Source organism: Micromonospora sp. NPDC053740 (genome assembly GCF_040677775.1).
GTDB classification, from domain to species: Bacteria; Actinomycetota; Actinomycetes; order Mycobacteriales; family Micromonosporaceae; genus Micromonospora; species Micromonospora alfalfae.
Genome location: NZ_JBFASO010000004.1, coordinates 113,909 through 228,640, shown reverse-complemented (window position 1 = coordinate 228,640; position 114,732 = coordinate 113,909). Strand labels below are relative to the sequence as shown.

Sequence of the window (114,732 nt, the reverse complement as noted above, 5' to 3'; positions counted from 1 at the left end):
TACCGGACCCGGGGGCTCACCAAGCGGGACATGGTCCGCAACGACCGGCTGCCCAAGCTCGAAGTCGATCCGGAGACCTTCGCCGTGAAGATGGACGGCGTGCACGCGACGGTGCCGCCGGCCCGGAACCTGCCCCTGAGCCAGCTCTACTTCTTCAGCTGACCCCCGCCGGACGCCGGCGCCGCAGTGTGCGGCGCGGGCGCACCATGGAAAGGAGACGCCCGTGCTCGTCGAATCGGTGCTGGGCAACATGAACGAGCCGGACTGGACGCTCCGGCTGAAGGAAGCGCGCATCGACGACCTGGTCCTGGACCAGTGGGACGCCCAGAAGAGCCGGATCCGCAAGATGACCAGTTCCGGGGCGGAGCTGTCCGTGGCGCTGGCGCGGGGGGTCCGGCTGCGCGACGGCGACATCCTGGCCTGGGACGACCTGACCGCCACGGCAGTGGTGGCCCGCGTCCAACTGGGCGAGGTGATGGTGGTCCACCTCGACCAGCTGCGCGGCGAGTCGGCCGAGCTGCTGATCCGCTCGGCCGTCGAACTCGGCCACGCGATCGGCAACCAGCACTGGCCGGCAGTGGTCAAGGGCACCCGGATGTACGTGCCGCTGACAGTGGACCGCAAGGTGATGGATTCGGTGATGCGAACCCACGCGTTCAGCGGGATCACGCACGAGTTCGTCCCCGGCACCGAGATCATCGCGTACCTCGCTCCGCACGAGTCGCGGCGGCTGTTCGGTGGCGCCGACTCGACACCGCACTCCCACCTTCCCGCCGACCTCAACTGAGCGGGGCCGGACGGTGCGCACGATGGCCGAAACCCTGAAGCTCCTGCAGTTCGGCGACTCGGTCTTCCCGGTCGGTGCCTTCTCGTTCTCCAACGGGCTGGAGATGGCCGTCGAGCATGGCGTCGTGCACGACCGGACCACCCTGCAGGACTACGTCCGGACTGTCACCCGGCTCGCCGCAACCGGGGACGGGGTGGCGGTGCTCGCCGGCCACCGGGCTGCCCGGGCCGGCGACCTCGAACGGATCCGCCAGGCCGACCAGGCCGTGCACCTGCGCAAGATCAACGAAGAGACGCGCACCATGTCGGTCCGGATGGGTCGCAAGCTGGCCGAGGCCGCGACCCGGATCGTCGGGGAGACGCTGCTCAAGAAGCGGATCGACGAGTCTGCCAACGGCGTGCCGGTCACCTATCCGGTCGCCCTCGGCGTGGTCTTCGCCGACCTCGGGGTCGACGAGCAGGACGCGTTCGCGGCCCACCAGTACGGCGCGGCCTCGACGGTGCTCAGCGCGGCGATCCGGCTGATGCCGGTGGACCACCTCGACGCGCAGTCGATCCTCTTCGCTGTCAACGAGCGGGTCGCCGACGACTACCACGAGGTGCGCACCGCGAGCCTCGACGACATGCAGACCTTCGGGCCGCACGCCGATGTGCTCGCCGCCGCGCACCAGCACGTGCACGTGCGGATGTTCATGAGCTGAATCCGCACCCCGCGGAAACGTACCCAGGAAGGACAGGTCACAGGATGAAGTCGGCAAGTCGTATCGGAGTGGGCGGCCCGGTGGGCAGTGGCAAGACCGCGATCATCGAGGCTGTCGTGCCACGGTTGGTGGAGAACGGGTTGCGGATACTGGTGATCACGAACGACGTGGTCACCACTGAGGACGCGAAGCACGTCCGGCGGGCGCTGACCGGGGTCCTGGTCGAGGAACGGATCATCGGCGTGGAGACCGGGGCATGCCCACACACGGCCGTGCGTGAGGACCCGAGCATGAACCTCGCCGCCGTGGAGGACATGGAGTCCAAGTTCCCGGACAGCGACGTGGTCCTGATCGAGAGCGGCGGCGACAACCTCACACTGACCTTCAGCCCCGCCCTGGTGGACTTCTTCATCTACGTCATCGACGTCGCCGCCGGTGACAAGATCCCGCGCAAGAACGGGCCGGGGATCTCCAAGTCCGACATCCTCGTGATCAACAAGACCGATCTGGCGCCCTACGTGGACGCCGACCTCGACGTCATGGCCCGTGACGCGGAACTGATGCGCAACGGCAAACCGGTCGTGTTCACCAACTGCAAGACGGGTGAGGGCATCGACGAGCTGGTCTCGCTGGTTCGCCGCAACGCGCTCTTCGACGCCGAAGTGGTCGCATGATCACACTGGACAGTGCCCGGGAGCTGGCGCCGTACCAGGACCAACCGGCGCAGCTGCCGGCCGCCGCCAACGGCAAGGTCGGCATCCTGCGCCTCGGGTTCGAGCGGCGCGGGGACCGCACGATCCTGCACGACCTCTACCGGCAGTCGCCGCTGCTGGTGCAGCGCGCGCTCTACTGGGACGAGGAGATGCCGCAGCTTCCCTGCGTCATGATCCTCACCACCTCCGGGGGCATCCTGCAGGGGGACCGCCTGCACCTGGACGTCACCCTGGCGGCTGGCAGCCAGGCGCACCTGACCACCCAGGCCGCGACCAAGATCCAGGAGATGGACGCGAACTACGGGACTCAGGTCCAGCGGTTCACCCTGGGCGAGGACGCCTACCTCGAGTTCCTCCCGGAACCGACGATCCCCTACCGGGCCAGCCGGTTCGTCACCGACAGCCGGGTGCGCCTGCCGGAGAGCGCCACGATGCTCTACGGCGAGGTCCTGCAACCCGGCCGCAAGTACTACCGCGACGGCGAGCTCTTCGCGTACGACCTCTTCTCCTGCTCCCTGCGGGCCGAACGCCCCGACGGCCGGCAGTTGTTCGTGGAGAAGTTCGTGGTGACCCCGAGGCAGTTCGGCGTGGCGAGAGTCGGGGTCATGGACCGCTTCCACATCTTCGGCAACGTCGTGCTGCTCACCAGCCCCGAACGGGCGGCCCGGGTCTTCGATCGGACCTCGACGCCGGTCTGGGACGAGCAGACCCCTCTGGCCAGCGCCGTCAGCCGGCTGCCGAACGACGCCGGGCTCATCTTCAAGGTCCTGGGTCAGGAGACCGAGCCGGTCCGCGCCGCGGTACGCGCCTTCTGCGTGGCCGCCCGGGAAGAGGTGACCGGCCGGACCTTCCCGCCGGCGTTCAGCTGGCGTTGATCTGGCGAGGAGACGTTTCGTGACAGCAGTGGCACACGGTTGGGACCGGCTCAGTGACGGCAACCCGTTGCTCGGGTTCGTCGACGCCTGCCTGCGCGGGCCGGCGCAGGTCCTCCTGCAGAACAACCCCCTCACCGGCCTGCTGGTCCTGGTCGCGGTCGCCTGGGGGGCGTTCGAGAACGGGCAGCCACGGATCTTCGGGGGAGGGGTCGTCGGGCTGCTCGTCGGCACCGCCACGGCGCTCGCCCTGCGGGTGGACGAGCCCTCCCTGCGCAAGGGACTGTTCGGCTTCAGCCCGTTCCTGACCGGCATCGCCGTGCCGACGTTCCTCGACGACCGGCCGTTGATGTGGCTCTACCTGGTGCTCGGCGCGATCGGCACGACAGTGGTCACCCTCGCCCTGAACGCGATCTTCAAGACCTGGGGTCTGACCGCGTTCACCATGCCGTTCGTGTTGACCACCTGGGTGCTGCTGCTGGCCGCGTACCAGTTCGACCGGTTCACGGTGCAGACCAACCTCAAGCCGACGTTTCCCGGCGAGGGACAGTTGACCACCGGCCGCTTCGACTGGGACCTGATCCCCACCTTCCTGCGCGGGGTGTCCCAGGTCTTCCTGATCGACAGCTGGGTCACCGGGGTGATCCTCCTGGTCGCGCTACTGGTCAACTCCCGCTGGTCGGCGCTCTTCGCGGTGATCGGCACCGTCGGGGCCACCCTGCTGGCGCTCTGGTTCGGCGCCGACGCGGCCTCGCTGGACAAGGGCCTCTTCGGCTTCAACGCGGTGCTGACGGCGATCGCTGTGGGCGCTGTGCTGCACCGCCCCGGCGCGCTGGTGACCCTCTACACCCTCTTCGGCATCGCCCTGACGCTGTTCGTGCAGCTGGCCCTGGCGAGCGTGCTCGCCCCACTCGCCATCCCGGTGCTGACCGGACCGTTCAACATCGCCACCTGGCTGTTGCTGCTGCCCAAACGGCACTTCGCGCCGGTGCCCAACCACGAACGCGTCAAGGAGTCCGTCGTCACCACGGTGCGACACACCGTCTGACGTACCGAGAGGAGAGGTGAGCTCCCATGCTCGCTCAGGAAGCGGTGAACTCGGGCGACACGGCCTGGGTGCTCGTCTGCACCGGCCTGGTGTTGTTCATGACCCCCGGCCTGGCCGCCTTCTACGGCGGCATGGTCCGGACCCGCAACGTACTCGCGATGTTGCAGCAGAACATGGTCGCGCTGGGCGTCGTCAGTCTGACCTGGGTCCTGGTGGGGTACACCATTGCCTTCGGCGACGACGCCGGCACCGGCCTCTTCGGCAACCTCGAACTCTTCGGACTGACCGACCTCAAGGTCCCACCCGCCCCCCATCTGCACGTGGTCGCCGGCCAGGTGACGATTCCGACCCTGGCCTTCGTCGCGTACCAGATGATGTTCGCGGTGATCACCCCCGCGCTCGTCACCGGCGCCACGGCCGGTCGACTGAGGTTCGCCGGCTGGGTCGCGTTCCTGGCGATCTGGTCGGTCGTGGTCTACGCGCCGGTCGCGCACTGGCTATGGCACCCCGACGGCTGGCTGGCCAAGTTCGGCACCCAGGACTGGGCCGGCGGGATGGTGGTGCACGCCTCGGCGGGCGCCGCCGTGCTCGGCACGTTGCTCGTCGTCGGACGTCGCCGTGGCTGGCCACGCACCGCCTCCCCGCCCAACTCGATCCCGCTGACCATTCTCGGGGCGGGCATCCTCTGGTTCGGGTGGTTCGGTTTCAACGGCGGCGACGGACTCCAGGCCAACGGCCTCGCCGCCCAGGCCCTGATCAACACCCACCTGGCGGCAGCCGCCGGCATGATCGTCTGGCTGGTGGCGGAGCGGCTGAAGGACGGCCACAGCACCGTCGTGGGCGGCGTCTCCGGGGCGGTCGCGGGGCTCGCGACGGTCACCCCCGCCGCCGGGTACGTCAACACGCTCTCCGCCATCGCCATCGGCGCGATCGCCGGCTTCGTCTGCCACTTCGCGCTGCGGTTGAAGTACCTGCTCCGGCTCGACGACGCGCTGGACGTCCTCGCGGTCCACTTCGTCGGAGGCATGCTCGGCTCGCTGCTGGTCGGCTTCTTCGGCGACAGCGGCGTCAACCCGCTGGGCAAGGACGGTCTCTTCTTCGGCGGCGGCGGATCCCTGCTCTGGCACCAGGTCGTCGGCGTGGTCGCCGTGGTGGCCTTCTCCTTCGTGCTCAGTTGGGCGATCGCCGCCGCCGTGCAGGCCGTTCTCGGGCTTCGTGCCCCCGCCGAGGCGCAGGACAATCTCGACCACGCCCAGCAGGACGCCGACGCGTACCACCTGGGCGGCGTGGCGGGTCTCAACGGCAGCGGCGCGCCCCAGCGTCGGCGTGGGCCCGACCGCGAACGCGGCCCGGAGCGGTCCTCCCGGCCGCCGCAGAACGCCCGACTGGTCACCGCGACGGTCAACCCGACACTGCTGCCCACCACCCGGGAGCTACGCGATGCGCTGGTCGGCGCGGGTGGCACCGCCATCGTGCTCTTCGACGCCACGGTATCCACCGCCGAACCGGCCGCCCGTTCGCTGCCCCGAGGGTTCTGGCAGGACCAGGATCTCGTGGGCCGGGCCCGGGTCGAGGTGGTGGTGGACCGCGAGGCGGTGTCCGCGGTGCTGGACGTGCTGAGCCGTTACGGCGCGGACCGCTCAGAGTGCTTCGTGCAGGACGTTCAGCTCGCGACGGACGTGCGCTGAGCGCTGGCACACCGGCGCGCCGCCGACCACCGTCACCGGCGGACGCGGACCAGCAGCGACAGGGTGGACAGGACCAGCGTTCCCCAGGCCGGCACCCAGAGCGGGTCTTCCTGCGCCACCGCGCCGAGGCCACCCCCGGTGGCGTAGCAGGTCAACGCCAGGAGCCCCAGGAAGATGCCCTGCCGGGCCCGCGATCGGCCGGCGTCCGGCCCGGCCATCAACCGTCCGACGCGTTCACCGAGCTTCGCCACGGTGCCCGACTGGTAGGTGACGGCCGTGGCGATCCCGGCGGTGCGGGCGAACAGGGTCGCCAGCGCGCCCATGGCGAAGCCGCCGGCGGCGGCCAGCCCGATCCGTGCCGACCCGCCCTGCCGGCCGTGGTGAAGCAGCAGGTTGAGCGCCGCCCAGAGGGCCATGGCCGCCACGGCGCAGGCGAGGCCCCGCGAGGAGGGTGCCCACCGGCTCGGTGCCGCTCGGATCTGCGAGACCACGCCCGTCCCGGCGGCGAACGCGACCAGCGAGCCCGCGGATTCGGGCCAGGCGGCGTGCCTTCCGGCCAGGCCGATGCCCAGGAGGACGGCGTTGCCCGACTGGTTGGCGACGAAGGCCCCGTAGCGCAGGAAGGCGAAGGCGTCGACGAAGCCGGCGGTCGCGGTGGTGACGGCGAGAACCAGCAACGGGTGCCGGAACTCCCGGTACACGTCCTGTGGGTCCGCGGTGAACGACGGCCGCGCGGATGCCGAGTCGCCCATCGCGTTCCACATCCTCCGACAGCGGCCCCCGGGCACGCCAGGCAAATGGCACTGTATCGAACGGCGGCGCGACACCGTGCGTTTCCCGCCAAATCGGGTGATCGCGCTGATCAGTGGAGCCGACGCGGACCCCGGCAGGCCGACGGGCGACGAACCCGCTCGGAGGCAGGTCATAGGGTGGTCACCGTGGCGACCCTCCTGCTTCTGCGACACGGCCGGACGACAGCGAACGCGGACGGCGGTCTGGCCGGCCGCCAGCCTGTCGAGTTGGACGACACCGGACGCGCCCAGGCCACAGCGGTCGGCGAGCGGCTGCGGGCGGTGCCGCTGGCCGCCGTGGTGACCAGCCCACTGATCCGCTGCCGGCAGACCCTGGAACTGGCGCTCCCGCAGGCCACCCCGGTGGTCGAGGACGGCCTGATCGAGTGCGACTACGGCAGTTGGGAGGGGCAGCCGCTGAAGAAGCTGGCCAAGGAGCCGCTCTGGCCGGTGGTCCAACAGCACCCCAGCGCGGCGGTCTTCCCGGGTGGGGAGGCGATGGCGGCGATGGCGGCACGTGCAGTGGCGGCGGTTCGAGCCTGGGACGCCCGGGTGAACGCCGATCACGGGCCCGAGGCGGTCTGGTTGGCGTGCAGCCACGGCGATGTGATCAAGGCCATCGTGGCGGACGCGCTCGGCGTACACCTTGATGCCTTTCAGCGGATCGTGGCCGACCCGGCGTCGGTGACGGCGATCCGGTTCACGCCGCTGCGTCCGTTCCTGGTGCGGCTCAATGACACCGGTGGCGACCTGGCGGCGCTGGTGCCGCCGCCGGCCAAGCGGCGTCGGCGCGCGAACCGCGCGGCCGACTCGGACGCGGCCGTCGGCGGTGGAGCGGGTGCGTCGCGGTGAGGCGCGTCACGGCACCACCGTCGGTCGGGGCGTCGGCGTCCGCCACGCCCGGGTGTAACCCCTGGTACGCCGGGCGCGCCGACGCTGTGGCGATTCGCGTCGGTGGGGTGCGCGATGCCAGGGCGGGCCGGATAGGGTCGTGGGTATGACCCACCAGGTGCACGCCTTCGAACCGCCGGAGCGGTTCGTCGCCGGGACTGTCGGGGCGCCAGGGGAGCGCACGTTCTTCCTGCAGGCCCGCGGCGGCGGCAGGCTGGTCAGCGTCGCGCTGGAGAAGGTCCAGGTGTCCCTGCTCGCCGAGAAGCTGGAGGAGCTGCTCACCGAGGCGCAGCGTCGCTTCGGGGTGGACCTGCCCGAGCTGGCGCCGGTGATCGGCGACAACGAGCCGCTGGACACTCCGGTCGACGAGGAGTTCCGGGTCGGGACGCTCGGGCTGGCCTTCGACGTCGACACCGCGACAGTGGTGATCGAGGCCATCGCGGCGGGCGAGGTGGAGCCCGAGGTCGAGCTGGGCGACGAGGACGACGACGAGGACGACGACGAGGACGAAGAGCCGGACGAGGACCTGGATAGGCTCCGGGTCCGGCTCACCCCGCAGGCGACCCGCCAGTTCATCGAGCGGGCCCGGCGAGTGGTCAACGCGGGCCGGCCACCGTGCCCGCTCTGCGGCCAACCGTTGGACCCCGCCGGGCACCTCTGCCCGCGGCACAACGGTTATCACCGGTGACCTCGTCCGGCCTCCAGCCTCGCCAGGACGGCGACGCCGCGCTGCGGCTGCTGCGTGATGGCGTCCTCGACCTGGAGGGTCGGCTGGTCGACGCGTCGAACACGACGCTGCGCGGCATCCTGACCCTGGACGGGTTGACCGCCCGCTGCGTCTACAAGCCCGTCCGGGGTGAGCGCCCACTCTGGGACTTCCCCGACGGCACCCTGGCCGGTCGGGAGGTCTCGGCGTACCTGGTCTCCAGGGCCACCGGATGGGACCTGGTGCCGCCCACGGTGCTGCGGGACGGCCCGTTCGGCCCCGGCTCCTGCCAGCTGTGGATCGACGAGCCGGAGGACGCCGAACCGCTCGTCGGTTTCCTGCCCGCCGGGGAGTTGCCGCCACGCTGGATCCCGATCGCCGCGGCCCAGGACGACGACGGCGCCGCGTACGCCCTCGCCCACGCCGACGACCCACGGCTGGCCCGGCTCGCGGTGCTCGACGCGGTGCTCAACAACGCCGACCGCAAGGGTGGTCACGTGCTCGTCGGCGCCGACGACCGGATCTACGGCGTGGACCACGGGGTGAGCTTCCACGTGGAGGACAAGCTGCGCACGGTGCTCTGGGGTTGGGCCGGTAAGCGGCTGCCAGCGGACGCCGTGGAGATGCTCGACGCGCTGGCCGGGCAGGTCGCCGGTGCGCTCGGCGCGGAGTTGGCCGACCATCTGACGATCAGCGAGGTGGCCGAGGTGGCCGCCCGGGTCGACAGGCTGCGCGAGACCGGCTGCTTCCCCCAGCCTCCGGAGGACTGGCCGGCGATGCCCTGGCCGCCCATGTGACAGGCTGTCATCTTGATCACCCGTGGGGCGCTCCGGCGTTGTCGCCGGGCTGGCTAGGCTGATCCCATGGAGTCTTGGGCGGGACACGAGGTGCCACGGCTGCCGGGCAGGGGCGAGCCACTGGCGTTGTACGACTCGGCGCGGCAGGGTGTCCACCCGAGCGAGCCGGCCGACGCGGGAAGCATGTACGTCTGCGGCATCACCCCGTACGACGCCACGCACCTCGGCCACGCCGCCACCATGATCACGTTCGACCTGGTGCAGCGGATGTGGCGCGACGCCGGCCGCCCGGTGCGCTACGTGCAGAACGTCACCGACATCGACGATCCACTGCTGGAGCGGGCCGCCCGCGACGGCGAGGACTGGGTGGTCCTGGCGATGCGTGAGACGGCGCTGTTCCGGGAGGACATGGAGGCGCTGCGGATCATCCCGCCGGAGCACTACGTGGGCGCTGTCGAGTCGATCCCGGACATCGCCGACAAGGTCGAGGTGCTGCTCAAGGACGGTGCCGCGTACCGGCTCGACGACGGCACCGGCGACGTCTACTTCGACATCTCCGCCACGCCCCGCTTCGGCTACGAGTCGAACCTGACCCGCGAGCAGATGCTGGAGATCTTCCCCGAGCGCGGCGGCGACCCCGATCGGGCCGGGAAACGGGACCCGCTCGACCCGCTGCTGTGGCGCGGCGCCCGCGATGGCGAGCCGTCCTGGCCGGGTGGCGAGCTGGGCCCGGGCCGCCCCGGCTGGCACATCGAGTGCGCGGTGATCGCGCTCAACCTGCTCGGCGACCGGATCGACGTGCAGGGCGGCGGCAACGACCTGCTGTTCCCGCACCACGAGGCCTCCGCCGCGCACGCCGAGCGGCTCACCGGCCAGGCGCCGTTCGCCGAGCACTACGTGCACGCCGGCATGATCGGTCTGGACGGCGAGAAGATGTCCAAGTCCCGCGGCAACCTGGTCTTCGTGTCCCGGCTGCGCGCCGACAAGGTCGACCCGATGGCGATCCGGCTGGCGCTGATCTCCGGTCACTACCGCAGCGACCGCACCTGGACCGACGACCTGCTCACCGCCGCGTACGAGCGCCTGGACCGTTGGCGGCGGGCCGCCGCCGCGCCCGCCGGGCCGTCCGGGGCTGAGTTGCTGGCCGAGGTACGCGCACGCCTGGCCGACGACCTGGACACCCCCGGAGCCCTGGCCGCAGCCGACCGTTGGGCCGAGGCCACCCTCGCCGGCGCCACCGACGACCCCGACGCGCCGGCCCTCTTCGCGAACACTGTCGACGCCCTCCTGGGCATCCGCCTCTGACCGTGCGTTTCGCGTTTGCCGTGATCGACTCGGGTTCCTGGATGTCGGGGTGTCCCGGCCGGTGCGATGCCCCGGTTTCCAGGAAGCCGAGTCGATCAGCGCATCACGGAATGAACGCCACCTCGGGGAAGGCCCGGCTCGGGCCGCTCAGGAGGTGACCGCCCCGGTGCCGCAGGTGCAGGTCGAAGAACGCCAGCGGGTACGCCTGCCCGATGCGGACCGCGCGGGCGGGGTCGAGAGTGCCGACCCAGCCGACGAGTTCCTCATCGCTCATCCCGATGATCCGTGCCAGCTGCGGCACGAGCCACTGATTGTCGCCGTACGACGAGTGGACCACCCCCGCAGCCTGCACGTTCAGCCGCCATCCATGAAGGTGCGTGAAGAACTCGGCGACGGCGGGCTCCGCGGCCCGGGTGAACTGCGCCGTCATCAACATGAACGGTCGGTGCAGGTCGGTGGGCAACGGCTGCGACTGCATCGGGCCGTCGAGGCTCAGCCCTGCCCGGACCCGCCGGTCGGTGCCCATGGTCAGGGCCGTCGCCGTACCGCCCTTCGACCAGCCGAACATGCCGACCCGGCTCAGATCGAGGGCGGCGCCCAGCCCAGGTGGCAGCGGCGCGTGCGCGACGTCGGGGTTGCCCCCGGCCGCGAGAACGGCGATCTGGTCGAGAACGAACCGGACGTCGCGCGCGTACGTCCACGGGGTGGCGTCGAAGTCGTCCTCCCGGACGGTGACCCGGCCGTCGGGGAACTCGCTGAACCCGTCGTACGTGTGGTCCACAGTGACGACCACGTACCCGTGGCTGGCGAGTTCCTGCACCACGATCGTGGTGTCCGAACGGTGGCTGCCGGCGCCGTGCGAGTAGAGAACCACCGGTAACCGCCGACCCGGATGCCGCACCGGCGCGCCCTCGTGCCCGGCCGTCAGTGGCGCCAGCGCGGCGTCGGGGGAAAAGCCGGCGGAGCCCAGCAGCATGCGCATCGACGCGGCGGTCATCCAGGGGGCGAGCGGATGATCCCGGACGTCCCGGGCGGGATACCAGACGCTGACCATCAGCTCCCGGTGCCGCCCCGGCCCCGCCAGCGGCTCCGGTCGGGAACGGTCGACCAGATGCAGCGCCACCGTACCCACCCGGTGGGGCCCGGTCGGCCGGGGCAGGGTGAGCCGGACCGGGCCCCGACCGGCCGTGGCGGCCATGGCGCGGCCGTCGACACCGGCAATGCCCATCGGTACGCCGACCCCGGCCACCAGTGCGGCTCCGACAACTCGACGGCGTGTCAGTCCCCGTCCACCGACGGGCTTCACGGTTCGCATCGATCTACCTCCTGAGGGTCGCTCGACGCCGGGACCGAGCCGCCCGACCATCGAGCAATACACACGCAGTATATATACTGAGTGTATAGATGCAACGGCTCCGCCCGCGCTCAGCCCGTTCCACCAACCCCACCAACCCCGCCCTGGCCCCACCAACCCCGCCCTGGCCCCGCCCCGCCCCGCCCGCCCCGCCCGGCCTGGCCCCTCCCGGTCTCACCCGGCTCACCCCGCCCCAGCCCTTGCCCTGCCCTCTCCACGTCGATCATGGAGTCGTGGTGCCTGGTTCCTAGCGCTATGCGCCTTTCGTGAGGCACCACAACTCCATTTTCGACCGGCGCTTGGTGTGTCGAGCCTCAGTGCCCCGCAACCCGCCACCCTGGCGCGGATCTTGCGGTTCCTGTCCCGTCAAAGGGGGTGGAACGGGGCATAGAGGCGACAGTATCTGCAAGATCGGCGAGGCAGGGCGAGGCAGGGCGAGGCAGGGCGAGGCAGGGCGAGGCACGGCGAGGCACGGCGAGGCACGGCGAGGAACGGCGGGGCGAGGCCGGGCGGGGCGGCTTCGAGGGTGGGGTGGGGTGGCGGCTAGCCCAGGACCAGGCCGGGGTCGGGTTCCGGGTCGGGGGTCGGGCCGGGGATCTTGTACTCCTCGGTGAGGGTGGTCATGGGGCCGGGCCAGGTCGCCTGGGACACCTCGATCGGCTTGCGGTGCGCGTCGTACGCGATGTGCAGCAGGTGCAGCACCGGGGTGTCCGGCCGGATCTGGAGGGTCTCGGCCTCCTCCCGGCTCGGCTGGCGGGCGCTGATCGTGTCGGTGGCTGAGGCGTACCGCCGTCCGGTCGCTTCCTCGGCCTCCTGGTAGAGCGGCCGGCCGAACGCCTCGGTGCGCTCCAGCGACGTGCCGGCGGTGTCGCGGGGCAGGAACCAGGAGGCGCCGACTTCGACGGGGGAGTCGTCGGTGCGGACGAGGTGCCGCCGGCAGAGCAGGTTGGTGCCGTCGGACACACCGAAGGCGTCGGCCACCTCGGCGGGGGCGGGGGCGTGCCCCACGGAGACGAGCTGTTGACGGTATCGGGCGGCCAGGTCGGCGTGGTAGCCGCGGAAGCCGCCGTACCGGCCCCGGGAGAGGCGGTTGAGGCGGCGGCGGGTGCCTCGGACGTACGTACCGGAGCCGGGTTTGGTGATCAGGATGCCCTCGACCCGCAGCTGGTCGACGGCGCGTTGCACTGTCTGCTTGGCTACGCCGAACATTTCGGCGATGGCCGGGATGGATGGCAGCCGCTCGCCCGGCCCCCAGTCGCCCCGGCGGACCTGGGCCTTGAGCTGCGCGGCGATCTGTCGGTGCGGGAACTCGGCGGCCCCGGGATTGATCTGCACACTCGCCTCCTTGATCACATCTAGGTTCCTAGGATGCCCTAGCGGGTGTGACGGTGCCACCCCGGACACGCGAAAACGGGCCCCCGGACCACAAAAGGTCCGAAGGCCCGCAGCTGAACAGTGCTACCAGGAACCGGCGGTGGGGCCGGCCGAACCGCCCCGGCGGCGCAGGTACTTCTCGAACTCCTGGGCGATCTCGTCACCGGTCAACGGGGTGATCCCCTCGTCGCCGACCCGTTCTTCGAGCTCGCGGACGTACTCGCCCAGCTCGGCGTCCTGCTCCGCGGCACTGCGCACCCGCTGCTCCCACTCGGCGGACTCCTCGGCCAGGTCGGCCATCGGCACCGGCAGGTCGACGACCTCCTCGACCCGGTGCAGCAGGGCGAGGGTGGCCTTCGGGCAGGGCGGGTTGTTGGCGTAGTGCGGCACGTGCACCCAGAACGAGACGGCGTCCACCTCGGCGCGGGTGCACGCGTCGTGCAGCACGCCGACGATGCCGGTCGGCCCGTCGTAACGGGTGGGGGTGAGCTGGTAGCGCTCGGCGGCCTGCGCGTCGGAGGCGCTGCCGCTGATCGGCAGCGGCCGGGTGTACGGCACGTCGGCCAGCAACGCGCCGAGCAGCACCACCCGTTCCACCTCCAGGCTGTGGCAGATCTCCAGCACCTGCTCGCAGAACGTCCGCCAACGCATGCTCGGCTCGATGCCGCGGATCAGCACCACGTCGCGGTCGGTGCCCTCCGGGCTGGCGACCATGAACCGGGTCGTCGGCCACTCCACCCGTCGGGTCTCCCCGTCCGCCATGGTGATGGTGGGCCGGCTGACCTGGAAGTCGTAGAAGTCCTCCGGATCCAGCTCGGCGATCTGCCGGGCGTTCCAGACCTGCTCCAGGTGCTCGACCGCGGCGGTGGACGCGTCGGCGGCGTCATTCCAGCCCTCGAACGCGGCGATCGCCACCGGGGACCGCAGCACCGGCAGTCCGTCGAACTCGGTCACGCCGTCACCTCACCCTGCTCGTCGCGGCTGGCGCCGGGACCGCGCCCGGTCGTCATACCGTGTGGCACGGCGGCGTCCCTGTTGTCCTTCACGTCCGCCAGCCTACGTGCAGGGCGAGGGTGCGGCCCGTCGGCCGCGCCGGTCGGCCGCTCCGGCAGCACGTCATACCCGAACGAACCGGACATGGTGATCCCCGTGACACAATATGGGATCGCTCGAGGACGGTCGTGGAGTCCGACCGAATCGCACTAACCTGAATGAGTGCGGACTTCATTGATGGATGTGCTGGCTGATCGCATTCTCATCGCCGACGGCGCGATGGGCACGATGCTCCAGGCCGCGGACCTCACGCTCGACGACTTCGACGGGCTGGAGGGGTGCAACGAGATCCTCAACGTCACCCGCCCGGACGTGGTGCGTGGGGTGCACGACGCCTACCTGGCAGTCGGTGCCGACTGCGTGGAGACCAACACCTTCGGGGCCAACCTCGCCAACCTCGCCGAGTACGACATCCCGCACCGGATCCGTGAGTTGTCCGAGGCGGGTGCCAGGATCGCGCGGGAGGCCGCCGACGCGGCCAGCACCCCGCAGCGGCCCCGGTTCGTGCTCGGCTCGATCGGGCCGGGCACCAAGCTCCCCACCCTCGGGCACGCCCCCTACTCGACGCTGCGCGACGCCTATCAGGAGAACGCCGCGGGTCTGATCGTCGGCGGCGCGGACGCGCTGATCATCGAGACCTGCCAGGACCTGCTCCAGGTCAAGGCTGCGGTGGTCGGGTCGAAGCGGGCGATGGCCGAGCTGGGCCAGTCGGTGCCGATCATCTGTCACGTGGCGGTGGAGACCACCGGCACGATGCTGGTCGGCAGCGAGATCGGTGCGGCCCTCGCCGCTATCGAGCCGCTCGGCGTGGACCTGATCGGGCTCAACTGCTCGACCGGCCCGGCCGAGATGAGCGAGCACCTGCGCTACCTGTCGCAGCACTCCCGCATCCCGCTGTCGGTGATGCCGAACGCCGGCCTGCCGGTCCTGACCGCCGACGGCGCGTACTTCCCGCTGACTCCCGTGGAACTGGCCGAGGCCCTGGAGCGGTTCATCACCGAGTACGGAGTGGGGCTGGTCGGTGGCTGCTGCGGCACCACCCCGGAGCACATCCGGGTGCTGGCCGAGCGGCTGCACGGCGTCACCGCCCCGGCCCGCGAGCCCCGGCACGAGGCGGGCGTCTCCTCGGTGTACCACCCGGTGCCGTTCGCCCAGGACGCGTCGGTGCTGATGGTGGGGGAGCGGACCAACGCCAACGGTTCGAAGGCGTTCCGGGAGGCGATGCTCGCCGGTGACTGGCGGGCCTGTGTGGAGATTGCCCGCAGCCAGGCGCGCGACGGCTCGCACCTGCTCGACCTGTGCGTCGACTACGTCGGCCGCGACGGCACCCAGGACATGCGGGAGCTGGCCGGTCGGTTCGCCACCGCGTCGACGCTGCCGATCATGCTGGACTCCACCGAACCGAACGTGGTGGAGGCCGGCTTGGAGATGCTCGGTGGCCGCTGTGTGGTCAACTCGGTGAACTTCGAGGACGGCGACGGCCCCGAGTCGCGGTACGCGCGGGTGATGCCGATCGTCCGTGAGCATGGCGCGGCGGTGGTGGCGCTGCTCATCGACGAGGAGGGCCAGGCCCGTACCCAGGAGTGGAAGGTTCGGGTCGCGGCGCGGTTGATCGACGACCTGACCGGTCGGTGGGGTGTGGACCGCTCCGACATCCTGATCGACGCGCTGACCTTCCCGATCGCCACCGGCCAGGAGGAGACCCGCCGCGACGGCATCGAGACGATCGAGGCGATCCGGGAGATCTCCCGCCGCTACCCCGGTGTCAACTTCACACTGGGCATCTCGAACATCTCGTTCGGGCTCAACCCGGCGGCCCGGCAGGTGCTCAACTCGGTGTTCCTGCACGAGTGCGTGCAGGCCGGCCTGACGTCGGCGATCGTGCACGCCAGCAAGATCCTGCCGATGTCGAAGATCCCCGACGAGCAGCGGAAGGTCGCCCTGGACCTGGTCTACGACAGGCGTCGCGAGGGGTACGACCCGGTGCAGCGGTTCCTGGAGCTCTTCGAGGGCGTCGACGTGACCAGCGCCCGGGCCAGCCGCGCCCAGGAGTTGGCGGCGCTGCCGCTGGACGAGCGGCTCAAGCGGCGGATCATCGACGGTGAGCGCAACGGCCTGGAGGCCGACCTGGACGAGGCGATGGCCGGCGGTCGCTCCCCGTTGTCGATCATCAACGACATCCTGCTGGACGGCATGAAGGTGGTCGGTGAGCTGTTCGGCTCCGGCCAGATGCAGTTGCCGTTCGTGCTCCAGTCCGCCGAGGTGATGAAGACCGCTGTGGCCTACCTGGAGCCGCACATGGAGACCGCTGAGGACGGCGGCAAGGGCCGCATCGTGCTCGCCACCGTCCGCGGCGACGTGCACGACATCGGCAAGAACCTGGTCGACATCATCCTGTCCAACAACGGCTACGAGGTGGTGAACATCGGCATCAAGCAGCCGATCAGCGCCATCCTGGACGCCGCCGAACAGCACCGCGCCGACGCGATCGGCATGTCCGGGCTGCTGGTGAAGAGCACCGTAATCATGAAGGAGAACCTGGCCGAGATGGCCACCCGCGGGGTAGCGGAGCGTTGGCCCGTCCTGCTGGGTGGGGCGGCACTGACCCGCGCGTACGTCGAGGACGACCTGCGGTCGATGTTCCCCGGGCAGGTGCACTACGCGCGGGACGCGTTCGAGGGTCTGTCCCTGATGGACCGGGTGATGACCGCCAAGCGTGGCGGCGCCCCGGTGATCGACCCCGAGCGGGAGGCGGCTCTCGCAGCCCGGCGGGCCCGCCGGGAACGGCAGCGCTCAATGGTCACCACGTCGTTGCCGGAGCTGCACGACTCCTCGGTCCGCTCCGACGTGGCCGCCGACGTGGCGGTGCCCACCCCGCCGTTCTTCGGCACCCGGGTTGTCAAGGGCGTGCCGATGGCCGACTACGCGGCGCTGCTCGACGAGCGGGCCACCTTCTCCGGGCAGTGGGGGCTGCGCGGCGTCCGGGGCGGCAGCGGACCCTCCTACGAGGAACTGGTCGAGACCGAGGGCCGGCCGCGGCTGCGGTACTGGCTGGACCGGCTGATCGCCGACCAGGTCCTTGAGGCAGCAGTGGTGTACGGCTACTTCCCCGCGTACTCCGAAGGCAATGACCTGGTGGTGCTCGACGAGAACGGGCACGCGGAGCGCGCCCGGTTCTCGTTCCCCCGGCAGCGGCAGGAGCGGCGGCTCTGCCTGGCGGACTTCTTCAGGCCCCAGGGCGACCAGCTCGATGTGGTGGCGTTGCAACTGGTCACCGTAGGCCAGCCGGTCAGCGAGTACGCGGCGAAGCTGTTCGCCCGCAACGAATACCGCGACTACCTGGAGGTGCACGGGCTCTCCGTGCAGCTCACCGAGGCTCTCGCCGAATACTGGCACCAGCGCATCCGCGTGGAGATGACACTGCCCGACGGTCGTCCGCTGGGGCACGACGACCCGGCGGACCTGGCCGGCATCCTGCACAACGACTACCGGGGCTGCCGGTACGCGTTCGGCTACCCGGCCTGTCCCGACCTGGAAGACCGGGCGAAGATCATGGATCTGCTCGGCGCGGACCGGATCGGGGTCGAGCTGTCCGAGGAGTTCCAGCTCATGCCGGAGCAGGCCACCGACGCGATAGTGGTCCACCACCCGGAGGCCAACTACTTCAACGCCAAGTAGCTGGCGCAGATGGCCTGACCTGCACCTGAGGTCGTCCGGAAGGCCGCTGCCGGGCCGCGCGGCCACGAGCCCGCGCGGCGTAGGGGAGCGCATGCCGGCCGCGTCGGCGAACTGGCGGCCGCCGGTGGCGGGGTTGCGGTTACTCGCCTCCGGCGGGGGTGCTCGGCCTCCGAGAGGGTTACAACCCCGTCGGCGTGTTGCGGTCCGTGGGTGGTTGCGCGAGCCATCCCGCCTGCCACCAAACCGGGGCAGGCCGAGCACACCCTTGCGCGCTTCTGCGATCGTTGGCGGCAGACGTCATGTGCCGTTTGTGTCGGCCCTTGCGGGTTCGAGGCAGGTTTGGATGGTCAATGATTGTTCTTGTCCAGCAGCTTCCAGCGTTAGTCGGCGTGATTGTGGGAGCCCTCGCGTCTTACCTCGTTAGCAGCGCAGGAGAGCGAGCACGATGGCGACGCAGCCAGCGGGTCCGCTGGGACGAGAGCCGCATGCGGGTGTATGCCGAGTATGGCGGCGCGGTCAAGCGGTGGGCCTACCTGTCATGTCGCATCGCGGCAGCGCGAGGATTCGACCACTCCGCGGCCCACCTGGCCCCGGAAGAAGGGCTCCCGCTCTTGGCCGCTGCGGAGGATGATCGTGGAGCGCGGTGGGAATCGATGCTGCTATTGGGCAGCCCGGAGACTGTTACTGCCGCACGTGATTGGCATCAAGCTGTCCACCGTCTCGATTGGTACGCGCGAGGGCGGTTGACGGATGCCGAGCAGTGGCGGCCGGCAATTCAGGAGATGGAGAAGTGCCGCGACAAGTACTACGAATGTGCACGAAACGACCTTGGTGTAGGTGGTGGAATGTTGCCGCCGCCGGCATGGCCTCCTCGTTGGGTTCCCAAGATCGGGGCTGATGCAGCAACCCGAGGTTGAAGCCCGCAGTGCAGGCGGTCGACGGGGCCTTGATGCTCTCCCCGCAGCAGTGACGGCCGGCGGCGAACAGGCCGAGCGCACGAGCGGCGGCGCGAGTGTGCGTCAGGCCGGGATGGTGGGGTCGGCTCGATAACCAGTTGCGTCTCCGGGCACCGCTGATGCAGCGTACGGGCATGATCAATTCTGCTCGACTGCTTGCGGCCTACGACGAACAGCTTCGGACTGACGCCGAGACGCCGAGCGCGGTTTCAGTCACCCGACACGGGCCACTGCGTCTCGTGACCTTCGCGGGTGGTCGTGGGTTTGTCACCTACCGCGATCTCGGTGGGGCGGACGCCGATACGATTCGTCGGCTCGTCCCCGAGGCGCTCGCTCACTACCGGGCAGATCCTGAGATCGGGCGGGTCAAGTGGAAGGCGCGTGGGCACGATCATGCGCCGGGGTTGCACGAGGCGTTGCTGGAGAATGGGTTCACTGCGGATGAGCCTGAGTCGATCATGATTGGCGAGGCGCGGCTGCTGGCCGTTGACGTCTCGCTGCCCGAAGGCGTGACACTGCGTCGGGTCAGCGAGGAGGCGGACGTCCGCGCCATGAGTGCGATGCAGGACGAGGTCTTTGGGGACCCGGTCAGCGATGACATGGCGAACGCCCTCCTGCGCCGCCTGGCCCGCGATGACGGGATGGAGTTGTGGGTTGCGGAGGCGGAGGGACGGATCGTCAGCGCCGGCCGGCTGGAGCCGCTGCGGGGGACCGACTTCGCCGGGATCTGGGGCGGCGCGACGCGAGCGGAGTGGCGCGGCCGTGGGATCTACCGCGCGTTGACGGCGGCGCGGGCCCGCTCGGCACTCCGTATGGGCAAGACACTCATCAACAGCGACTCGACCGAGTACTCGCGCCCGATCCTTGAACGCTACGGTCTGATCAAGGTGTCGACGACGACGCCCTACAACTGGCAGCGGTGATCGCCCTTCTCACGGCCCCACGTGGTCCCATCCCATCGCAGCGGGTGTCCATCCCACCTGCGCAGATGACACGCTGTGCGGATGCGACAGGTAACCGTGCTCGGCAGTTCCGGTGCCTTCCCCGAACCAGGCCGTGCCTGTAGCGGCTTCGCTGTGGACTGGGACGGCTACCGCTTGGTGCTTGACCTGGGCTACGCCACGCTGCCGCGGTTGCTCAGGCACTGGCCCGATGGTGCGGTGGACGCCGTCGTCATCACCCACGAGCACCCGGATCACTGCGTCGACCTGCACGGTCTGTTCAGGATGCGGTTCTACGGTCAGCCGGGCGGGCCACGGCTGCCGTTGTACTGCCCGCCCGGCGTGCTCGACCGGCTCGGCGGCCTGGAGCCCGATGTCGACCTGCACGCGGTCTTCGACCTGCACCCACTACCCGGCAGCTACCGGGTCGGGCCGTTCGACCTCACCGGGCTGTCTCTGCCGCACTTCGTGCCCAACGCCGGCATCCGGCTTCAGGCCGACGGAATTGCCGTGGCCTACTCGGGGGACACGGGGCCGACTCCCGCGTTGGCCGAACTGGGCCGTGGCGCCGACCTGTTCATCGTCGAAGCGACGGACTACGAGGGCGAGGCCAGCCGTCCCACCCGAAACCTCATGACCTCCACCGAGGCCGGTGTGTGGGCTCGCCGCGCGGGTGCCCGCCGCCTGATGCTCACCCATTTCTGGCCCGGCAACGACCGGGCAGCCGCGGTGGCCGCCGCGCAGGTGGAGTTCGACGGTGCGGTGCTGGCGGCCGAGGAAGGGCTCACCCTGATGCTTGGAACACCAGACAGCTGACCTTCCTCTGTCGCACCGTGCGCGACTGCCCGTCGAGCGGCAGGCTCAATGACGTCGGAGCGCAGTCACTCGACGAATGTGCCATCCGCATTCATGATCTCGTCTCGCACCAGCGGTACGAAGGCCGACCGGGTCCCGTCATCCACGGCGACCGACATGCGGATGCGCCCATCGCCGTCATCAAGGGCGTGGCTGACCACGTGGTACCGCTTGCCGTCATCGCCGATGGCGTGGCGTACGTCCTTGTCATCGAGCATCGCGCACCAGTCGCGGTAGTTGACGCGTCGCCATTCAGCCAGGCGCACCTCGGCGAGCCCTGCCGCCGACTCGTTCTTCAGCTCCATCTGCTCAGCCTCTCAGCCGCGTTGTGGCCGTTAGCTTGTAGTAGTAGCAAGACAGCGGCACGAGCTGGAATGCCGAGTCCCCAGGTTGATCGGCACGAGTACGCCGACCAGGACGTGCTGGAGGAAGGCATCGTCTTTGGGCAGCGAGCCCTCCGTTCAGATGTCGAGAACGGCCGGGCGGGTCCGTCCTCGGGGAGGATGCGGTCACCGTGACCGCACCAGAGCAGGGAGATCCAGCATGGCGATCCAGCGGATGGACAACGTCCTCATCGTTGTCGAGGACCTCGACGTGGTCATCGCGTTCTTCGTCGAACTCGGCATGGAACTGGAGGGGCAGGGGCCGGTCGAGGGGCGGTGGGTGGAACGTGTCATCGGGATCGATGACGTCCGGCAGGAGGTCGCGATGCTGCGGACCCCGGACGGCCACGGCAAGGTCGAGTTGGCGATGTTCCACCGACCGACGGCAATCGGCGCGGAACCGAAGAACGCGCCGGCGAACACGCTGGGCATTCGACGGATCATGTTCGCCGTCGACGACATCGAGGACGTGATCACTCGGCTGCGCGGCCACGGCGCCGAACTCGTGGGGGAGTTGGAGCGGTACGAGGACGCCTACCGGCTCTGCTACGTCCGCGGCCCCGAGGGCATCCTCGTCGGACTGGCCGAACAGCTCACCTGAGACTCTACGCAGCTAACTACGGATCCGGCTCGCGGCCCTTCACCGCGGCGTCTCCGGCATAGCCACGTGCATTCCGAAAATACGGGCTTAATCAGCCGATCCGTCAGGTCGACCGGATGCTTGCCCTGCTGGCCGGTCCATCCGTCGCATTCGAATTCGTCCAGTTCGGCAGTTCGTACCGCCCGCACACGTTTGAGCCTGTCGCACAAGTCGATGAGATGACGTGTGATCACCGGGGCCATCGGCGTGATCCCACCTTGTGGTCGCATTTCGAAACGGACTTGGCCTGTCCAGCATTCGAGATCGACCCCTCGTAAGTCCTGGATGGACCGTGTCTGGACGAGCCACCGGAGCGATCTTCGGAGCGTTCGGATCTGGTCCACACGACCCTGCCCGTCACCTAGCGGACGCCCCTTGAACAAACTTTGTGGGAAGCTTGAATCTGCTGGTGGGAGCAGGTGCGAACAGCGGGGGCTCATGGTCGCGCAATTCAGGCTGCTGGGCGATGTCGAGGCCTTCATCGACGGCAATGCGATTGACCTGGGGCATGTCCGTCAGCGATGCGTGCTGGCAGTTCTACTGGTCGAGGCGAACAAGGTCGTTCACGTCGACCAGTTGCTCGACAGGGTGTGGGTGGACCGGCCGCCGCAACGTGCACACGGTGCGCTCTACAGTTACCTCTCCCGGTTACGGCGCTGTCTGCGGAGCGCCGACGACGTCGCCATCGTCCGGCAACAGGGCGGTTACCTGCTCAAGGTCGATCCCATGATGGTGGATCTGCACCGTTTTCAGGAGTTGGTCTCCCGCGTCCGGCTCGCGGTGGACGACGACGACGCGCTGCGGCAGTTCGACGAGGCGATCGGGCTATGGCGCGGTGACCCGTTCGCGCGCCTGGACACCCCCTGGTTCAACACCCTGCGTACCGCTCTGCGTCAGGCGCGGCTGGCCGCCGAGCGCGACCGTACCGACATCGCCCTGCGTCGCGGTCGGCATTCGGCGTTGTTGTCCGAGCTGTCGCGTGAACTGGCCGAACAGCCATTGGACGAGCGTCTCGCCGGCCAGCTCATGCTGGCGCTGTCCCGCTCCGGTCGACAGGCGGAAGCCCTCGAGCAGTACCAGCAGATCCGGCAACGCCTGGCCGACGTGTTGGGCATCGACCCGGGGCGTGACCTGCAGGAGCTGTTTCTCCGGATCCTCCACGGCGATCGTGAGTTCGCCGCCTCGGCCGTGGTGCGGGCATCTACGGAGCCGGCCACGGCTCATCCGCCCCGGCAACTGCCACCGCCGCCGGCGCACTTCGCTGGACGGGCTCGTGAGCTGGCGGCGCTGACCCAAGCCGTGGACCGCCAGCCCGAGAGCGGGCCCGTCATCATGACTGTCGCGGGGATGGGTGGGATCGGTAAGACCTGGCTCACGTTGCGGTGGGCCCACGACAACCTGGACCGGTTTCCCGACGGACAGTTGGCTGTCAACCTGCGCGGCTTCGAGCCCACCGCGGAGGCGCTGCCATCGGCGGTAGCGCTACGCGGCTTCCTCGACACCCTCGGTGTACCGCCCGATTCGGTGCCGCTGGATCTGGACGCGCAGGTCGGGTTGTACCGCAGCCTTGTCGCCGGTCGGCGAATGCTGATCGTGCTCGACAACGCCCGCGACGCCGAGCAGGTCCGTCCGTTGCTGCCCGGTGTCGCGGGCTGCGTGGTGGTGGTGACCAGCCGACAGCAGTTGTCCGGCTTGGTGGCGGTCGAGGGCGCCCACCCGGTCACGCTCGACCTCCTCAGTACCGCTGACGCCCGGGAGCTGCTGGCACGTCGACTCAGCGGCGACCGGGTGGAGTCCGAACCGCAGCCGGTGGACGACATCGTCGAGCGGTGTTCCGGGTTGCCGCTGGCGCTGGCGATCGTGGCGGCCCGCGCGGCGACCCAGCCCGAGTTTCCGCTCGCCGCGCTCGGCCGGGAATTGGCCGAACTGCAGGGCGGCCTTGACGGCTTCTCAGGCAGTGGGGACCCGGCCACCGACCTACGGTCGGTGTTCTCCTGGTCGTACCGCGCGCTCGGCGAGCCGGCGGCGCGGCTGTTCCGCCTGCTTGGGCTGCACCCCGGGCCGGACACCTCGGTACGGGCTGCCGCCAGCCTCGCCGCCGTGCCGGAACGGCAGGTACGTGGCATCCTCGCTGAGCTGAACCGGGCGCAGCTTCTGGTGGAGTGGGCGCCGGGTAGGTACACCTGCCACGACCTGCTGCGGGCTTACGCGGCGGAACTGGTCGAGTCGGAGCCTGCGGAGGTACACCGCGACGCCCTGCACCGGATCGTGGAGCACTACCTCCACAGCGCTCAGTACGCCGACCGGCGGCTGTCCCCGCTGCGGAATCCGAGCGAGCCGCCGCCGGTCCAGGTGGGCGTTCAGCCGGAGGAGCCAGCGGACAACGCCCAGGCGTTGTCCTGGTTCGCCGAGGAGTACGCCGTGCTCAGGCAGGTGGTCGAGCTGGCCGCCAGGCACGGGCTCGACCGGTACGTCTGGCAGCTCGCCGGGGCACTGACCACCTTCCTGAGCCGCCGGGGCCACTGGGAGGACCTCATCGCCGTGCAGAACCGCGCGTTGGCTGTCGCCGAGCGCAATGGTGACCGGGCGGCGCAGGCCCAGGCGCACCAGGACATCGTTCCCGCCTACTCGGAGACGGGCCGGCTCGAGTTGGCCCGGGCTCACCTGGAACGCGCACTGATGTTGTTGGACGAACTTGCCGACCGGGTCGGCCAGGCGCACGCGCTGTTGACATTGAGCTGGGTCAGCGACAAGGAAGGCGATCAGGCGGCAGCGTTGCGCCATGACCGGCACGCGCTGAGACTGTTCCGCGACAACGGGCATCAGGCAGGCGCGGCCCGCGCTCTCAACGCGCTCGGTTGGGATCACGCAATGCTCGGGGAATACCAGGAGACGATCCGCTACTGCCAGCAAGCTGTCGTCCTGCAACGTCAGCTCGGGGACCGGACCGGCGAGGCGAACAGTTGGGACACGCTCGGCTATGCCCATCACCATCTCGGTCACTACCAGCGGGCGGCCCGCTGTTACCGCCGGGCGCTGAAACTCAACCGGGAACTGGGACACCGCTACAACGAGGCGGAGGCCCTACGGCACCTGGGTGACACCCAGCAGGCCCTCGGCCACCCGGAGGCGGCCAACCTCTGCTGGCTGCGCGCCCTGGAAATCCTCACAGCGATCGGGCATCCGGAGGTCGAACAGGTCCGCGACAAGCTCGCCGCGAGTCAGGGCGTGCCTGCCGATGCTCGCCCGCGGTCGGCTGGCTTCGCGAGGCTGCCAGCCGACCCGACTGCGTTGACCAAACCTCGCTGAGCAGACAGCCAGGTCAATCCACGGGAACGGCTTCTCTTCGTTGTTCGGGCAACAGTTCGGTCGGTATGCCGGGCCCGGCTGGCAGCCGGTCGGAGGTACCGGTCGCGGTCACCTTTCCGTCGGCGAGCACCACGACCCGGTCGGCGGCCCGAATCGTCGAACTCCGGTGCGCGATCATCAGCACGCTGCATGAACGCGAGATGTTCCGCACCAACTCCGCCAACCCTGCCTCGTTGGCCGCGTCCAGATGCGCGGTCGGCTCATCGAGCAGCAGCAACCGAGGTCGGGGCAGCAACGCGCGAGCGATCGACACCCGCTGGCGTTCCCCACCGGAGAGCATGCTGCCGTGCTCGCCCACCTGGGTGTCGAGCCCGTCAGGCAGTCGGTCCACCACTTCGTCGAGGTTGGTCACCCGGAGCACTTCGGCGAGCTCATCCTCGTCGGCATCGGGGTGGGCGTACGTGAGATTGTCACGGAGGGTGCCGGCGAGCAGCGGGCACTCCTGCTGGACATACCCGACCGTCGACCGCAGTTCGTCGACCGGCATCGACGCGATGTCCCGGCCGTCAAGCAGGATCGTTCCCCGGGACGCCTCGTAGAAGCGCTCGACCAGGGCGAAGATGGTGGTCTTGCCCGCACCGGACGTACCAACGAGAGCCACACTGGTATGCCGCGCGACGTCGAACGACACCCCCCGCAGCACCTCCCGGCCCGGACCGTAGGAGAAGTGGACATCGCGCAGTTCCAGGGCCGGCGTCTCTGGTCCGGCAATCGAAGCGGGCGGCCCGTTCCCGTCGTCGGCACCGTCCCGCTCGACGTCGGCGGTCTGCTCAAGGTCGAGCCCCATGGTCTCGTGGATGCGTTGCAGAGCAGCCATCCCCTTCTGCACGGCGCTTCCCCCGGCGAAGACGGCGACCAACGGGACGAGCAGGAACGACACGTACAGGAGGAAGGCGACGAACTGGCCGATGTCCAGGTGGCCGGAGGCGACGCGAGCACCACCGAGACCGAGTACGAGAAGGAATGAGCCGTTGGCGCTCAGGGACACGGCCGGAACGATCATCGCGTCCAGCCGAGCCACCCGGATGCCCGCGTCATACGCCTCCCGGGCTCGTCCACCGATCCGTTCGGCCTCGCGATCCTCGGCCCTGGCGGCGCGAACCGTCCGCATCGCCGCCAGGGCACGCTCGAGATCGGCGAGAAGCAGACCGATTCGCCCCTGCGCGTGTTCCGACCAGCGCCTGATCCCGATCATCACGAACGCGAGAATCGACCCGCCCAGGGCCACCGACGCGACCGCGAAGACGAACAGGAACCAGTCGAGCCAGAGCATCAGCGCTACCGCACCTGCCAGTGACGCCACGCCGATGACCGCGTTGACGATCCCGTTGGCCACCACTGCCCGTAGCAGGGTGGTGTCGGTGCCGACCCGGGACAGGAGGTCACCGGTGCGGAGTTGGTCGTACTCCCGCATCGGCAGCCGCAGCAGCCGGTCGGTCAGACCGAGTCGCAGCCGTAGCACCAGCGCCTCGCCGCCGCGTTGCAACAGGAAACTCTGCACACCCGAGATCGCCGCGGCGGCGAGGAAGAGGAGGACCAACCAGATCGCGAGTGACGTGACCGGTTGGCCGAGCAGCATCGCGTTGATCGTGCGCATGGCCAGCAGCGGCTGGACCAGGGCGAGACCGGCCGACACGATGCCGAGGACGGCCGCCACCAGCAGTACCGGCCGTTGTGGGCGGAGCAGGCCGAGCAGCTCACGCAACGGCACCGCGACGGGATCTGTCGGAGGCACCGGGCCGGCCTCCAGAGGGTTACGGCGGATATCGGTACGCACTGTGGGACTCCCTGGGTTTGACGAATGGACAGGGCGGGCGCGGGCGGCGCGTCCGGAACCTCAGGCGGCGGATGTCGCCGATACTCGCCGAGCCTCGGCCGGCGCCTCCTCGCTGACCCGCCGCCGGCCGGAGTCGACGCCGAGCAGCGGCGCGCTGAGCACGACGAGGTTGTAGAGTGCGTGCGCGACCAGGGCGGCAACGATCCCGATCTCGATGGCCACGAGCCCCAATGACACGCCGATGAGGGTCAGTTCGGCGAATCGGATCCACCGCGGACGGACCATGCTGCCGCTGTGCGTACCGGCCCACAGCAGCGCGGCGACCAGGGCGGCGAGCAACGGCTGACCGGTCAGCCAGAGGACGACCGGCACCGCGAGAAGCCGGAAGACCGCCTCCTCGCCGATCGAACTCTGCGCGGTCAGCGAGAGCACGTGGGGCAGGTCCATTCCGACCGTACGCAACGAGCGCCGGTCCGGGTTCGGAGACACCCGGGCGAGTCCCGTCCGACGCAGGAGCGCGTACCCGGCCGCGGCGAGTCCCAGCCAGATCGCTGCCAGGCAGGCGCCCCAGATCAGTTGCCGACCGAGATTCGAGGTTGTGGGAATCCCGACCCGCTGGGCGACCAGCGATCCGGCCAGGGCGGCGACCACCACCACGGCACTCATGGTCACCGCCGTCACCGCCGACGTGAGCGCGTTGATCGCCCTGAAGGCGGCCCAGGACTGCGTCCCCTCGTAACCGTGCACCGCTGTGTACCGGAACCGGTCGCCTTCACCGAAGAGGACCGCCAGCAGGACCGGCACCGCCAACAGTGCGGCCAACGACGCCTGCGCGGTACCACCGGCGAACGCGAGGAGGGCCACCCCGCCGACCAGTGCCAGCACCGAGCCGAGCAGCGCCCCCGCGCCGGCGAGGACTTCCCGCTGCTCGGCCCGCTCGAGTGCCGGTACCTGCTCGTTGGTCAACTCCACCAGGGAGTCGACGCGCAGCACTGTCGCGCCGAGTGACTCCACCTCGAACTCGATCCGGACGTCCGGACTGGTCGCCCGGAACCGGCGGGTACGCTCGGTCGACTCATCCTCACGGGTCCAGTACCCGGCGCCCACCGGCTCCGCCCCGGCCCAGACCCCGTCGCGGACCCCCAGCCGCTGTCGCAGCCCCGTGTCGTCGCCAGTGTCCGACGCCGGCCCGACGTCGGCGGCCCGATCCGCGCCGTCGTCGGTCGCGGCGTCACGGGCGCGAACAGGTACGACACGGTCGACCACTCGACCGCGCAGATCACCGGCGAGTTCGAAGAGCACCACCTCGCCCCGGGGTGAGAGTCCGACCAGGACGCTGCCGTCGGCGCCAATGAAGCGGACCCGCCAGGAGCCCTGTAGACCCCACCCGTTGAGGAACTCCCGTTGCCGGCCGACGAGCCCGAGGTGGTGCAGCCGGTCGACGATGCCATCGAAGTGCAGGACGGCGAAGGAGCGCCAGCCCGTGGTGTCGAGACCGCAGAGGCGCCGTACCGTCGCCGCGGCCTGAACCGTTGCGGCAGCGGCGTCCATCACCGGGGGCATCGGCTCGGTGGGGTACGCCCGGGTCCGTAGGACGATGAAGAGCGCACCGAACAGCAGTCCGATAACGGCCAGAACGACACTCTCAGTCATGACCGCACCCCGAGCCGCAGCGCGCCGTACCGCAGCAGCCGCTGGTCGCCGCGTCCCCACGGATCGACGGCCCCGGCGTCAGACCGAACGGCAGGTCGACGTCTTCGGTGGGATTCAGCCGCTGGATACAGCGGCAACCGCGGGCAGTGGACCGGACGGCGGCCAGCCGACCAGGTTCCCCGATCAGCTCGAGTGGCTCGGTGAGGATCCGACCGAGGGACTCCGCCTCGATCTGGCACGGGGTCACCTGGCCGTCGGCGCGGACGTGCCAACTCAGGTAGCCGGGGGTGAGGAACTCGACGGGCAGCCCGATCGGCGCCAACTGCTCACCGAGATCCACGCACTGGTCCCAGCCCAGCGCCTCGAGGTTGAGGTGGCGTGTCTCCTGGAACTGCCGGATCACATCCGCGACCTGATCCGGTGTCAGTCCGAACCCGTCCTGGTCGCCCCTGCCCACCGGTACCACCCGACCTGCCCGGAACAGTCGGGCGCCGGCGCTGTCCACGTCGGAGACGACGGCGGCGACGTCCCGGTAGTTCGCGGGGGTCACCGTCATCGCGACGATCACGGGTATCCCTGCTGCGGTTAGGCGTCGCATCGTGTGCAGTGACTCGTTGTAGGCCCCGGCCCGGCCCCGGATGAGATCGTGCCGTTCGGCGCGTCCGTCGATGCTGATCTGGGCCCGGATGTTGCCGCAGGCGGCCGCCATCGCGACCAGTTCGTCGGACCAGTGCAGGCCGTTGGTGAAGATGTCGACGTGGTCGACCAGCGCGCTGGCGGTCGCCAGGGTGCGGCGAAAGTCCCGGGCGATGGTCGGCTCACCACCAGTGAGGGTCACGGCCGCGATGCCGGACTGGGCCAGCCGCTCCAGCACCTTGACCCAGTCGTCGGCGGTCAACTCGCCGGGCAGGGCGGCTCCGGAGCTCGCGTAACAGAACGAACAGCTGAGGTTGCACCGGTTGGTGAGTTGGAGCGACGCCAGCAGCGGCAGGTACGCGTCGGTCGAGCCAGACACCCGCAGGGGCTGGTCGAGCGCCCCGTTGAGCCAGGAGGAGGTCAACCACGACCCGCTCAGTGCCTCGACCATCTCCGCCTGAACCTCGTCCGGGTCACGGCGGGAGGTGCCGGCCCGGATCCGGGCGGTGCGGGACACACTGCGCGTCCGTGCCAGTTGAAGGGCGATCTCCAGCGCCTCGCTGGACAGTCGTACGTAGTTCAGGCTGTTGCGGTCCACCAACAGTCCACCGACGGGTTGCAGGTGGATGCCCCAGTCAGGCGATGGTGGGTCAGCGGTGCCGGCGACCGAGTCACCGGAGGCGTGGGAAAGCGCGGTTGTCATAAGGGGTTCCCTCGGGATTGGCCGGCCGTCGGCTTGGCGGCTGCGTCGGCACCGTGTTGGTCTGGACCGGCGGGATTTCGTCGTCTGGAGAGGTGCGGCCCCGGCCGTCCGGAGCGGGCGTCACGCCCGCTCCGGACGGTCGGTCGGAATCGGTCACATGGCCTGCGAGTACGGCGGCGGCCCCAAGCACGCCGCGACGAACGGCGCCCAGCCGCTGGCCCAGCAAATGCCGCAACCCACGGACTTGATCATCGGTTCGGCCCGCTTCTCCGAGCCGAGTCGGTTGAGCGTGCTGCTCGACTTCTGCATGTCAATCACCCCCTCCCCGGATCACTCGGTCGACATCCCCGGAACAGTGCGACCCGTGACGAACCGCTCCGCAGCGGGCCATCCAGCGCCCGACTCCTCGCGAGCGAGACGAACCTCTGATCCGGGCCGCGCGTCGCCCGGATCCCCCCGTGTCGGTACTGTTCATCGGGGCCGTGACCGCAAATGTGCCGGGCGGCCATGCAGCAGATCTGCAACTAACCTTGAATCGACTGACCAGCAGGGTGTCTACGGCTAGCGCCGCACATGGGGTCATGCGCCGAGTGCGAGGCCCCGATTTCGGCCACTGTTGGTTAGGCTTCCGCCATGTTCCGTGCGGCCCGGTCGGACGACTTCGAGCAGATCATCGGCCTCTACCGGCAACTGAACCCCGACGATCCGGTGCTGCACGACGGATCTGACGTCGCGGCCTTCCAGCAGATCCTGGGCTCGCCGGCGCTGCATCTCTTCGTCCTCGACGTGGATGGAGTCGTCGTCGCCACGACGTACCTCAACGTGATCCCGAACCTCACCCGGTCGGCGTCGCCGTACGCGGTCATCGAGAACGTCGTCGTCGAGGAGTCGCGGCGCGGCACCGGCCTGGGCCGGCTGATCATGGCCGGCACACTCCAGGCCGCCTGGGATGCGGGCTGCTACAAGGCGATGCTGATGACGGGTTCGCGCACGCCTGCGACGCACGCCTTCTACCGGGCCTGCGGGTTTTCACCCGACGTCAAGAGCGCATATCTGGCCCGACCGTCGCAGCGAAGGCCAGGCTGCTAGGCAGCGGGGAAGGTTTCGCGCAGCGCCGGGTCCAGCGGCCGGCCGCTCGTCGGTTCGATGAACAGGTCGGCGAGCAGCAGGTCGGCGAGGTAGGTGGGGTTGATGCCCGACTCCTTGCGGCCGAGGGACTGTAGCGCGCCGCCCAGTCGCAGGGCGGCCTTCGCGGCGCCGGACGGCAGGCGACGGACCCGGCGGGGTCGGCCCACCGCGTCAGCGATGCGGGCGATCATGTCGTGCCAGCTGAGGTTCTCGTCGGCGACCGGGAGGTCCGCGCCGCTGGCCTGCTCCAGGGCGTCGACAGCGACCTCGGCCACGCTGTGGGCGGAGGCGGCGGCGCTGCCGCCGGTCGGGGCGAGCAGCGGGGTACGCGAGCGGGCCCACCGGTCCAGCGGACCGGCCCAGTTGGGCAGTCGGTCGCCGGCCCGACCGAAGACGAAGGGCAGTTCGAGTACGGCAACCGGCAGGCCGTCGCCGGCTGCTGCCCGCCCCTCGCGGGCCTGCTCCAGGCGGCACCTGATGTACGTGTGCCGTTCGGCGAGGCGCCACTGCGGGTGGAGCCGGTCGAAGTAGGTGTAGTAGGAGCCCATCACGACGCCCCGGGTGAGACCTTCGAGACGGGCGGCGGTGAACAGGCGTACCACCGGGTCGACGTTGTCACTGCGGAACTCGGCATAGATCGGCTTGGGCAGCGGCCGCTGCTCGTCGGTGCGGGTGGCGTAGACGACGCCGTCGTGGCCGGCGAGCAACGGCCGCAGTTGCTCGATCGAGGCCGACCCGACATCGAGCAGATGGTCGACGCCGGGCTGGGCGGTACGCGCCACGGTGGTCGCGACGTGGCCACGCCCCCGGAGAACGTCCACGACGTGAGCGCCGATCAGGCCGCTGCCACCCACCACAAGAATGCGCACGGTGCATCGTCCACTCTGGAGGCAGGCCTTTGTCAAGCGGCTGCGCCGCGATTCGACCAGAATGGCACCCGGAGGTGATCGAGCGTGGTCGACCAGGAGAGCGTGCCCAAGCTGTGTTCGGTGGTGCTCGACTGCACCGATGCGAGGGCGTTGGCGGAGTTCTATCGACAACTACTGGGCTTCGTCTACCGGCCCGGTGACGAACCGCCAGCGGCCGGCCAGGCCGACGAACGCGGCAGTGACTGGCTGGTGCTGCGGTCACCCGGTGGTGGACCCCAGATGGCGTTTCAGCAGGTGGAGCATTTGCCGGAGGCTACCTGGCCGACGAACACAGTGCCCCAGCAGCTGCACCTGGACCTGACCGTGGAGTCCGTCGAGGAGTTGCTGGTCCAGCATGAGCGCGTGCTGCGCCTCGGCGGCCGGCTGTTGTACGACCGGATCGACGACCCGGACGAGCCGCTGCGCGTGTACGCCGACCTGGCCGGGCATCCCTTCTGCGTCCTCGTCGGCTGAGTGGGTTGCCGTCACCTCGCCGGAGCGCAGGTTGACAACGGGCGAGGATGACGTCCGCAACCCCGACGTTCGCATAGGTTCGAGGTACGCAACACCATCGCTGTGAAACGGGGTTGAGGATGCCGGAACCGCGCGCCTTCTGGCTGGACGAGCAGTTCGACCGTGAGCACGGCACCGACGGGCGCGGCCGGTACGAGGCCGAGGTGTTTCGTCGGATCGACGAGTTCGGCGACACCTGGGGTGACTTCGCGCCCGTCGCGTTCGCGGTGACCGCCTGGCGGCTGGCCGCCGAGCTGTCGCCGGGCTTCGTCCGCTGGCACCGACGGATCATCTCGGCGACCTGCGCGCGCAGCCCGTGGGACGGCAGCCTGGTCTGCGCGGTGACGGTGGCCTCGCGCTGGCCGGCCGAGCTGACCTGGACCAAGCAGTGGCAGCGCGACCGTGGTTGGCAGGACTGGCCCCGGTTGTTCGGCCAGTTCACCACGCCCACCGAGGAGGACCGGACGCGCCGCCCGCACCTGCGCGCGCTGCTGCAGGTGGAGGCGCCGGTCCCGCTCGACGACCTGCCGCCGACGCCCGACGGTCCGGACGACGAGGTCGCCGCAGCGGCGCGCCGGGCAGTGGCGGTGGTGGCCCGCGAGCTCAACGACCTCCTCGCGCCGATGATCGGGCAGCTCGACGCCGGAGTGCCGGCGGACTCCTGAGTTGCGCGCTCGCCGGTAGGGTCGTCGGCGTGGATCTGGACGATATCGCCGCCCGGCTCGCAGTGCCCGTCGAGGAGGTCGACCGCGTGCACCGGCTCGCCGGTGACCGGCCGTCAGCTCCGTTGCCAGCCGCTGCCGACGCGCCCGCCATCCTCGACCGGCTCGCCGTGCGGCCGGACGACGCCGCCGAAATCATGGCGGGCTGGCCCGACCCCGACTCTCCGCACTGGACTCCGGAGCTGCGCTGGCTGCTCGACCGTTCGATCGCCCTGGTCCGCGCCGACCTCGCCGGCTACGACTGGCTGTCGCCCGGCCCGGAGCTGCCGCGAGAGCGAGGGCCCGCCTGGCGGCACCTCTACGTGTACGCGTACCTGGCCCTGGTCGACGTGGTGCGCGGTTACCACAGCGACCACGGCGTCCCCGATGCCGTGACCTGGGTGACCCTTGCTGACCTGGGCCGCAACCTCGCTGTCGACCGACGGATGCGCGGCGAGGGTTGGCCGATCATGCAGAGCTGGCTGACGCTGCACTCGCGCGGCAGCGTCTACGAGCTGGGTCGGCTGCAACACCAGCGCGGTGACGGCGCCATCGGCCTGCACGTCCCCGAGTCGGGGCCGTTGACCCCGGAGGCGATCGAGGCGTCCCTCGACGAGGCCCGCGCGTTCTTTCCCCGGCACTTCCCCGACGAGCGCTACACAGCGTTCTCCTGTGCCTCGTGGCTGCTCGACCCGCAGCTGCGCGACTACCTTCCCGAGGACTCCAACATCGTGCGGTTCCAGCGCCGGTTCGAGCTGGAGCCCTACGACGAGTCCGCGGGGCCGGACGCCGACATCGAGGTGCTGCGGTTCGGGTTCCGGACCCTGACCACGCCGCTCGACGAACTGCCACGCCGCACTGCGCTCCAGCGCGCGATCATCGACCACCTGCGGGCCGGTGGCCACTGGCACTGGCGCCACGGTCGCTTCCCGATCTAGACACCCGCGTTCCACCACGCGCCGTTGGCGGCCGCCTGGCCTGCCGGTTCGATGACTTCCCACACCTGCGCTATGAGTCCGTCGGCGATCCGCAGCACGTCGACCACCACGATCTCCGGCCCTCCGTCGGGGAGTCGGCGTCGTGAGTGCACCACGACGTGGTCACCGTCGGCCAGCAGGTGCAGGATGTCGACCCGCATGCCGGCGGTCGGGCCCAGTGCGGCGCGAACCGCGGCGAGCCACTGCGCCCTGGTCGAGGTCGTCGAATCCGACCGGTGATGGGTGAAGTCCTCGCTCAGGTACGAGGCGAGCGTGTCGACGTCGCCGGTGTCGACAAGCCCCGCCAACGCACGTCCGACGATGCTCTTGTTCTCGGTGGTCATGGCCGCAAGTGTTTCCCCGGCCTCGTGCGCTTGTCGATGACATCGCACTTCATGGCGCCCGGAGCGACGATGAGTAGGCTCATGATCATGTATGCGGTCGGGGAACTCCTGCGGCAGTGGCGCAAGCGCCGAGGGCTCAGCCAACTTGACCTGGCGATCGCCGCGGATGTCTCGGCTCGGCACGTCAGCCTGGTCGAGACCGGCAGGTCCACGCCGAGCGCCGACATGATCATCCGGCTCGCCGACCAGCTCCACGTGCCGCTGCGTGACCGCAACCAGCTGTTGCTCGCCGCCGGCTTCGCACCCCGGTACGCGCAGCGCCCGCTCGACGACACCGCCCTGTCGGGCGCCCTCGACGCGGTCCGCAGGGTGCTCCAGGCGCACGAGCCGTATCCGGCGCTGGTCTTCGACCGCCGGTGGAACATCGTGCTCACCAACAGCGCCGTCGACCCGTTCTTCGCGTACGCGGCGCCCGACCTGTTGCGCCCACCGGTGAACCTGGTTCGGCTGGGTCTGCACCCGCGCGGGCTCGCACCCCTGGTCGTCAACCTGGCGGACGTGCGGGCGGTGTTCCGCAGCCGGATCTCGCGTCAGCTCGCCGCCGCTCCCGACGCGGAACTCGCGGCGCTCTACGACGAACTGCTGAACCCGCTGCCCGAGGAGCCGCCGGACCAACGGGTCGACGCCGACGTGGTGATCCCGATGATCCTGCGGATCGGTGGGCGCGAGCTGCGGCTGTTCTCGACCATCACCACGTTCGGCACCCCGATGGACATCACCATCGAGGAGATCGCTGTGGAGTCCTACTACCCGGCGGACCAGCAGAGCGCCGCCTTCTTCACACGGTAGGGCCCGGCCTGGTCACCGACCAGACCGGGCCCCACCACTCGTTCGTCAGCCCGTGGTCAGGATGAACCTCTCCCAGGAGCCAACCGAGGCGCGGTTGGCGATGAGCGATCCCGCCCCGGCGTTCTCGGCGGCCACGATCTGGTTGTTGATCGTGGCGCGCAGACTGACCGTTCCGTCGGAGTTGTTGATGAGCTGGAAGGTCTCCCACGCACCCACGGACGTGCGGTTGGCGATCAACGGCTCCGCGCCCGCGTTCTCCGCGGAGACGTAGAGCCCGTTGGAGCGCGACCGCAGGGCGATGTTGCCGTTGCCGGCGTCCACCCGGTCGAACTGCTCGGTCGTGCCGACGCTGGCCTTGTTGGCGATCAGTGCCGTGGTGCCGACCGCCGACACGTACTGGCTGTTGACCTGCGCCCGCAGGGTGCTCGCCGGTGCGCTGCTACCGGTGCCGGTCGCGAAGGTGAACGCGTCGACGTCGAACAGGTAGCCCGACCCACCCTTGAAGACCAGGTACAACGTCGTCGACGCGGTGGGTGGGTTGCTGATCGTGCCGGACGCCTCGACGAAGGTCTCCCAGTTGCCCGTCACCGGCACCGTGACGGTGCCCAGCAGGCTTCCGGTGGCCGACCCGGCCCGGACCTCGATGGTGCCACCGGCGCCGGCCGACGACGCCCGTACCGTGATGCGGTTGGCGTTGGACAGGTTGTACGGCTGGTAGGAGATCCAGTCGTTGTTCTCGATGAACCCGGCCGTGCGGCCACCCTCGGCGCTGGTGTGGTCGGTGGCCTGGACGCCGGACTGGGCGCCGAAGTGCTCACCCTGGCGGTGCTTCGGTTGCAGGGTCTTGATGCTGTGCGTGGTCAGCCCGCCGTTGTCGGTGTACGCGGCGTCGAACACCCCGTAGATGTTGGCGGCCGAGTCATGCTCACCGTCGGTCGGCAAGGTGATCGAGCCACTGCACCCGGTCTTCGAGGTGATCTGGTGGGCGTGGCTGTCGTGGCCCAGCGCGTACGTCAGGCTCACCTTGGAGCAGTCGATGGTGCCGTCCTGCGGGTCGCTCACCGAGATCTGGTAGGGCACCGTGTCACCGAAGGTGAACAGTTGCCCGTCGCTGGGCGCGGTGAGGGACACCGTCGGTGCGGTGTTGCCCACGGTGACGATCAGGCTCGCCGTGCCGGACAGGCCGGTCGGGTCGGTGACCTTCAGGGTGGGGCTGTACGAGCCGTTCGTGGTGTACGTCTTGGTGGGGTTCGCCGCCGTCGACGTGGTGCCGTCGCCGAAGGTCCACAGGTAGCTGAGCGCGCCGCCCTCGGGGTCGGAACTGCCGGCCGAGGAGAAGTTGACGGTCAGCGGGTTGGCCCCCGACGTGGGGTTGGCCGAGGCGACAGCGATCGGGTTGCGGTTGCCACCACCGATGTACTCGATCCGGAACAGCGCCTGGTTGTTCGAGCCGGTGCCGTAGTCCAGCACGTAGAGCGCGCCGTCCGGGCCGAAGGCCATGTCCATGACCTGCGTGCCGCTCCACGGGAAGTTGGAGATCTCCCCGCGCGAGCCGTCGGAGTTGACCTTGATGGCCTTGATCCAACGGCGGCCGTACTCGCCGGCGAAGAACTGGCCGTCCAGCGACTGCGGGAACTTGATGCTGGAGTTGAGCGAGGCGTTGTACCGGTAGACCGGCCCGCCCATCGGCGACTCCGAGCCGCTGCCGAACTCCGACGGCGAACCGGAGTCACCCGCGTACTTGATCCAGGCCGGCTTCGCCGCGGGCAACGTGCCGAGCCCGGTGTTGCGGAACGAGTTGTTCGTCGGCCCGCCCGTGCAGTTGTACTTGGACTGCGACGGCCCGGACGGGAAGGTGTATTCATTGTATGTTTCGGTGCTCGTGTTGCTGCCGGTGCAGTACGGCCAGCCGAAGTTGCCGGGCGCCGCGATGCGGTTGAACTCGACCTGACCCTGGGGGCCCCGGCTGGAGTTCGTGCTTCCCGCGTCCGGGCCGTAGTCGCCGAGGTAGACGACGCCGGTCCCCTTGTCGACGCTCATCCGGAACGGGTTGCGCAGACCCATCGCGTAGATCTCGGGACGGGTGTTGGCCGTGCCGGGCGCGAACAGGTTGCCTGACGGGATCGTGTACGTCCCGTCGGCCTGCGGCTTGATCCGCAGCAGCTTGCCCCGCAGGTCGTTGGTGTTGCCCGCCGAGCGCTGGGCGTCGAACTGCGGGTTGCGGTTGGTCCGCTCGTCGAGCGGCGCGTAGCCGGACGACTCGAACGGGTTGGTGTCGTCGCCGGTGGTCAGGTACAGGTTGCCGGCGGCGTCGAAGTCCAGGTCACCGCCGACGTGGCAGCACTGCCCACGGTCATTGGCGACCTGGAGCACGATCTTCTCGCTGCCCAGGTTGAGCGTGTCGTCGCTGTTGAGGGTGAACCGCGACAGCCGCAGGTGCCCCTTCCACCGGTCCCAGTCAGACTGCGAACCGGTGGTCGGGGCGTCCCCGGACGGGGTGCTCAACGTGGGCGAGTAGTACAGGTAGATCCACCGGTTGGTGGCGAAGCTGGGGTCGACGGCGACGCCCTGCAACCCCTCCTCGTCGTGGGTGTAGACCGACAGGGTGCCGGAGACCTTGGTGTTGCCGGCCACGTCGGTAACCCGTAGGACACCGTTGCGGGCGGTGTGCAGCACCGAGCGGTTGGGCAGAACGGCCAGGGACATGGCCTCACCCAGCTCGCCCGAACCGGTGGCGAGCTTGACCTGCTGATAGTCGGAGGCGGGAATCACCGCAGCCTGCGCGGTGGACGGTGCAGCCACAGCGAGGGCCGCGCTTGCGACGGTGAGAACCGCCGCGAAGAGCGCCCGGGGCCAGCGCCGGGGATACGAGAGCATGATCGTCCTTTCTCGACGACCGGGGGACGGGCGCGCGGGGGCGCGCCACGACCAGGTGGTGGTGGAGAGCGAGCGGGGGGATCAGGTCAGTTGGTGGTGACCAGGTCGAACTTCTCCCACTGACCGATGGAGGTGCGGTTGGCGATCAGCGGTGACGCGCCCGCGTTGTCGGCGGCGACGTAGCGGTTGTTCACGGTGGCCCGCAGGCTCACCGTGCCGTCGGAGTTGCGAACCAGTTGGAACGTCTCCCAGGCGCCGGCGGTGGCACGGTTGGCGATCAGCGCGGCGGCCCCGGCGTTCTCGGCCGCGACGTACTGCGAGTTGCTCTTGGCCCGCAGCGCCACGTTGCCGTTGGCCAGGTTGACCAGGTCGAACCGCTCGCTGGTGTTCACCGAGGTCTTGTTGGCGATCAGCGCGGTGGTCGAGTTGGGCGCGCTGACGTACTGGTTGTTGGCGCGGGCCCGCAGGGTGGAGCCGCTGACGGTGGGCGGCGGGGTCGTGGTGCGCGGCGAGCAGTCGGCCGTCACGGAACCCGCGGCGACCTGGAGGCCGCCGAGCAGCATCCGGGTGAAGTTCGGGTCGGTGTACGACGCCTCGGTGTGCCCGAGGCCCGTGTACCAGGCACGCCCGCCACCGTAGGCCTTGCACCAGGTGATCGGGTGGTCGCCGTTCATGTTGCCGCCGCTGTAGGACGACTCGTCGAGGCTGGCCAGCACCCGTGCGCTGGACCGGGGGTTGGTGCGGTAGTTGTACCACTCGTCGGAGCGGACCCAGGTGGTGCCGAGGTGGGCGGTCGAGGGGTTGGTCTGGTCCTCGATCCGCACCGTGGCGTTCTGGATCGCCGGGTGCGAGTCGAACCACGCGCCGACCAGCGAGCCGTACCACGGCCAGCTGTACTCGGTGTCGGCAGCGGCGTGCACGCCGACGTAGCCACCACCGGCGGCGATGTACGACTCGAACGCGCTCTGCTGGCTGGCGTTGAGGACGTCGCCGGTGGTCGACATGAAGACCACCGCCTGGTACTGGGCCAGGTTGGAGGTGGTGAACTGGGCGGCGTCCTCGGTCGAGGTGACGGTGAAGCCGTTTGCCGAGCCGAGCTGCTGGATCGCGGCGATGCCGTTGGGGATGGACGAGTGCCGGAAGCCGGCGGTCTTGCTGAACACCAGGACCTTGGTCAGTGGTGCCGCCGAGGCGGGGGTCGGCAGTGCGACCAGGCTGGCCAGCATGACGGCCAGGCCGGTGACGAGTGCCAACAGGCGGGGACGGGAACGCATGGTCTTGCTCCTCTGCTGAGCGTCTACCTCAGGCTGTGCGCACGGGCAGGCCGGAGGCCGCGATGGCGGTGGTGCGGAAGCCGGGCCGCCGATGCTCGGCTGAGGTGGTGGTGGGGGTGCAGGGGTTGGGCGGTGACACCGGCCGAAGATGCAGACGTCCCACAATGGACGATCTAAATTCATCGACTGGCATCGTTGACGCAGTAAACCTCCGATGTCTAGGCCCCGTCAAGCCCACGTGTTCCGGTCCGACTACGCCCGTGCACGGCCGACGGCGGGGTGGAGGTAAGACGTATCGTCGGTGCGATGAGCACCGACGAAGATCGAGAACGGCTCGCCGAACAACTCGTGGCGCTGCCGGTCCGCGAGCTGGTCGACGTCCTGCGCCGGGCCCTGCCGCACTACACAGCCGAGGCGTACGGCATGCGAACTGCGCTGACTCTGGCGAGCGTCACCTACTACGCGGACGAGGTCGAACCGGGCCTCAACGTCGAACTGGTCGCCTGGCCGGACCGCGACTACTACGACGGGGGCCTCGGGATCGACCAGGGCCTGTGGGAGAACGGCCACTGCGCACTGTGCGACATCGAGGTCACCTCGAATGCCAAGCGCGCGTTCTGCCCGTACTGCGGATCCGCGTGTTCCCTGACCTGACCACCACGTCGGCAGGCCGTCCCGCGGCCAGCCGCTGCCGCCCTACCGGGTGCCCCGGGTCGCCATCAGAATGAGGTCGGCGATCGTCTCCGGGTGGGTGACCATGGCGAGATGCGACGATTCGACCTCGATGGTCGTCGCGTTCATCCGATCGGCCAGGAAACGCTCCAGTTCCGGCGCGGTGGTGCGGTCCTGTGTGGAGATCGAGTAATAGCAGGGCCGGTCCCGCCAGGCGGCCGTCGTCGTGCGGCCCTCGAAGAGGTTCTTGGTGATCGGGCCCTGCACCGCGTACAGAGCGCGGGCCCGGGTCTGCTCGATTCCCCCGGCGAAGTCGGCCAGGAAAGCGCTCTCGCTGAGCTGCGCGTACCCGTCGTGGTGCACGAGGCCGGCGTTCGCGGGCGGCGTGGGGTACCTGGCGGCGAGCGCGGCGTAGTCCTCGCCGGCGTCCGGTGCGCGGGCGGCGACGTACACCAGGGCGGTGACCCTCGGGTGGTTGCCGGCCTCGCTGATGACCGTGCCGGCCCACGAGTGGCCCACCAGCACCGTCGGCCCGTCCTGCCGGTCGAGGGCGCGGTTGGTGGCCGCGACGTCGTCGGCCAGGGAGGTCAGCGGGTTCTGGACCGCGGTGACCGTCAGCCCGGCCCGCTGTAGCAGCGGGATGACGTCGGACCAGGAGGACCCGTCGGCGTACGCGCCATGGACCAGGACGACGTTGCGGGCGGGCCTGGCCGAAGACGTGTCGCTCATCCGAAAACCTCCGCATGACGCCGTGCCGCCGCCCGTTGCTCGACGACAGCTCTCGCCCACCACTCTTCCCCACGCCGGTCGGGGCGGTGGGTCAAACGTCCAGGCTTCAGCCGCTAGAGGGCGCCGGGTCCGCAACCGCGGACGGTCAGCGGCCGAGGACGAGGTAGCCGAGGCCGAGGACACCCCGGTAACCGTCGACGTACTGGCGCAACCTGTCGTCGAGTTCCGCGCGGACCTCGGCCGCGCGGGGATCCTCCGGGTACGCCAACAGCCACTCCTGCCGGCCGGCGAGCCAGGTCGACTCGAAGTCGTCCCACTCCCGCTGGTCGGCGGTGCTCAGGTGCAGCAAGCGCCAGCCCCGCTGTCGGGCGGTCTCGACCAGCCCGGAGAGGGTCGGGACCTCCGGACCGAAGATTTCGGCGATCTCCGCCGTGGGGGACCGTTCCCAGTACGCGTCGCCGAACAGCAGCCGCCCGCCGGGCCGGACCACTGCGGCGAGGGCGTCGAGGGCGGCCTCGGTGCCGCCGAAGGCATGTGCCGAGCCGATGCAGAGGACCCGGTCGGCCGGCTCCTGCCAGGCCGCCGCTTCCCCCATCACGAAGGCGACGTGCCGGTTCAGCGACCGCCCCGCGGCCAGCCGCCGCCCTCGGGCGAGCGCGGCCTCGTCGGTGTCGACGCCGACGCCGCGCGTCGCGACCGGGCCGGAGACACCGCCGGCGGCGACCGCCCGCAGCAGCAGCTCACCCCAACCACAGCCGAGGTCGAGCACCCGTGCGCCGGGGCGAACGTCGAGCCGTTGCAGCAGCAACGCGGCGTGCTCCGGCGAGAGCGGAGTGTTCCAGCGCATCCGCGCGTGACGGCTGGCGGCGAGGTGGTCGGTTGACTGCATCCGTTGAGAGTGTCAAGCCGTGTGCCGGGTCCGGCACCGGGGCGTACGGCAGGATCGCTGAGATGGACGCGGAGCGTGTGGGGCCAGCGCGGCGGCCGACCCCGCAGGAGGTGGCGGCGGCGGCCGGTCGGGGTCTGCCGGACATCATCGGTCCCGGGCTGCGCGTGCTGTTCTGCGGCTACAACCCGGGCCTGTACTCGGCAGCGGTGGGGGAGCCGTTCGCCCGCCGGGGCAGCCGATTCTGGCCGGCCCTGCACGGGGCCGGCTTCACCGACCGCCAACTGCACTCGTGGGAACGCGACGAGCTGTTGCGGCAGGGCCTGGGTATCACCAGCCTGAGCAACAGGGCCACCGCCCGCGCCGCCGAGCTGACCCCGGAGGAGCTGGTCGCCGGGGTGACCGGGTTGGCGGTGAAGGCCGAGCGCTACCGGCCGAGCTGGGTGGCGATCCTCGGGGTGACCGCGTACCGGATCGCCTTCGCCCGACCGAAGGCCGGGCTGGGCCCGCGACCGGACCGGCTGGGCCCGGCCCAGGTCTGGGTGCTGCCGAACCCCAGCGGCCTGAACGCGCACTTCCCGCTGCCGGCGTTGACCGCCGAGTTCGCCAAGCTGCGGCAGGCCCTCGACCCCTAGCCGGCCGTAGCGACCAGCCCCTGGTAGTAGGGCTGCATCGCCGGGTGGTAGTCGTCGAACTCCGGGCGGGGCGAGCCGTCCCGGGAGGCGACCAGCAGGTCCAGGTAGTACTCCCAACCGGCACCCACCTCGGCGATGCCCTCCACGCTGCTCAGGTGCTGCACGAACCGCAGCTCGGTGGTGCCGTCGGTCTCGGTCAGCGACAGCTCCAACAGCCAGCTGCCGTAGTCGTCGACCATCGACACGGCGAGGTGCTGCTGCGGTTCGCACGCGTCGATGCGCACCTCGCACCAGGGTTGCTGCTCCTCGTACGCCATCTGGACCCGGATGGTCCGTCCGGGCCCGGCGTCGCCCTCCCACGGGCCGAACCAGCGGGCCGTACGCTCCGGCTCGGTCAGGCTGGCCCAGACGTCGGCCGCCGGGGCGCGAAAGGTTCGGGTGAGGACGAGATCGTGGCCGGTGTCGGTCTGGAACAGGCGTCCGGCGGGCGTGCGGGTCATGCCGTTTGCTCCCTTCGGTGCTCCGCCGGGCCGCGGCTGCGGCGCTCTCGGCGGGTGCGATAGACCTCGGTCTCCAACGCGTCGAGGTGCCGGCCCCACCGGTCGCTGGCCGCGAGCGCGGCGAGCCAGTCGACCAGCGGGGCGAGCGGGCGCGGATCGAGTCGGTAGATCCGCTGTCGGCCGACCATCTCGTCGTGCACCAGACCGCTCTCGCGTAGTAGCCGCAGGTGGCGGCTGATCGCGGGTCGGCTGATCACGAATCGCTGGGCGATGTCACCAGCGGACAGCGACTCGTCGCGCAGCAGGGTCAGGATGTGCCGTCGTACCGGGTCCGCGATCGCGGTGGCCACCTCGTTCACCTGGAAAGCGTAACCTGTGGGTTACGGGTTGGCGTGGTGAAGGCCACGGACGGCCGCATGTCGCCGCGTCGATGGTGGGCACATGATCACTTGACCTGGCACTCTTTACGCCATGGCCGCCCTCCTTCGCTCCCGCCTGACCGACTGGACGTTCGTCGTACCTGTGCTCGCCGTCCTGATATTGATGGTCACCTGGGGGCGGAGCCTGCCTGGGCCCGTCATCGTGGTTGTCGCGGTGCTGCTGGGCGGCGCGGTGCTCGCGGCGGTGCACCACGCTGAGGTGGTCGCCCACCGGGTGGGGGAGCCGTACGGGTCCCTAGTACTCGCCGTCGCGGTCACAGTGATCGAGGTAGCCCTGATCGTCACGCTCATGATCAGCGGGCCGGAGAAGACCCAGTCGCTCGCCCGCGACACCGTCTTCGCCGCCGTCATGATCACCTGCAACGGAATACTGGGCCTGTCCCTGCTGCTCGGGGCGCTGCGCCGCCGCGTGGCGGTGTTCAACCCGGAGGGCACCGGCGGAGCCCTGGCCACCGTGATCACCCTGGCCACCCTGAGTCTGGTCATCCCGACCTTCACCACGGCCCGGCCCGGCCCGGAGTTCAGCCCGGCCCAACTCGCCTTCGCCGCCGTCGCCTCGCTGGCGCTCTACGGGCTGTTCGTGCTCGTGCAGACCGGCCGGCACCGCGACTACTTCCTGCCGGTCGACAGCCGGGGCCAGGTCATCGAGACGGAGGAGCACGCCAAGCCGCCCACGACCCGTGCGGCGATGGTCAGCCTGGGGCTGCTGCTGGTGGCGCTGGTCGCGGTGGTCGGCGACGCCAAGACCGTCTCGCCGACCATCGAGGCCGGCGTTGCGGCGGCGAACCTGCCGCACGCCTTCGTCGGCGTGATCATCGCCCTGCTCGTGCTGCTGCCGGAGACCCTGGCCGCCGCCCGCGCCGCCCGCCGCGACCGCGTGCAGACCAGCCTGAACCTCGCGCTCGGCTCGGCGATGGCCAGCATCGGCCTGACCATCCCGGCCATCGCGATCGCCTCGATCTGGCTGGACGGCCCGCTGCTGCTCGGCCTGGGCGGCACCCAGCTCGCCCTGCTCGCGCTCACCGCCGTCACCGCCGTCCTCACAGTGGTGCCCGGCCGGGCCAACGTGTTGCAGGGCGGCGTACACCTGGTGCTGATGGCCGCCTTCGTCTTCCTGGCCGCCAGCCCGTGACCCGCACGGTCCGCCGGCTCGTCGCGTGACCCGCACGGCCCGTCGGCTCGTCGCGCGGCCCGTCGGCCCGTCGCGTGGCCCGCGCGGCCCGTCGGCTCAGCCGGTGGGCGGCGGGTCGCCCGCGAGGCGCTCCGCGCGGGCGTTCAGGTAGCGCTGCTGCGCCAGGTTCGTCGAGCGCGCCGACGCCATCCGGTACGCCTCCCGCGCCGCGACCCGCTCGCCCTCCAGCTCCCACAGGTGGGCGCGGGCGGCCGGCAGTCGAGGGTCGTCGGCGAGACGGGGGTCGTCGGCCAGGTCGGCGAGCAACGCCAACCCGGCCGGCGCGCCCCGGCTCATGGCCACCGCCACCGCGTGGTTGAGCGCCACCACCGGGTTGTCGGACATCCCGAGGAGCACCTCGTACAGCGCGGTGATCTGCGCCCAGTCGGTGGCCGCCGCGCTGGGCGCCTCGTCGTGCACGGCCGCGATGGCCGCCTGGAGCTGGTACGCCCCGACCACCCCGCGCGGTAGCGCCCGGTGATCAGCTCGACTCCCTCGGCGACCTGGTCGGCCCGCCACCGGGCGCGGTCCTGCTCGGCCATCGGCACCAGCTCACCGTGCGGGCCGATCCGGGCCGGCGCGCGGGCGTCGGTGAGCAGCATCAACGCGAGCAACCCGGTGACCTCGGGGTCCTCGGGCGCCAGCCGGCGCACCAGCCGGGTCAGCCGGATCGCCTCGGCCGTCAGGTCGGCGCGCAGCAACCCGGGCCCGGCGGTGCGGGCGTACCCCTCCGTGAAGATCAGGTAGAGCACGTGCAGCACGGCGGCGAGCCGGTCGGCGCGCTCCGTGCCGGTGGGCGGCGCGAACCGCAACCCACTGTCACGGATCCGCTGCTTGCCCCGACTGATCCGCCGGGTCATCGTCGCCTCCGGCACCAGGAACGCGCGCGCCACCTCGGCGGTGCTCAGCCCGCCCACCGCCCGCAGGGTGAGCGCGATCTGCGACGCCGCCGACAGCGCCGGGTGACAGCACAGGAACAACAGGATGAGCGTGTCGTCGGCGTCCGCCGGCGGACGGTCCGCGGCGGGGGCGCGCCACTGCTCCGGGAGCACCCACCGGGCCACCGTGTCCTCCCGCCGCATCCGGGCCTGCTCGCGACGCAGCAGGTCGGTCAGCCGACGGGACGCCACGGTGATCAGCCAGCCGCGTGGATTCTCCGGTACGCCGTCGCGCGGCCACCCGTCCGCGGCGGCGATCAGCGCCTCCTGTACCGCGTCCTCGGCCGTGTCGAAATGCCCGTAGCGGCGGACCAGCGCGCCGAGGACCTGCGGCGCCAGCTCGCGCAGCAGGTCCTCGGCGGGAGTCTCCGGCACCGGGTCAGCCGGCCAGGTCCTCGACACCGTCGAGCACCGGTCGCACGTCCACGTACCCACCGGGGGCGTCCGGGTCGACCAGGCCGGCGGCGATCTCGGTGGCCCGGTCGAAGCTGGCGCACTCCACGATGGTGTAACCGGCGAGGACCTCCTGCGTCTCCGGGTACGGGCCGTCGGTGACCACTGGTGCCCCCTCGCGCACCTGCACCCGGCGGGCGTGCACCGGCTCGCTCAGGCCCCGGGCGTCAACCAACTCCCCGGACTCGGCCAGCGCCTGGTGGAAGGTCTCCATGTGCTTGTGCATCGCCGCGATCTGCTCGGCCGACATCGCCGGCCGGTCGGAAGCCCGCCCGGACAGCACGTCGTAGTCCTGCTGCGACCCGTAGAGCAAAATCATGTACTTCACGGTTCTTCTCTCCTCCTCCGGTGAGGACACCACCCCGGCGCCCTCACCGGAAACGTCGAACCTCAACCCACCACCCGGACATCCCACCCACCTCGGATCTGCCTCCCACCCGAACCGGTGATCGTGAAGTCGGCGTCGCGACACGCCGAGCGGGGTGACGCCAAGTCCATGATCACCGAGGGGCGCTGTGGTGGGTGGGGCCTAGGTTGGCGGGATGACTGTGGTGTGGGTGGTGGTGGGGGTCTTCGTCGTCGTGGCGGGGGTGGCGTTTGGCGTCGTGGTACGGCGGGGGCGGGTCGGTGAGGTGGGGGGCGACGACTCTCGGGCTGGGCGGGACGCTCGTGCTCGCCAGCACAGGTACGAGGCAGAGCGGCACGGTAACCAGGGTGACACGTGGCAGCGCGGCCGCGAGTCGGGCGGTTGACGTCGGCTGCGACTGCCCGCCCGGGCCCAGGGCACGTGAACCGTCCGGCCGTGCCGTGCGTGAAACCGGTGACGGGCGTTGCGGTCCTATCGTCGGGGTACTACCAGCCTGAGTACCGATGTCTGGGGAGGCACAGTGGGGGCACGGTTCGGACGTGACGCGCGGGGCCCGTTGGCGGGGCTGCTGATCGCCGCACTGGTCTCCCTCGCCTGCGCCGGCGGTGGGCTGGCCGAGCCGGAGGCCGAGCGCCCCGGGGCGAACCCGTCGGCAGCCTCACCGGGGCCGAGCACCACCAGGGCCGACAGCACCACGAGCGTCGCCGAGTTCGAGCAGGACGTCGCCGACGCGCAGGCGGTCGCCGAGCGGTACTGGGCGGCCCAGTTCAAGGAGTCCGGGCAGCGATTCCAGCCGATCCGGCGGATCATCCCTTACCAGCGCGACGGCGAGGTGTCCTGTGGCGGTCAGGCGTTGCCCCGCAACAACGCCGTCTACTGCTCGCGGGGCGACTTCATCGCGTACGACGTCGCCTGGTCGGTGGCGGCGTTCCGCCAGGTCGGCGACGCGTTCGTGTTCTACCTGCTCGGGCACGAGTACGCGCACGCCATCCAGGTGCGGCTCGGCATCAACTACAGCTTCACCATCCAGCAGGAGTTGCAGGCCGACTGCATGGCCGGGGCGTACCTCGGCGACTCGGTGCGCTCGGAGGCCCTGACCCTCGCCGAGGGCGACCTGGACGAGTTCCGGGAGGGGGTGGCGGCGGTCGGTGACGACCCGGACCAGCCGTGGTTCGCGGAAGGGGCGCACGGCACCGCCGAGCAGCGCACCGACATGTTCTTCCGGGGTTACGAGGGTTCCCTGAAGGAGTGCGACCTGGGCTGAACGGGTTGCCCGGATCACCCTGGCGCCCGTTGCCGCCACCAGCCCCGGCGGCTGCTGGCAGGATCGCCGGTGTCGGTCACGACCCTGGAGGTTCCGCTGAGCAGCCATCACCCCGCCGCTGTGCTCTTCGACATGGACGGCACGTTGGTCGACAGCGAGAAGCTGTGGGACGTCGCGTTGCAGGAACTCGCGAAGGAGTACGGCGGGGAACTCTCCGTCGACGCCCGCCAGTCGATCATCGGCACCGCCATGGCCGAGTCGATGCGCATCCTGCACGACGACCTGGGGCAGCCCGAACGGGATCCGGAGATCAGCGCGGCGTGGATCAACGCCCGGATCCTGGAGTTGTTCCGCACCGGCCTGCCCTGGCAGCCGGGGGCGTTCGAGCTGTTGCGCGCGGTCCGCGCGGCGGGAATCCCCACCGCGCTGGTCACCTCCAGCCCCCGGGCGCTGGTCGAGATCGCCCTGGACACCCTCGGTCGGGACAACTTCGACACTGTGGTCGCCGGTGACGAGGTGGTGGCGGCCAAGCCGCACCCCGAGCCGTACCTGACCGCGGCCCGGCTGCTGGGTGTGCCGATCGAGCGTTGTGTGGCGATCGAGGACTCACCGACCGGGGTGGCCAGCGCGCTCGCCTCGGGCGCGGCGGTCCTGGCCGTACCGGCGGAGGTGGCGTTGCCGAGCACTGTCGGCGTACACCAGGTGCAGAGCCTGACCGGTGTCGACCTGGCGCTGCTCGCGGAGCTGCTGACCGATCGGGCCGCGGCGACCGGCTGACCGGCCCACCGCGGGCCCGCCGCGCACGGCGAAGTCCGGACGGCCGAGGCCCCCGGTCGCGGATGGCGACCGGGGGCCTCGGCAGTGCCGATCAGTCGTGGGCGATGGCGCCCAGGACGTTGATCCGGGCCGCCCGCACGGCCGGGAGCACCGCGGCCACCACGCCGATGATGGCGGCGAGGCCGAGGAAGACACCCATCTGCCCCCAGGGCAGGATCAGGTCGGTGATGCCCTCGTCCTTGAGGGCCTCCACCACAGCGGCGCCGAGGCCGGTACCCACCACCACGCCGAGCAGCGCGCCGAACACCGAGATCACCACCGCCTCCACGGTGATCATGCCCATGGTCTGGGACCGGCGCAGGCCGATCGCCCGCAGCAGGCCCAACTCGCGGGTCCGCTCCAGCACCGACAGGGCCAGGGTGTTGATGATGCCCAGCACGGCGATCACGATGGCCAGCGCGAGCAGGATCTGGATCATCGTGAGCAGCCCGTCGAGCGAGCTGGTCTGCTGCTTGATGAACGCGTCCCGGTCGGCCACCGACACCTCGGGGCTGTCCGCGAGCAACGCCTCCACCTGCGGCTGGACGTCGGACACCCGGGTGCCCGGGTCCAGCTGGATGAAGCCCTGGATGGGCTGCGGGATGGCGAAGTCCTTCGCCGCGGTCACCGGCAGCGTCACCGGGTTGGTCAGCTGCGACGACTCGTAGATGCCGCTGATCGTGTAGGTGCGTGCCTCGCCCCGGGTCAGTTGCACGTTGACGGTGGAACCCACCGACCAGCCACGGGACGTGGCAGTGTCCGAGCTGGCGAGCATCTGGGTCGGCCCGAGCCGGTCGATGTCACCGGCGGTCGGCTTCGCGCCGAAGATCTGCCGCAGCGACGCGATGTCGCTGCTCGCCGCGACCCAGGTGCCCTCGCCGTCGATCCGCCCCATGTCGCCGTACTCGCCGTCGACCAACCGCACACCGGGCAGGGCCTTGGCCTGGTCCAGTACGCCCGGGTCGAACGTCGGCGGACGCGGGCCGCCCTGCTGGCCGGCGATCACCAGCTCGGCCTTGATGGTGTCCTGGGCGAGCGCGCTGATGCTGCCCTTGGCCGAGTCGAGGATGACCGTGACGCCGGTGACCAGCGCGATGCCGACCATCAGCGCGGCGGCCGTGATGGCCGTCCGGCGCGGGTTGCGCCCCGAGTTGAGCCGGCCCAGCTGGCCCGGCACCGACCAGGAGAAGATCGCGCCGAGCAGGCTCACCACCGGCCGGCTGATCAGCGGAGTCAGCAACGCCACCCCGATGAAGGCGAACAGCACCCCACCGAGGATGGTCGACAGGGTCTGACCGCCGGCGTTGCCACTGAGCCCGAGGAACAGCAGCACCGCGCCGACACCGGTGACCAACGAGCCGGCCACGGTGATCTTGGTCAGCGGTCGGTCCGGGGTGGCCACGTCCTGCATGGCAGCGATCGGCGGGATGCGGGACGCCCGCAGCGCCGGCAGCAGCGCCGCCACCACGGTGATCACCAGACCGACGGCGAACGAACCGATCACCGCCGCCGCCGGCACGCCGATCCCGGCCAGGGTGAGCCCACCGGCGAGCTTGCCGAACAGGAACGCCAGCAGCGCGCCCACCCCGATGCCGGCGGCGAGGCCGAGCACCGACGCGATCAACCCCACCGCGATGGCCTCCAGCACCACCGAACCGATGATCTGCCGGCCGCTGGCCCCGATGGCGCGCATCAGCGCCAACTCCCGGGTCCGCTGCGCCACGATGATCGAGAAGGTGTTGAGGATCAGGAAGGTGCCCACCAGCAGCGCCACAGCGGCGAAGCCGAGCAGGATCTTGTTGAAGAAGGACAGGCCCTCCTTCAGGCTGGCCGAGGCGTCCGCGGCCACCTGCTCGCCGGTCTTCACCTCGAAGTCCGCGCCCAGGGTGCGGGCCACGTCGTCGCGCAGCTTCTCGTCGGAGACCCCGCCGGCGGCCTGCACGGTGATGCTGCTGAACACGTCCGGCTCGCCCAGCATCAGCCGCTGCGCCACCGGCGTGGTGAAGAAGACCTCGTTGACTCCGCCGATCGAGTCCCGATCACCGCTGTAACCGAAGACGCCGACCAGTGTGAAATCCCGCTTCTTCGACTCGAACGCGGTCAGCACGCCGACCTTCTGGCCGACCTGCACCTTCGCGGCAGTGGCCAACGCCTTGTTGATGACGATCTCGTCCTCGGCCTGCGGCGCGCGCCCCTCACGCAGCTTCAGCAGCTCGCTCTCGCCGGTCCAGTTCTCGCCCAACTGCGGCGGACCGAACGAGGTGACGACCTTGCCGTTACTGCCGATCACCCGGGCGCCGTCGGCGTTGACCACACCGGTCGCCGAGGCCGCCCCCGGCACCTGCTTCACCCGGTCCACCAGGGCGGCCGGCAGCGGGGCGACGGTCTGCTCGCCCTCCATCTCGTTGACCTGCACCTTCGGCTTCGCCGCGACGTTCACGTCGATCTCGGAGAAACCGTCGGCGAAGACCGAGTCGAAGGATCGACCCAGCGTGTCGGTGAGCACGAACGCGCCGGAGACGAACATCACCCCGAGCACCACCGCCAGGCCGGACAGGATCAGCCGGACCTTACGGGCCAGCAGACTCTTCAGCGTCGCGCGGAACATCAGTTGCCCACCTCGGCCGGAGTGTCCAGCTTCTTCATGGTGTCCAGCACCGTCTCGGCGGTCGGCTCGATCAGCTCCGAGACGATCTCGCCGTCGGCGAGGAAGACCACCCGGTCGGCGTACGCCGCGGCCGTCGGGTCGTGGGTGACCATCACGATGGTCTGGCCGTGCTCCCGAACCGAGTTACGCAGGAAGTTGAGCACCTCCGCGCCGGAGCGCGAGTCCAGGTTGCCGGTCGGCTCGTCCGCGAAGATCACCTCAGGGCGGGAGACCAGCGCCCGGGCGCACGCCACCCGCTGCTGCTGCCCACCGGAGAGCTGCGCCGGCCGGTGGTCCAGCCGGTCCTTCAGACCCACCGTCTCGATCACCGTGTCGTACCAGGCCGGGTCCGGCTTGCGCCCGGCGATCGACAGCGGCAGCAGGATGTTCTCCTTGGCGGTCAGCGTCGGCAGCAGGTTGAACTGCTGGAAGATGAAGCCCACCTTGTCGCGGCGCAGCTTCGTCAGCCCCGCGTCGCCCAGCCCAGTGACCGTCGTCTCACCGATCGACACCGTCCCCCGGGTCACCGAGTCCAGGCCGGCCAGGCAGTGCATCAGCGTCGACTTACCGGAACCCGACGGGCCCATGATCGCGGTGAAGCGGCCACGTTCGAACTCCGCGCTGACCCCCCGCAGCGCGATGACCTGAGCCTCGCCGCTGCCGTACACCTTCCACACGTCGTTCGCCCGGGCCGCGGCCTGCGCCTGCTGGCCTACCGTCGCGGTCACGTCATCTACCTCTTCCGTCTGTCCGAAAATGCACGCCGCCCCCCGATGGTCCGGCGCGACTGTTCAATCATCGGTGCTGCATACGCCCGCCCCGTCCGACCCTGGGGGGACCTGGCGCGGATTTCCCGCTGCGGGTGCACCCCCATGTCGGATCAGGGTTGCCCCTGAGTCGACGGCCGGTCGACCGTTTTTCACCTCGGCGGCGGGCGGCAGCACCGACACTTGCACCTGACGCCACAGGAGGGTCAACCGAACTACGCCATCTCCGGTCACGGTAGGTGACGACGGCAACGGCAGCCGTCCCCCCAAGGAGGGATCTTCGAGTACGCCGGGTGAGGTACCCGGGCCGGCGGAACTACGCCCGGGGGCGGACCAGGCCCGACTCGTACGCCAGCACCACCGCCTGCACCCGGTCGCGTAGCCGCAGCTTGGTCAGCACATGCCCGACGTGCGTCTTGATGGTGGTTTCGCTCACTGACAGGACCGTCGCGATCTCGGCGTTGGACAGCCCTCGGGCGACCTGCACGAGCACCTCGCGCTCTCGGTCGGTGAGCGCGTTGAGCGTCGCCGACGGCGTCGCCGCCGGGTCGGGCAGCAGTTCGGCGAAGCGGTCCAGCAGTCGCCGCAGGATCCGAGGTGTCACCACCGCGTCCCCGCCGGCGACAGTGCGGATGGCCGCGATCAGATCCTCGGCCGGCACGTCCTTGGCCAGAAATCCGCTGGCGCCGGCCCGCAACGCGCCCACCACGTACTCGTCCAGGTCGAAGGTGGTGAGCACCAGCACCCGTACCGGCAGTCGGGCGTCGACGATGGCCCGGGTCGCCGCCACCCCGTCCATCCGGGGCATCCGGATGTCCATCAGTACGACGTCGGGCAGCAGCCGGCGGGACAACTCCACCGCCTCCACGCCGTCACCGGCCTCCGCCACCACGTCCAGGTCGCTCTCGGCGCCCAGCACCATCCGGAACCCGGTCCGCAGCAGCGGCTGGTCGTCGGCGAGCAGGATCCGCACCGGCCGCGCCGAGGGCGCCTGATCGGTCATCTCGTCTCCCGTCCCGCCGACGTCGTGGCGCGCACCGGTCATCCTCGCGTACCGGAGCCGGTACGTCGCGGATCACCGTAGAGGCCGGCCGGTCGACCTGTCCCGACTGCGGCGGCACCGTTGCGGTCGGGTCGGCGGCGGCGGAGTGCGGCAGGCGGTCCGAACAGCCGCGCCGTACGCGTCGCTCAGGAGGCCGTCACTCGTCAGCGCCCGGCGCCACCGGAGTGGACCGGGAGTCACGCAGCGGGTCGGCGCTCGCCGCGGCGACCGGGAACGGCGGCGGGGTGCCGCCGAAGCTGGGACAGAGCGCCTGGTGGCTGCACCAGTCGCAGAGCCGGCTCGGCCGGGGCCGGAAATCCTGCCGGGCGGTGGCCTGCTCGATGGCCCGCCACAGCGCCACCACTGTGCGCTCGAAGCGGACCAGCTCGTCGGCGTCCGGGGTGTAATCCAACACCTCGGCGTCGCGCAGGTAGAGCAGCCGCAGCACCCGGGGCACCACCCCTCGGGTGCGCCACAGCACCAGGGCGTAGAACTTCAGCTGGAACAGCGCCCGCGCCTCGAACGCCTCCCGCGGGGCGCCCCCGGTCTTGTAGTCGACCACGCGCAGCGCGCCGTCGGGCGCGACGTCGAGCCGGTCGAGGTAGCCGCGAATCAGCAACTCCTCGTCGACGACCGCGGAGATCAGGCTCTCGCGTTCGGCCGGCTCCAGCCGGGTCGGATCCTCCACCGCGAAGTAACCCTGCAACAACCCGGCGGCGGAGCGGAGGAACTCCACCGGGCCGGCCGGCTCCGCGCCGTCGAAGATCCCGGCCAGCTCCGGCTGCTCGGTGACCAGCCGGTCCCACTGGGGGGCCACCAGGTCACCGGCCGCCTCCGGCGTGCGGCCGGTGGCCGGCAGGTCGAACAGGCGCTCCAGCACCGCGTGCACCAACGTGCCCCGGGCCTGCTCGATGGTGGTGCGCTCGGGCAGCCGGTCGATGCTGCGGAACCGGTAGAGCAGCGGGCAGGTCTTGAAATCCGCCGCCCGCGACGGGGACAGCGAGGCCCGCACCGTCGGCGGCGCCTGCGCCGCGGGGGAGGGCTGGGAGGTGGTGACCGATTCCGCCGTCATGTCGGCAAAGGTTAGGGCACCGGTGTGACACCGACCGCCGCCCGCCCCACCCAGCGACGGTCCGTAGCATCGTGGCGATGGAGCAGACAACCAGGCCGCCACGCCGACCGGACCGACGCCTCGGCCTGAACGTCGGCAAGGTGTTCGGGGTGCCGCTGCACCTCAACGGCTCCATGGTCCTGCTCGCGGTGCTCATCGCGGTGCTCTACGGCGAGTTCGCCCGTCGACAACTGGACCTGCCGCAGCTCAGCGGCTACCTGATCGGCTTCGGGTTCGTCGTGTCGCTGCTCGGCTCGGTGCTGCTGCACGAGCTGGGCCACGCCCTCACCGCCCGGCGGTACGGCATCGGTGTGCGCGGGATCACCCTTGAGCTGCTCGGCGGTTACACCGAGATGGACCGGGACGCCCCGTCGCCCCGCGTCGACCTGCTGGTCTCGCTGGCCGGCCCTGCGGTCTCCGCGGTGCTCGGCGTCCTGGCGGTCGCCGCCACGCTCGCCCTGCCCGAGGGGACCGTGGCGCACCAGCTCGCCTTCCAGCTCGCGGTCAGCAACGTCATCGTGGCGGTGTTCAACAGCCTGCCCGGGCTGCCACTCGACGGCGGCCGGGCGCTGCGCGCCGCCGTGTGGGGTCTCACCCGCGACCGGCACCTCGGCACCGAGGTCGCCGGGTGGGCCGGCCGGGTCGTCGCCGTCGGCACCGCGGCCCTGGTCCTGTTGCTCACCGTCGAGCGGCGGCTGGCGCCGCTGGCGCTGCCGCTGATGCTGCTGGTCGCCGTCACCCTCTGGCGTGGCGCCGGGCAGTCGATCCGGGCCGCCCGGGTCAGCCGCCGGTTCCCGCTGATCGACCTCGCCCGGCTGGCCCGTCCGGTCTGGCCGGCGGCCACCGGTACGCCACTGGCCGAGGCCCAGCGCCGACGCGACGAGAGCGGGCAGCCCGCCGCCGCGCTGCTGGTCACCGACTCCACCGGCCGACCGGTGGCGCTGGTCGACCCGGCCGCCGCCGAAGCCGTGCCGGTCGAGCGCCGACCGTGGCTGGCGGTGGACGCCGTCGCCCGGTCGCTGGGCACCCTTCCCACGTTGTCGGTCGGGTGGGACGGCGAGCGGGTGATGGAGGCCGTACAGACCCACCCGGGCGCACAGTACGTGGTGACGTCAGGCGAAGATGTCGTCGGCATTCTGCACATCGCGGACCTGGCACAGCTCCTCGAACCCAACCGGAAGATGACACCGTGACCGCAACTCCCTCCACCGTCGCCGCCGACCCCGCCAACCCGGCGCTGACACCCGTGCACCGCGGGCCGTTCCGGCCCGGCGACCGGGTCCAGCTGACCGACCCCAAGGGGCGGATGCACACAGTGACGCTGGAGCCCGGCAAGGAGTTCCACACCCACCGCGGCATCCTGGCGCACGACGCGCTGATCGGGCTCCCCGACGGCAGCGTGGTGACCACCTCCGGCGGCGGCACCGCGTTCCTGGCCCTGCGGCCGCTCCTGTCGGACTACGTGCTGTCCATGCCGCGCGGCGCCCAGGTGATCTACCCCAAGGACTCGGCGCAGATCGTGGCGATGGGCGACATCTTCCCCGGCGCGAAGGTCCTCGAGGCCGGCGCGGGCTCCGGCGCGCTGAGCTGCTCCCTGCTGCGCGCCGTCGGCACCGAGGGTGAGCTGCACTCGTTCGAGCTGCGTGACGACTTCGCCCAGATCGCCAAGCGCAATGTCGAGGCGTTCTTCAACGGGCCGCACCCCTCGTGGAACCTGCACGTCGGCGACGTCGCGCAGTGCCGCGAGACGGGCTTCGACCGGATCATCCTGGACATGTTGACCCCCTGGGAGACCCTCGACATGGTCGAGCGGGCACTCGTGCCCGGCGGGGTGTTCATCGGCTACGTCGCCACCACACCGCAGCTCTCCGAACTGGTGGAGGCACTGCGCGAGCGCGGCGGCTGGACCGAGCCGCGGGCCTGGGAGTCCCTGGTGCGCGACTGGCACGCCGAGGGCCTCGCCGTCCGTCCGGACCACCGGATGATCGCGCACACCGCCTTCCTGGTGTCCGCGCGCAAGCTGGCCCCGGGGGTCACCGCGCCGCCGCGCCGACGCAAACCCAGCAAGGGCACCGAGGCGTACGCGCAGCGCCGCCAGGACCTGCGCGCGGCGGAGGCGGCCCGACAGGCCGCCGCCGCGCAGGCCGCGGACGCGCAACCCAACGGTGCGGGGGAGATGGACAGGCCGTGACCATCGAGCTGGGTGTCGGCAGCGCCGAGCACTGGGAGACGCTGGCATGAGCCGACCGGGCTACGGCGGTGGAGACCTCCCCGCGGTCTTTCCCGACTGGTCGCCCTACCAGGATCTGGAGTCGGCGGCGCGGGCCTACCTGCGCGACCCGGACGTCGCCCTGGAGGCGCTCGGCGGCGTGCTGCGCGGCGCGTCGGTGCTCGGCTTCACCCTGGAGCGGTTCGTCAACGAGGTCAACGGGGTGTGGCAGGAGGTCGTGGTCTGCGACGGCAGCCGGCTGATCCTCTGGCACGGCGAGGACGTACCGCCGGAGGAGGGCCCGCCGGGCTCGATGACTTCGTCGCTGCGGGTGGTGCCGGTCTCCACAGTCACCGAGGTGGGCTGCCGGCGGCGGCTCAACCGTGCCGAGAGCGGCGAGATCCGGGTCGACAGCATCGACGTCTACCTGCTGCTCACCTCGTTGGACGAGGCGCCGCCGACCGAGGAGATGGCCGGCACGCCCCGGCACGACGCGTTGCGCTTCGGCAAGACCCTCGACGACGGCGGGGCCGGGCAGATCGCCCGGTTGGAGGAGTTCGCGCGGTTGGTCGCCTCGGTGGTCGGCCGTCCGATGCTCTGAGGCGTACCCCGAACTGGGCCCGGCCGGGCCGTCGCGGCCCGGCCGGTGGGTCAGTCTTCCTCGGCGTCCGGGCCGGCGACCTCGACGCCGTCGCCGCGCACCACGTGGATGCAGTCGCCCGGGCACTCCTTCGCGGAGTCGATCACCTCGAGTCGCAGGTGCGCGGGGACGTCGACCCGGCTGCCCGGTGCCATCCGCAGCTCACCGTCGACGCCCTTGACGTAGGCCAGGCCGTCGATGTCGAACTCGAAAACCTCCGGCGCGTACTGCACGCACAGCCCGTCGCCCGTGCAGAGGTCCTGGTCGACCCAGACCTGCAATTCGTCGGTCGCGACCTCGGCCACCTGTGCACCCCCCATGTTCTCCCGTGCCACGCTCCGACGGTACCCGAACGCCGGTAACGGCCCGTCAGGCCACCCTTGGCGATCAAGGTTCGGTGACGAGGGTGTTGCGTGGGACCGAATCGGCCTCATAGCGGCTAGTGTTAGGGCAGAACGTTCAAGCCCCCCGGGGAGGTGGGACGTGGCAGCACGTAGCGACGACGCGGACTCGCGCGCCGCACGGTGGGAGAAGGAAGCCCACGATCTCTCCACGCAGGTCGCGTTCCTGCAAGAGGAACTCGCCCTGGTGCGGCGCAAGTTGACCGAAAGCCCCCGACACGTCCGGCAGCTCGAAGAGCGGCTGGCGGCCACCCAGGCACAGTTGGCGCGGCTGACCGAGAACAACGACCGGCTGGTGAGCACCCTCAAGGAAGCTCGCACGCAGATCGTGACGCTCAAGGAGGAGATCGACCGGCTCGCGCAACCGCCGAGCGGTTACGGAGTCTTCCTGGCGAAGCACGAGGACGGCACGGTGGACGTCTTCACCGGTGGCCGCAAACTGCGGGTCGCGGTCTCGCCCTCGCTCGACGTGGGTGACCTGCGGCGCGGCCAGGAGGTCCTGCTCAACGACGCGCTCAACATCGTCGACGCGTTCGGTTACGAGCGGGTTGGCGAAGTGGTGATGCTCAAGGAGATCCTGGAGGGGCCGAACGGCGGGCCGGGCGACCGGGCGCTGGTGGTCTCCCACTCCGACGAGGAGCGCATCGTGCACCTCGCCGAGACGCTCATCGGCTCGGCGATCCGGGCCGGCGACTCGCTCATGATCGAGCCCCGCTCGGCGTACGCGTACGAGCGGATCCCGAAGAGCGAGGTCGAGGAGCTGGTCCTGGAGGAGGTGCCCGACGTCGACTACGGCGACATCGGTGGCCTCCAGTCGCAGATCGAGCAGATCCGCGACGCGGTGGAGTTGCCCTTCCTGCACGCGGACCTGTTCCGCGAGCACCAGCTCCGCCCACCGAAGGGCATCCTGCTCTACGGCCCACCCGGCTGTGGCAAGACGCTCATCGCCAAGGCGGTGGCCAACTCGCTGGCCAAGAAGATCGCCGAGCGGCAGGGCAAGGAGAAGCACACCAGCTTCTTCCTCAACATCAAGGGCCCGGAGCTGCTCAACAAGTACGTCGGTGAGACCGAGCGGCACATCCGGCTGATCTTCCAGCGTGCCCGGGAGAAGGCCGGCGAGGGCACGCCGGTGATCGTGTTCTTCGACGAGATGGACTCGATCTTCCGGACCCGCGGCTCCGGTGTCTCCTCCGACGTGGAGAACACCATCGTCCCGCAGTTGCTCAGCGAGATCGACGGCGTGGAGGGGCTGGAGAACGTCATCGTCATCGGCGCCTCCAACCGGGAAGACATGATCGACCCGGCGATCCTGCGCCCCGGTCGCCTCGACGTGAAGATCAAGATCGAGCGACCGGACGCCGAGGCGGCCAAGGACATCTTCTCCAAGTACATCCTCTCCGGGCTGCCCCTGCACCCGGACGACCTGGCCGAACACGGCACCGACCCCCAGGCGACAGTCGCGGCGATGATCGACGCCGTGGTGCTGCGGATGTACTCGGAAACCGAGGAGAACCGATTCCTCGAGGTCACCTACGCCAACGGTGACAAGGAAGTCCTCTACTTCAAGGACTTCAACTCCGGCGCGATGATCCAGAACATCGTCGACCGGAGCAAGAAGATGGCCATCAAGGAGTTCCTCACCTCGGGTCGCAAGGGGCTGCGCCTTCAGCACCTGCTCGACGCCTGCGTCGACGAGTTCCGCGAGAACGAAGATCTCCCCAACACCACCAACCCCGACGACTGGGCGCGCATCTCCGGCAAGAAGGGCGAGCGGATCGTCTACATCCGCACGCTCGTCTCCGGCGGCAAGGGCGCCGAGGCCGGCCGGTCCATCGAGACCGCCAGCAACACCGGCCAGTACCTCTGACCCCAACAGCGAGGGTGCCCACCATCCGGTGGGCACCCTCGCTGCGGGTATGTCAGAGCGTCGGTCAGGCAGCGAAGATCCACCGCTTCGACACCACGTAGTTCGCCGCCGACAGCGACGCCGTCACCAGCAGCTTCGCCAGCAGGTACGGCGTGCCCGCCCAGGTCAACGCGGACACCAGGACCACGTTGGCGGTCAGGTTGGCGAGGACCAGCGCGAAGTAGCGCCCCACCTGCGGCACCATCTGGGCGGACGAGCCGAACGACCACGCCCGGTTCAGCCCGAAGTTGACCCAGAACGAGGTCAGGAACGACATGCCGGCCGCAACCGGCAGCACAATCCGGAGAACTCCGTGGTACACGAAGAGTGATCCCGTGTCCACGGCAACGCTCAGACCTCCGACGACCAGAAACCGCACAGCACTGTGTCGGGACAGGTGGCGGACGGAATCGGCAACAGGTGACAGCAAAGAGTTCTCCAAGGGGGGACCCGGAGCGGTGAGGACGACGAGGGAGTCTATCGTCTGTCCATCCACCCAGCGGGGCCTGCCCGCGCGAGCCGCGAGGTTGACGTGCCTGATCCCGGAAGAGTGACGCCGCCGGCCACCGACGGAAGCCCGGCAGCCACCGTGAGTACAAGCCGACGGCACTGGGCCCTCGCCTTCGCCGCGTTCTTCCTGATCATCTTCGCCTGGTCGATGGCCGCCCCCTACGACGGCACCCCGGACGAGCGCGAGCACATCGTCCGAGCGGCCGGCGTCGCCGCCGGGCAGATCGCGCCCCCTCCCGCCGATGCGAAGAAGGGCACCGGCGCCTTCCAGACGGTCCCCGGCGGTCTCGTCCGCGAGCAGTGCTGGCAGTTCAAGAAGGAAGTCTCGGCGGCCTGCGCCCAGCCCCCCGGCAGCGACGACACACCGACCCGTGCTGGCACCGGGGCCGGTCGTTACTTCCCCGCCTACTACGCCCTCGTCGGCGCACCCACAGTGCTCTGGCCCGGCTGGTCCGGCGTCCTGCTCGCCCGCATGATCAGCGCCCTGTGCTGCGCCGCGCTGCTCGCCTGCGCGTACGTCGTGATCCGCAACCGCTCCCGCCGCGGCCTCATGATGGGCGCCCTGCTCGTCGTCACCACCCCGATGGCCGTGCACATGGCCAGCGCAGTCAACCCGAACGGCCTGGAGATCGCCGCCGGCATCGCCTTCTTCAGCGCTGTCATCCCCCTGTTGCTCGGCCCACCCGGCCCACGGCGCGGCCTCATCGTCCTCGTCGGAATCAGCGCGCTGCTCCTCGCGGTGCTGCGCCAGACCGGCCCGCTCTGGCTGGCGACCGCCTTCATCGCGTTCGCCTTCCCGTTGCGCCGCAGCAACCTCCTCGGCCTGCTGCGGGACCGGGCCGCGCAGCTCTGGGCAGGTGGCATCGTCCTGTCGACCCTCGCCGTGCTCGCCTGGTCCGTCCGCCAACAGACCTCCGACCTCGGCAACTACTCCGCCGACCGGCTCACCTACGGGCAGGCGGCCCTGCGCGAGGCCGACCGGTGGCGGGGATACCTCGACCAGATCGTCGGGGTCACCTCCTGGCTGGACACCCGGATGCCCGCCCCGCCGTACCTGATCTGGCAGCTCGTCGCCGGAGCGCTGCTGCTCATCGGGGTCGTCTGGGGCAGCACGCTCGACCGGTGGCGACTGCTCGTGCTGCTCGGCGGCGGCGTGGCCGTCCCCTCCCTGATGCAGATCGCCCTGGTCAACGAGAGCGGCTTCGTCACCCAGGGCCGCTACATGCTGCCCATGCTGGTCGGTGTCCTGCTCTACGCCGCGTGGATCGCCGAACAACGCGGCTTCGAGGTCGCCCGGGCCCGCTCGTTCACCCGACTCGCCGTGCTGCTCCTGCTGCCGATCCAGCTCTTCTGCCTGGCGTACACGATGGTCCGCTGGCAGAACGGCCTGCCCGCCAACATCGGGCTGAGCAGCCTCAACCCACTCGCCGGCGACTGGCATCCGGTGGTCGGCTCGGTGATTCCGCTGCTGAGCGCCAGCCTCGGCCTGGTGCTGTTCGGGTGGCTCGTCTGGACCACCCGCCCCGCCGTCACCGACGAGCCGTCGCCGCCCGCTGAGCATTCCGACACCGAATCCAGCGAACTGTTCCGGCCCGCCGGCACTCACCTGCAGAGTGCAGGTGCTCAGGGCGGACTACGCTCGACCTGACGGGGGACCGGGTCGGGCGAGCGAAGCGGGTAGGTCGATGAGCGTAAGACGGATCATGGGCACCGAGGTCGAATACGGCATCTCCGTGCCCGGGCAGGCCGGAGCCAACCCGATGGTCACCTCATCGCAGGTGGTCAACGCCTACGGGGCACGCCCGGAACTCAACCGGGGCGGCCGGGCCCGGTGGGACTACGAGGAGGAGTCGCCGCTGCGCGATGCTCGCGGCTTCACCTACTCCGGCGCCGCGTACGACCCCGCCGAGGCTCTCGCGGACGAAGACCTCGGCCTGGCCAACGTGATACTCACCAACGGTGCACGGCTCTACGTGGACCACGCTCACCCCGAATACTCCACCCCGGAGGTCACCACCCCCAGGGACATCGTGCGCTGGGACAAGGCCGGCGAGCGGGTGATGGCCGAGGCGTCCCGCCGGGCCGCCACCATCCCGGGCACCCAGCCGATCCACCTCTACAAGAACAACACCGACAACAAGGGCGCCAGCTACGGCGCCCACGAGAACTACCTGATGCGCCGGCAGACGCCGTTCGCCGACATCGTGGCGTACCTGACTCCGTTCTTCGTCACCCGGCAGATCGTCTGCGGCGCCGGCCGGGTCGGCATCGGCCAGGACGGCGGCCAGAGCGGCTTCCAGATCTCCCAGCGCGCCGACTTCTTCGAGGTCGAGGTGGGGCTGGAGACCACCCTCAAGCGGCCGATCATCAACACCCGGGACGAGCCGCACGCCGACGCCGACAAGTACCGCCGGCTGCACGTCATCATCGGCGACGCCAACCTCTCCGAGATCTCCACCTACCTCAAGGTCGGCACCACCGCGCTGATCCTCACCATGATCGAGGAGAAGGCCCTCGGCGCCGACCTCGGCATCGCCGACCCGGTCAGCGAGCTGCGCGCCGTCAGCCACGACCCCTCTCTGACGCACCGGATGCGACTGCGTGACGGTCGTCGGCTCACTGCTCTCGACCTGCAATGGGCGTACCTGGAGCGGGTCCGGTCCTTTGTCGACGACCGGTACGGCACCGACGCCGACGAGCAGACCATCGACGTGCTCGACCGCTGGGAGAGCGTCCTGGACCGGCTCGGCCGGGATCCGATGCTCTGCGCCGACGAGCTGGACTGGGTGGCCAAGCTGCGGCTGCTGGAGGGCTACCGGGAGCGGGAGAAGCTCGGCTGGGGCTCGCACAAGCTCCAGCTCGTCGACCTGCAATATTCCGACGTCCGGCCGGAGAAGGGCCTCTACCACCGCCTGGTCAGCCGGGGGGCGATGAAGACGCTGCTCACCGACGACGAGACGCGCAGCGCGATGACCGAGCCGCCGGAGGACACCCGGGCCTACTTCCGCGGCCGCTGTCTCGCCCAGTACGCCTCCGAAGTGGTCGCCGCGAGCTGGGACTCGGTGATCTTCGACGTGGGTCGGGAGTCGTTGGTCCGGGTCCCGATGATGGAGCCGGAGCGGGGCACCCGCGCGCACGTCGGGGCACTGTTCGACCGCTGCGCCAGCGCCAAGGACCTGCTGGAGACACTGACCGGGGGCTGAGATCCGGTGCCTCCACCGGCAATCACCGTGTGGCATGCTAGGCCGTCCCCCGATCCGTCGACCCACACGGTGATGCGATGCTCCCCTCAGCCCGGCAGGTTGGCCTGCGTGCGATGACCGCTGTACCGCTGTCGAACGCGTACGCCGGGCGTGCCAACAGTTTCGGCTTTCTGCGGCTCTGCTTCGCCGTAGCGGTGGTCCTCGCGCACACCGCGGTGATCGGGTACGCCCGACCGTTGACCGAGGTCGTCGACGTGGCCGGCCTGGGAGTGGCCGGCTTCTTCGGCATCTCCGGCTTCCTCATCACCCGCAGCGCCCGGCGGGCCAGTCTGCCCCGCTACCTGTGGCACCGTGCCCTGCGGATCTGGCCGGGCCTCTGGGTGTGTCTGCTGTTCATCGGCCTGGTGGTGGCCCCGATCGTCTGGTACGCCGATCGCGGCAATCTGGACGGCCTGTGGCGGCACCCGGCCGGCGTGGTCAACTTCCTGCAGGCGAACTGGTGGGGCGGCTACCGCCAGCAGGGCATCATGGATGTCTTCCGGGACACGCCGTACGGCGGCCTGGTGCGTAAGAGCGTCCTCGACGGCTCACTCTGGACGCTCAGTTACGAGATCTTCTGCTACCTGATCGTGGCTTCGCTGGCCGTGGTGGCGGTGCTGCGCCGTGCCCGCTGGCTGGTGCTCGCGGCCGCCGTTCTCGTCTTCGGTCTGCTGCTCTGGAACCAGTACGAGGCGCTGCGCTTCGGCGGATCGACGTACTTCACCAGCGGCTCCGTCGGTACGCTGCCGCTGCTCGGCGCGCTCAGCAAGATCTGGTTCCTGCGGTTCGGCTTCATGTTCCTGGTGGGGGCCGTTGCGGACCTGTACAGCGACAAGCTGCCCATCAGCGACGTCCTCGGCGTGCTCGCCATCGTCGTGGCCGGCTGGCAGACCCTGGAGGGCCACCTGTTCGGCCCGGCGTTGCTCGCCTACGAATACGCCATCCTCTACCTCGCGGTCCGGTTGCCGCGGCTGCTGCACCGCGTGGGCCAGAAGAACGACTACTCGTACGGCATCTACATCTACTCCTTCGTCGTGCAGCAGATGCTGGCCTGGCTGGGGGCGGCTGCCTGGGGCTTCGTCGGCTACTTCGCTGTGGTCATGGTCTGCACCGTCTTCCTGGCGTTCCTGTCCTGGCATCTGGTGGAGAAGCAGGCGCTGCGGTTCAAGGACTGGACGCCCCGCCTGCGGCGTGGGGCACCACCGGCGGAGGCGTCGGGGGAGGGGCAGCGTGAGCCGGAGCGGGTCCCGGTGCCGGTCCCGGCCTCGGCCCCGGCCGACGCGTCGGCTCCTCGGAGCTGACCGCTTCGCCGCAATCGAACGCCCGGACCCGAACACGGCGGACGTGAGGGCTTTCTGTCGCCTGCGCGGGGTAGATTTCATCCCAGACGATCGTGGAGGAGACAGCCATGGCCACTCATGACAGCGGCGGTCAGTCGCAGTCCGGCAAGTCCCGTCAGGGCGAGGAGATCGAGGACGTCACCACGGAGGCCAACCCCGAGGTGGCCGAGCGGCACGCCGAGATCACCGAGGACGTCGACGACCTCCTCGACGAGATCGACTCCGTCCTCGAAGAGAACGCAGAGGAATTCGTGAGGGGCTACGTGCAGAAAGGAGGTCAGTAGACAAAGAGGGCAATTCAGACATGGCTCTCGTCGGAGAAGTGAAGGAGAAGCACGGCCGCGAGGTGCGGGAAGCGCGGAAGGTTCCGGAAGGACAGCGGTACTGCGTGGACTGCGGGACGGCCAAGCCATTGGCCGAGTTCCCCCGTAACCGGTCGGACAGCGCTGGCTACGGAACATACTGCAAGCCGTGCCACAACGGCCGTACACGCGAGACCAAACAACGACTCTACGGTGGCAACCGCGAGTACCACCTGCGGCGGCGGTACGGCGTGGGCGAGAAGGAGTTTCAGGAGCTCCTGGCCGCGCAGGGCGGGGTCTGCGCGATCTGTGGCGGCGCCCACCCGCAACATCTGGACCACGATCATCGCACCGGATGGGTGCGCGGGATACTCTGCTTCAACTGCAACGGTGGTCTTGGCCAGTTCCGTGACAGTCCGATGAGGCTGGCCAGGGCGATCACGTACCTGAGAGGAACCACGTGGCAGCGGGCTTTGATCCATCCGGGCGTCTTCCAGATGTGTTCACCAACGCGGGGACGTCCTCCTTCACGACGTTTCTGAGTCGGGTGGCCCCCGAGATGTTGCCCGGTCGGCGACCGCTGCCGCCGGGCATGGCCGCCGACCTGGCGCCGCACGCGACCACCATCGTGGCCATCGCGGCCGCCGAGGGTGTGGTGATGGCGGGCGACCGGCGGGCCACCATGGGCAACCTGATCGCTCAGCGCGACATCGAGAAGGTGCACCCCGCCGACGCCTACTCGCTGGTCGGCATCGCGGGCACCGCCGGTATCGGCATCGAGCTGATGCGACTGTTCCAGGTGGAGCTGGAGCACTACGAAAAGATCGAGGGCGCGATGCTCTCGTTGGACGGTAAGGCCAACCGGTTGGCCTCGATGATCCGGGGCAACCTGGGGGCGGCCATGCAGGGGTTGGCAGTGGTGCCGCTCTTCGCCGGGTTCGACCTGGCCGCCGCCGACCCGGCGCGCGCCGGTCGGATCTTCAGCTTCGACGTGACCGGTGGCCCGTACGAGGAGACCGGCTACGACGCGATCGGGTCCGGGTCGCTGTTCGCGAAGTCAGCGTTGAAGAAGCGGTTCCGGGCCGGGTTGTCCGTCGACGACGCGACGCGGCTGGCGGTCGAGGCGCTGTACGACGCCGCCGACGACGACACCGCGACCGGTGGGCCGGATCTGACCCGCCGGATCTATCCCGTGGTGATGACCGCGACCGCCGAGGGCACCCGCCGGCTGACCGACACCGAGACGGCGGCTATCGCCGAGGGTGTGGTTGCCGGCCGGATGGAGAACCCGGGCGGTTGAGACCCGCACCTCACCAGTCAGCAGTCGTCAGCACAGCGCCGTAAGGAGAACCGCCGACGTGGCCATGCAGTTCTACGCCTCTCCCGAACAGATCATGCGCGACCGCTCCGAGTTGGCCCGCAAGGGCATCGCTCGGGGTCGCAGCGCGGTGGTCCTCAGCTACTCCGGCGGGGTCCTCTTCGTCGCGGAGAACCTTTCCAGCGCCCTGCACAAGGTCAGCGAGATCTACGACCGGATCGGGTTCGCCGCCGTCGGCCGGTACAACGAGTTCGAGAACCTGCGCCGTGCCGGAGTCCGGATGGCCGACCTGAACGGGCTCAGCTACGACCGGCGTGACGTCACTGGCCGGGCCCTGGCCAACGCGTTCGCGCAGACCCTGGGTGCCATCTTCACCGAGCAGTCGAAGCCGTTCGAGGTGGAGATCTGCGTGGCGGAGGTCGGTGCCACCCCCGAGGCGGACGAGCTGTACCGGCTGACCTATGACGGTTCGGTGAACGACGAGCCGGGGCGGATGGCCATGGGTGGTCAGGCCGAGGCGATCACCGGTGTGTTGAAGTCGCAGCATCGGGCGGACATGTCCCTGGCCGAGGCGGTCAGGGTGGCGGTGCAGGCGTTGAGCACCGTCGGTGGTGAGGGCGGTGCCGCCCGGACGATCGCCGCGAACCAGCTCGAGGTGGCGGTCCTGGACCGTCAGCGGATCGGACGGACGTTCCGGCGGATCACCGGTGCCGCGCTGACTGCTCTGCTGGACGGGGATGCGCCGGCCGAGGGGCAGGCGGCGGATGCGGCGGGCGGTCCCGCCGAGCCGGTCGTGCCGACCACTGAGGGGCACAAGCCGACGTCCTCGGCTGGTTCCGCGGACCTGGAGGACCGGCCCGCAGAGGGCGGCGAGCGCTAAGGTTTCGCCCGCTGGTGCCGGCCCCGAGCAGGGGCCGGCACCAGCGGTCATCCTCGGCGCAGCAGGGGCCGGGCCAGGGCCCAGTAACCGCCGGCGACGGCGTTGAACGCGCCCAGGCCGGGTGTGGTCGGCACACCGGAGGGCGTGACCCGACCGGTCATCAGCTTCGCGATGACCCCGTCTGGCACCCGGCGTTCAGCCTGTAGCTGGCGTCGACGGCCGCGAACCCAGTCGCGGTTGCGCCACAACCAGCCCCAGCCCTGCAGCTTCTGCCGGGACCAGCCGCCGACGACCGCGGCGGTGAGCATTGCGGCCTCGGTGAGCAGCAGCGCCGGGGCGAGCACCACGAGTGTCCGCGCCTCGTAGGCGGTGAGCAGGGTGACCAGTCGGTTCCGCTCGACCAGGTAGAGCTTCAGGGCGTTGCGGGAGAACTCGTAGTGGTGACGCACGACGGCGTCCGGCACGTACTCCAGTCGCAGTCCGCGCTGCCACAGTCGCAGGCTGAGTTCGGTGTCCTCGTGGTACGCGAAGTACTCGGCGGCGAAGCCGTCGAGTTCGCGCCAGAGCTTCCGGCTGATAACGAAGCAGCAGCCGCTGAGGGAGGGTACGGCCCGCCGCTCGGCGTGGTTGCTGGCCGGTTCGCCGTTGCCGCCGGCCCAGGAGAGGCCGGTGAAGTGCAGCGGGTTACCGCTGGTGTTGATCAGCTCGGGGGTGTCGGCCAACCGGATGGACGCCATGGCCGCGCCGATGCCCGCTTCGGCGGCTACGGCGGTGGTCTTGGCCAGGGCATCGGGTGCGACGACGGCATCGGAGTTGACGAACGCGAGCCATTCGCCGGTGGCTTCGGCCGCGCCCACCCGGCAGCCACCGGAGTAACCGGTGTTCTCCTCCGGTCGGATCACCCGTACCCCGGGGAGGCCCTTGACGATGTCGATGCCGTCCCCGGTGCAGCCGTTGTCGACGACGATGAGGTCGATCTCGACGTCGGTGCTGGCCAGCACCGCCTGGGCGGCGTCGACGAGATAGGGCTCCGGGCCGTAGGCGAGCATGACGGCGCTCACCCGGGGTCGGGTCATCGGATGCCTCCGGATGCGGCAGGGGCGACGGCCTCGGCGAGCGGCCGGGTGGGGGTGGTGGGTCGGCGGACGCCGCCGCGCAGCAGCATCGCCATGGTGGCGGCCACTATGACGGAGCCGATGGTGTACGCCAGTTCGACGCGCAGGGTGACCGGAGCCGGGATCAGCGTCACGGCGATCAGGGCGGCGACGCCGGCGGTCCAGGCGAGGGCCTGGGCGCGGTGCCGGTCGAGGGCGAGCAGTGCCTGGCCGAGCACCATCGCCCACAGGTAGGCGAGCGTGGCGGCAGCCAACCAGGCAAAGTCGCCGTGGCCGAGAACGCCTGGTGCGTCGAAGAGGGTGCCGACCAGCCATGGGCCGAGCAGCACGGCGCCGAGGGCGCCGGTGAGGCCGAGCGCGGTGACGATGCCGAGCGCCCGGCGCAGCAGGCTGTGGAAGCCGGCCTGGTCGCCGGTGGTGGCGGTGGTGGCCAGGCCGGGCAGCAGTGACGCCTGTAGGGAGCCGAAGACGAACAGGGGGATGCGGACCAGCACGAGGGCGGAGAGTAGTGCGCCGGCGGCTGCCGCGTCGGAGGGCGCGAGCAGCTGCACGTTGATCACGCCGATGTTCACCACCACCTGCGAGAGCAGGCTGGAGGCGGTGAGCAGGCCGAGGCCACGCAGCAGGGTCGCCCAGGCCACCGGGGGGCCTCCGCCGATGGCGCGCAGCACCGGTGGCACTGTGAGTAGGACGCTGACCAGCGGGGCGGCGACGAGCACGAGCCCGTACCAGACGGGCGACGTCACTCCGGCCAGCCCGAGCAGGGCGACCATGATGATCCGCAGGCCGCCGTCGATCCCCAGTTGGGCGCCGTACCAGGGGAACAGTTGCAGGCCGGAGAGGACACCGCGGGTGGCGTAGGCGACGGCCATCGCGGCGAGTGCGCCGATCAGCACTGTGACCAGGTTGCCGTCACCGGCGAAGAGCTTGTCGGCGAGCGGCTGACGACCGATGGTGACGGCCAACACCAGCACCGCGAGCATCACGGCGGCGACGGTGACGCCGCGGGCCAGTACCGGCCCGGGGGGCAGCCCCTGGCTGTGTCGGGCGGCGACGACCCGGGCGACCTCCTGCTCGATCGGCATGAACACGCCGATGCCGAGGGTGAACACGATCGACCAGAGCACCGACAGGGACGAGTAGTCGGCCTGGCTGAGGCTGTGGCCGGCGACGGCGAGGTGAACGTAGGAGGCGAGCCCGAGAAGGGCCAGCCCGGCACCGACAGCGACGGTGCCGGGCGGGACCAGGCTCAGTAGCCGTCGGATCACCGGCGGATGAGCGCCAGCGTGAGAACGGCGAACGCGCGGCCGAGGTAGACCATCGCCTTGGCGGGGGAGTGGCTGGGTGTGCCCGCCATCCGCTTGCGCATGGCGACCGGCACCTGGCGGATGCGGTAGCCGCGGCGGGCGGTGTGCACGAGGGTCTCCACAGTGTCGCCGAGGTACTCGGCCGGGTACCAGGCGGCGAACATCTCGATGACCCGCCGGTTGGCGGCCCGGAAGCCGGAGGTGGTGTCGGTGAGCTTGGTGCGGGCGACCCGGGACAGCACGGCGGAGAGCATCACCATCGCCCAGCGGCGGGGGCCGCGGACGTTGTAGTCGCCCTCACCGGCGAAGCGCGCGCCGATGACGAGGTCGTTGTCATCGAGCAGGTCGACGAGCTTCGGCACATACCGGGGGTCGTGCTGGCCGTCGGCGTCGATCTGGATGGCGACCTCGTAGCCGTTGTCACGGGCGTAGCGGTAGCCGAGGCGCATGGCCCCACCGACGCCGAGGTTGTACGGCAGTTTGGCGACCAGGGCGCCAGCGGCGGCGGCGACGGCAGCGGTGCGATCGGTGGAGCCGTCGTCGACGACGAGCACGTCGACGCCGGGCAGTTCGCCACGGACCTCGCCGACGACGTCGGCGATCGAGCCCGACTCGTTGAGAGCCGGGATGATGATCAGTGTGCGCTTGCCGTTAACCATCGGTCGACACCAGTTCGTCTCGGGCTGCCCGGTCCGCGTCGATCTGAGCGCGGAGCAGGGCGAAATCTTCGGCCAGGGTGCGGGTCTCTTCTTCCAGGGCGCTGACCTCCCAGCTGAGGTGTACGCACACCAGCAGCAGGAAGACGATGCCAAGGAAGAGCACCAGGCTGACACCGGAGGCGACGCCGAGGAGTTCGGCGACGTTGTCGAGCAGCCGGGGGAAAAGGGACAGCGGAATCACGATGATCAGTACGGCGAGCCAGAGCATGCCGTACTTCTCGCGCAGCTGACGGCGGCGCAACAGCTCGACGATGGTGCCGAGGAGCAGCAGGCCGGTCAGACCGGTGACGAGGGTGAGCTTCATGCGACCTTCCACGGGGCGGGTGGAGCGGGGGAGTGGAACGCGTCAACCAGGGCGCTGTGCCAGTCTGGAAGCGGAGGCAGACCCACGGCTGCCCAGCGGCTGTGCCCTAGCACACTGTACGCAGGCCGTGGGGCGGGACGCGGATACCGGTCGCTGGTGGTGGGTCGGATCCGATCCGGATCCAGTCCGGCCAGCGAAAACGCGGCGCGGGCCAACCCGTACCAGGTGGTCTGCCCGGCGCAGGTGCCGTGGTAGACGCCGGGCGTGGCGTGACCGGCCAGCGCCGCGTCGGCGAGCGCGACGAGCCGCTCGGCGAGCGCGTACGACCAGGTGGGTTGGCCGTGTTGGTCGTCGACCACGTCGAGGTGTTCGCGCTGGGTGGCGAGTCGGAGCATGGTGGCCACGAAGTTCGGGCCGTGCGCGCCGTAGAGCCAGGCGGTGCGCACGACGTACCCGGTGTCAGGTAGCAGCCGCGCGACGGCCTCTTCGCCGACCAGCTTGCCGCGGCCGTAGGCGTTGACCGGCGCGGTGGGCGCGTCCTCCGGATACGGGGTGTCCGCGTTGCCGGCCAGGACGTAGTCGGTGGAGACCTGGATGAGCCGGGTTCCGTCGGTGGCGCACGCCGCGGCCAGGTTGGCCACGCCGTGGCCGTTGACGGCGGTCGCCGCCGCCTCGTCGGCCTCGGCGGCGTCGACGTTTGTCCACGCGGCCGCGTTGATCACGAGGTCGTGCCCGGCGACGGCGGCGTGGACCGCCGCGCTGTCGGTGACGTCCAGGTCGGCGCGGGTGGCGGCGGTCACCTTGAGGTCGGGCCGTGCACCCAGCACGGTGACCAGGTCCCGGCCGAGCATCCCGCCCGCGCCGGTGACGAGGAGTCGGGTCATGCGGTCGGCGCGGACTTGAGGGGTTCCCACCAGTTGCGGTTGTCCCGGTACCAGCGGACGGTGTCAGCGAGGCCCTGGTCGAGGGTGATGCTGGGGTGGTAGCCGAGCTCTTCGCTGATCTTGGTGATGTCGAGGGAGTACCGGCGGTCGTGGCCCTTGCGGTCGGTGACCGGGACGACCCGGTCCCACCCGGCGCCGCAGGCGTCCAGGAGCAGACCGGTGAGTTCCTTGTTGGTCAACTCGGTGCCGCCGCCGATGTTGTAGACCTCACCGGCGCGGCCCTTCTGCTGGACGAGGGCGATGCCCCGGCAGTGGTCGTGCACGTGCAGCCAGTCCCGGATGTTGCCGCCGTCGCCGTAGAGGGGGACGGTGCCACCGTCGAGCAGGTTGCTGACGAACAGCGGGATGACCTTCTCGGGGAACTGGTACGGGCCGTAGTTGTTGGAGCAGCGGGTGACGACCACGTCCATGCCGTGGGTGCGGTGGTACGACAGCGCGAGCAGGTCGGAGCCGGCCTTGGAAGCCGAGTACGGCGAGTTGGGCGCGAGTGGCCAGGTCTCGGTCCAGGAGCCCTCGTCGATCGAGCCGTAGACCTCGTCGGTGGAGACGTGCACGAACCGGCTGGTGCCGTGGCGCAGCGCCGCGTCGAGCAGCGTCTGGGTGCCCAGCACGTTCGTGGTGACGAACGGCGCGGCGCCGGCGATCGAACGGTCGACGTGTGACTCGGCGGCGAAGTGCACGATCACGTCGTGCTCGGCCACCACGGTGTCGACCACCACCGGGTCGCAGATGTCGCCCTGCACGAACCGCAGCCGCGGGTCGTTGCGGACCGGCTCAAGGTTGGCCAGGTTGCCCGAGTAGGTCAGCTTGTCCAGCACGGTCACGACGGCCGGCTCGAGCGGCGGCACACTGTCCGCACTGCCGAGGGGCTTGCCCAGCAGCAGGCGAACGTACTCCGACCCGATGAATCCGGCTCCGCCGGTGACGAGGATCCTCACGGGTCCGGAAGTATACGCGACGGGTGGCGCGGCCCCTGGTATCCGACCCCCGCGCAACGGGTCCGGGTGCGGCTAGGCTTCCCCGATGCGCGGAATCCTACTTGCCGGTGGCACCGGGTCCCGGCTCTGGCCGATCACCCGGGCGGTCTCGAAGCAGCTGATGCCGGTCTTCGACAAGCCGATGATCTATTACCCGCTCTCCACCCTGGTGATGTCCGGGGTCCGGGAGATCCTGGTGATCACGACTCCGGAGGACCAGGACCAGTTCCGTCGGCTGCTGGGCGACGGCAGCCAGTTCGGGCTGCGGCTTGAGTACGTCAGCCAGGAGCGCCCGGAGGGCATCGCGCAGGCGTTCATCCTCGGCGCGGACTTCATCGGCACCGAGTCGGTGGCGTTGGTCCTCGGCGACAACATCTTCCACGGAGTGGGTCTGGGTCGGCAGCTCGCCGACCACCGTGACCCGGTCGGTGGGCGGGTCTTCGCCTATCAGGTGGCCAACCCGCAGGAGTACGGCGTGGTCGACTTCGACGCCGATGGTCGGGTGCTCTCGATCGAGGAGAAGCCGGCCCGCCCGAAGTCCCGCTACGCGGTGCCCGGCCTCTACTTCTATGACAACCGGGTGGTGGACATCGCCCGCAAGCTCACCCCGAGCGCCCGCGGCGAGCTGGAGATCACGGCGGTCAACGAGGTGTACCGGGAGACCGGCGAGCTGGCGGTGACGGTGCTGGATCGGGGCACCGCCTGGCTGGACACCGGCACGTTCACCTCGATGATGCAGGCCGCCGAGTTCGTCCGGGTGGTCGAGGAGCGGCAGGGTCTCAAGATCGGTTGCGTCGAGGAGGTCGCCTGGAGGGCTGGCCTGATCGACGACGCGCAGCTGCGCGCGCTCGCCGAGCCGCTGACCAAGAGCGGTTACGGCGACTACCTGCTCGGTCTGCTCGACGACCAGGCCGGCGACGAGGGGGGTTCCTGGTGAAGATCCGGGAGCTGAGCATCGAGGGTGCCTGGGAGATCACCCCCCAGCAGCACGGCGACCCGCGCGGCATGTTCATGGAGTGGTACCGCTTCGACAAGCTCGCCGAGGTGGTGGGACATCCGCTGCGACTGGCCCAGGCCAACCTGTCGGTCTCCGCGCGTGGCGTGGTGCGCGGCGTTCACTTCGCCGACGTGCCGCCCGGGCAGGCCAAGTACGTCACCTGTGTGCGGGGCGCGGTCCTCGACGTGATCGTGGACCTGCGGGTGGGCTCGCCGACCTTCGGTCGTTGGGAGGGCGTCCGACTGGACGACACCGACCGTCGGGCGGTCTACCTCAGCGAGGGGCTGGGGCACGGGTTCTGCGCGTTGACCGACGACGCGACGTTGAGCTATCTCTGCTCGGCCACCTACAACCCGACCGGCGAGCACGCGGTGCACCCGCTGGACGAGGAGTTGGGCATCGAGTGGCCCGCCGACGTTCCACTGCTGTCCGCCCGCGACGACGCGGCGCCGACTCTGGCGCAGGCCCGCGAGCGGGGCCTGCTTCCGGAGTACGACAACTGCCGGCGGTTCGTGGCGAGCCTCGGTCCGGACGGAATGTCGCACTCAACCGGTATGTGACAGCGCTCGGGGCACGACCTGTGGTCTGACAGTGACGAACCGGGCCTCCGGGCGGCTAATGTCACACCATGGAGCGGCGAATCTTCGGCCTCGAGACCGAGTACGGCGTCACCTGCACCTATCGCGGGCAGCGGCGGCTGTCCCCGGACGAGGTCGCGCGGTATCTGTTCCGTCGCGTGGTGTCCTGGGGCCGGTCGAGCAATGTCTTCCTGCGCAATGGGGCCCGGCTCTACCTGGACGTCGGGTCGCATCCGGAGTACGCGACACCGGAGTGCGACTCGGTGACCGATCTCGTCGCCCACGACCGGGCCGGCGAGCGGATCCTGGAAGGGCTGCTCGTCGACGCGGAGAAGCGACTGCACGACGAGGGCATCGCGGGTGAGATCTACCTGTTCAAGAACAACACCGATTCGGCCGGCAACTCGTACGGCTGCCACGAGAACTACCTTGTCTCGCGGCACGGCGAGTTCGGCCGGCTCGCCGACGTGCTCATTCCGTTCCTGGTCACCCGGCAGTTGATCTGCGGGGCCGGCAAGGTCCTGCAAACCCCGCGCGGCGCTGTCTACTGCCTCTCGCAGCGAGCCGAGCACATCTGGGAGGGCGTCTCCTCGGCGACCACCCGCAGCCGCCCGATCATCAACACCCGCGACGAGCCGCACGCTGACGCCGAGCGCTACCGGCGGCTGCACGTGATCGTCGGCGACTCCAACATGAACGAGGTCACCACGCTGCTCAAGGTCGGCACCGCCGACATCGTGCTGCGGATGATCGAGGCCGGGGTGGTGATGCGCGACCTGTCCCTGGAGAACCCGATCCGGGCCATCCGGGAGGTGTCGCACGACATCACCGGCCGGCGCAAGGTGCGGTTGGCCAACGGCAAGGAGGTCAGCGCCCTGGACATCCAGCAGGAATACCTGGCCAAGGCCACCGAGTTCGTCGAGCGACGCGGCGGCGACCAGGCCGCCAAGCGGGTCGTCGAGCTGTGGGGCCGGGTGCTCAACGCGGTGGAGAGCGGCGACCTGGAGCCGGTCTCCCGGGAGATCGACTGGGTCAGCAAGCTGCGGCTGATCGAGCGCTACCAGCGCAAGCACGACCTGCCGCTGTCTCACCCCCGGGTGGCGCAGATGGACCTGGCCTACCACGACGTGCGCCGTGGCCGGGGCCTCTACGGGCTCCTGGAGCGCCGCGGCGACGTCGACCGGGTGGCCACCGACCCGGAGATCTTCGAGGCCAAGGAGACTCCGCCGCAGACCACCCGGGCCCGGCTGCGGGGCGAGTTCATCCGGCACGCCCAGGAGAAGCGCCGGGACTTCACCGTCGACTGGGTGCACCTGAAGCTCAACGACCAGGCGCAGCGCACAGTGCTCTGCAAGGATCCGTTCCGAGCGTACGACGAGCGGGTGGAACGGCTGATCGCCAGCATGTGACCGGTTGCCGGCCCCGTCGGTGCGCTGCGCCGACGGGGCCGGTCAGCCCGGCGCACCGAGCGGTTAAGCTGAGCGCGCCATGACGACTTCTGGACCTTCCGACCGCTCCGAGCGCGGCACCGAGCGGCAGAACTGGGTCGAACGCCGGCGGGAGAAGATCCGCGCCGAGATCGACCGTAACCGGCGCGGTGACTACACAGTGCCGACGTGGGTGCTGGCCCTGGCGCTGGTGCTCATAGTGGGCGGCTGGCTGGCCCTGATCTTCCTGGCCTAACCCACCCCACCCCCCCACCGGCGCCCCACCCCACCCGCAGCGCGCGTTGCTCATGAAGTTATTGCCATGACACGCCGAGGCGGCGGGCAATAACTTCATGATCAACCGGGCTCAGGGTCGGGCCGGGGTGGGGGTTGGTTAGGGGGAGGAGGGTTGCGGCGTGGCGGCCGGCGGCGGCTGCCGCCAGGAAGTACGCGTGGTCGGCGTCGAGGCCGCGGCCCATTGTGGACAGGGGTACGGCGCTGGCCCGCAGCGCGGCGTCCAGACCATCGGTGAGCACCCGGACGATCCGGTGCCGGGCCGCCAGGGGCGCCAGGGCCGCGTGCACCTCGGCCGCGAGGGACGGCGCCAGGTCCTCGGGCACCACCAGCTCCGCCGGGGCGAGCGCCACCCGGCCGTACGCGGTGAGGCTGTGGTGTGACACGCCCCGGTGTCGGGGGCGGGGATCGGCGTCGGAGATGCGCAAAGAGCCGACCGGCTTCCCGCCCAACGTGGCGATCGCGTTGACCGCCTCGCCGACGGCGACGCCGGAGAAGCCCCACCGGGTTCCGGTGCCCAGGTTGCCCGGTCCCTGAGCCACGATCGCCACGTCCGCGTGGAGCACGTACCGGGCCGCGAGCAGGCCGCCGTGCAGGGTGGTGGCCTCCAGGTCGCCGCCGAACGCCTGCCCGACGGTGATCGTGCCGGCCAGTTCGGCCCGTAGCCCGGCGAGGGTGCGGGAGAACCAGGCGGGCAGCGCCCCGCCGTCGGTGAGCAGGTACGCCACCCGCGCCTGCGGGGCGTCGGCCCGGATGCCGGCCAGGATCGCCGGGAGCGCCGAGTGCAGGTCGGCGGTGACCACCGGCAGGCCGCCCAGGTCGTCCGCGTCGGCCAGCACGTCGCGGTGCGGGGACGCCTCCTCGTCGACGCCGAGCAGGATCGGCTGCAACGGCGTGTAGCGGGCCTTGACCAGGTGCCCGGCGTCGCGGGTGTCGGCGACGTCCGGTGGGTCCGGCGGCAGCCGGTCCGGCAATGCGACCACCAGGGCGTACCCGCCGGTGCCCAACCCCATCAGCAGCGCACCGGCGTTGAGCAGCACCCGGTCACCGGGCTCGGGCGTGCCGACCAGCTCCGGGTAGGCCAGCGCCCGCATCCGCGTGCCGTCGGGCAGGTCGACGTCCAGCTCCACCGCCCCGGTCCACTGCCGTCGCAGCGTCGCCACCGTCCCCGTACGCCATCGCACCATGACGGGCACGCTAGCCGCGCGGGCCCGGCGGCCCGCGTCCGGGTGTGGGTCAGGCCGGCTCGGGGCCGCCGGCGTCCGGGCTCGGCCCGGCCTGGGTGTGTCGGGCGGTGCCGGTGGCGCCCGGCATCGAACGGGTCGGGTCGAGGAAGACGAAGCGGATCTCCGGGTATCGCTCGGTGAGCCGCCGCTCGGCCTCGTCGGCGGTGGCCTCGATCTGCGCGCCGGTGGCCTCGTCGCGGAAGTCGACCTTCGCGGCGACAAGGATGTCCTGCGGGCCGAGCTGCATGGTCAACAGGGTGTCGATGCGCTCCACCTCGGGCAGCCCGGCCAGCTCCTGCTCGATCTCGCGGCGCAGCCGCTCCGGCACGGCCCGGCCGACCAGCAGCGACAGGTTGTTGCCGGCGAGGATCCCGGCGACGGTCAGCAGCAGCAGGCCGATCAGGATCGACGCCACGCCGTCCCACACCTCGTCGCCGGTGGCGTGCGACAGGCCGACGCCGAGCCCGGCCAGCACCAGACCGATCAGGGCCGCGCTGTCCTCCAGGAAGACCGCCTTGACTGTGGTGTCGGCGGTCAGCCGCAGAAACCGCCGAGGCGTGGTCTGCCAGCGTCGCGACTCGCGGCGGACCTGCCGCACCGCCCGGCCCAGTGAGATCGACTCGATGACGAACGACACCCCGAGCACGATGTACGAGATGAGGTAGTCGCCGCTGTGCTCGTGCACCAGGATCGTGGTGACGCCGTGGGTGACGGCGAAACCGGCGCCGGCGACGAACGTGAACATGGCGGCGAAGAACGCCCAGACGTAGCTTTCCTTGCCGTACCCGAAGGGGTGTCGCTGGTCGGCCGGACGGGCGCCGCGGCGCAGCGCCTGGAAGAGCAGCACCTCGGTGGTGGTGTCGGCGACCGAGTGCGCCGCCTCGGAGAGCATCGCGGCTGATCCGGAGATCAGCCCGGCGATCAGCTTGGCGATCGCGATGGCGAGGTTGGCGGTGCCGGCGACGACGATGGTGCCGACGCTCTCGCTCTCGGGCCTGGCGTCCGCTTGCGGCATGAGGATCACCCTATGACCGTGGACGGCGACGCGCCGGGGGGAGGCCCGATCCGAACAAGTGTGCGGCACGCCCGCGTGGGTGCACGGTCTGGGCGGGTCGGCTGCTAGCGTCTACCGCGTGTCGCGGACCCGCACCGAACGCCTGGTCAACCTGGTGATCTGCCTGCTGTCCACGCGACGGTTCCTGACCGCCGCGCAGATTGCCGCGACAGTGCCCGGTTACGAGCACGATCCGGACGACGCGCGCGACCACGAGGCGTTCCAGCGCAAGTTCGAACGGGACAAGGCTGAGCTGCGCGAGCTGGGTGTGCCACTGGAGACGGGCACGGCGAGCGCCTTCGACGCCGAGCCCGGCTACCGGATCGCCCACCGCGAATACGCGCTGCCCGACATCCTCCTCGAACCGGACGAAGCCGCCGCGGTCGGCATCGCCGCCCGGCTGTGGCAGCACGCCGGGTTGGCCGCCGCCGCGTCGTCGGGGCTGGCCAAGCTGCGTGCCGCCGGTGTGGACGTGGACCCGCAGGCGACCCTCGGCCTGGAGCCGATGGTCACTGTCGACCCGGCGTTCGCGCCACTGACCGCCGCCGCCCGGGACCGCCGCGAGGTGGGGTTCGACTACCGGGTGCCCGACCGCGACGCGCCCACCCGGAGGCGGCTGCAACCGTGGGGCGTGGTCTGCTGGCGCGGCCGGTGGTATGTGGTCGGCCACGACCAGGACCGGGAGGCGACCCGCTGCTTCCGGTTGTCCCGGGTGGTCGGCGCGGTCCGGGTGACCGGCTCTCCCGGCGCCTACGAGCCGCCGGCAAACGTCGACCTGATCAGCCACGTGGCCCGCTGGTCCGGCCCGGTGGAGCGCACCGGTCGGGCCACGGTGCTGGCCGCGCCGGGGCGGGCCGCCGGGTTGCGCCGTTGGGCGGTGGAGGTGACCGCCGGGCCGGACGGCGACCGGCTGGTGCTGCCGTACGCCGACCCGGACGGGCTGGCCGGCCATCTCGTCGGCTACGGCCCGGACGTGCGGGTCCTCGACCCACCGGAGGTCCGCGAGGCGGTCATCCAACGACTCAAGGAGATCGCCGTGCGCCACGACGAGCTGGCCGTCAGCGGAGGCGCCAGGTGACCCGCCCGGCCGCCCGCAACGGTTCCCGCGCGTCCGCCGACCGGCTGGCCCGACTGCTCAACCTGGTGCCCTACCTGCTGGCCCGGCCCGGCATCGAGATCGCCGAGGCGGCCGGTGACCTGGGCGTCACCGAGCGCCAGCTCCGGGAGGACCTGGAGCTGCTCTGGGTGTGCGGGCTGCCCGGGTACGGCCCCGGTGACCTGATCGACATGGCGTTCGACGGTGACCGGGTGACCATCACCTACGACGCCGGCATCGACCGACCGTTGCGGCTGACCCCAGACGAGGCCCTCGCACTGGTGGTGGCGCTGCGGATGCTGGCCGAGACGCCCGGGGTGGCCAACCGGGAGGCCGTCGAACGGGCCCTCGCCAAGATCGAGGCTGCGGGCGACCTGGTGGGCGCGCCGGTGGCGGTCCGGTTGCCCGGGGACACCGGGCGGGTCGAGGCGCTGCGCGCCGCGGTGGAGGGCGGCAAGGCGCTGCGGATCACCTACTACACGGCGGCCCGGGACGAAACCACCGAGCGTGTCGTCGACCCGCTGCGGATGCTGATGGTCGGCGGTCGGGCGTACGTGGAGGCGTGGTGTCGGCGTGCGGAGGCCGTCCGGCTGTTCCGCGCCGACCGGATCGACGCGGTCACCGAGTTGGACGAGCCGGCCACGGTGCCGCCGCAGGCAGTCCCGCACGACCTCACCGAGGGCGTGTTCCGCCCCTCGGCCGACCTGCCGTTGATCACCTTGCGCATCGGCCGGGGCGAGCGGTGGATCACCGAGTACTACCCGTGCGAGCGGGTGGAAGCCGGCGACGGCGACCAGTGGCTCGTCTCGCTGCGGGTCACCGACCTGCTGTGGGCCCGCCGGTTCGTGCTGGGCCTCGGCCCGGAGGTGACTGTGGTCGCCCCGGTCGAGTTGGCCGAGCAGGTGCGGGCGACGGCGGCCGCCGCGCTGGACGCGTACGCCGTGCCCGCGCCCACGGCCGTGCCCCGGCCGCCCGAGGTCGACCCGGAGCGCACGCCGTCGGGTGACAGGGCGGTGGCCGGCCGCACCCAGTAGGCTGACCGCCGTGCTGATCTGGATCGTGCTCGCGGTGGTGCTGCTACCCCTCGTGGCGCTCGCGTTGGCAGTGCGCCCGGTGCTGGCCCGGCTGCCCCGACTGCGCCGCGCCGCGGTGGCGTTGCAGCGGCGGGCCGTCGAGGCCGAGGCACTGCGGGAAACCGCCGAGGCGCTGCAACAGCGTGCCGAGGACGTCCAACGTCGGCTCGACACCGCATCCCAGCGACTCGCGGTCATCAAGGCCAAGCGCGGCTGATCGAGTACGCACCAGGCGGTGGTTGACGGATCATCGCGGGTTGGTCAAGACTTCACCCTCCCGCCCGGACCACCACCACCCAGTGGGTGGCGGGCAGCCGATCCGCACGTACGATGGGCTGCGTACCACCCCCCGGACACAGAGCGACTGGAGCTTCTCATGGGTGCCCTCAAGCCGTGGCACATCGCTGTTCTCGTGGTTGTGCTGATCCTGCTCTTCGGTGCGAAGCGGCTCCCCGACGCGGCCCGGTCGCTGGGTCGGTCGCTGCGGATCATCAAGGCCGAGACCAAGAGCCTGCAGGACGACGACCGCGACCTCGCCGAGAAGGCTGACGCGCAGGCCGGCTACCAGCCGCTGCCGCCGCACGCCGGGCAGCAGGCGCCGTACGCCGGCCAGCCGCAGCAGGCCCCGTACCAGCAGGCCCCGCCGCAGCAGCCGGTCGTCGACCCGGTGCACCGCGTCCGCGACAACTGACCGAAGGGCCCCACTCCCGTGGCCTTCGCACTGCGTAAACGCGGCCCGAGCACCTTCGAGCGGGCCGCCGACGGCTCGATGACGCTCATCGAGCACGTCCGCGAACTGCGCAACCGTCTGTTCCGCGCTTCCGTGGCGATCCTCATCGGGTTCGGCTTCGGTTTCTGGTTGGCCGAGCCGGTGCTGCACCTGCTCCAGCAGCCCTACTGTGACCTGCCGCAGGCCCGATATGTCGACGGCAAGTGCGAGTTCGTGCAGCTCGGCCCGGCCGACCTGTTCCTGCTCAACCTGAAGGTCGCGCTCTGGGTCGGGTTGATCGTGGCCGCGCCGATCTGGCTGTACCAGCTCTGGGCGTTCATCGCGCCCGGCCTGCACCGGCACGAGCGGCGCTACGCGTACTTCTTCACCGCACTCGCCGCGCCGCTGTTCGCGGCCGGTGCGGTGCTGGCGTACTTCGTCACGTCCAAGGGCCTGGAGTTCCTGCTCAGCATCTCGGACAGCGAGATCAGCACGACCTTGGAGATCACCAAGTACATCTCCTTCGTCACCAACCTGATCCTGTTGTTCGGCGTGGCCTTCGAGTTCCCGCTCGTCGTGCTGATGCTCAACTTCGTGGGCATCGCCAGCGCGAAGCGGCTGCTCAGCTGGTGGCGCGTGGCGATCTTCGTGTTCTTCGCGTTCTCCGCAGTGGTCACCCCGACACCGGACCCGTTCGGGATGACGGCCCTGGCCATCTGCCTCTCCGCTCTCTACTTCGGTGCGGTGGGCGTCGCCTTCCTCAACGACAAGCGGCGTGGGCGCGGCAAGGAGATCTACGCCGGCATCGACGACGACGAGGTGTCGCCGTTGGAGTTCGACGCGGACCCGGTAGTGGCCGGGCAGCGGGTCGACTCGGCAGCGCCGATCGGCGAACCCGAGCCGATCGCCAAACCGGCGCCGATCGAGCGCCGCTACGACGACATGACCTGACGGCCCCGCGCCGACCGGTCCACCGACGCCGTCCCCGTTTCCCGGGGGCGGCGTCGTCGCGTCACCTCCCGCGTCGGCGGCGGAACTGATGGTGACGGCGGCTGCCCCTGGTGAACGACGGGTGTCCGACCGGTACGGTGCTGCCCGTGACCGCAGACGATCACCTGCCCGGCCCGGTCGCCGGCGAACCCGTCGACCGCGCCCCGCTCGCCGGTGGGCCGGTGGCCGTGCTCACGAACCCGTCCGCCGGTCGGGGACGGTACAGCGCACTGCTGCCCCGGTTGTTGGACGGGCTGGCCGGCGCGGGCCGGCCGCTTCGACTGCTGTCGGCGTCCAGCCCAGCCGAGGCGGAGGCGGCATGCCGTCAGGCCGTCGCCGACGGCGCCGGCGCGTTGGTGGCGGTCGGTGGGGACGGCACCGTGCACCGGGCGTTGCAGGCGGTCGCCGGGACCGCCGTGCCGTTCGGCCCGATCCCGGCCGGCACCGGCAACGACTTCGCCCTGGACACCGGCTTCCCGGCCGACCCCGTCGCCGCGGCGGCGGTGATCGCCGAGGCGGTGCGTGACGGGCGCAGCCAACCTGTCGACCTGGCCCGGATGGTCGGGGTCGACGGTGTCGAGCGCTGGTACGGGGCGGTCCTCGCGGCCGGGTTCGACGCGATCGTCAACGAGCGGGCCAACCGGATGCGCTGGCCCCGCGGCCCGCGCCGATACGACCTGGCGATCCTGGTCGAGCTGGCCCGGCTGCGGCCACGCCGTTACACGCTGCGCCTCGACGGGGTGCCACACGACCTGGACGCGGTGCTCGTGGCGGTGGGCAACTGCCCCACGTACGGCGGTGGGATGCGGATCTGCCCCGACGCGGATCCGACCGACGGACTGCTCGACGTGGTGGTGGCGGGTCGGGTCAACCGGCGGACCCTGGTCCGGGTGAAGCCCCGCATCTACCAGGGCACCCACGTCAGCCACCCGCTGGTGCGCAGTTTCCGGGCCCGCACCGTGGAGTTGGCAGCTGAGGGCATCACCTCGTACGCCGACGGGGAACGCTCCCTGCGGCTGCCGGTGACGATCAGCGCGGTTCCGGGCGCCGTGCGGCTGCTGCGTTGACCCGTACCGCGCCGATGCTGGCGGCGATGACCAGCACGATGGCGGCGCATTCCAGCACTGTCAGCGCCTGCCGCAGCACCAGCCACCCGGCGAGCGTGGCGACGGCCGGGCCGAGGCTCATCAGCACCGCGAAGGTGGCGGTGGGCATCCGCCGTAGCGCCAGCAGTTCCAGGGTGTAGGGCAGCCCGGAGGCGAGCACCGCGAGGGCGGCGCCGAGCGCCAGCACCTGCGGGTCGAGCAGCGCGGCGCCGCCGTCGACGATGCCCAGCGGCAGGGTGGCCAGCGCGGCGACGGCCAGTGCCAGGGCCAGCCCGTCCGCGCCGGGGAAGCGGCCGCCGACCCGGGCGCTCAGCACTATGTACGCGGCCCACATGGCGCCCGCGCCTAAGGCGAAGGCCACCCCGACCGGGTTCAGCCGGTCGAAGCCGCCCTGCCCGAGCAGCGCCACCCCGGCCAGTGCGAGACCCGCCCAGCCCCAACTGGCCAGCCGGCGGGCGGAGAACACCGACAGCGCCAACGGGCCGAGCACCTCGAGCGTCACCGCCGGGCCCAGCGGGATGCGTTCGATGGCCTGGTAGAACAGCGAGTTCATGCCGGCCAGCGCCAGCCCGAACGCGCCGGCCGCGAGCCAGGCCGACCGGTCGTGTCCGCGCAGTCGGGGCCGGCACACGACGAGCAGCAGCACCGCGGAGATGGTCAGCCGCAGGGTCACCGCGCCGGCCACCCCGGTGCGCGGGAAGAGCAACGCGGCCACGGCGGCCCCGAACTGCACCGACAGCGCCCCGCCGAGCACCAGCCCCACGGCGACGATGCCGCCGCGCCGGGCCGGTGGCGTGTCGGCCGGCGATGGCGTGGGCAGCAGGATCTCGGTCACGGGCACGACGGTAGGCGGTCCGCTCCGGCTACCGTCCGGCGGTGTCCACCTGCCGAAAGGCGAGCTCTGGCAGGCGGCTGGTGGCGAGAGGACCTGTGTGTCGCAGGCGGCCCCTGCCCGCGGTTGGGGGGACACCGAGCGGCGGTGTGCGCCGCTTGGAACCGTGGTATCCGGGGTGGCGCCGCGTGGAGCTACCGGTGACTCACATTCCCGACTGACGGCACAGCACGCCCGCTCAGGACGGCAGGGCGAGGTCGAGCGCCGCGCCCAGCCCGTTCTCCCGGCCCGGCTCGGCTGCCGGGAGCACCAGCACCGAGCAGCCGGCGGCCACCGCGCCCGCGTCCGCCGGGGTGTCACCGACCATCAGTGTCTGCTCCGGGTCGACGCCGAGCATGCCGCAGGCACGCCAGAAGATCGCCGGGTCGGGTTTGCAGCGCCCCACCTCGTACGACAGCACGAACGCGCCGACCAGGTCGGTCAGCCCCCAGGCGTCGAAGTGTGGCCGCAGGTCGAAGCCGATGTTGCTGACCACCGCCACCGGCACCCCGGCGTCGCGCAGCGCGGTCAGCGTGGGGGCGGTGTCGGCGTACGGCAGCCAGCCCTCGGTGGTCAGCAGCCGTTCGTAGAGCGCGTCGGCGAAGCCGTCGATGCCGGCGTCGACGGTCTCGGCCAGCCCGGTGTACGCGCCCCGGTGGGCGTGTTGGTAGAGGTCCCGGTCGGCCCACAGCTCGGCGAGTCGGGGCGGCACCCGTGCCGGCAGTGGCCCGCCGGCGCGGCCGGCGGTCAGCAGTCGGTCGGCCAGCGAGGTGGCGCGGACCCGGTCCAGCGTGACGCCGCACGCCGCCGCGGCCTGCAGCACCCACCGCTGGGGGTCCTCCACCTGCGCCAGGGTGCCGTGGAAGTCGAAGAGCACCGCCTTGACAGGGCGTCGGGACGCCCGGCGGGCGGCGGGCGCTTCGGCGGTGCCCGGCGGACTGGTCTGGGGCGGTTCGGCATGGTCCGGCACGCCGTGCACCCTACCGACCGCCCCCGACCGCCCCTCCGGACGGCCTTGTGGGGTGACATGACTCGGCACGCACTAATCTTGGTGCCATGTCGAGCCCCGCCGAGCGGTACGCAGCGGCGCGCCGCAAGGCCGCACAAGCCGCACAGTTTCCGGCGCTGGACGAGTTCGCCCTCGAGTTGGGGTTCGACCTCGACGACTTCCAGCGGGAGGCGTGCCAGTCGCTGGAGCGGGGCAGCGGTGTGCTGGTCTGCGCTCCCACCGGTGCCGGCAAGACGGTGGTCGGGGAGTTCGCCGTCCACCTGGCGTTGCGGGGGCGGCCCGACGATCCGGTGCCCGCCGTCGACGCGACGACCCCACCGGCGCGGCGCAAGTGCTTCTACACCACGCCGATCAAGGCGCTGTCCAACCAGAAGTACCACGACCTGGTCGCCCGTTACGGCGCCGAGCAGGTCGGCCTGCTGACCGGCGACAACGCGATCAACGGCGACGCCCCGGTGGTGGTGATGACCACCGAGGTGCTGCGCAACATGCTCTACGCGGGCTCCAGCACCCTCGAGGGCCTGGCCTACGTGGTGATGGACGAAGTGCACTACCTGGCCGACCGGTTCCGCGGTGGGGTCTGGGAAGAGGTGATCATCCACCTGCCCGCCTCGGTCACCCTGGTCTCGTTGTCGGCGACCGTCTCCAACGCCGAGGAGTTCGCCGACTGGCTGGTCACCGTGCGCGGCGAGACCGCCGTGGTGGTCAGCGAGCACCGGCCGGTGCCGTTGTGGCAGCACATGCTTGTCGGCAAGCGGATGTTCGACCTGTTCCACGACGCCGACGCCGCCCGCAAGCACGACGTGCACCCGGAGTTGCTGCGCTACACCCGGGAGACCGCGCGGCGGCTGGAGTTGGGTGAGGGGCGCAGCGCTGGGCCGGGTGCCGGCCGGCGCGGCCCGCGCTGGCGTGGCCCGTTGCGCCCGGACATCGTCGACCGACTGGACCGGGAGGGTCTGCTGCCGGCGATCCTGTTCATCTTCAGCCGGGCCGGCTGCGCCGCCGCGGTGCAGCAGTGTCTCGCCGCCGGGCTGCGGCTCACCTCGGCCGAGGAGCGGACCGAGATCCGCAGGGTCGTCGAGTCGCGGGTCACCGCCATTCCCGGCGAGGACCTGTCGGTCCTGGGCTACTGGGAGTGGCTGGACGGCCTGGAACGCGGCCTGGCCGCCCACCACGCCGGCATGCTGCCGGTGTTCAAGGAGGTCGTCGAGGAGTTGTTCGTCCGCGGCCTGGTCAAAGCGGTCTTCGCCACCGAGACGTTGGCGTTGGGCATCAACATGCCGGCCCGCTGCGTGGTGCTGGAACGGCTGGTCAAGTACAACGGCGAGGCGCACGTCGACCTGACCCCGGGGGAGTACACGCAGCTCACCGGGCGCGCCGGCCGGCGAGGCATCGATGTGGAGGGGCACGCCGTCGTGGTGTGGTCCCCGGAGACCGACCCACGGCACGTGGCCGGGCTCGCGTCCGCCCGCACCTACCCGCTGCGCTCCAGCTTCCGGCCGTCGTACAACATGGCGGTGAACCTGGTCGGCACTGTCGGCGCGGAGCCGGCTCGGGCCCTGCTGGAGTCCTCGTTCGCCCAGTTCCAGGCGGACCGGTCGGTGGTCGGCCTGGCCCGGCAGGTGCAGCGCAACACCGAGACCATCGAGGCGTACGGCGCGGAGGCCGCCTGCCATCACGGCGACTTCGACGAGTACTTCGCGCTGCGGGTGGCGATCGCCGACCGGGAGAAGGCGATCGCCCGGCAGGGGCAGACCCAGCGCAAGGCCGCCGCGGTGGCCTCGTTGGAGCGGCTGCGGGTCGGCGACGTGATCCGGGTGCCGTCGGGCCGGCGGGCCGGGCTGGCCGTGGTGCTGGACCCGGCGACCGGTGGGTTCGGTGAGCCCCGGCCGCTGGTACTCACCCAGGACCGTTGGGCCGGGCGGGTCAGCCCGGGCGACTTCACCACTCCGGCCGAGGTGTTGGCCCGGATCCGGGTGCCCAAGCACTTCAACCACCGGTCCCCGGGTGCCCGGCGGGATCTGGCCGCCGAGGTCAGCGGCACCGGCCTGGATCGGCACGGTGGCCGACGCGGCGGCCGTTCCCGGCAGGTGAGCGGCGAGGACCACCAGATCGCCCAGCTCCGCACCGAGCTGCGTCACCACCCCTGCCATGCCTGCCCGGAGCGGGAGGAGCACGCCCGCTGGGCGGAGCGGCGTCGGCGGTTGGAGCGCGACACCGAGGAGCTGCGCGAGCGCGTCAGTGGTCGTACGGGGTCCCTCGCGCGAACGTTCGACCGGATCGTGGCGTTGCTGACCGAGCGTGGCTACCTCGCCCGCGACGGCGCGGTCACCGACGCCGGTCGCATGCTGGGCCGGATCTGGACCGAGGCGGACCTGCTGGTCGCCGAGTGTCTGCGCCGGGGGGTGTGGAACGGGTTGTCCCCTGCCGAGCTGGCCTCCGCGGTGTCAGTGGTGGTGTTCGAGGCGCGCCGCGATGTCGACGAGCGGGCGTCGCTGCCGCGCGGGCCGGTTGCCGACGCGGTGGACGAGACGCTGAAGCTGTGGGGGGAGATCGAGGCCGACGAGGCGGCGCGGGGGCTGACGGCGACCCGGGAGCCGGATCTCGGTTTCGCCTGGCCCGTCTACCGGTGGGCCCGGGGCGAGGCGCTGGCGAAGGTGCTCGGCAGCGGTCACGAGATCGATGGCGAAATGCCCGCCGGTGACTTCGTCCGGTGGGCCCGACAGGTGGTCGACCTGCTCGGTCAGATTGCCGACTCCGGCGGTGCCACAACGGAGCTGCGGTCGACGGCTCGACAGGCTATAGCGGCAGTCAATCGAGGCGTTCTCGCGTACCACACGTCAGCGTGACAATCACGCTCAGTCATTTTTCGTCGGTGAATCGACGCAGCGGACGGTTACCGCGACGGCACCCCTCGAACAGCGCGGGGGGCACTGTTGCGCCTGATCACAGCACCCCTGATCATTGCCGAGGCGTCTTGTTGACGCGTCGGTAACGAATGGGGAGAAAGCCGCCGTGGCGGAGATCAATCACTTTGAGTATGGGTGGATCACGCCCTCGCTGAGCTACGCGCTGTCCGTGCTCGGCTCGATCCTCGGTCTGGTGTGCGCCGGGCGCATCCGCACGGCTCGGACGAACGGTCAGCGGGCGTGGTGGGGTCTGCTGTCGGCCTGGGCGCTGGGTGGCACCGCCATCTGGGCGATGCACTTCATGGCCATGCTCGGCTTCGCCGTGGAGAACACCCGGATCCGCTACGACGTGCCGCTGACCGCGGCCAGCACGGCCATCGCCGTGGGGGCGGTCGGTATCGGCCTGGCCATCGTGGGCACCGGCCGGCTGAATCCGGTACGCCTGATCGCCGGCGGTATCTTCACCGGCGCGGGCGTGGCCTCCATGCACTACACCGGCATGGCCGCCATGCGCCTCAACGGCAGCCTCGGCTATGACACGGTCCGGGTCGTGCTGTCGGTGGTCATCGCCGTGGTGGCGTCCACCGTCGCGCTGTGGCTCGCGATGACGGTCCGGCGGGGGTTGGCGATCTTCGCCTCCGCGCTGGTCATGGGCATCGCCGTCAACGGGATGCACTTCACCGGCATGAGCGCCCTGTCGGTGCACCGTCACGAACGGGCGGGTGAGGTGACCGGCGCCGGGGTGAGCACCCTGCTCGTGCCGATCGTGCTCGCGGTGATCTTCGGGGTCGTCGGTCTGCTCTACGCGCTGCTCGCCGCTCCGACCGACGACGACCGGGCCGCCACCGCGTACCTGGACGGGCGGCGGCTCTCGGAGCCGGCGGCTGCGGCGCCCACCGCTGCTCCCGACCCGGTGGGGTTGCGTGCCCGCTCCACTCTCGGCCAGCCCGGCACGCCGTTCCCGTCCCGCCGGGACACACCGCCGCGCTGACGCCGTGCGGCCGGCCCGCCCCATCCGCGCCCGCTGAGGCGGCGGATCAGGTCGGCCGCCGGCTGGGGCGGCTGCCGTCGATCGCGAGGGTGACCAGCAGCCCGGGATGGTCGGTCGCCCCGTGCATGGGCACCAGGCTGCGACAGCAGAGGGTGATGTCGGTGGTCGCCGTGACGTGTTGCAGTCGGCCGTCGTCGACCCGCTGATGGCCCGGCGGGGTGCAGGACCGCACGTCGGGGTCGTGGCCGGCGCGCAGGTTCAGGTCGCCACCCAGCACGGTGGGCTCGTACCCGGCGTTGCGGCTGATCGTCGGCAGGATGGTGTCGAGCAGGTGGTCGCACTGGGTGAGCGCGACGCGGTAGCCGGTGGCCGACAGGTGCGTGGTGCAGGCGAGCAGGGCGCCGTCGACGTCGACGCAGAGCCAGGCTCGTTCCTCGGGGTCCGCGAGGTCCTGCGTCGGGTGGGTTCCGGCGTACACGGTGGGCGGGGCGGCCGGCGTCCGCACGTGGGCCAGCAGCCCGATGCCGAACCGTTGGCCGTTGCGACAGCGGGTGTCGTCACCGCTTGGTCGGTCGCCGGCGGCCTGGAACGCGGCCACGACGGTTCGCCCGGGGTGCACGGTCTGAAAGACGCCGCGCAGCTCGGACACGTCACCGGCGCAGATTTCGTTGAGGGTGACCAGATCGGGTGCCTCGATGGTGATCACCTCGGCGGCCCTGGCCATCGCTCGGCCGGTGTAGCAGCCGGCGCGGCCACTGTTGCAGAGGTTCAGCTGGAGCATCCGTAGAACAGTGGGCTGCGCGGCGTCGGTGGGCGCGGCACGCGATGCGTCCGGCCGGTTGGCCGGCAGTGCGGCGGCGGCGAGGAGGCAGCCCACGGCCAGGGTCCGGCGCAGGAAGCGGTACTGGCGGGCGGCCACACGAACTCCGGGGTGCACGAGGCGACAGTCGTCGCCGAGGTGCCAGTGATCCTACTGGCGGCCGAATCGACGATCGAGATCCAGAGCGGTGGGCCGAGGGGGTACGCGCCGCGCGGCGCGTACCCCCTCGGGTCGCTCAGTGGGCGCGGACCGCGACGGCCGTGTAGGGCGTGGTGGGGGTCGGCGGTGTGGTGAATCGGGCGTTGGGCAGGTATAGCCGGCCCAGCGCCCTGGCCGCTGTGGTGGGTACGTCGAAGTTCGGATCGGTGATGGTGCTGGTGAGCGCTCCGGCGGTGCCGGCATGGTTCAGCCGGACCACGGCGATCTGGTTGAGGCGGTTCTGCACGACGTAGAGGGTGCGGCCGAGCAGGAGAAGTCCGTCGCCGTTGGTGAAGGTGTGGCCCGGCACGTCCACGACGGTGCTCGCCCCGGTCGCCGGGTCGACCCGGTACAGCGTGCCGGTGGTGGACTGGACGACGATGAGCGCCCGGCCGTCCGGTGTGGTGGCGATGCCGTTGAGGTTCACCCCCGTGCCGACCTGCTCGTACGCGCCGGTCAGCGTGATCGTGGTGAAGGCGTCGGCGGGCGGCAGCGCCCCACCGCGACCGAGCGGCAGCCGGTAGAGCACCGGCCGGTTCGAGTCGGTGAAGTACGCCGCGTCACGGGTCAGCACGACGTCGTTGACGAACGTCGGGGCGGTGGCGAACTGGTAGCGGGCCAACACTTCGCCGGTGCGGGTGTCGAGCACGCGAGCGTCGCCGGCCGTGCCCCCGGAGACGAAGAGCCGGCCACGTGGATCGACCTTGAGGCCGAGCGACGGCGTGCCGGTGGCCGCGCCGATCGTCGTGCCCCGGCCGGTGACCAGGTCGACGCGCTGGATGGCACCGGTGGCGCGGGAGCCGAAGTAGGCGTACCGGCCGGCGGTGGCGATGCCCTCGGGCTGGAACCCGTCGGGGAGGGCGACGACGGCCGGCGGCGGCCCTGCGGGGTGCGCCTGTGCCGGCGCGGCGGCGACGGTGGCCAGCATGGCGGCGGTCAACGCGCCGCCGAGCGTGGTGCGGAGGGGGCGGTTCACTGTGCTCCTTCCGGGCGGAAGCGGCACGAGCCGACACGTCCGCCACGTTCACTGGGGCCAGGACCCTCCCCACTGTACGACCGCTGGCGGGCGTCCGCCCGGCGTCACCGGCGCGGCCTTCGGGGGTGACCGCGCCGGTGACCCCGTCGAGCGGGGCGGAGGTCAGGCGTTGCGGACCAGCCTCCACCGGTTGTCCGCGCTGCCGTTGTCCGGATCCTGCACGGCCTGCGCTCCCCAGGCGGTCGACGCGTTCAGGATCCCGAGCAGCTTGTTGCTGTTGACGTTGCGGATCTTGTAGGTGCCGTCGCCGTTGTCCACCAGGATCCACCGGTGATCGGCGGTCCCGTTGTCGGCCCACTGCAGGACCCGGGCGTTGTCGGCGGTGGACATGTTCTCCACGCCCAGGACCTTGCCGCTGTTGACGTTGCGGAACCGGACCGCGTTGCCGTCGGTGATGACCACCCAGTTGTGGTCCGCGGTGCCGCTGTCGCCCCACTGCACGGCCAGACCACCGTCGGCGGTGGACATGTTCTGGACACCGAGGACCAGCCCGGTGCCGACGTTGACCAGGCGGTAGCTGCCGGTGGGGCCGCCGCTGCCGCTGGTGTTCCAGTAGACCGTGTAGTTGTAGCCGTGGGCGTCGTAGAAGGGGGCGAGGTTCACCGTGGACCCGTTGGCGCTGGCGGTGAACGCGAGCGAGCTGGTGCTGGTCCGGGTGATCGAGGAGACGGTGAGGGTGGGCAGGGTGCTCAGGGCCGTGTTGCCGTAGTTGCCGGCCAGCACCGCGGGGCCGTACGTGACCGCGCCGACGTTGGCGTTGTCGTTGGCGGCCTTGACGGCGACCTGCATCGGCAGCCGCACGGTGATGGTGTCGCCTGCGGCCCAGGTGCGCGTGACCGTGGCGTAACTGCCCGGTGTGGTGGTGACGTTCTCCACAGTGCCGTTGACGGCGATCGTCGCGCCGCTGGTCCAGGACGGGATCCGCACCCGGATGCTCCACGACCCGCTCATCGAGCCGGACAGGGTCAGCGTGGTGGTGTCACTGACCGGGAAGCTGGTGGTCTGGGTGACAGTGATGCCGCGCTGCGTCCAGTTCAGCACCGACGGCGTGAACAGGTTCACGCTCAGTGTGGTGCCGTTGTAGAAGTAGATGGAGTCCATCAACCTCGTGTTGATCTCCAGGCCGGTGCCCTGGCAGCACCAGAACGAGTTGTAGTCGGTGCTCCAGGTGCCGCCACCCCACGCCGGGCCGACACCGCGACGTCCGCCTGGCCGCAGCGGGGTGAAGTAGGTGATGTGACCGTGGCTGTCGGACGGGTTCTGCCCGCCGATCAGGTGGTTGATCAGCGCGCGCTCGTAGAAGTCGAAGTAGTCCGCCCGGTTCGGGTCGAGCAGCCACAGCTCCCTGGTCAGCTTGAGCATGTTGAACGTGTTGCACTGCTCGCAGGTGTCGTTGCTGAGGTAGCCGGCGATCGCGTTCGGCGACCGGAAGTGCTCGGCCTGGCTGTTGCCGCCGATGGCGTACGTGTGCGCGCCGACGGTGATTCGCCACGCGTTGCTGGCGATGTCCCGATAACGGGTGGTCCCGGTGGCCTTGTATTCGCGGGCGGCGCCGATCCACTTGGGCACCTGCGTGTTGGCGTGCAGCCCGTTGAGCTGGTCCTGGCCGGAGGCCAGGGGGTTGAACACGGAGTTGTGGTCGAACCGCTGTGCGGTGGCGAGCCAGCGGGAGTCGCCGGTCTGCTGGTAGATGTCGGCGAGCACGTCGTTCATGCCACCGAACTCGGTGCCCAGCATCGACTGCATCTGGCTGGAGCTCAGCCGGGATGTCCGGGTGTCGACCCAGCCGGCGAGGGACAGCAGCACCGTACGGGCCTGCGTGTTGCCGATGTAGCGCCAGACGTCGAGCAGACCGGCGAGGGTCTTGTGGATGCAGTAGTAGGGCACGTTGCCGTTGGACAGCGTCCGAGCCTCGAGCGCCGTGAAGTCGGACTCCGGGAAGCCGGAGAGGTAACCCGCGCCGAACCCGGCGGCACCGTTGTTCGCCTGGCACTTGGCCAGTTCGGCGACCATGTAGTTCGCCTTGTCCCGGCAGGTGGTGTCACCCAGCACCGCGTACGCGTACGCCCAGGCGCTCAGGAAGTGGCCCTGCATGTGGGTCCGGAACGGGAAGTTCGGCGCGTCCCAGCCCCCGTTGGTGGCGGCGCCGTTCGTGGACAGCCGGTGGTTGGCGCGGAAGTTGTAGAGCATCCGGTCGACGTCGACGAACCGCAGGTAGTTGAGCGTCCGGGTCTGGTTGTCCATCCAACGGCCGGAGCTGAGTCGTACCTGACCCGGGTCGAACGCGTACGCCGAGACGCCGATGTCGGACCGGGCCGGGGGCACAACGGCCGCGGACGCGCTCCCGGGGGAGACGGCGACGCCGCTCGCGGAGACCACCACTGTGGCTCCGGCGGCCTGAAGCAGGTGGCGGCGGCTGAGGGGCAGGGGTGGCATGGGGAACCTCCAGGTGGCCGGGTACGTCGGGGCCGCCATCGATGGCGGGGGATCGTCGGCGGCATGGGGCCGGCGACGGGTGCGGTGTGGGTGGGTGGAACGTGGGTCGCCGTGGACGCCGGGTGCCCACCCCTGCGCTTATCGCGGCACATCGATGTGATCGCTAACATAGTTCGTCGTTAACACGCCCGCAACCCCCGAGGCGCCTCGCTGACCCATTTCCGAGGCGACCTGGCCTGGGGGTGTCGGGCCCGGTGGCGGTCATGGCCCGAGACGGACATCCGCCGGACTCGCGATCATCGGAGTGTGACCGTGTGTGACGGATGCTGTCGACTTTCCCTCCGTTGACGCCCGTCCGGCCGCTCAGTACCGTGCATCGTAAATCTTCGATGTCAACGTCGATACATCAATGCTGCGATGTGGTTACGACGGTCATCCCGCGCCTCACAAAAATCCAGGTCAGATGGGGGAGGAGGCATTCAGGAACAACCTGTTAGCGCTAACACGGCCGCCGGTCGTGCTGCTCGGCGCGCGAACGGCGACGCCCGTTCGCGCGGCCGCTGGCACAGCGGTGGCTCGCCCAGTCGGACATCGCGTACGGCGCACTCTCTGTGGGAGTAACAGTGAAAGTGACAGATCGAACCACAACCCGGGCCACCCGCCGGGCCAGGCGCGTCATCGCCTGGCTGGCGAGCATGGCCTGTCTCCTCGCACTGATTCCGGGTACGGCCAGGGCCGACAACCCCATTGTCCAGAACATCTACACCGCCGACCCGGCGCCGATGGTGCACAACGGTCGGGTCTACCTCTACACCGGACATGACGAGGACGGTTCCACCTATTTCACAATGCGTGAGTGGCGGGTGTACTCGTCCGCCGACATGGTGAACTGGACCGATCACGGCTCGCCGATGAACCTGGCGACGTTCGCCTGGGCGGACGCCAACGCGTGGGCCGGGCAGGTCGTTCCGCGTAACGGCAAGTTCTACTGGTACGTGCCGGTGCGCCAGCGTTCCAACGGGCAGATGGTCATCGGTGTCGGGGTGGCGGACAGCCCGACCGGGCCGTTCCGCGACGCGCTCGGTCGACCACTGGTCGGCAACAACGAAATCGACCCGCACGCGTTCATCGACGATGACGGGCAGGCGTATCTGTACTGGGGTAACCCGGGTCTGTGGTACGTGAAGTTGAACCCGGACATGATTTCGTTCTCCGGCAGCGCGACACGCATTCCACTCACGACGGCGGGGTTCGGTACCCGTAACGGCAATGCGAGTCGGCCAACGCTGTATGAGGAGGGGCCGTGGGTGTTCAAGCGCAACGGGTTGTACTACAACGTGTTCGCGGCGGAGTGCTGCTCGGAGTTCATCGCGTACTCCACCGCGACGGGACCGACCGGGCCGTGGACGTATCGGGGAACGATCATGCCGCGGCAGGGCGCCAGTTTCACCAATCACGCGGGTGTGATTGATTTCCAGGGCGGTTCGTATTTCTTCTATCACAACGGGGCGTTGCCGGGTGGTGGTGGTTACACCCGCTCGGTCGCCGTGGAGAAGTTCAGTTACGGCAGCAATGGCCTGTTCCCGACGATCACGATGACGAACACCGGTGCCCCGCAGGTGGGCACGCTGAACCCGTACGTGCGGCAGGAGGCCGAGACGATCGCGTGGGGCTCGGGGATCGAGACCGAGGCGTCCGGCGAGGGCGGGATGAACGTCGGTTGGATCGAGAACGGCGACTACATCAAGGTCAAGGGCGTCGCGTTCGGGGCGGGTGCGACCTCGTTCAGCGCCCGGGTCGCGTCGGCCACCAGCGGCGGGCGGATCGAGGTACGCCTCGACAGTGCCAACGGCCCGACCGTGGGCACCTGCACGGTGGGTGGCACCGGCGGCTGGCAGACCTGGAGCACCACCACCTGCGCGGTCAGCGGAGCGACCGGCACCCGTGATCTCTACCTGCGCTTCGCCGGCGGCAGCGGCAACCTGTTCAACATCAACTGGTGGCAGTTCGGCGGTACCGGCGGCAGCGCCACCAACCTGCTCACCAACGGCGACGTGGAGAACGGCACGACGGGCTGGGGTGTGCACGGCAGCGGCACCCTCGCCAGGAACACCACTGTCGCGCACGGCGGCAGCGGATCGTTGTCGATCACCGGCCGGACCGGCGCCTGGAACGGCCCCAGCCAGGACGTGACCGCCAAGCTCACCAACGGCAGGAGCTACACCACGAACGTCTGGGTACGAGCGCAGAGCGGCACCCCGTCGGCGAAGGCGACGCTGTCGCTGACAGCCAACGGCACGACGAACTACCTCCAGCTGACGCCGGCGGTGGGAGTGAACGTCAACGGTTGGACCCTGCTCACCGGCACCACTACCGTTTCGTGGAGCGGCACGCTGAGCAACGCCGCCTTCTACGTGGAGACGGCCGAGGGCACCGACAGCCTCCTCGTCGACGACGCCTCGTTCCAGTGACGGTTGCTGCCGGAGCCGCACCCGGCGCGGCTCCGGCAGCACGGCGACGTGCCCCACCACTGCGACGGGGCGGCCCGTTTCCTGACGCGGTTGGTTACGACTTGACGAACAGCATGTTATCGCTCACAGTCGATGCTTGAGGGTAGCCGCACCAGTGGTTCACCGGGCGAACCTGCTGTGGCACCTCGACCCGCGACGTCCGCCCAGGGCATGCCGGACGTCGGGTCAGGACTCCCCGCACCGCTGCCGCGACGGCGACCGTTGCTGACGTCTCCCTGTCGCAGGAGCAGATTCGGGCGTGCGTCTCCATCGCTGCACCACCACAGAGAAGGAATCCGCATGAATCACAGAAGAGCCCTGCGAGCGGCGGTGACCATCGCAGTCACCGGCGCTCTCGCCGCCGCTATGACGATGACGCTGACCTCCACGGCCAGCGCCGGCACGACCCTCCGGGCCTCGGCGGCCGAGAAGGGCCGTTACTTCGGCGCGGCCGTCGCGACGGGCAAGCTGTCCACCAGCGCGTACACGACCATTCTGAACCGTGAGTTCAACAGTGTCGTGGCTGAGAACGAGATGAAGTGGGACGCCACCGAGCCGCAGCAGGGTCGGTTCAGCTACACCGGTGGTGATCGTCTGGTCAGTCACGCGCAGGCCAATGGCATGAGCGTGCGGGGCCATGCGTTGCTGTGGCACCAGCAGGAGCCGGGTTGGGCGCAGGGCATGTCGGGCAGTGCGTTGCGCAGCGCGATGATCAACCATGTCACGCAGGTGGCGACGCACTTCCGGGGCAAGATCTATGCCTGGGACGTGGTGAACGAGGCGTTCGCCGATGGTGGTGGTGGTGGGCGTCGGGACTCGAACCTGCAGCGCACCGGTAACGACTGGATCGAGGCGGCGTTCCGGGCGGCGCGGGCGGCGGATCCGGGTGCGAAGTTGTGTTACAACGACTACAACACCGACGGGGTCAACGCGAAGTCGACGGGCATCTACAACATGGTGCGGGACTTCAAGTCCCGTGGCGTGCCGATCGACTGCGTGGGCTTCCAGTCGCACCTGGGCACCTCGTTGGCCGGTGACTACCAGGCCAACCTGCAGCGGTTCGCCGACCTCGGCGTGGACGTGCAGATCACCGAGCTGGACGTGATGACCGGCGGCAACCAGGCCAACATCTTCGGCGCCGTCACCCGCGCCTGCATGAACGTCTCCCGTTGCACAGGCATCACCACCTGGGGTGTGCGCGACTGCGACTCGTGGCGTGGTTCGGACAACGCGCTGCTGTTCGACTGCAACGGCAACAAGAAGGCCGCGTACACGAGCGTTCTGAACGCCCTCAACGCCGGCCCGGCCATCCCCACCACGCCCCCGCCGACGGACCCGCCGCCGACGACGCCCCCGCCGACGGACCCGCCGCCCACCACTCCGCCGCCGGGAACGGCCGGTTGCTCGGCGTCGGTGTCACTGAACTCGTGGAACGGCGGGTTCGTGGCCACCGTGAAGGTGACCGCCGGCTCCGCCGGCACGAGCGGGTGGAACGTCGGTGTCACCCTTGCGAGCGGTGCGAGTATCACGAACACCTGGAGCGCGACGGCCAGTGGCTCGACCGGCAGTGTGCGGTTCGCCAACGTGGACTACAACGGCCGCCTCGGCGCGGGCCAGGTCACCGAGTTCGGCTTCCAGGGCACGGGCAGTGGGGCCGGCATCACGCCCACCTGCACCGCCTCCTGAGCACGACTGACTGACCCGGCACACATCGGCCGGTGTGGGGGACCGATCCTGGTCCTGCACACCGGCCGACGTCGTGTCGCGACGATCAGATCGATCAGGAGTACGGAAGCCGCAGCACCGACTGGTTGCCGATGCCCAGCGTGGTCGGGTTGTTGCCGATCGCCGACCAGACCTCCACCCGGACCGTGCCGTTGCTCAGCGCGCCCAACGTGCCGGTGGCCGAGGACAGGCCGGCGTTCTGGGTGTAGTGCTCGTAGCCGGTGACCGGGTCGGTGGCGAAGTAGCGCAGCGTCTCCACCCGTTCCCAACTGCCGTTGCCGGTGAGGTCGTAGGAGATCCGCACCTGCACGCCGTTGCCGACCGCCGTCCCGGCGTCCACGAACAGGTCGAACGCCGTCTGCCCGCCGGCGTAGGCGAGGTTGAGGCCGGTCGCCGTGAAGACCTGGGCGTTGGTGGGCGTACCGTCGTGGTTTCCGTTCGCCGCCGCGACCGTCGTCGTGGCCGCGCTACCGGCGACGCCCAACCCACCTCCGGGCAACAGGTACCGCGTCGGCCCGCCGGTGGACGGCGGCGGGGTGGTCGGCGGCGGGGTGGTCGTCGGCGGTGGATCGGTCGGCGTCGTCGGGGGGACACCGCCGGCCGCGTTGCCACCACTCCAGGTATACGCCCCGGTGGTGGCCGTCCTGCCGGCGCCCACCGCGAGCGTGGTGCCGTTGGAGAACGTCACAGTGATCGGCGTCGCCGTCGGGTTCGACGCCACGTAGGTCCGCGCCCCGTTGCGGGAGAAGACAGCGGACAACGGATGGTTGCCGGTCACCGTCGTGTCGACATTGCCGAGGGCGGCGAGGTTACGGATCCAGTGGAAGGTGTGCGCCCGGCTCTCTCCCTCCTCGGGGGTGTAGCCCGGGTTCGCACGGAGGTTCGCCAGCGCCGTGTCGGGGTCGCCGAGGGCCTGGAACTGCCAGAGGATGTCCTGCCACACAGTGGGCTGTCCGCCGTTGTTGCGGACGAGTTCGGCGTAGTTGGTCCGCACGTACGCCGGGTTGTTGCCCAGGTAGAGGTGACCGCCGGTGACCGGCAGCAGGTTGATGCCCTGGATCATCTCCGGTTCGCCGCTGAACCAGGTGGCGTACGCGCCGCCGTCGCCCCAGACCATGCCGACCGTGGAGTGCCCGAACGCGCTCGGGAAGTTCTGGTCGCTCACGTCGAACCAGTACTCCTGGATCGCTGCGGCCTGCGTGGTGTAGAGGAAGACGCCCGCGTCGCGGACCGCGGTGTTGCCTGTCGTCTGCCCCCACTGGATCAGGGCGCTCGCGAAGTTCATCCCCTCCGACGAGGACTCCTGGTTGTTGCCGGAGCCGAAGGAGCCGTGCCCGGACGCCCAGTCGTGCCCGGCGTAGATGTCGAAGTCCCGCAGGTACGGGAAGCGGGTGTCGTCGCGACGGTAGTTGTTGGCGTCCCGGATCAGCAGGTCGACCATGCCGCCGTAGCGGCTGGTGGCCGCCCAGGCCGGGTCGAACTTCGCCAGTGTCGCGGCGGCGGCGATGTAGTAGCCGTAGTGGAAGTGGTGGTCGTTGAGCTCCTGGTCGGACCCGTACGACGCCGGGTAGCCGATCAGGGTGCCCCAGTTGTTGTCGTAGTAGAAGACCCTGCTGGTCTTGCCGCTGGACGCGGTGAACCAGTCGGTGAGCGTGCTGCGGATGGCGTTCAGCGCGCTGTCGCGCGTCGTGGTGTCGTTCACCTGGTCGGCGATCTCGGCGATCCGCGCGGCCCGGCCGAGCCCCTTGCCGGTCCAGTAGGTGTCGTTGCCGCGTTGGTCCATCGGGTTCGCGCGGGTGGCGGCCAGGTGCCCGGTGAGCGTCGACAGGTCACCACCGCTGCCGTCACCGACGGCCGGCAGCTCCGGCAGGATGCCCTGGAACTTCATCGCGGTGCGGAACTGGTTGACGCCGGTGAGCACCTTCATCCGGCCACGCGCCGACGGGTAGGTCGGCGTGATCGCGGTGGAACCGCTCAGCGACTTCCACTGGTGCGGGTAGAGGCTGACCACTGTCTGCGTGGCGGTGCCCTCCCGCGCGGTAGTGGTGAAAGCGTACGTGGTGGTCAGGCCGCTGGTCGCCGGGTTGTAGGCGTACGACACCTGCGTGCCCGTCACGTGGGCGTGCGCGTACTGGCCATAGGTGGCGGCCAGGCTGGCGCGCTCGGTGGTGCTCGACGTGGGCGGCAGGAGGGCGACGGAGAAGTAACCGCGACCGGCCAGGGTGGACGAGATCCGCCCGGACGCCACGCTCCAGCTGGCGCCGCTCGGTGCGAACCCGACGTAGTCGTGGCCGTTGACCCGGAAGCCGATGGTGGCGCCGCTGTTGGACCAGACGTCGGGGGTGCCGGCGGTGCTGATCTGCGCGTTCCCCCCGGTGGTCTGGAAGTACGCGAAGGGCAAACCGTGGCCGATGGTCGCGCGCATGGTGCGCGTGCCGTCGCTCCAGTGCGGGCTGACCGTCCAGTCCGTCCAGCCGTCGACCTTCACCAGTGGAGCGGCGAGCCCGGCCACACCGACCCGGATGTCCTGCACGTACGGGTAGTGGAACTCACCGACACCGGTGGCGGTGCCGCTGATGGCGGGCGTGGAGTTGGCGGAGAAGCCGAGCCCGTCGCCGAAGGTGTCGTACGAGATCGGGTGGGCGTGCAGCGGCTCGCTGAACGAGCAGTCGGTGCGCTTCCACAGCAGTGAGGACCACCAGTCGTTGGTGGGGATCGGCCCGGCGGGCGCGTTGGCGGTGGCGAACTGCCGGGGGTTGCTGGACATCGCGCCGCAGCCGCTGGGGAGCGGGCCGACAGGTGTGGTGGTGTAGCTGCCGGCGCCGACGGGTGCGGCTTCGGCCGCGCGGGTGACGGGGATGGCGAGGCCGCCGACGACCAGGGCCAGCGCGGTGGCGGCGGCCAGGGACCATCGGCGGTGGGGGACGGGAGGTTTCATCGTGCCTCCATCGCGCGCTGGGTGCGGCCCTTGCCGGGTCCAGCGCTTTGCGTCTGAATTGGGGGGAAGGTCAGGTGAGAGAGCGCTCTCTCGGCCACGGTAATGGAGTACCGAGATCCCCGTCAATGTGTCCAACCCGTTGCGTGCTGATGTCGCTATTTGCCGACGCCCGCATGGTCGCCCAGCACTTCGCCCTCGCTGTCGCCCAACAGCGCGTCCGGCACGCGCATCCGCCACGCGTCGGTGACCAGCTCGGTCAACCGGTCCAGGTCGACCGCCGCCAGGCGCACCAGCACCAGGGGCAGGCCCTGGTAGCCGGGCGTGGTGAAGAAGATCTCGGGTTCCCCGAGCAGGAGAGCCTGCTTCTCCGCCTCGTCGCCGACGAACAGCACAGCGATGTCGAGCCGGATCACCCGAGGCTTGCCCGGCGTCCGCTCCGGATAGGACCAGACGAAGCCCTTGTCGGCCACCCGGAAGTCGAAGCCGGCACTGGCGATCTCCACAGTGTGTGGCAGGGCCAGCGCCACCCGGCGTACGTCGTCCGCGTCAGCCACCGAACCCCCTCGCACCGCGCACCATGAGCATGCGCTGAGGTTACGCGGTGGACAGTTCGATGGCCGTGGCGCCGACGATCGCCCGTTCGCCGTTCTCCTGGACATAACCGACAACACTGGCGCTCCGTGGATCGAGACCGGGTGGTGTCGCCAGCTCCACCTGCCCCCGCTCGGCGTCCAGGCCCACCGACCTGAAGGCGCGTACGACGTTGTCCTGCCGCAGCGTCCGCCCGGCGTTCTCCCCCCGGGCGATGTCGCTGGTCAGGTCCCGTTCCACGACCGCCACGTGCAACACCGCGCGCTCCGGCGGCTGTTCGGTCCGGTACTCCACCATCACCCGGTCATTGCCCAGGTTGCCGATGGAGAGCGCCAGTGGTGTGGCGGTGGCCGAGGCTATGGCGGACATGATCGCGGAGGCCGCCCGGCGGCGATCGGAACCGACGAACTCGACGGTGCCGTTGACGACCATCTGCGGGGTGTACAGACCTCTGGTACCGAACGCGCGGGCGTACGCCTCCTGGCGCGCGGTGTACGCCGCGTCCGCGAACTGGTCGGGCCAGCCCAGGTCGTCCCAGTAGTCGACGTGGAACCCGAGGGCGAAGACGTTCTGGCCCCGAGCCCGGGCGTCGCGCTCGATCTCGCTCAGCAACTCCTCGGCGGGAGGGCAACTGTTGCAGCCCTGGGACGTGAACATCTCGACGACGGCGAAGCCGCCGTCCGTCGATGGATTCGTCATGGTGGCCTGTCTCCTCCCACTGCTGCCCGGCGGCGTTGCGTTTCCCGTTCCGACCGAGACAATGCGCGTGGGTCGCGTCCCCTGCCGGCCTTGCGGCGAGCGCCGCCGGCCGGGTGGTTGGATGGTCCTGTGCAGTTCACAGTGACAGAGGCGCCGACGCGGGAGCGTTTCGAGGCGCGCGACGAGGCCGGCGCGGTGGTCGGGTTCGTCACCTACCAGCTCACCGGCTCGATCATCGCCTACACCCACACCGAGGTGAATCCGGCGTACGAGGGCAAGGGCGTGGGGTCGACGCTGGCGCGGGCCGTGCTGGACGACGCGCGGAGCAAGGGTCGGACGGTCGTGCCGATCTGCCCGTTCATCGCCGACTGGGTGGTCAAGCACCCGGAGTACGAGAACATCGTGGTCAGGTCCACCCGCAAGATCAAATAACCGCGCTCCCGGACCGCGCGGATCACCTGCTCCTCGTCGAACTGCCGTGGCCTGGCCCGAGACCGCCACGGCCCTCGCTTTCCTGGCCAGCCCCGCGGCCTCGTACATCACCGGTGCCGTGCTTGACTCCAACGGGGGATACACCGCCTGAACCCCGCCCCTCCGCAGCCCCGTCGGGAGACACCAACGATGACAGCCGCCACCTTCCGTGCCCTGCACCAGGACCGCCCCGCCGGTGACCCGCTCGTCCTGCCGGGCCCCTGGGACGCGGCCAGCGCCCGGGTGCTGGCCGACGCCGGTTACCAGGCGCTCGCGACCCCGAGCGCGGGTGTCGCCGCCTCGCTCGGCTACGAGGACGGCTCGACCCCGCCGGACGAGATGTTCGCGGCGGTCGCGCGCATCGTCCGCGCTGTCTCCATTCCGGTGTCCGCGGACGTCGAGGGCGGTTACGGCCTCGCCCCTCGCGAACTGGTCGGGCGGCTGGTGGAGGCCGGCGTGGTCGGCTGCAACCTGGAAGACTCGGAGGGGCACGCCACCCTGAAGGACCCGCAGCGGCACGCGGACTGGCTGGCCGAGGTGCGCGCGGAGGCGGGCGACGCGCTCTTCATCAACGCCCGGGTCGACACGTTCCTGGTCGGGACGGGTGACCCGGCCGACGCGGTGGAACGGGCCCGCCGCTACGTGGCGGCCGGCGCCGACTGCGTCTACCCGATCCTGGCGCCGCTGAAGGTGCTCCCGCAGCTGCGGGAGGGCATCTCCGGGCCGATCAACATGGCCGCCGGACCGGACCGGGAGTCCGTGGCCGAGCTGGGCCGCCACGGCGCGACACGCATCACCTTCGGTCCAGGTATGCAGCGGTACGCGATGGCGTCGATCGGTGACCTCGCGGCCGAGCTGCGCGCCTGAGGCTGCCCGCCACTCACGGGTCAGCGCTGCGCCGCAGCCGCTCGGCCTGGCGTGATCGACTCGGGTTCCTGGAAGTCGGGGTGTCCGGGTCGGATGGATGGCGCGGTTTCCGGAATGCCGAGTCGATCACCGGGGTGGCGTCGGGGATTCTCGACAGCAACGGCCGAGCCCCCGGCGCGCCGTCGTGATGACGGCAGCCGGGGGCTCGGTTGCAGGCGGTCAGGCCTGGTTGCCGTTCGGCAGCACCGCCGCCATCTCCTCGCCGGCGCCGGCGAGCACGCGCGCCTGCTGCGGCCAGCTGGCCAGCCCAGGTGCGGCGCGCAGGCCGGCGGCCCGGATCAGGTCTCGCAGCGCCGGCTCGTCCAACTCGCCGAGCTGGCCGTACGTACGCACGCCAGCGTCCTGCAACGCGGCCGCCATCTTCGGCCCGATTCCCTGAATCCGGCGGAAGTCGTCGGCCGGGCCCGTCGGGTCGGCGTCGACGCTGCTGATCGTCGCGTCGGCGGCCGATCGGACCGGAGGGGTCGCGGTGCTGACCGGCCGGACCGGAGGCGTGGCCACCGCCGACCGCTCGGCCTCCGCAGCGTCGACCGCGGACCCGGCCTGCGCCGGCTCGGCGTGCACGGAGTCGGCCTGCGCCGGCTCGGCGTGCACGGAGTCGGCCTGCGCCGGCTCGGCGGCCGACTGGTCGGCGATCGCCTGTGCCTCCGCCGGGTCGGCCGTCGTGGCCTTGGTCTCCGCATCGTCGGCCGCGCCGACGGAGGCCGGCGTCGTGTCGGCCGGCGTGCTGTCGGCGGTGGTGGCCGCGACCGGCGCGTCGTCGGCGGTCGGGAGGTCGTCCGCGGGCTGGCGGGGAGCGACCACGGCCGCCGGGGCAGGCTGCTCGTCGACAATGACCGGCTCGGGGGCCGCTTCCTGCCGCAGCTCCTCAGCGTCGGACTGCTCGGTCACCGGTACCGGCGGCGGGTCCTCGGTCAGCGCCATGTCCGCCGGGTCGACAGTGCTCGGGGCGTCCGCCGGCACGGGCACCGGCGTGGGACCGTCCGGCCCGGTCACCGCGGCTGGCGCGCTGACCGTGTCGACCGGCACCGGCTCGTCGGCGACCGCGGTGGGTGCCCGGTCGACGGCGGCCGCGGGCCGGTCCTCGTCGGTGGTGGCAGCCGGCGTGGGCGATTCGATGACGGCCAGGCCGGCGACGGGGTCACCATCCACAATCGAATTGCCCTGTACGCCCCGCCGGCCGCGCAGCAGCCACCCGGCGGCCAGGCCCAGCAACAGTGCCAGTACCAGTATCAGCGAGTGTCCGAAAGACCACGCCACGGCGAACCTCCCTCTCAGCTCGTTGGAAAAGTCACGAGAAAAACTCGCCGCAGCTTCGCACACGCGTATTGCCGGCGAGAGAGAGGATCGGCCGACAGCGTTGCGGACGGGCCGGCCACCTCAGCCGGTGCCTGCCGGGTGACACAGCGTCGCCCGATCGGACCAGAACCCGACCCGTCGAGACGAGGACTGGAAAGACCGGGACCCGGCAGGGCCCGGACGCGACGAGACCGAGGCCGGGCATGGAATGGACATCGGCGGGACCGGCCGGGGCGTGAGCGCGCCGGACATGATGCGACCCGGGCCCGGCGCGGAACGCCGAGCCCGGGTCGGGCGATGCGGGGTTCAGTCCCGGTCGCCCTCATAGGTGTGGAAGTCGTCGACGAACCGGCGACGGAGCCGTGGTACCCGGCTGGTCACTCCGAAGTAGCCGCGCGCGCCGAGCAACGCGAGCCGACCCACCACCGGCCGGTACATCCGGTCGTCGCCGCTGGTGCCGCTGCGGTTCAACGATTCGGCGACCCGGGCGAAGCCGTACGGCGCCATCACGGCCTCGTAGTCGGCGACCGCCTGGAGCAGCGTCTTGTCGCCGGCAGTGGCGCGGCTGAGCTGTGCGCAGAGCAGGCGGGCGTCGCGCAGCGCGGTGTTCGCGCCCACGCCCCGACCGGGGGTCATGGTGTGGATGGCGTCGCCGAGCATGGTGACGGTGCTGCTCTTCCAGGGCGGCACCGGCTCGGACGTGGACACTTTGATCGGTAGGGCGCTGGCCGGGTCCGCGTGGGTGAGCAGTTCCCGTAGGTGCGGGTGCCAGTTCGCGGTGAGGTCCAGAGCGACCTGCACCAGGTCCTCACCGCGGCGTTCCATGATGTCGGTCGGGAACCGGTTTGCCGCACTCCAGATGATCAGGTTGATGTTGTCGGTGGTGGTGTCGTGGGCCAGGCCGGGCCAGTCCCGGAGCACTGCCGCGTCGGGCTCGCTGACACCGGGCTTGATCCTGCGTTCGGCGTCCCACTTGAACTCCATGACGTGCAGCACGCCCATCATCCCGCCGACGCCGAAGATCAGCGAGATGCCCTGCTGGACCCGCTCCGGAATGAGACCGCGGGTGTGCGGGGTCAGCGGGATCCGGGTGGCGATGTTGATCGTCCCGGCGTCGCGGGTGACGGCGTGCGGCAGGTACTGGCGACGTACGGCGGAGTGGGTGCCGTCGGCAGCCACCAGCAGGTCGCCGGTGGCGCTGGTGCCGTCGGCGAAGTGCGCTGTGACAGTGCCGTCGTCGCGCTGCTCGTACCGGGTGAAGGTCTTGTCGAAGTGCACCACGTCCTCCAGGCCGGTCAGCAGCACCTGGCGCAGCACCATCCGGGCCACCGAGTGTTCGGTGCGTACCGGGTCGGCGTTCGGCCGCAGCGCGAACGACGCGGTCTGGCGGAGCCCCTGGGTGACGACGTTGAAGTAGTGCGGCGGCCGGGCGCAGGTGGCCAGGAAGGTGGCGAACAGCTCCGGGGGCAGGCACTCCCGCAGCGCCCGGCTACCGGTGGGGCCGATGCCGACCCGGTAGCCGAGCAGCCCTTCGGCGCGGTCGCGGTGCCGTTCGTAGACGGCGACGCTGATCCCGGCGCGGCGCAGGCCGTGCGCCAGGCACAGCCCGCCCGTGCCCGCGCCGATGATCAGGACGTGCGGCGGCGCGGCGGACATGTCAGCCGGCCGGGTGCGCGGCGGGCGCGTCGGTGACGGCCGGGCGCGGAGCGGGCGCCTCGGTGCCGGCCGGGCGCGCGGCGGGCGCCTCGGCCGCGTCCCACCGGTAGAAACAGCCGGCTATCGCGTCCCGGGGGGAGCGCCAGGTCGGCAGGTACGGCGACGTGTGCGCGGAGAGCCGTTCGTTGACCTGTCGGAAGAGTGGGTGGTTGCGGGCCGCCGCGAGCGCGTCCGGGTCGACGTCGTCCGAGGTCTCCAGCAGGTGTACGCACAGGTCGTGCAGGCAGTACAGGGATCGGTGCGTGACACCGGTCAGGCTGGGCAGTTCGGTGGCGTCGGACTCGGCGAATATCTGCGCGACCCGCCCCTCCGCTCCCGGGATGATCCGGCTGACGATCAGTAGACGACTCATGGGACCCCTTCCGCCGGTGGCCTGCCCAGCCCCTCGGGGCCGGTGCCACGTGCTCTGTGCGCCCACCGTGCCGCAGTGCCTGTCACATCACCGTCACGTACGCCGACCGGGCGGTGACGGGCACCGCCGTCACGTACGCCGGGCGGCGGGTGACGGGCGGTCGGCGATGGCCTCGCGGCTGGCCTGGCGGATCGGGGCGAGGGTGTCGTCGAGCAGGGCGCTCATGGCGGGGCTCGGCTCCAGCCGCAGCTCCCGGCGCAACAGGTCCCGGTAGACGTAGAACGCGTGCACGGCTTCGAAGGCGTTGCCCTCGGACAGGTGGATGCGGACCACCAGACGGTGTGGTGTCTCCCGTAACGGCTCGGCGGCCATCGCCTCCAACGCGGCTTCGAGGGCCTCGCCGTGCCGTCCCGCGGCCAGGTGGTGCCCGGCCACCTGCTCCAGCATGTGCAGGCGAAGTTGGCGCAGGCGTTCCCGGTCCAGCAGCACCCAGTCGTCGTACCAGCCGGGGAGGAGGTCGTGCCGTCCGGCGGCGAGCGCCCCGGCCGCGGTGCGCGGGTCGTCGCCGTCCCGGACCCGGGCCGCGGTGCCGACCAGGTCGTCCACGTCGAGCCGAACCGCCGGGCCGAGGCGTACGGTGTCGCTGGCCACTGTCATCGGGCAGCACGGGTCCTGTCGCAGCCGCCACAGGGCGGTACGCAGGGAGGACAGCGCCCGTTCCTCCGACGCGTCGGGCCAGAGCAGCCCGGCGAGCTGGCTGCGGGTGGCGCCGGGGCGGAGCCCGATCAGCGCGATCACTCGTTGCAGCCCGCGCGGCACCACCACCGGCACCGCCTCGCGGAGGAGTCGGAAACCTCCGAGCAGGTGCAGTGAGACGCCCTCCTCGGGCGGGTCTCCGGCGGTCGGCACGGACGGATCAGCGGCCACGGCGGCACCCCCTGCGGAACGCTCGTCCCGACTGTCTGCTGTGTTCCGGATCGGTTGCCCTCGACGCCACTGTCGACCCCGCCGATCGCGGCGTGGCCGGACGCGGCCCCGCCCGCCGAGGCCGCTGGGCTGACCACGCTGAAGATTATCAATAATGGTCACGTTGCGTCAACGCCAGCGCGACCCTTCAATTGGCGACAGTCAACCCGAGATCGGTTCTGAACTGCATAAACGTTGGCGCGTTGAGCGCGCTGGGCACATAGCTGATACACAGGTTGCGTCAACGCAGCGTCACCGCTCTCCGTCGCTGGCCGATCCGGCGCGGTGACGCCGCCGTGACGAGGATCGGCGCATCGTGTCGGCAGTCGTCCAGCGCGTCCGGGGGCCACCCGTCGCCGGCCGGACGCTGTGGGGGGAGGCCCAATATGGACCGATCGCTGATCGTCGCGAAGGTGGATCCGACCGCCGAGGAGCGGGTCGCCGAGATCTTCGCCGAGTCGGACGCTACGGAGCTGCCGCGCCTGGTCGGTGTCCGGCACCGCTCGCTGTACCGACTGCACGACCTCTATGTGCACCTGCTCGAGACCGCGCAGCCGGCGGAGGGCGCGGTGGAGGCCGCTCGTGACCACCCCGAGTTCATCCGGGTCAGTGACCGTCTACGCCCGTACGTGTCGCCGTACCTGTCGACCTGGCGCTCGCCGCGCGACGCCATGGCGCGGTGCTTCTACCGGTTCGACGCCCCGGACGCCGGGCGGCGGTCGTGACGGCCACCGCGCCGCGCCAAGAGCAGCTCTGGTCCCGCTGCGCCGGCTGCGCCAGCCTGCTCTACCGCAAACGGCTGCGCCGCAACCTCGACGTCTGCCCGGAGTGCGGGGAACATGCCCGACTCGGCGCGCCGGAACGCCTGCGCCAACTGGTGGACCCGGGTTCGCTGCGCCTGCTGCCCGACCGGCTGCCGGAGGCGGACCCGCTCGACTTCGTCGACGCGCTGCCGTACCCGCACCGGCTCACCGGCGCGCGGGCCAGCACGGGTCTTGCCGAGGGGGTCGTCTGCGCCACGGCCACCATCGGTGGGCACCCGGTGGTCCTGGCGGTGATGGACTTCCGCTTCCTCGGGGGCAGCCTGGGCTGCGCGGTGGGCGAGCTGATCACCCGGGCGGCCGAACGGGCGCTGGACGACCGGACGCCGCTCGTCCTGATCACCGCCTCCGGCGGGGCGCGGATGCAGGAGGGCGCGCTGTCGTTGATGCAGATGGCGACCGTCAGTCAGGCCATCGCCGCGTTGCGCGAGGCGGGACTGCTCACCGTGAGCGTCCTCACCGACCCGACCTACGGTGGGGTGGCCGCGTCGTTCGCCACCAACACCGATCTGGTGCTCGCCGAGAGTGGCGCGCGGATGGGCTTCGCCGGCCCTCGGGTGATCCGCCAGATCACCGGGCGGGCCCTGCCGGAGGGGTTCCAGACCGCCGACTTCCTGCTCGAACACGGGCAGGTCGACATGGTGGTGCAGCGCCGGTCGCTGCGCGGACGGCTGACGGCGCTGCTCGCCGCGACCCACGCCGGCCGGCCCGCGCGTCCGGCCGTACCCCGGCAGGAGCCGGCGTCGCACCGCGAGCGCCTCGCCGACGACGGCGCGGTGGTGGCGCAGCCGCCGGACCCGGCGGCCGAGAAGGACGCCGGCACCCCGGCGGTACGCGACGCGTGGGACACCGTCCGGCTGGCGCGGCACCCGGGGCGGCCCACCACACTGGACTACCTGGACTCGGTCTTCGACGGGTTCGTGGAGCTGCACGGCGATCGGCTCGGCGCGGACTGCCCGGCCATCGTGGGTGGGGTGGCCCGGTTGGCCGGCCGGCACGTGATGGTCATCGGTCACCAGAAAGGGCACACCACAGCCGAGTTGGTCGCCCGCAACTTCGGCATGGCCAGCCCGGCCGGGCACCGCAAGGCGCTGCGGCTCATGCGCCTCGCGGCCCGCCTCGGCCTGCCAGTGGTCACCCTGGTGGACACCCCCGGCGCCGACCCCGGCGTGAGCGCCGAGGAGCAGGGCCAGGCGGCGGCCATCGCCGAGAACATCCTCACCCTCACCGTGCTGCCCACGCCCGTACTCGCGGTGATCACCGGCGAGGGCGGCAGCGGCGGCGCGTTGGCGCTGGCGGTGGCCGACCGGGTGCTGATGCTGGAGAACGCCGTCTACTCGGTGATCAGCCCCGAGGGGTGTGCGGCGATCCTCTGGCCGGACCGGTCCGCGGCGCCGCAGGCCGCCCGCGCCCTGCGACTGACCGCGCCCGACCTGCGCCGGCTCGGGGTGGTCGACGAGGTCGTGCCGGAGCCGTCGAGTGCCGCGCACGACGACCCGGCCGAGACCGCCCACCGGTTGCGCGCCGCGCTGCTGGCCAACCTCCTGCCGCTGCTGGACGTGCCGCCGGCCATGCTGGTCCGCCTGCGCCGGCAACGCTTCCGACGGTTCGGCGCGAACCGCGTCGGCGCTCGGGCGGGCCTGCGATGACCGCCGGTGACCGGGCGCTGTCGACAGTCGACGCGTCCGACGACGTCCGCGTGGACGGCGAGGAGGCGCTGGCCGGGCTACGCCGGCAGGCGCAACACCTGATCGCCGAGCTGGCCGGACCGGTGCGCCGGATCCGGCTGCGCAGCGGACCGGCCGTGCTGGAGGTCGAGTGGCACCCCGACGACGCGACCCGACCGGAGGTACCGCTGCCCCGGGCCGAGGCGGCACCGACGGCCGGGCCGGCGCCCGGTGCCCCACCTGCTGTGCTGCGGCCGCCGGTGCCCGGCCGCGCTGCGGTGCGCGCACCGATCGTCGGCACCTTCTACCGGGCGCCGGAGCCCGGCGCGCGGCCGTTCGTCGCGGTGGGCGACCTGGTCCGCCCCGGCCAGCCGGTCGCGATCGTCGAGGCGATGAAGCTGATGAACGAGGTGACCGCCGACCGGGCCGGCCGGGTGACCGTGATCCTCGTCGAGGACGGCCAGCCGGTCGAGTACGACCAGCCGCTCGTCGAGCTGGACCCGGCATGACGACGCGGGGTGGTTGACAATGTTTGAGACCGTGCTCATCGCCAACCGCGGCGAGATCGCACTGCGGGTGCTGCGCGCCTGCAAGGAGCTCGGCGTGCGAACGGCGGTGGTCTACTCCGCCGCCGACGCCGACTCGGCGGCGGTCCGCCTCGCCGACCAGGCCGTCCGGATCGGACCGGCGTCGAGTCGGCGCAGCTACCTCAACGCTGCCGCCATCGTGGAGGCGGCCCGGCAGGTGGGGGCGCAGGCCGTGCACCCCGGCTACGGCTTCCTGTCCGAGGACGCCGACTTCGCCGAGATCTGCGCCGACAACGGGCTGACGTTCATCGGCCCGCCACCGGCGGTGATGGCCGCGCTGGCCGACAAGTCCTCGGCCCGGGCACTGATGAGCCGCGCCGGCCTGCCGCTGTCGCCGGGCAGTGTCGCGCCGGTGCCGACCGTCGCCGCGGCGGCCGAGGTGGCCGACGCCGTCGGCTACCCGGTGATCGTGAAGGCCGCCGCCGGCGGCGGGGGCCGGGGGATGACAGTGGTGCACACACCGGGCGAGCTGCGCCGGGCGTACACCCGGACCCGGGCCGCCGCGCAGGCCGCCTTCGGCGACGACCGGGTGTACGTCGAGCGTTACCTCACCGAGGCGCGGCACGTCGAGGTGCAGGTGCTCTGTGACGCCCACGGCAACGGGGTGCACCTGGGCACCCGGGACTGCTCGGTGCAGCGCCGGCACCAGAAGCTGGTCGAGGAGGCGCCCGCGCCGGCGCTGCCCGCCGCCGTTCTCGACACCATCGCCGAGACCGCCCTGCGGGGTGCGCTCCAGGTCGGTTTCGTCGGTGCCGGCACGCTGGAGTTCCTTGTCGACGCCGAGGAGAAGTTCCACTTCCTGGAGATCAACTGTCGGATCCAGGTGGAGCATCCCGTCACCGAGATGGTCACCGGGATCGACCTGGTGCACGAGCAACTGCACATCGCCGCCGGCGTACCGCTGAGGTGGCGGCAGGAGGAGATCCGCCTGCACGGCGTCGCTGTGGAGTGTCGGGTCAACACCGAGGACCCCGGGCGCGGCTTCGCCCCCACCCCCGGCCGGTTGGAGCGGTTCACCCCACCCGGCGGCCCGTTCACCCGGGTGGACACCCACGCCAGCGCCGGTTACCTGGTCGGCCCCTGGTACGACTCGCTGCTCGCCAAGGTGATCGTCTGGGCCCCCGACCGGGAGTTGGCCCTCAACCGGTTGGAACGTGCCCTGGACGAGTTCGACATCGCCGGTCCGGGCGTGCACACCACGATCCCGTTCGTCCGGCGGGTGCTCGACGACGCCGCATTCCGCAAGGGCCGCTACACCACCGGCCTGGTCGAGCGTCTGCTCGCCGCGCCCGCGCTGGGGCCGACGGCCACCCCCGCACCGCGCACCGCGCCCGCCGCAGATCCCGACGCAACCCACAGGAGGACCCGATGACCGTCACCCATGGTCGCCCGATGACCGCCGAGATCACCGACATCCTGGTGGCACACTGCGGGCTGGACGCCGACGCCGCGGCCCGGGCGCCCGCCGCGTCGCTCGAGGAGCTGGGCATGGACTCGCTCGCCCTGCTGGAACTGTCGGCGGTCGTCGCCGACCGCTGGCAGGTGGCCATCCCCGAGCAGGCCGGACAGTTGAGCATCCCGGCGGTGGCCGACCTGGTCGCCCGCCGCGCCGACCCGCCCGGGCACACCGAGAACAGCGTGGTCATCGACGCGCCGCTGGGGCTGGTCTGGGAGGTCACCAACGACGTGGCCAACTGGACCGAACTGTTCACCGAGTACGCCGTGGTGGAGATCCTGCACCGCGAGGCGCACACGGTGCGGTTCCGCCTCACCATGTACCCCGACGAGAACGGGGTGTCCTGGAGCTGGGTCAGCGAGCGCACCGCCGACCCGGTGAGCAGGCAGGTCCGGGCGCACCGGGTGGAGACCGGGCCGTTCGAGTACATGCGCATCCACTGGCGCTACACCGAGGAGGCCGGTGGCACCCGGATGACCTGGACGCAGGACTTCGCGATGAAGCCGACAGCGCCTGTCGACAACGCCGCGATGACCGAGCGGATCAACACCAACAGCGTGATCCAACTCGCGGTGATCAAGGACCGGGTGGAGCGGATCGCCCGGCAGCGCGCCGACCAGGGCAGCCCGACCGCCAGCGACGCACCGACGGAGGCCGACGATGAGTGACCTGAGCACCCGCCCGATCGCCGCCCGGGACGTACCCGCCGACCGCCGGCGCGGCGGTGAGCTGCGGGTGCTGCTCGGCCCCCGCACCGTCGGCAGCACCTCAGGTTTCCTCGGGGTGGCCACGCTCGATCCGGGGGAGCGGATCGCCGAGCACTACCACCCGTACAGCGAGGAGTTCCTGTACCTGGTCCGGGGCGCGATCACCGTCGACCTGGACGACCAGCCGACGCTGCTGGCCGCCGGTGAGGGGCTGTTCGTACCGGTTAACGTGCGGCACCGGCTGCGCAACACCGGCGTCGAACCGGCCGAGGTGGTCTTCCACCTGGGACCGCTCGCCCCCCGGCCCGAGCTGGGGCACGTCGACACCGAACTGGTCGAACAGCGGGGCGGATCATGACCAGGCGTCGCACTGTGGTGACCGGGATCGGGGTGGTCGCCCCGGGTGGCGCCAGCCGGGACCGTTTCTGGAAGACCATCACCGAGGGGCGGACCGCCACCCGGCGGATCAGTTTCTTCGACCCGTCGGCGTTCCGGTCGCAGATCGCGGCGGAGTGCGACTTCGACCCGGTCGCGGCGGGGCTCAGCGAGGCCGAGCGGCGCCGGGCCGACCGGTACGTGCAGTTCGCGCTGGCCTGTTCCGCCGAGGCGGTGGCCGACGCCCAGTTGGTGCTCACCGACGCGGAACGGGACCGCGCCGGTGTGGTGCTGGGCACGGCGGTGGGCGGCACGATGGCGTTGGAGCAGGAGTACGTCACAGTCAGCGAGCACGGCCGGCGGTGGCTGGTGGACGGGGCGCGCGGTGGCCCGTACCTCTATCAGGCTCTGGTGCCCAGCAGCCTCGCGGCGGACGTGGCCTGCCGGCACGGGTTGCACGGCCCGGCGCAGGTGGTCTCCACCGGCTGCACCTCGGGCATCGACGCCATCGGGTACGCCCACCAGATGATCGTGGACGGTGAGGCGGACGTGATGCTGGCCGGCGCGTCCGACTCGCCGATCTCGCCGGTGACTGTCGCCTCGTTCGACGCGATCAAGGCGACCAGCCCGGACAACGACGACCCGGCGCACGCCTCCCGCCCGTTCGACGCCGATCGGCACGGGTTCGTGCTTGCCGAGGGCGGGGCGGTGCTGGTGCTGGAGGAGGCCGGGCACGCCCGGCGACGGGGAGCGCACATCTACTGCGAGGTGGCCGGCTACGCCAGCCGCAGCAACGGCTTCCACATGACCGGGCTGCGGCCGGACGGGCTGGAGATGGGCCTCGCCGTCACCGACGCGCTCAGGCAGGGTCGGATCCTGCCCGAGCAGGTCTCCTACATCAGCGCGCACGGGTCGGGCACCCGGCAGAACGACAGGCACGAGACGGCCGCGTTCAAGCGGGCACTGGGCCAGGCCGCGTACCGGATACCGGTCAGTTCGATCAAGTCGATGGTCGGGCACTCGCTCGGCGCGATCGGGTCGATCGAGATGGCCGCGTGCGCCCTGGCCATCGAGTTCGGTGTGGTGCCACCGACGGCGAACTGGAGCACCCGGGACCCGGAGTGCGACCTGGACTACGTACCGAATGAGGCGCGGGAGGTCCCGGTGGACGTGGCCCTCTCGGTGGGCAGCGGGTTCGGCGGTTTCCAGTCGGCGATGGTGTTCCGGCGGATGGTCGGCGCGGTGGCGGCGTGAGCGAGCGTAGCGAGCGAGCCATCAGGCACAGCAGCGTGGCGTCTCGCGCCGGCGCGGAGCGAAGCGGAGTGCTGGCGTGAGCGCCGAGGTCGCTCGCGCCGTGGTGACCGGCATCGGGGTGGTCGCGCCGAGCGGCATCGGCGCCGACGCGCACTGGCGTACCGTCCTCGCCGGCACCCGCCGGACCGGGCCGATCACGTTGTTCGACCCGGCCGGCTATCCGACCCGCTTCGGCGGGGAGGTGCCCGGCTTCACCGCCGACTCCTACGCCGACAGTCGACAGTTGGTGCAGACCGACAGGTGGACGCACCTCGGCTTCGCCGCCACCCGGCTGGCCCTGGCCGACGCCGGCCTGCCCGACCGGGCCCCCGACCCGTACGGCTACGCGGTGACCCTGGCCAGCTCGTCCGGAGGCAACCTGTTCGGCCAGCGGGAACTGCAACGGCTGTGGGGCGGTACATCGCGGACGGTCGGGGCGTACCAGTCGATCGCCTGGTTCTACGCGGCCAGCGTCGGGCAGCTCTCCATCCATCACCAGTTCAAGGGCCCGAGCGGGGTGCTGGTCGCGGAGTCGGCCGGCGGGCTGGACAGCCTGGCGCACGCCGCCCGCGCGGTACGCCGGGGCACCCCGGTGGTGATCGCCGGGGCCACCGAGTGCCCGTTGAGCCCGTACGCGCTCGCCTGCCAGTTGCGCTCGGGACTGCTCAGTGACGTCGCCGACCCGGAGCGGGCGTACCGGCCGTTCGACGTCACGGCCAGCGGCTACCTGCCGGCCGAGGGCGGAGCGGTGTTCGTGGTGGAGGAGTTGGGGCACGCCCTGGCCCGGGGCGCCCGGGTCTACGGCGAGGTGAGCGGGTGGGGCTCCACCCACGACGCCGCGCACACCACGGAGCAGAGCAGCGGCGACCCGGTCCAGTACGCGCGGGCGATGCGGTTGGCCCTGGACCGGGCGGGCGTCGCGGCCGCCGGAATCGACGTGGTGCTGCCCGACGCTCTCGGCGTGTCCCGCTACGACCGCAGCGAGGCCGAAGCGTTGCGGGCCGTGTTCGCCGACCGGC

Annotated in this window: 105 protein-coding genes and 2 pseudogenes (2 of these 107 only partly in view); 62 read left to right on the top strand and 45 right to left on the bottom strand. The window is 70.7% G+C overall.

The genetic code is table 11. The features are described from left to right. The 7 genes from AB0K35_RS13805 to AB0K35_RS13775 form a co-directional block, all read left to right on the top strand. Positions 1-162, top strand: partial view of an urease subunit alpha gene (locus AB0K35_RS13805; RefSeq protein ID WP_238672174.1) — the final stretch only. It extends 1,557 nt beyond the left edge of the window; only the last 162 of its 1,719 coding nucleotides appear in the window; the start codon falls outside the window, past its left edge; its stop codon occupies positions 160-162. Positions 163-223: 61 nt separating this feature from the next. Further along, positions 224-787 carry a hypothetical protein gene (ureE, locus tag AB0K35_RS13800; protein WP_051708532.1) on the top strand — a complete coding sequence of 188 codons (564 nt, stop codon included), beginning with the start codon at positions 224-226 and terminating at the stop codon, positions 785-787. 22 nt (positions 788-809) lie between these two features. Continuing rightward, on the top strand, positions 810-1,487 hold the full coding sequence (locus tag AB0K35_RS13795) for an urease accessory protein UreF (protein WP_238672175.1): 678 nt from the start codon (positions 810-812) through the stop codon (positions 1,485-1,487). A 44-nt stretch (positions 1,488-1,531) separates the two neighbouring features. Further along, entirely contained in the window at positions 1,532-2,161 is a 630-nt protein-coding gene (gene ureG / locus AB0K35_RS13790) for an urease accessory protein UreG (RefSeq protein ID WP_238672176.1), read from the top strand. Beyond that, complete coding sequence (locus AB0K35_RS13785; protein WP_238672177.1) at positions 2,158-3,075, top strand: urease accessory protein UreD; 918 nt, start codon at positions 2,158-2,160, stop codon at positions 3,073-3,075. Before ureG ends, AB0K35_RS13785 begins: the two co-directional genes overlap by 4 nt. A 19-nt stretch (positions 3,076-3,094) precedes the next feature. Then, complete coding sequence (gene yut / locus AB0K35_RS13780; RefSeq protein WP_238672178.1) at positions 3,095-4,120, top strand: urea transporter; 1,026 nt, start codon at positions 3,095-3,097, stop codon at positions 4,118-4,120. A 26-nt stretch (positions 4,121-4,146) separates the two neighbouring features. Then, complete coding sequence (locus tag AB0K35_RS13775) at positions 4,147-5,808, top strand: ammonium transporter (RefSeq protein WP_238672179.1); 1,662 nt, start codon at positions 4,147-4,149, stop codon at positions 5,806-5,808. A 32-nt stretch (positions 5,809-5,840) separates the two neighbouring features. On the opposite strand, the gene AB0K35_RS13770 is transcribed toward AB0K35_RS13775, so the two are convergent. Further along, positions 5,841-6,560, bottom strand: coding sequence for a YoaK family protein (locus tag AB0K35_RS13770; protein ID WP_363885452.1), 720 nt, complete (start codon positions 6,558-6,560; stop codon positions 5,841-5,843). A gap of 177 nt (positions 6,561-6,737) precedes the next feature. Between AB0K35_RS13770 and AB0K35_RS13765 the strand changes: the two genes are divergently transcribed. From AB0K35_RS13765 to mshC, 4 genes are all read left to right on the top strand, one after another. Continuing rightward, a complete protein-coding gene (locus AB0K35_RS13765; protein ID WP_238672181.1) occupies positions 6,738-7,451 on the top strand; it encodes an MSMEG_4193 family putative phosphomutase in 714 nt (237 codons plus the stop codon). A gap of 145 nt (positions 7,452-7,596) precedes the next feature. Next, complete coding sequence (locus AB0K35_RS13760) at positions 7,597-8,178, top strand: DUF3090 domain-containing protein (protein WP_238672182.1); 582 nt, start codon at positions 7,597-7,599, stop codon at positions 8,176-8,178. Beyond that, complete coding sequence (locus AB0K35_RS13755; RefSeq protein ID WP_357363993.1) at positions 8,175-8,993, top strand: SCO1664 family protein; 819 nt, start codon at positions 8,175-8,177, stop codon at positions 8,991-8,993. Before AB0K35_RS13760 ends, AB0K35_RS13755 begins: the two co-directional genes overlap by 4 nt. Positions 8,994-9,059: 66 nt before the next feature. Then, complete coding sequence (gene mshC, locus AB0K35_RS13750; RefSeq protein WP_238672184.1) at positions 9,060-10,298, top strand: cysteine--1-D-myo-inosityl 2-amino-2-deoxy-alpha-D-glucopyranoside ligase; 1,239 nt, start codon at positions 9,060-9,062, stop codon at positions 10,296-10,298. A gap of 103 nt (positions 10,299-10,401) precedes the next feature. Here the strand turns inward: mshC and AB0K35_RS13745 are convergent, their stop codons facing one another. The 3 genes from AB0K35_RS13745 to AB0K35_RS13735 form a co-directional block, all read right to left on the bottom strand. Beyond that, the gene (locus tag AB0K35_RS13745) at positions 10,402-11,613 is read right to left on the bottom strand and encodes an acetylhydrolase (protein WP_363885449.1); all 1,212 of its coding nucleotides are present in this window, start codon (positions 11,611-11,613) and stop codon (positions 10,402-10,404) included. A 582-nt stretch (positions 11,614-12,195) separates the two neighbouring features. Beyond that, the gene (locus AB0K35_RS13740) at positions 12,196-12,987 is read right to left on the bottom strand and encodes a GntR family transcriptional regulator (protein ID WP_357363999.1); all 792 of its coding nucleotides are present in this window, start codon (positions 12,985-12,987) and stop codon (positions 12,196-12,198) included. Positions 12,988-13,110: 123 nt separating this feature from the next. Continuing rightward, positions 13,111-13,980, bottom strand: coding sequence for a PAC2 family protein (locus AB0K35_RS13735; protein WP_030332815.1), 870 nt, complete (start codon positions 13,978-13,980; stop codon positions 13,111-13,113). 261 nt (positions 13,981-14,241) lie between these two features. Between AB0K35_RS13735 and metH the strand changes: the two genes are divergently transcribed. The 3 genes from metH (at position 14,242) to AB0K35_RS13720 (ending at position 20,470) form a co-directional block, all read left to right on the top strand. Beyond that, on the top strand, positions 14,242-17,757 hold the full coding sequence (gene metH, locus AB0K35_RS13730) for a methionine synthase (protein ID WP_363885447.1): 3,516 nt from the start codon (positions 14,242-14,244) through the stop codon (positions 17,755-17,757). 1,090 nt (positions 17,758-18,847) lie between these two features. Then, complete coding sequence (locus AB0K35_RS13725) at positions 18,848-19,636, top strand: GNAT family N-acetyltransferase (protein WP_363885445.1); 789 nt, start codon at positions 18,848-18,850, stop codon at positions 19,634-19,636. Between the two features lie 81 nt (positions 19,637-19,717). Continuing rightward, a complete protein-coding gene (locus AB0K35_RS13720; RefSeq protein ID WP_238672344.1) occupies positions 19,718-20,470 on the top strand; it encodes an MBL fold metallo-hydrolase in 753 nt (250 codons plus the stop codon). A gap of 65 nt (positions 20,471-20,535) precedes the next feature. Here AB0K35_RS13720 and AB0K35_RS13715 read toward each other — a convergent pair whose 3' ends face one another. Next, positions 20,536-20,814, bottom strand: coding sequence for a hypothetical protein (locus tag AB0K35_RS13715; protein ID WP_357364004.1), 279 nt, complete (start codon positions 20,812-20,814; stop codon positions 20,536-20,538). 238 nt (positions 20,815-21,052) lie between these two features. Between AB0K35_RS13715 and AB0K35_RS13710 the strand changes: the two genes are divergently transcribed. Both AB0K35_RS13710 and AB0K35_RS13705 read left to right on the top strand, forming a co-directional pair. After that, complete coding sequence (locus AB0K35_RS13710; RefSeq protein WP_363885443.1) at positions 21,053-21,493, top strand: VOC family protein; 441 nt, start codon at positions 21,053-21,055, stop codon at positions 21,491-21,493. A gap of 477 nt (positions 21,494-21,970) precedes the next feature. Continuing rightward, the gene (locus AB0K35_RS13705) at positions 21,971-24,841 is read left to right on the top strand and encodes a BTAD domain-containing putative transcriptional regulator (protein WP_238672341.1); all 2,871 of its coding nucleotides are present in this window, start codon (positions 21,971-21,973) and stop codon (positions 24,839-24,841) included. 13 nt (positions 24,842-24,854) lie between these two features. Here the strand turns inward: AB0K35_RS13705 and AB0K35_RS13700 are convergent, their stop codons facing one another. The 4 genes from AB0K35_RS13700 to AB0K35_RS13685 form a co-directional block, all read right to left on the bottom strand. After that, on the bottom strand, positions 24,855-26,678 hold the full coding sequence (locus AB0K35_RS13700) for an ABC transporter ATP-binding protein (protein WP_363885441.1): 1,824 nt from the start codon (positions 26,676-26,678) through the stop codon (positions 24,855-24,857). A 60-nt stretch (positions 26,679-26,738) separates the two neighbouring features. Next, a complete protein-coding gene (locus tag AB0K35_RS13695; RefSeq protein ID WP_363885439.1) occupies positions 26,739-28,331 on the bottom strand; it encodes a CPBP family glutamic-type intramembrane protease in 1,593 nt (530 codons plus the stop codon). Beyond that, positions 28,324-29,670 (bottom strand): sporulation killing factor system radical SAM maturase, encoded by a 1,347-nt coding sequence (gene skfB / locus AB0K35_RS13690; protein ID WP_363885437.1) that lies wholly within the window; start codon positions 29,668-29,670, stop codon positions 28,324-28,326. Before skfB ends, AB0K35_RS13695 begins: the two co-directional genes overlap by 8 nt. Before the next feature lie 153 nt (positions 29,671-29,823). Next, a complete protein-coding gene (locus AB0K35_RS13685; RefSeq protein WP_238672337.1) occupies positions 29,824-29,979 on the bottom strand; it encodes a hypothetical protein in 156 nt (51 codons plus the stop codon). 324 nt (positions 29,980-30,303) lie between these two features. Here AB0K35_RS13685 and AB0K35_RS13680 point away from each other — a divergent pair, with 324 nt between their 5' ends. After that, the gene (locus tag AB0K35_RS13680) at positions 30,304-30,759 is read left to right on the top strand and encodes a GNAT family N-acetyltransferase (RefSeq protein WP_363885435.1); all 456 of its coding nucleotides are present in this window, start codon (positions 30,304-30,306) and stop codon (positions 30,757-30,759) included. On the opposite strand, the gene AB0K35_RS13675 is transcribed toward AB0K35_RS13680, so the two are convergent. Beyond that, positions 30,756-31,667: an NAD-dependent epimerase/dehydratase family protein gene (locus AB0K35_RS13675; RefSeq protein WP_238672335.1), complete on the bottom strand. Its 912-nt coding sequence runs from the start codon at positions 31,665-31,667 to the stop codon at positions 30,756-30,758. The genes AB0K35_RS13680 and AB0K35_RS13675 overlap by 4 nt on opposite strands. A gap of 84 nt (positions 31,668-31,751) precedes the next feature. On the opposite strand from AB0K35_RS13675, the gene AB0K35_RS13670 reads away from it, so the two are divergent. The 3 genes from AB0K35_RS13670 to AB0K35_RS13660 all read left to right on the top strand — a co-directional run bounded on the left by AB0K35_RS13670 (position 31,752) and on the right by AB0K35_RS13660 (position 33,858). Next, positions 31,752-32,180: a VOC family protein gene (locus AB0K35_RS13670; protein WP_363885433.1), complete on the top strand. Its 429-nt coding sequence runs from the start codon at positions 31,752-31,754 to the stop codon at positions 32,178-32,180. 119 nt (positions 32,181-32,299) lie between these two features. Continuing rightward, the gene (locus AB0K35_RS13665; protein WP_363885431.1) at positions 32,300-32,884 is read left to right on the top strand and encodes a hypothetical protein; all 585 of its coding nucleotides are present in this window, start codon (positions 32,300-32,302) and stop codon (positions 32,882-32,884) included. 29 nt (positions 32,885-32,913) lie between these two features. Further along, positions 32,914-33,858 (top strand): acyltransferase domain-containing protein, encoded by a 945-nt coding sequence (locus AB0K35_RS13660; RefSeq protein WP_363885429.1) that lies wholly within the window; start codon positions 32,914-32,916, stop codon positions 33,856-33,858. Here the strand turns inward: AB0K35_RS13660 and AB0K35_RS13655 are convergent. Next, positions 33,855-34,241, bottom strand: a complete 387-nt coding sequence (locus tag AB0K35_RS13655; RefSeq protein ID WP_357364025.1) for a nuclear transport factor 2 family protein — start codon at positions 34,239-34,241, stop codon at positions 33,855-33,857. The two genes, AB0K35_RS13660 and AB0K35_RS13655, sit on opposite strands and share 4 nt — an antisense overlap. A 69-nt stretch (positions 34,242-34,310) precedes the next feature. On the opposite strand from AB0K35_RS13655, the gene AB0K35_RS13650 reads away from it, so the two are divergent. After that, positions 34,311-35,090, top strand: coding sequence for a helix-turn-helix transcriptional regulator (locus AB0K35_RS13650; RefSeq protein ID WP_363885427.1), 780 nt, complete (start codon positions 34,311-34,313; stop codon positions 35,088-35,090). Between the two features lie 45 nt (positions 35,091-35,135). Here the strand turns inward: AB0K35_RS13650 and AB0K35_RS13645 are convergent, their stop codons facing one another. Beyond that, positions 35,136-37,967, bottom strand: coding sequence for a PQQ-dependent sugar dehydrogenase (locus AB0K35_RS13645; RefSeq protein ID WP_363885425.1), 2,832 nt, complete (start codon positions 37,965-37,967; stop codon positions 35,136-35,138). Between the two features lie 86 nt (positions 37,968-38,053). Then, positions 38,054-39,193: a ThuA domain-containing protein gene (locus tag AB0K35_RS13640; RefSeq protein ID WP_238672360.1), complete on the bottom strand. Its 1,140-nt coding sequence runs from the start codon at positions 39,191-39,193 to the stop codon at positions 38,054-38,056. Positions 39,194-39,547: 354 nt separating this feature from the next. On the opposite strand from AB0K35_RS13640, the gene AB0K35_RS13635 reads away from it, so the two are divergent. Beyond that, positions 39,548-39,895, top strand: coding sequence for a hypothetical protein (locus AB0K35_RS13635; protein ID WP_238672328.1), 348 nt, complete (start codon positions 39,548-39,550; stop codon positions 39,893-39,895). 42 nt (positions 39,896-39,937) lie between these two features. Here the strand turns inward: AB0K35_RS13635 and AB0K35_RS13630 are convergent, their stop codons facing one another. Next, on the bottom strand, positions 39,938-40,642 hold the full coding sequence (locus tag AB0K35_RS13630; protein ID WP_238672327.1) for an alpha/beta hydrolase: 705 nt from the start codon (positions 40,640-40,642) through the stop codon (positions 39,938-39,940). 145 nt (positions 40,643-40,787) lie between these two features. Beyond that, positions 40,788-41,531, bottom strand: coding sequence for a methyltransferase domain-containing protein (locus AB0K35_RS13625; RefSeq protein ID WP_363885423.1), 744 nt, complete (start codon positions 41,529-41,531; stop codon positions 40,788-40,790). Between the two features lie 62 nt (positions 41,532-41,593). On the opposite strand from AB0K35_RS13625, the gene mug reads away from it, so the two are divergent. Next, positions 41,594-42,163 (top strand): G/U mismatch-specific DNA glycosylase, encoded by a 570-nt coding sequence (mug, locus tag AB0K35_RS13620; RefSeq protein ID WP_238672325.1) that lies wholly within the window; start codon positions 41,594-41,596, stop codon positions 42,161-42,163. On the opposite strand, the gene AB0K35_RS13615 is transcribed toward mug, so the two are convergent. Both AB0K35_RS13615 and AB0K35_RS13610 read right to left on the bottom strand, forming a co-directional pair. Continuing rightward, entirely contained in the window at positions 42,160-42,663 is a 504-nt protein-coding gene (locus AB0K35_RS13615) for an SRPBCC family protein (RefSeq protein WP_238672324.1), read from the bottom strand. The genes mug and AB0K35_RS13615 overlap by 4 nt on opposite strands. Further along, positions 42,660-43,022, bottom strand: a complete 363-nt coding sequence (locus AB0K35_RS13610; protein WP_238672323.1) for a metalloregulator ArsR/SmtB family transcription factor — start codon at positions 43,020-43,022, stop codon at positions 42,660-42,662. The genes AB0K35_RS13615 and AB0K35_RS13610 overlap by 4 nt, the downstream gene beginning before the upstream one ends. A 112-nt stretch (positions 43,023-43,134) precedes the next feature. Here AB0K35_RS13610 and AB0K35_RS13605 point away from each other — a divergent pair, with 112 nt between their 5' ends. Beyond that, positions 43,135-44,235, top strand: a complete 1,101-nt coding sequence (locus AB0K35_RS13605; RefSeq protein WP_238672322.1) for an ionic transporter y4hA — start codon at positions 43,135-43,137, stop codon at positions 44,233-44,235. A 96-nt stretch (positions 44,236-44,331) separates the two neighbouring features. Here the strand turns inward: AB0K35_RS13605 and AB0K35_RS13600 are convergent. Together AB0K35_RS13600 and AB0K35_RS13595 are read right to left on the bottom strand one after the other, a co-directional pair. Further along, positions 44,332-45,587 (bottom strand): annotated as a pseudogene (locus AB0K35_RS13600) (DUF6596 domain-containing protein). Between the two features lie 4 nt (positions 45,588-45,591). After that, the gene (locus tag AB0K35_RS13595) at positions 45,592-45,984 is read right to left on the bottom strand and encodes a YciI family protein (protein ID WP_238661275.1); all 393 of its coding nucleotides are present in this window, start codon (positions 45,982-45,984) and stop codon (positions 45,592-45,594) included. Between the two features lie 223 nt (positions 45,985-46,207). Here AB0K35_RS13595 and AB0K35_RS13590 point away from each other — a divergent pair, with 223 nt between their 5' ends. The 3 genes from AB0K35_RS13590 (at position 46,208) to AB0K35_RS13580 (ending at position 48,073) form a co-directional block, all read left to right on the top strand. Beyond that, on the top strand, positions 46,208-46,417 hold the full coding sequence (locus AB0K35_RS13590) for a hypothetical protein (RefSeq protein ID WP_363885420.1): 210 nt from the start codon (positions 46,208-46,210) through the stop codon (positions 46,415-46,417). Positions 46,418-46,552: 135 nt separating this feature from the next. Then, positions 46,553-47,296, top strand: coding sequence for a neutral zinc metallopeptidase (locus tag AB0K35_RS13585; protein WP_238672320.1), 744 nt, complete (start codon positions 46,553-46,555; stop codon positions 47,294-47,296). A 120-nt stretch (positions 47,297-47,416) separates the two neighbouring features. Beyond that, the gene (locus AB0K35_RS13580) at positions 47,417-48,073 is read left to right on the top strand and encodes an HAD family phosphatase (RefSeq protein WP_238672359.1); all 657 of its coding nucleotides are present in this window, start codon (positions 47,417-47,419) and stop codon (positions 48,071-48,073) included. Between the two features lie 91 nt (positions 48,074-48,164). Here the strand turns inward: AB0K35_RS13580 and AB0K35_RS13575 are convergent, their stop codons facing one another. The 4 genes from AB0K35_RS13575 to AB0K35_RS13560 form a co-directional block, all read right to left on the bottom strand. Beyond that, a complete protein-coding gene (locus AB0K35_RS13575) occupies positions 48,165-50,720 on the bottom strand; it encodes an ABC transporter permease (protein ID WP_238672319.1) in 2,556 nt (851 codons plus the stop codon). Further along, positions 50,720-51,487, bottom strand: a complete 768-nt coding sequence (locus tag AB0K35_RS13570) for an ABC transporter ATP-binding protein (RefSeq protein WP_030332873.1) — start codon at positions 51,485-51,487, stop codon at positions 50,720-50,722. The genes AB0K35_RS13575 and AB0K35_RS13570 overlap by 1 nt, the downstream gene beginning before the upstream one ends. Before the next feature lie 355 nt (positions 51,488-51,842). After that, complete coding sequence (locus AB0K35_RS13565; RefSeq protein WP_238672318.1) at positions 51,843-52,529, bottom strand: response regulator transcription factor; 687 nt, start codon at positions 52,527-52,529, stop codon at positions 51,843-51,845. A 196-nt stretch (positions 52,530-52,725) separates the two neighbouring features. Continuing rightward, complete coding sequence (locus tag AB0K35_RS13560; protein WP_091408618.1) at positions 52,726-53,640, bottom strand: PD-(D/E)XK nuclease family protein; 915 nt, start codon at positions 53,638-53,640, stop codon at positions 52,726-52,728. Positions 53,641-53,717: 77 nt separating this feature from the next. On the opposite strand from AB0K35_RS13560, the gene AB0K35_RS13555 reads away from it, so the two are divergent. Genes AB0K35_RS13555 through AB0K35_RS13545 form a run of 3 tightly spaced genes read left to right on the top strand, consistent with a single transcriptional unit; the run spans position 53,718 to position 56,489 of the window. Then, positions 53,718-54,872: a site-2 protease family protein gene (locus tag AB0K35_RS13555; protein WP_238672317.1), complete on the top strand. Its 1,155-nt coding sequence runs from the start codon at positions 53,718-53,720 to the stop codon at positions 54,870-54,872. Between the two features lie 44 nt (positions 54,873-54,916). After that, a complete protein-coding gene (locus AB0K35_RS13550) occupies positions 54,917-55,870 on the top strand; it encodes a tRNA (adenine-N1)-methyltransferase (protein WP_238672358.1) in 954 nt (317 codons plus the stop codon). A gap of 46 nt (positions 55,871-55,916) precedes the next feature. Next, on the top strand, positions 55,917-56,489 hold the full coding sequence (locus AB0K35_RS13545) for a hypothetical protein (RefSeq protein ID WP_088948107.1): 573 nt from the start codon (positions 55,917-55,919) through the stop codon (positions 56,487-56,489). 50 nt (positions 56,490-56,539) lie between these two features. Here AB0K35_RS13545 and AB0K35_RS13540 read toward each other — a convergent pair whose 3' ends face one another. Then, on the bottom strand, positions 56,540-56,833 hold the full coding sequence (locus AB0K35_RS13540; protein ID WP_091408893.1) for a ferredoxin: 294 nt from the start codon (positions 56,831-56,833) through the stop codon (positions 56,540-56,542). Between the two features lie 178 nt (positions 56,834-57,011). Here AB0K35_RS13540 and arc point away from each other — a divergent pair, with 178 nt between their 5' ends. Further along, entirely contained in the window at positions 57,012-58,796 is a 1,785-nt protein-coding gene (gene arc / locus AB0K35_RS13535) for a proteasome ATPase (RefSeq protein WP_030332887.1), read from the top strand. Positions 58,797-58,860: 64 nt separating this feature from the next. On the opposite strand, the gene AB0K35_RS13530 is transcribed toward arc, so the two are convergent. Next, positions 58,861-59,214 carry a GtrA family protein gene (locus AB0K35_RS13530; RefSeq protein ID WP_266305161.1) on the bottom strand — a complete coding sequence of 118 codons (354 nt, stop codon included), beginning with the start codon at positions 59,212-59,214 and terminating at the stop codon, positions 58,861-58,863. A gap of 210 nt (positions 59,215-59,424) precedes the next feature. On the opposite strand from AB0K35_RS13530, the gene AB0K35_RS13525 reads away from it, so the two are divergent. The 7 genes from AB0K35_RS13525 to prcA all read left to right on the top strand — a co-directional run bounded on the left by AB0K35_RS13525 (position 59,425) and on the right by prcA (position 66,427). Beyond that, positions 59,425-60,993, top strand: a complete 1,569-nt coding sequence (locus AB0K35_RS13525; RefSeq protein ID WP_363885416.1) for a DUF2142 domain-containing protein — start codon at positions 59,425-59,427, stop codon at positions 60,991-60,993. Positions 60,994-61,030: 37 nt separating this feature from the next. Beyond that, a complete protein-coding gene (gene dop / locus AB0K35_RS13520) occupies positions 61,031-62,548 on the top strand; it encodes a depupylase/deamidase Dop (protein ID WP_357186575.1) in 1,518 nt (505 codons plus the stop codon). 113 nt (positions 62,549-62,661) lie between these two features. Continuing rightward, on the top strand, positions 62,662-63,888 hold the full coding sequence (locus AB0K35_RS13515) for an acyltransferase (RefSeq protein WP_363885414.1): 1,227 nt from the start codon (positions 62,662-62,664) through the stop codon (positions 63,886-63,888). Between the two features lie 107 nt (positions 63,889-63,995). Further along, the gene (locus AB0K35_RS13510; RefSeq protein WP_030332902.1) at positions 63,996-64,211 is read left to right on the top strand and encodes a ubiquitin-like protein Pup; all 216 of its coding nucleotides are present in this window, start codon (positions 63,996-63,998) and stop codon (positions 64,209-64,211) included. 38 nt (positions 64,212-64,249) lie between these two features. Continuing rightward, the gene (locus tag AB0K35_RS13505) at positions 64,250-64,771 is read left to right on the top strand and encodes an endonuclease VII domain-containing protein (protein ID WP_363885412.1); all 522 of its coding nucleotides are present in this window, start codon (positions 64,250-64,252) and stop codon (positions 64,769-64,771) included. Next, positions 64,690-65,529 (top strand): proteasome subunit beta, encoded by an 840-nt coding sequence (gene prcB, locus AB0K35_RS13500; protein ID WP_210781714.1) that lies wholly within the window; start codon positions 64,690-64,692, stop codon positions 65,527-65,529. Before AB0K35_RS13505 ends, prcB begins: the two co-directional genes overlap by 82 nt. Positions 65,530-65,587: 58 nt before the next feature. Then, a complete protein-coding gene (prcA, locus tag AB0K35_RS13495) occupies positions 65,588-66,427 on the top strand; it encodes a proteasome subunit alpha (RefSeq protein WP_238672314.1) in 840 nt (279 codons plus the stop codon). 47 nt (positions 66,428-66,474) lie between these two features. Here the strand turns inward: prcA and AB0K35_RS13490 are convergent, their stop codons facing one another. From AB0K35_RS13490 to rfbB, 6 genes are read right to left on the bottom strand one after another with little or no spacing between them, the layout of a single operon-like run. After that, positions 66,475-67,503 carry a glycosyltransferase family 2 protein gene (locus tag AB0K35_RS13490; protein WP_363885410.1) on the bottom strand — a complete coding sequence of 343 codons (1,029 nt, stop codon included), beginning with the start codon at positions 67,501-67,503 and terminating at the stop codon, positions 66,475-66,477. After that, entirely contained in the window at positions 67,500-68,810 is a 1,311-nt protein-coding gene (locus AB0K35_RS13485) for a polysaccharide biosynthesis protein (RefSeq protein WP_238672312.1), read from the bottom strand. The genes AB0K35_RS13490 and AB0K35_RS13485 overlap by 4 nt, the downstream gene beginning before the upstream one ends. After that, positions 68,807-69,508, bottom strand: coding sequence for a glycosyltransferase family 2 protein (locus AB0K35_RS13480; RefSeq protein WP_238672311.1), 702 nt, complete (start codon positions 69,506-69,508; stop codon positions 68,807-68,809). The genes AB0K35_RS13485 and AB0K35_RS13480 overlap by 4 nt, the downstream gene beginning before the upstream one ends. Beyond that, positions 69,501-69,872, bottom strand: a complete 372-nt coding sequence (locus AB0K35_RS13475) for a DUF2304 domain-containing protein (protein WP_139584287.1) — start codon at positions 69,870-69,872, stop codon at positions 69,501-69,503. The genes AB0K35_RS13480 and AB0K35_RS13475 overlap by 8 nt, the downstream gene beginning before the upstream one ends. Next, positions 69,869-70,756 carry a dTDP-4-dehydrorhamnose reductase gene (gene rfbD / locus AB0K35_RS13470; RefSeq protein WP_238672310.1) on the bottom strand — a complete coding sequence of 296 codons (888 nt, stop codon included), beginning with the start codon at positions 70,754-70,756 and terminating at the stop codon, positions 69,869-69,871. The genes AB0K35_RS13475 and rfbD overlap by 4 nt, the downstream gene beginning before the upstream one ends. Continuing rightward, on the bottom strand, positions 70,753-71,754 hold the full coding sequence (rfbB, locus tag AB0K35_RS13465; protein WP_363885407.1) for a dTDP-glucose 4,6-dehydratase: 1,002 nt from the start codon (positions 71,752-71,754) through the stop codon (positions 70,753-70,755). Before rfbB ends, rfbD begins: the two co-directional genes overlap by 4 nt. Before the next feature lie 85 nt (positions 71,755-71,839). Here rfbB and rfbA point away from each other — a divergent pair, with 85 nt between their 5' ends. The 4 genes from rfbA (at position 71,840) to AB0K35_RS13445 (ending at position 75,051) form a co-directional block, all read left to right on the top strand. Next, on the top strand, positions 71,840-72,730 hold the full coding sequence (gene rfbA, locus AB0K35_RS13460; protein WP_238672308.1) for a glucose-1-phosphate thymidylyltransferase RfbA: 891 nt from the start codon (positions 71,840-71,842) through the stop codon (positions 72,728-72,730). Next, positions 72,727-73,350, top strand: a complete 624-nt coding sequence (gene rfbC / locus AB0K35_RS13455) for a dTDP-4-dehydrorhamnose 3,5-epimerase (protein WP_363885405.1) — start codon at positions 72,727-72,729, stop codon at positions 73,348-73,350. The genes rfbA and rfbC overlap by 4 nt, the downstream gene beginning before the upstream one ends. 68 nt (positions 73,351-73,418) lie before the next feature. After that, on the top strand, positions 73,419-74,777 hold the full coding sequence (gene pafA / locus AB0K35_RS13450) for a Pup--protein ligase (protein WP_210781723.1): 1,359 nt from the start codon (positions 73,419-73,421) through the stop codon (positions 74,775-74,777). A 79-nt stretch (positions 74,778-74,856) separates the two neighbouring features. Next, the gene (locus AB0K35_RS13445) at positions 74,857-75,051 is read left to right on the top strand and encodes a hypothetical protein (RefSeq protein WP_238672306.1); all 195 of its coding nucleotides are present in this window, start codon (positions 74,857-74,859) and stop codon (positions 75,049-75,051) included. A gap of 148 nt (positions 75,052-75,199) precedes the next feature. Here AB0K35_RS13445 and AB0K35_RS13440 read toward each other — a convergent pair. Beyond that, a pseudogene (locus tag AB0K35_RS13440) lies at positions 75,200-76,276 on the bottom strand (DUF3866 family protein); the annotation flags it as partial. A 49-nt stretch (positions 76,277-76,325) separates the two neighbouring features. After that, positions 76,326-77,330 (bottom strand): cation diffusion facilitator family transporter, encoded by a 1,005-nt coding sequence (locus AB0K35_RS13435; RefSeq protein ID WP_363885402.1) that lies wholly within the window; start codon positions 77,328-77,330, stop codon positions 76,326-76,328. A 118-nt stretch (positions 77,331-77,448) separates the two neighbouring features. Here AB0K35_RS13435 and AB0K35_RS13430 point away from each other — a divergent pair, with 118 nt between their 5' ends. From AB0K35_RS13430 to AB0K35_RS13405, 6 genes are all read left to right on the top strand, one after another. Continuing rightward, entirely contained in the window at positions 77,449-78,447 is a 999-nt protein-coding gene (locus tag AB0K35_RS13430) for a WYL domain-containing protein (RefSeq protein WP_238672303.1), read from the top strand. Continuing rightward, positions 78,444-79,499 carry a YafY family protein gene (locus AB0K35_RS13425; protein ID WP_363885400.1) on the top strand — a complete coding sequence of 352 codons (1,056 nt, stop codon included), beginning with the start codon at positions 78,444-78,446 and terminating at the stop codon, positions 79,497-79,499. The genes AB0K35_RS13430 and AB0K35_RS13425 overlap by 4 nt, the downstream gene beginning before the upstream one ends. Positions 79,500-79,509: 10 nt before the next feature. Next, positions 79,510-79,755 carry a hypothetical protein gene (locus AB0K35_RS13420; RefSeq protein WP_357364071.1) on the top strand — a complete coding sequence of 82 codons (246 nt, stop codon included), beginning with the start codon at positions 79,510-79,512 and terminating at the stop codon, positions 79,753-79,755. 159 nt (positions 79,756-79,914) lie between these two features. Continuing rightward, positions 79,915-80,229 carry a Sec-independent protein translocase subunit TatA gene (gene tatA / locus AB0K35_RS13415; RefSeq protein ID WP_124855346.1) on the top strand — a complete coding sequence of 105 codons (315 nt, stop codon included), beginning with the start codon at positions 79,915-79,917 and terminating at the stop codon, positions 80,227-80,229. 18 nt (positions 80,230-80,247) lie between these two features. Continuing rightward, on the top strand, positions 80,248-81,198 hold the full coding sequence (tatC, locus tag AB0K35_RS13410; RefSeq protein WP_363885397.1) for a twin-arginine translocase subunit TatC: 951 nt from the start codon (positions 80,248-80,250) through the stop codon (positions 81,196-81,198). A 164-nt stretch (positions 81,199-81,362) separates the two neighbouring features. After that, a complete protein-coding gene (locus tag AB0K35_RS13405; RefSeq protein ID WP_363885717.1) occupies positions 81,363-82,304 on the top strand; it encodes a diacylglycerol kinase in 942 nt (313 codons plus the stop codon). On the opposite strand, the gene AB0K35_RS13400 is transcribed toward AB0K35_RS13405, so the two are convergent. Then, entirely contained in the window at positions 82,267-83,184 is a 918-nt protein-coding gene (locus tag AB0K35_RS13400; RefSeq protein WP_238672297.1) for an EamA family transporter, read from the bottom strand. The two genes, AB0K35_RS13405 and AB0K35_RS13400, sit on opposite strands and share 38 nt — an antisense overlap. A gap of 229 nt (positions 83,185-83,413) precedes the next feature. Continuing rightward, a complete protein-coding gene (locus tag AB0K35_RS13395; RefSeq protein ID WP_238672296.1) occupies positions 83,414-84,184 on the bottom strand; it encodes an HAD-IA family hydrolase in 771 nt (256 codons plus the stop codon). 86 nt (positions 84,185-84,270) lie between these two features. Here AB0K35_RS13395 and AB0K35_RS13390 point away from each other — a divergent pair, with 86 nt between their 5' ends. Both AB0K35_RS13390 and AB0K35_RS13385 read left to right on the top strand, forming a co-directional pair. Continuing rightward, positions 84,271-87,072: a DEAD/DEAH box helicase gene (locus tag AB0K35_RS13390; RefSeq protein ID WP_238672295.1), complete on the top strand. Its 2,802-nt coding sequence runs from the start codon at positions 84,271-84,273 to the stop codon at positions 87,070-87,072. Between the two features lie 166 nt (positions 87,073-87,238). Then, complete coding sequence (locus tag AB0K35_RS13385) at positions 87,239-88,123, top strand: MHYT domain-containing protein (protein ID WP_238672294.1); 885 nt, start codon at positions 87,239-87,241, stop codon at positions 88,121-88,123. Positions 88,124-88,169: 46 nt separating this feature from the next. Here the strand turns inward: AB0K35_RS13385 and AB0K35_RS13380 are convergent, their stop codons facing one another. The 3 genes from AB0K35_RS13380 to AB0K35_RS13370 form a co-directional block, all read right to left on the bottom strand. Beyond that, on the bottom strand, positions 88,170-89,042 hold the full coding sequence (locus AB0K35_RS13380; protein WP_238672293.1) for an endonuclease/exonuclease/phosphatase family protein: 873 nt from the start codon (positions 89,040-89,042) through the stop codon (positions 88,170-88,172). A gap of 136 nt (positions 89,043-89,178) precedes the next feature. Further along, complete coding sequence (locus tag AB0K35_RS13375) at positions 89,179-90,117, bottom strand: superoxide dismutase (protein ID WP_238672292.1); 939 nt, start codon at positions 90,115-90,117, stop codon at positions 89,179-89,181. Between the two features lie 162 nt (positions 90,118-90,279). Beyond that, entirely contained in the window at positions 90,280-92,613 is a 2,334-nt protein-coding gene (locus tag AB0K35_RS13370; RefSeq protein WP_238672291.1) for a beta-L-arabinofuranosidase domain-containing protein, read from the bottom strand. 695 nt (positions 92,614-93,308) lie between these two features. On the opposite strand from AB0K35_RS13370, the gene AB0K35_RS13365 reads away from it, so the two are divergent. Next, complete coding sequence (locus AB0K35_RS13365) at positions 93,309-95,084, top strand: family 43 glycosylhydrolase (RefSeq protein ID WP_363885715.1); 1,776 nt, start codon at positions 93,309-93,311, stop codon at positions 95,082-95,084. Between the two features lie 339 nt (positions 95,085-95,423). After that, positions 95,424-96,809: an endo-1,4-beta-xylanase gene (locus AB0K35_RS13360; protein ID WP_363885393.1), complete on the top strand. Its 1,386-nt coding sequence runs from the start codon at positions 95,424-95,426 to the stop codon at positions 96,807-96,809. Positions 96,810-96,903: 94 nt separating this feature from the next. Here the strand turns inward: AB0K35_RS13360 and AB0K35_RS13355 are convergent, their stop codons facing one another. From AB0K35_RS13355 to AB0K35_RS13345, 3 genes are all read right to left on the bottom strand, one after another. Beyond that, positions 96,904-99,786: a glycosyl hydrolase gene (locus AB0K35_RS13355; RefSeq protein ID WP_363885391.1), complete on the bottom strand. Its 2,883-nt coding sequence runs from the start codon at positions 99,784-99,786 to the stop codon at positions 96,904-96,906. A gap of 155 nt (positions 99,787-99,941) precedes the next feature. Continuing rightward, positions 99,942-100,340 (bottom strand): MmcQ/YjbR family DNA-binding protein, encoded by a 399-nt coding sequence (locus AB0K35_RS13350; protein ID WP_238672288.1) that lies wholly within the window; start codon positions 100,338-100,340, stop codon positions 99,942-99,944. Between the two features lie 40 nt (positions 100,341-100,380). Next, positions 100,381-101,076, bottom strand: a complete 696-nt coding sequence (locus AB0K35_RS13345; RefSeq protein ID WP_238672287.1) for a thioredoxin family protein — start codon at positions 101,074-101,076, stop codon at positions 100,381-100,383. Positions 101,077-101,205: 129 nt separating this feature from the next. On the opposite strand from AB0K35_RS13345, the gene AB0K35_RS13340 reads away from it, so the two are divergent. Both AB0K35_RS13340 and AB0K35_RS13335 read left to right on the top strand, forming a co-directional pair. Beyond that, positions 101,206-101,508: a GNAT family N-acetyltransferase gene (locus AB0K35_RS13340; protein ID WP_363885389.1), complete on the top strand. Its 303-nt coding sequence runs from the start codon at positions 101,206-101,208 to the stop codon at positions 101,506-101,508. Positions 101,509-101,697: 189 nt separating this feature from the next. Next, complete coding sequence (locus AB0K35_RS13335; RefSeq protein WP_363885387.1) at positions 101,698-102,414, top strand: isocitrate lyase/phosphoenolpyruvate mutase family protein; 717 nt, start codon at positions 101,698-101,700, stop codon at positions 102,412-102,414. A gap of 219 nt (positions 102,415-102,633) precedes the next feature. Here AB0K35_RS13335 and AB0K35_RS13330 read toward each other — a convergent pair whose 3' ends face one another. The 4 genes from AB0K35_RS13330 to AB0K35_RS13315 all read right to left on the bottom strand — a co-directional run bounded on the left by AB0K35_RS13330 (position 102,634) and on the right by AB0K35_RS13315 (position 106,768). Next, positions 102,634-103,734: a hypothetical protein gene (locus tag AB0K35_RS13330; RefSeq protein WP_363885385.1), complete on the bottom strand. Its 1,101-nt coding sequence runs from the start codon at positions 103,732-103,734 to the stop codon at positions 102,634-102,636. A 345-nt stretch (positions 103,735-104,079) separates the two neighbouring features. After that, positions 104,080-105,429, bottom strand: a complete 1,350-nt coding sequence (locus AB0K35_RS13325) for an NAD(P)/FAD-dependent oxidoreductase (RefSeq protein ID WP_363885383.1) — start codon at positions 105,427-105,429, stop codon at positions 104,080-104,082. Position 105,430: 1 nt separating this feature from the next. Further along, positions 105,431-105,841, bottom strand: a complete 411-nt coding sequence (locus AB0K35_RS13320) for a TcmI family type II polyketide cyclase (protein WP_357364102.1) — start codon at positions 105,839-105,841, stop codon at positions 105,431-105,433. A 129-nt stretch (positions 105,842-105,970) separates the two neighbouring features. Then, positions 105,971-106,768: a BTAD domain-containing putative transcriptional regulator gene (locus AB0K35_RS13315; protein WP_363885381.1), complete on the bottom strand. Its 798-nt coding sequence runs from the start codon at positions 106,766-106,768 to the stop codon at positions 105,971-105,973. A gap of 425 nt (positions 106,769-107,193) precedes the next feature. On the opposite strand from AB0K35_RS13315, the gene AB0K35_RS13310 reads away from it, so the two are divergent. The 8 genes from AB0K35_RS13310 to AB0K35_RS13275 all read left to right on the top strand — a co-directional run. Beyond that, positions 107,194-107,532, top strand: coding sequence for a TcmI family type II polyketide cyclase (locus tag AB0K35_RS13310; protein WP_238685782.1), 339 nt, complete (start codon positions 107,194-107,196; stop codon positions 107,530-107,532). After that, positions 107,529-109,277, top strand: a complete 1,749-nt coding sequence (locus tag AB0K35_RS13305; protein ID WP_363885379.1) for an acetyl-CoA carboxylase carboxyltransferase subunit alpha — start codon at positions 107,529-107,531, stop codon at positions 109,275-109,277. Before AB0K35_RS13310 ends, AB0K35_RS13305 begins: the two co-directional genes overlap by 4 nt. After that, entirely contained in the window at positions 109,274-109,804 is a 531-nt protein-coding gene (locus AB0K35_RS13300) for a biotin/lipoyl-containing protein (RefSeq protein ID WP_363885378.1), read from the top strand. The genes AB0K35_RS13305 and AB0K35_RS13300 overlap by 4 nt, the downstream gene beginning before the upstream one ends. Positions 109,805-109,823: 19 nt before the next feature. Further along, the gene (locus AB0K35_RS13295; protein ID WP_363885376.1) at positions 109,824-111,254 is read left to right on the top strand and encodes an acetyl-CoA carboxylase biotin carboxylase subunit; all 1,431 of its coding nucleotides are present in this window, start codon (positions 109,824-109,826) and stop codon (positions 111,252-111,254) included. Continuing rightward, positions 111,251-112,006, top strand: a complete 756-nt coding sequence (locus AB0K35_RS13290; RefSeq protein WP_363885374.1) for an SRPBCC family protein — start codon at positions 111,251-111,253, stop codon at positions 112,004-112,006. Before AB0K35_RS13295 ends, AB0K35_RS13290 begins: the two co-directional genes overlap by 4 nt. Continuing rightward, positions 111,999-112,403 (top strand): cupin domain-containing protein, encoded by a 405-nt coding sequence (locus AB0K35_RS13285; RefSeq protein ID WP_363885372.1) that lies wholly within the window; start codon positions 111,999-112,001, stop codon positions 112,401-112,403. The genes AB0K35_RS13290 and AB0K35_RS13285 overlap by 8 nt, the downstream gene beginning before the upstream one ends. Then, the gene (locus AB0K35_RS13280; protein ID WP_238672272.1) at positions 112,400-113,674 is read left to right on the top strand and encodes a beta-ketoacyl-[acyl-carrier-protein] synthase family protein; all 1,275 of its coding nucleotides are present in this window, start codon (positions 112,400-112,402) and stop codon (positions 113,672-113,674) included. The genes AB0K35_RS13285 and AB0K35_RS13280 overlap by 4 nt, the downstream gene beginning before the upstream one ends. Positions 113,675-113,750: 76 nt before the next feature. After that, on the top strand, positions 113,751-114,732 hold the 5' portion of the coding sequence (locus AB0K35_RS13275) for a beta-ketoacyl synthase N-terminal-like domain-containing protein (protein ID WP_363885370.1). The gene runs 275 nt beyond the window's last position; 982 of the gene's 1,257 nt are visible here — the first part of the coding sequence; it begins with the start codon at positions 113,751-113,753; its stop codon lies off the right edge, out of view.

Bases quoted from the DNA above. Each gene is read 5' to 3' on its own strand.
- AB0K35_RS13290 (WP_363885374.1), top strand. From the start codon at position 111,251: ATGACCGTCACCCATGGTCGCCCGATGACCGCCGAGATCACCGACATC.
- AB0K35_RS13645 (WP_363885425.1), bottom strand. From the start codon at position 37,967: ATGCTCTCGTATCCCCGGCGCTGGCCCCGGGCGCTCTTCGCGGCGGTT.
- AB0K35_RS13590 (WP_363885420.1), top strand. From the start codon at position 46,208: ATGACTGTGGTGTGGGTGGTGGTGGGGGTCTTCGTCGTCGTGGCGGGG.
- AB0K35_RS13390 (WP_238672295.1), top strand. From the start codon at position 84,271: ATGTCGAGCCCCGCCGAGCGGTACGCAGCGGCGCGCCGCAAGGCCGCA.
- AB0K35_RS13335 (WP_363885387.1), top strand. From the start codon at position 101,698: ATGACAGCCGCCACCTTCCGTGCCCTGCACCAGGACCGCCCCGCCGGT.
- AB0K35_RS13435 (WP_363885402.1), bottom strand. From the start codon at position 77,330: ATGCCGCAAGCGGACGCCAGGCCCGAGAGCGAGAGCGTCGGCACCATC.
- AB0K35_RS13475 (WP_139584287.1), bottom strand. From the start codon at position 69,872: ATGAAGCTCACCCTCGTCACCGGTCTGACCGGCCTGCTGCTCCTCGGC.
- AB0K35_RS13295 (WP_363885376.1), top strand. From the start codon at position 109,824: ATGTTTGAGACCGTGCTCATCGCCAACCGCGGCGAGATCGCACTGCGG.
- AB0K35_RS13650 (WP_363885427.1), top strand. From the start codon at position 34,311: ATGAGTAGGCTCATGATCATGTATGCGGTCGGGGAACTCCTGCGGCAG.
- AB0K35_RS13285 (WP_363885372.1), top strand. From the start codon at position 111,999: ATGAGTGACCTGAGCACCCGCCCGATCGCCGCCCGGGACGTACCCGCC.
- dop (WP_357186575.1), top strand. From the start codon at position 61,031: ATGAGCGTAAGACGGATCATGGGCACCGAGGTCGAATACGGCATCTCC.
- AB0K35_RS13310 (WP_238685782.1), top strand. From the start codon at position 107,194: ATGGACCGATCGCTGATCGTCGCGAAGGTGGATCCGACCGCCGAGGAG.
- AB0K35_RS13345 (WP_238672287.1), bottom strand. From the start codon at position 101,076: ATGACGAATCCATCGACGGACGGCGGCTTCGCCGTCGTCGAGATGTTC.
- mshC (WP_238672184.1), top strand. From the start codon at position 9,060: ATGGAGTCTTGGGCGGGACACGAGGTGCCACGGCTGCCGGGCAGGGGC.
- mug (WP_238672325.1), top strand. From the start codon at position 41,594: ATGGACGCGGAGCGTGTGGGGCCAGCGCGGCGGCCGACCCCGCAGGAG.
- AB0K35_RS13640 (WP_238672360.1), bottom strand. From the start codon at position 39,193: ATGCTGGCCAGCCTGGTCGCACTGCCGACCCCCGCCTCGGCGGCACCA.
- AB0K35_RS13710 (WP_363885443.1), top strand. From the start codon at position 21,053: ATGGCGATCCAGCGGATGGACAACGTCCTCATCGTTGTCGAGGACCTC.
- AB0K35_RS13565 (WP_238672318.1), bottom strand. From the start codon at position 52,529: ATGACCGATCAGGCGCCCTCGGCGCGGCCGGTGCGGATCCTGCTCGCC.
- rfbA (WP_238672308.1), top strand. From the start codon at position 71,840: ATGCGCGGAATCCTACTTGCCGGTGGCACCGGGTCCCGGCTCTGGCCG.
- AB0K35_RS13795 (WP_238672175.1), top strand. From the start codon at position 810: ATGGCCGAAACCCTGAAGCTCCTGCAGTTCGGCGACTCGGTCTTCCCG.
- AB0K35_RS13725 (WP_363885445.1), top strand. From the start codon at position 18,848: ATGATCAATTCTGCTCGACTGCTTGCGGCCTACGACGAACAGCTTCGG.
- AB0K35_RS13560 (WP_091408618.1), bottom strand. From the start codon at position 53,640: ATGACGGCGGAATCGGTCACCACCTCCCAGCCCTCCCCCGCGGCGCAG.
- AB0K35_RS13355 (WP_363885391.1), bottom strand. From the start codon at position 99,786: ATGAAACCTCCCGTCCCCCACCGCCGATGGTCCCTGGCCGCCGCCACC.
- AB0K35_RS13480 (WP_238672311.1), bottom strand. From the start codon at position 69,508: ATGGTTAACGGCAAGCGCACACTGATCATCATCCCGGCTCTCAACGAG.
- AB0K35_RS13785 (WP_238672177.1), top strand. From the start codon at position 2,158: ATGATCACACTGGACAGTGCCCGGGAGCTGGCGCCGTACCAGGACCAA.
- AB0K35_RS13490 (WP_363885410.1), bottom strand. From the start codon at position 67,503: ATGACCCGACCCCGGGTGAGCGCCGTCATGCTCGCCTACGGCCCGGAG.
- AB0K35_RS13320 (WP_357364102.1), bottom strand. From the start codon at position 105,841: ATGAGTCGTCTACTGATCGTCAGCCGGATCATCCCGGGAGCGGAGGGG.
- AB0K35_RS13595 (WP_238661275.1), bottom strand. From the start codon at position 45,984: ATGATTTTGCTCTACGGGTCGCAGCAGGACTACGACGTGCTGTCCGGG.
- AB0K35_RS13705 (WP_238672341.1), top strand. From the start codon at position 21,971: ATGGTCGCGCAATTCAGGCTGCTGGGCGATGTCGAGGCCTTCATCGAC.
- AB0K35_RS13280 (WP_238672272.1), top strand. From the start codon at position 112,400: ATGACCAGGCGTCGCACTGTGGTGACCGGGATCGGGGTGGTCGCCCCG.
- AB0K35_RS13300 (WP_363885378.1), top strand. From the start codon at position 109,274: ATGACCGCCGGTGACCGGGCGCTGTCGACAGTCGACGCGTCCGACGAC.
- AB0K35_RS13770 (WP_363885452.1), bottom strand. From the start codon at position 6,560: ATGGGCGACTCGGCATCCGCGCGGCCGTCGTTCACCGCGGACCCACAG.
- AB0K35_RS13625 (WP_363885423.1), bottom strand. From the start codon at position 41,531: ATGCAGTCAACCGACCACCTCGCCGCCAGCCGTCACGCGCGGATGCGC.
- AB0K35_RS13680 (WP_363885435.1), top strand. From the start codon at position 30,304: ATGTTCCGTGCGGCCCGGTCGGACGACTTCGAGCAGATCATCGGCCTC.
- AB0K35_RS13605 (WP_238672322.1), top strand. From the start codon at position 43,135: ATGGCCGCCCTCCTTCGCTCCCGCCTGACCGACTGGACGTTCGTCGTA.
- AB0K35_RS13715 (WP_357364004.1), bottom strand. From the start codon at position 20,814: ATGGAGCTGAAGAACGAGTCGGCGGCAGGGCTCGCCGAGGTGCGCCTG.
- skfB (WP_363885437.1), bottom strand. From the start codon at position 29,670: ATGACAACCGCGCTTTCCCACGCCTCCGGTGACTCGGTCGCCGGCACC.
- AB0K35_RS13545 (WP_088948107.1), top strand. From the start codon at position 55,917: ATGAGCCGACCGGGCTACGGCGGTGGAGACCTCCCCGCGGTCTTTCCC.
- AB0K35_RS13615 (WP_238672324.1), bottom strand. From the start codon at position 42,663: ATGACCCGCACGCCCGCCGGACGCCTGTTCCAGACCGACACCGGCCAC.
- AB0K35_RS13370 (WP_238672291.1), bottom strand. From the start codon at position 92,613: ATGCCACCCCTGCCCCTCAGCCGCCGCCACCTGCTTCAGGCCGCCGGA.
- rfbD (WP_238672310.1), bottom strand. From the start codon at position 70,756: ATGACCCGACTCCTCGTCACCGGCGCGGGCGGGATGCTCGGCCGGGAC.
- pafA (WP_210781723.1), top strand. From the start codon at position 73,419: ATGGAGCGGCGAATCTTCGGCCTCGAGACCGAGTACGGCGTCACCTGC.
- AB0K35_RS13760 (WP_238672182.1), top strand. From the start codon at position 7,597: ATGACCCACCAGGTGCACGCCTTCGAACCGCCGGAGCGGTTCGTCGCC.
- tatA (WP_124855346.1), top strand. From the start codon at position 79,915: ATGGGTGCCCTCAAGCCGTGGCACATCGCTGTTCTCGTGGTTGTGCTG.
- AB0K35_RS13360 (WP_363885393.1), top strand. From the start codon at position 95,424: ATGAATCACAGAAGAGCCCTGCGAGCGGCGGTGACCATCGCAGTCACC.
- AB0K35_RS13630 (WP_238672327.1), bottom strand. From the start codon at position 40,642: ATGAGCGACACGTCTTCGGCCAGGCCCGCCCGCAACGTCGTCCTGGTC.
- AB0K35_RS13575 (WP_238672319.1), bottom strand. From the start codon at position 50,720: ATGTTCCGCGCGACGCTGAAGAGTCTGCTGGCCCGTAAGGTCCGGCTG.
- AB0K35_RS13365 (WP_363885715.1), top strand. From the start codon at position 93,309: ATGGCCTGTCTCCTCGCACTGATTCCGGGTACGGCCAGGGCCGACAAC.
- AB0K35_RS13325 (WP_363885383.1), bottom strand. From the start codon at position 105,429: ATGTCCGCCGCGCCGCCGCACGTCCTGATCATCGGCGCGGGCACGGGC.
- AB0K35_RS13665 (WP_363885431.1), top strand. From the start codon at position 32,300: ATGCCGGAACCGCGCGCCTTCTGGCTGGACGAGCAGTTCGACCGTGAG.
- AB0K35_RS13635 (WP_238672328.1), top strand. From the start codon at position 39,548: ATGAGCACCGACGAAGATCGAGAACGGCTCGCCGAACAACTCGTGGCG.
- AB0K35_RS13515 (WP_363885414.1), top strand. From the start codon at position 62,662: ATGACCGCTGTACCGCTGTCGAACGCGTACGCCGGGCGTGCCAACAGT.
- AB0K35_RS13720 (WP_238672344.1), top strand. From the start codon at position 19,718: ATGCGACAGGTAACCGTGCTCGGCAGTTCCGGTGCCTTCCCCGAACCA.
- AB0K35_RS13695 (WP_363885439.1), bottom strand. From the start codon at position 28,331: ATGACTGAGAGTGTCGTTCTGGCCGTTATCGGACTGCTGTTCGGTGCG.
- ureG (WP_238672176.1), top strand. From the start codon at position 1,532: ATGAAGTCGGCAAGTCGTATCGGAGTGGGCGGCCCGGTGGGCAGTGGC.
- AB0K35_RS13445 (WP_238672306.1), top strand. From the start codon at position 74,857: ATGACGACTTCTGGACCTTCCGACCGCTCCGAGCGCGGCACCGAGCGG.
- AB0K35_RS13655 (WP_357364025.1), bottom strand. From the start codon at position 34,241: ATGACCACCGAGAACAAGAGCATCGTCGGACGTGCGTTGGCGGGGCTT.
- AB0K35_RS13555 (WP_238672317.1), top strand. From the start codon at position 53,718: ATGGAGCAGACAACCAGGCCGCCACGCCGACCGGACCGACGCCTCGGC.
- AB0K35_RS13685 (WP_238672337.1), bottom strand. From the start codon at position 29,979: ATGCAGAAGTCGAGCAGCACGCTCAACCGACTCGGCTCGGAGAAGCGG.
- AB0K35_RS13775 (WP_238672179.1), top strand. From the start codon at position 4,147: ATGCTCGCTCAGGAAGCGGTGAACTCGGGCGACACGGCCTGGGTGCTC.
- AB0K35_RS13510 (WP_030332902.1), top strand. From the start codon at position 63,996: ATGGCCACTCATGACAGCGGCGGTCAGTCGCAGTCCGGCAAGTCCCGT.
- AB0K35_RS13745 (WP_363885449.1), bottom strand. From the start codon at position 11,613: ATGCGAACCGTGAAGCCCGTCGGTGGACGGGGACTGACACGCCGTCGA.